General features: G+C 70.6%; 93 protein-coding genes and 1 tRNA gene (1 of these 94 running past the window's edge). 36 read left to right on the forward strand and 58 right to left on the reverse strand.

Translation table 11 applies throughout. The features are described 5' to 3' along the window. The 4 genes in view from ACWDGI_RS22310 to ssd are tightly spaced (at most 19 nt apart) and all read right to left on the reverse strand, a layout consistent with a single transcriptional unit that may run on beyond the window. Window positions 1–378: the 5' end (the start) of a type II secretion system F family protein gene (locus ACWDGI_RS22310; RefSeq protein WP_450761561.1), read on the reverse strand. Its footprint begins 402 nt before the window's first position; only the first 378 of its 780 coding nucleotides appear in the window; its start codon is at window positions 376–378; its stop codon lies beyond the left edge, outside the window. Next, window positions 375–1,235, reverse strand: a complete 861-nt coding sequence (locus ACWDGI_RS22315; protein WP_450761563.1) for a type II secretion system F family protein — start codon at window positions 1,233–1,235, stop codon at window positions 375–377. The genes ACWDGI_RS22310 and ACWDGI_RS22315 overlap by 4 nt, the downstream gene beginning before the upstream one ends. Before the next feature lie 19 nt (window positions 1,236–1,254). After that, window positions 1,255–2,436, reverse strand: a complete 1,182-nt coding sequence (locus ACWDGI_RS22320) for a TadA family conjugal transfer-associated ATPase (RefSeq protein ID WP_450761565.1) — start codon at window positions 2,434–2,436, stop codon at window positions 1,255–1,257. Beyond that, window positions 2,433–3,527, reverse strand: a complete 1,095-nt coding sequence (gene ssd / locus ACWDGI_RS22325) for a septum site-determining protein Ssd (RefSeq protein WP_450761567.1) — start codon at window positions 3,525–3,527, stop codon at window positions 2,433–2,435. The genes ACWDGI_RS22320 and ssd overlap by 4 nt, the downstream gene beginning before the upstream one ends. A gap of 584 nt (window positions 3,528–4,111) precedes the next feature. Between ssd and ACWDGI_RS22330 the strand changes: the two genes are divergently transcribed. Continuing rightward, window positions 4,112–4,936 (forward strand): HAD family hydrolase, encoded by an 825-nt coding sequence (locus ACWDGI_RS22330; RefSeq protein WP_450761569.1) that lies wholly within the window; start codon window positions 4,112–4,114, stop codon window positions 4,934–4,936. Between the two features lie 399 nt (window positions 4,937–5,335). Here ACWDGI_RS22330 and ACWDGI_RS22335 read toward each other — a convergent pair whose 3' ends face one another. Next, window positions 5,336–6,160 (reverse strand): oxidoreductase, encoded by an 825-nt coding sequence (locus ACWDGI_RS22335; RefSeq protein ID WP_450761571.1) that lies wholly within the window; start codon window positions 6,158–6,160, stop codon window positions 5,336–5,338. Window positions 6,161–6,261: 101 nt separating this feature from the next. Between ACWDGI_RS22335 and ACWDGI_RS22340 the strand changes: the two genes are divergently transcribed. Next, window positions 6,262–7,242 (forward strand): ATP-binding protein, encoded by a 981-nt coding sequence (locus ACWDGI_RS22340; protein WP_450761573.1) that lies wholly within the window; start codon window positions 6,262–6,264, stop codon window positions 7,240–7,242. 46 nt (window positions 7,243–7,288) lie between these two features. Here ACWDGI_RS22340 and ACWDGI_RS22345 read toward each other — a convergent pair whose 3' ends face one another. Beyond that, window positions 7,289–8,551, reverse strand: a complete 1,263-nt coding sequence (locus ACWDGI_RS22345) for a hypothetical protein (protein ID WP_450761575.1) — start codon at window positions 8,549–8,551, stop codon at window positions 7,289–7,291. A gap of 340 nt (window positions 8,552–8,891) precedes the next feature. Between ACWDGI_RS22345 and ACWDGI_RS22350 the strand changes: the two genes are divergently transcribed. The 6 genes from ACWDGI_RS22350 to ACWDGI_RS22375 all read left to right on the forward strand — a co-directional run bounded on the left by ACWDGI_RS22350 (window position 8,892) and on the right by ACWDGI_RS22375 (window position 16,903). After that, window positions 8,892–11,312 carry a SulP family inorganic anion transporter gene (locus ACWDGI_RS22350; RefSeq protein ID WP_450761577.1) on the forward strand — a complete coding sequence of 807 codons (2,421 nt, stop codon included), beginning with the start codon at window positions 8,892–8,894 and terminating at the stop codon, window positions 11,310–11,312. A 171-nt stretch (window positions 11,313–11,483) separates the two neighbouring features. After that, on the forward strand, window positions 11,484–13,442 hold the full coding sequence (gene acs, locus ACWDGI_RS22355; protein ID WP_450761579.1) for an acetate--CoA ligase: 1,959 nt from the start codon (window positions 11,484–11,486) through the stop codon (window positions 13,440–13,442). Between the two features lie 192 nt (window positions 13,443–13,634). Continuing rightward, window positions 13,635–15,023, forward strand: coding sequence for a Na+/H+ antiporter NhaA (nhaA, locus tag ACWDGI_RS22360; RefSeq protein ID WP_450761581.1), 1,389 nt, complete (start codon window positions 13,635–13,637; stop codon window positions 15,021–15,023). Between the two features lie 170 nt (window positions 15,024–15,193). Further along, entirely contained in the window at window positions 15,194–15,679 is a 486-nt protein-coding gene (locus tag ACWDGI_RS22365; protein WP_360492386.1) for a phage holin family protein, read from the forward strand. Beyond that, the gene (locus tag ACWDGI_RS22370) at window positions 15,676–16,596 is read left to right on the forward strand and encodes an alpha/beta fold hydrolase (protein WP_450761583.1); all 921 of its coding nucleotides are present in this window, start codon (window positions 15,676–15,678) and stop codon (window positions 16,594–16,596) included. The genes ACWDGI_RS22365 and ACWDGI_RS22370 overlap by 4 nt, the downstream gene beginning before the upstream one ends. A gap of 127 nt (window positions 16,597–16,723) precedes the next feature. Beyond that, the gene (locus ACWDGI_RS22375) at window positions 16,724–16,903 is read left to right on the forward strand and encodes a hypothetical protein (RefSeq protein ID WP_351713367.1); all 180 of its coding nucleotides are present in this window, start codon (window positions 16,724–16,726) and stop codon (window positions 16,901–16,903) included. A gap of 4 nt (window positions 16,904–16,907) precedes the next feature. Here ACWDGI_RS22375 and ACWDGI_RS22380 read toward each other — a convergent pair whose 3' ends face one another. The 3 genes from ACWDGI_RS22380 to nth all read right to left on the reverse strand — a co-directional run bounded on the left by ACWDGI_RS22380 (window position 16,908) and on the right by nth (window position 19,918). Beyond that, window positions 16,908–18,107 carry a MarP family serine protease gene (locus ACWDGI_RS22380; RefSeq protein WP_450761991.1) on the reverse strand — a complete coding sequence of 400 codons (1,200 nt, stop codon included), beginning with the start codon at window positions 18,105–18,107 and terminating at the stop codon, window positions 16,908–16,910. A gap of 13 nt (window positions 18,108–18,120) precedes the next feature. Beyond that, window positions 18,121–18,828 (reverse strand): NUDIX hydrolase, encoded by a 708-nt coding sequence (locus ACWDGI_RS22385; protein ID WP_450761585.1) that lies wholly within the window; start codon window positions 18,826–18,828, stop codon window positions 18,121–18,123. A 97-nt stretch (window positions 18,829–18,925) separates the two neighbouring features. Continuing rightward, window positions 18,926–19,918 (reverse strand): endonuclease III, encoded by a 993-nt coding sequence (gene nth, locus ACWDGI_RS22390; RefSeq protein WP_450761587.1) that lies wholly within the window; start codon window positions 19,916–19,918, stop codon window positions 18,926–18,928. 357 nt (window positions 19,919–20,275) lie between these two features. Between nth and ACWDGI_RS22395 the strand changes: the two genes are divergently transcribed. Then, window positions 20,276–20,950, forward strand: coding sequence for a Crp/Fnr family transcriptional regulator (locus tag ACWDGI_RS22395; protein ID WP_018547939.1), 675 nt, complete (start codon window positions 20,276–20,278; stop codon window positions 20,948–20,950). Between the two features lie 104 nt (window positions 20,951–21,054). Next, entirely contained in the window at window positions 21,055–21,885 is an 831-nt protein-coding gene (locus ACWDGI_RS22400) for a nucleotidyltransferase domain-containing protein (protein WP_450761589.1), read from the forward strand. A 171-nt stretch (window positions 21,886–22,056) separates the two neighbouring features. Here ACWDGI_RS22400 and ACWDGI_RS22405 read toward each other — a convergent pair whose 3' ends face one another. From ACWDGI_RS22405 to ACWDGI_RS22420, 4 genes are all read right to left on the reverse strand, one after another. After that, complete coding sequence (locus ACWDGI_RS22405; RefSeq protein ID WP_351713357.1) at window positions 22,057–22,887, reverse strand: MBL fold metallo-hydrolase; 831 nt, start codon at window positions 22,885–22,887, stop codon at window positions 22,057–22,059. Window positions 22,888–22,889: 2 nt separating this feature from the next. Next, entirely contained in the window at window positions 22,890–23,765 is an 876-nt protein-coding gene (locus tag ACWDGI_RS22410; RefSeq protein WP_450761591.1) for an NUDIX hydrolase, read from the reverse strand. A 252-nt stretch (window positions 23,766–24,017) separates the two neighbouring features. Next, window positions 24,018–24,485, reverse strand: coding sequence for a RidA family protein (locus ACWDGI_RS22415; protein WP_450761593.1), 468 nt, complete (start codon window positions 24,483–24,485; stop codon window positions 24,018–24,020). Continuing rightward, window positions 24,482–24,640: a DUF4177 domain-containing protein gene (locus tag ACWDGI_RS22420; RefSeq protein ID WP_019992579.1), complete on the reverse strand. Its 159-nt coding sequence runs from the start codon at window positions 24,638–24,640 to the stop codon at window positions 24,482–24,484. The genes ACWDGI_RS22415 and ACWDGI_RS22420 overlap by 4 nt, the downstream gene beginning before the upstream one ends. A gap of 152 nt (window positions 24,641–24,792) precedes the next feature. Between ACWDGI_RS22420 and ACWDGI_RS22425 the strand changes: the two genes are divergently transcribed. Both ACWDGI_RS22425 and ACWDGI_RS22430 read left to right on the forward strand, forming a co-directional pair. Further along, the gene (locus tag ACWDGI_RS22425) at window positions 24,793–25,770 is read left to right on the forward strand and encodes an ArsA family ATPase (RefSeq protein WP_450761595.1); all 978 of its coding nucleotides are present in this window, start codon (window positions 24,793–24,795) and stop codon (window positions 25,768–25,770) included. Further along, window positions 25,767–27,440 (forward strand): ArsA-related P-loop ATPase, encoded by a 1,674-nt coding sequence (locus ACWDGI_RS22430; RefSeq protein WP_450761597.1) that lies wholly within the window; start codon window positions 25,767–25,769, stop codon window positions 27,438–27,440. Before ACWDGI_RS22425 ends, ACWDGI_RS22430 begins: the two co-directional genes overlap by 4 nt. Before the next feature lie 203 nt (window positions 27,441–27,643). Here ACWDGI_RS22430 and wblA read toward each other — a convergent pair whose 3' ends face one another. Next, window positions 27,644–27,982, reverse strand: a complete 339-nt coding sequence (wblA, locus tag ACWDGI_RS22435; RefSeq protein ID WP_132856581.1) for a transcriptional regulator WblA — start codon at window positions 27,980–27,982, stop codon at window positions 27,644–27,646. A 581-nt stretch (window positions 27,983–28,563) separates the two neighbouring features. On the opposite strand from wblA, the gene ACWDGI_RS22440 reads away from it, so the two are divergent. Further along, entirely contained in the window at window positions 28,564–30,864 is a 2,301-nt protein-coding gene (locus ACWDGI_RS22440; RefSeq protein ID WP_450761599.1) for a transglycosylase domain-containing protein, read from the forward strand. Window positions 30,865–31,144: 280 nt separating this feature from the next. Here the strand turns inward: ACWDGI_RS22440 and ACWDGI_RS22445 are convergent, their stop codons facing one another. Next, the gene (locus tag ACWDGI_RS22445) at window positions 31,145–31,612 is read right to left on the reverse strand and encodes a GatB/YqeY domain-containing protein (RefSeq protein ID WP_450761600.1); all 468 of its coding nucleotides are present in this window, start codon (window positions 31,610–31,612) and stop codon (window positions 31,145–31,147) included. A 102-nt stretch (window positions 31,613–31,714) separates the two neighbouring features. Here ACWDGI_RS22445 and ACWDGI_RS22450 point away from each other — a divergent pair, with 102 nt between their 5' ends. The 3 genes from ACWDGI_RS22450 (at window position 31,715) to ACWDGI_RS22460 (ending at window position 33,685) form a co-directional block, all read left to right on the forward strand. Beyond that, complete coding sequence (locus tag ACWDGI_RS22450; protein ID WP_450761602.1) at window positions 31,715–32,641, forward strand: metallophosphoesterase; 927 nt, start codon at window positions 31,715–31,717, stop codon at window positions 32,639–32,641. A gap of 137 nt (window positions 32,642–32,778) precedes the next feature. Next, complete coding sequence (locus tag ACWDGI_RS22455; protein WP_450761604.1) at window positions 32,779–33,537, forward strand: Pr6Pr family membrane protein; 759 nt, start codon at window positions 32,779–32,781, stop codon at window positions 33,535–33,537. 74 nt (window positions 33,538–33,611) lie between these two features. Beyond that, a tRNA-Pro gene (locus ACWDGI_RS22460) sits at window positions 33,612–33,685 on the forward strand. Between the two features lie 117 nt (window positions 33,686–33,802). On the opposite strand, the gene ACWDGI_RS22465 is transcribed toward ACWDGI_RS22460, so the two are convergent. The 15 genes from ACWDGI_RS22465 to ACWDGI_RS22535 all read right to left on the reverse strand — a co-directional run bounded on the left by ACWDGI_RS22465 (window position 33,803) and on the right by ACWDGI_RS22535 (window position 47,875). Next, window positions 33,803–35,314, reverse strand: a complete 1,512-nt coding sequence (locus ACWDGI_RS22465; RefSeq protein WP_450761606.1) for a LacI family DNA-binding transcriptional regulator — start codon at window positions 35,312–35,314, stop codon at window positions 33,803–33,805. A 531-nt stretch (window positions 35,315–35,845) separates the two neighbouring features. Continuing rightward, window positions 35,846–37,102: a DUF3631 domain-containing protein gene (locus ACWDGI_RS22470; RefSeq protein WP_450761608.1), complete on the reverse strand. Its 1,257-nt coding sequence runs from the start codon at window positions 37,100–37,102 to the stop codon at window positions 35,846–35,848. Between the two features lie 190 nt (window positions 37,103–37,292). After that, the gene (locus tag ACWDGI_RS22475) at window positions 37,293–38,219 is read right to left on the reverse strand and encodes a bifunctional DNA primase/polymerase (protein ID WP_450761610.1); all 927 of its coding nucleotides are present in this window, start codon (window positions 38,217–38,219) and stop codon (window positions 37,293–37,295) included. Beyond that, the gene (locus ACWDGI_RS22480; protein WP_450761612.1) at window positions 38,216–38,956 is read right to left on the reverse strand and encodes a DNA methylase; all 741 of its coding nucleotides are present in this window, start codon (window positions 38,954–38,956) and stop codon (window positions 38,216–38,218) included. The genes ACWDGI_RS22475 and ACWDGI_RS22480 overlap by 4 nt, the downstream gene beginning before the upstream one ends. Before the next feature lie 89 nt (window positions 38,957–39,045). Beyond that, window positions 39,046–39,498 carry a single-stranded DNA-binding protein gene (ssb, locus tag ACWDGI_RS22485; protein WP_450761614.1) on the reverse strand — a complete coding sequence of 151 codons (453 nt, stop codon included), beginning with the start codon at window positions 39,496–39,498 and terminating at the stop codon, window positions 39,046–39,048. 20 nt (window positions 39,499–39,518) lie between these two features. Then, window positions 39,519–40,598: a phosphoadenosine phosphosulfate reductase domain-containing protein gene (locus ACWDGI_RS22490; RefSeq protein WP_450761616.1), complete on the reverse strand. Its 1,080-nt coding sequence runs from the start codon at window positions 40,596–40,598 to the stop codon at window positions 39,519–39,521. A 28-nt stretch (window positions 40,599–40,626) separates the two neighbouring features. Then, on the reverse strand, window positions 40,627–41,148 hold the full coding sequence (locus tag ACWDGI_RS22495) for a hypothetical protein (RefSeq protein ID WP_450761618.1): 522 nt from the start codon (window positions 41,146–41,148) through the stop codon (window positions 40,627–40,629). Window positions 41,149–41,338: 190 nt separating this feature from the next. Further along, the gene (locus ACWDGI_RS22500; protein ID WP_450761619.1) at window positions 41,339–43,423 is read right to left on the reverse strand and encodes a hypothetical protein; all 2,085 of its coding nucleotides are present in this window, start codon (window positions 43,421–43,423) and stop codon (window positions 41,339–41,341) included. A 1-nt stretch (window position 43,424) separates the two neighbouring features. Continuing rightward, a complete protein-coding gene (locus tag ACWDGI_RS22505; protein WP_450761621.1) occupies window positions 43,425–44,999 on the reverse strand; it encodes a hypothetical protein in 1,575 nt (524 codons plus the stop codon). A gap of 90 nt (window positions 45,000–45,089) precedes the next feature. Beyond that, the gene (locus ACWDGI_RS22510) at window positions 45,090–45,404 is read right to left on the reverse strand and encodes a hypothetical protein (protein WP_450761623.1); all 315 of its coding nucleotides are present in this window, start codon (window positions 45,402–45,404) and stop codon (window positions 45,090–45,092) included. A 231-nt stretch (window positions 45,405–45,635) separates the two neighbouring features. Further along, entirely contained in the window at window positions 45,636–46,634 is a 999-nt protein-coding gene (locus ACWDGI_RS22515) for a hypothetical protein (protein ID WP_450761625.1), read from the reverse strand. Window positions 46,635–46,650: 16 nt separating this feature from the next. After that, a complete protein-coding gene (locus ACWDGI_RS22520; RefSeq protein ID WP_450761993.1) occupies window positions 46,651–47,019 on the reverse strand; it encodes an RRQRL motif-containing zinc-binding protein in 369 nt (122 codons plus the stop codon). After that, on the reverse strand, window positions 47,016–47,309 hold the full coding sequence (locus tag ACWDGI_RS22525; protein WP_450761627.1) for a hypothetical protein: 294 nt from the start codon (window positions 47,307–47,309) through the stop codon (window positions 47,016–47,018). The genes ACWDGI_RS22520 and ACWDGI_RS22525 overlap by 4 nt, the downstream gene beginning before the upstream one ends. Window positions 47,310–47,466: 157 nt before the next feature. Continuing rightward, on the reverse strand, window positions 47,467–47,658 hold the full coding sequence (locus ACWDGI_RS22530) for a hypothetical protein (protein ID WP_450761629.1): 192 nt from the start codon (window positions 47,656–47,658) through the stop codon (window positions 47,467–47,469). 49 nt (window positions 47,659–47,707) lie between these two features. Further along, window positions 47,708–47,875: a hypothetical protein gene (locus ACWDGI_RS22535; protein WP_450761631.1), complete on the reverse strand. Its 168-nt coding sequence runs from the start codon at window positions 47,873–47,875 to the stop codon at window positions 47,708–47,710. Between the two features lie 1,244 nt (window positions 47,876–49,119). Here ACWDGI_RS22535 and ACWDGI_RS22540 point away from each other — a divergent pair. Next, entirely contained in the window at window positions 49,120–50,130 is a 1,011-nt protein-coding gene (locus tag ACWDGI_RS22540; protein ID WP_450761633.1) for an XRE family transcriptional regulator, read from the forward strand. Here ACWDGI_RS22540 and ACWDGI_RS22545 read toward each other — a convergent pair. The 5 genes from ACWDGI_RS22545 to ACWDGI_RS22565 all read right to left on the reverse strand — a co-directional run bounded on the left by ACWDGI_RS22545 (window position 50,114) and on the right by ACWDGI_RS22565 (window position 58,608). After that, a complete protein-coding gene (locus ACWDGI_RS22545; protein WP_450761635.1) occupies window positions 50,114–50,902 on the reverse strand; it encodes an NUDIX domain-containing protein in 789 nt (262 codons plus the stop codon). The genes ACWDGI_RS22540 and ACWDGI_RS22545 overlap by 17 nt on opposite strands. Window positions 50,903–51,123: 221 nt before the next feature. Beyond that, window positions 51,124–54,210, reverse strand: coding sequence for a DEAD/DEAH box helicase (locus ACWDGI_RS22550; RefSeq protein WP_450761637.1), 3,087 nt, complete (start codon window positions 54,208–54,210; stop codon window positions 51,124–51,126). A gap of 94 nt (window positions 54,211–54,304) precedes the next feature. Continuing rightward, the gene (locus ACWDGI_RS22555; protein ID WP_450761639.1) at window positions 54,305–54,946 is read right to left on the reverse strand and encodes a hypothetical protein; all 642 of its coding nucleotides are present in this window, start codon (window positions 54,944–54,946) and stop codon (window positions 54,305–54,307) included. 681 nt (window positions 54,947–55,627) lie between these two features. Beyond that, complete coding sequence (locus ACWDGI_RS22560; protein ID WP_450761641.1) at window positions 55,628–58,186, reverse strand: tetratricopeptide repeat protein; 2,559 nt, start codon at window positions 58,184–58,186, stop codon at window positions 55,628–55,630. Then, window positions 58,183–58,608: a hypothetical protein gene (locus tag ACWDGI_RS22565; protein ID WP_450761643.1), complete on the reverse strand. Its 426-nt coding sequence runs from the start codon at window positions 58,606–58,608 to the stop codon at window positions 58,183–58,185. The genes ACWDGI_RS22560 and ACWDGI_RS22565 overlap by 4 nt, the downstream gene beginning before the upstream one ends. 707 nt (window positions 58,609–59,315) lie before the next feature. Between ACWDGI_RS22565 and ACWDGI_RS22570 the strand changes: the two genes are divergently transcribed. Continuing rightward, the gene (locus tag ACWDGI_RS22570) at window positions 59,316–61,235 is read left to right on the forward strand and encodes a hypothetical protein (protein ID WP_450761645.1); all 1,920 of its coding nucleotides are present in this window, start codon (window positions 59,316–59,318) and stop codon (window positions 61,233–61,235) included. Window positions 61,236–61,486: 251 nt separating this feature from the next. Here the strand turns inward: ACWDGI_RS22570 and ACWDGI_RS22575 are convergent, their stop codons facing one another. Next, window positions 61,487–62,395 (reverse strand): helix-turn-helix transcriptional regulator, encoded by a 909-nt coding sequence (locus tag ACWDGI_RS22575; RefSeq protein ID WP_450761647.1) that lies wholly within the window; start codon window positions 62,393–62,395, stop codon window positions 61,487–61,489. Between the two features lie 214 nt (window positions 62,396–62,609). Between ACWDGI_RS22575 and ACWDGI_RS22580 the strand changes: the two genes are divergently transcribed. Together ACWDGI_RS22580 and ACWDGI_RS22585 are read left to right on the forward strand one after the other, a co-directional pair. Further along, window positions 62,610–63,644 carry a zinc-binding dehydrogenase gene (locus tag ACWDGI_RS22580; RefSeq protein ID WP_450761649.1) on the forward strand — a complete coding sequence of 345 codons (1,035 nt, stop codon included), beginning with the start codon at window positions 62,610–62,612 and terminating at the stop codon, window positions 63,642–63,644. 222 nt (window positions 63,645–63,866) lie between these two features. After that, window positions 63,867–64,934, forward strand: a complete 1,068-nt coding sequence (locus tag ACWDGI_RS22585; RefSeq protein ID WP_450761651.1) for a PucR family transcriptional regulator — start codon at window positions 63,867–63,869, stop codon at window positions 64,932–64,934. On the opposite strand, the gene ACWDGI_RS22590 is transcribed toward ACWDGI_RS22585, so the two are convergent. From ACWDGI_RS22590 to ACWDGI_RS22605, 4 genes are all read right to left on the reverse strand, one after another. Beyond that, entirely contained in the window at window positions 64,916–70,009 is a 5,094-nt protein-coding gene (locus ACWDGI_RS22590; protein ID WP_450761653.1) for a DNA repair ATPase, read from the reverse strand. The two genes, ACWDGI_RS22585 and ACWDGI_RS22590, sit on opposite strands and share 19 nt — an antisense overlap. Window positions 70,010–70,130: 121 nt before the next feature. Further along, window positions 70,131–72,143 carry an SPFH domain-containing protein gene (locus ACWDGI_RS22595; RefSeq protein ID WP_450761655.1) on the reverse strand — a complete coding sequence of 671 codons (2,013 nt, stop codon included), beginning with the start codon at window positions 72,141–72,143 and terminating at the stop codon, window positions 70,131–70,133. Window positions 72,144–72,231: 88 nt separating this feature from the next. Beyond that, the gene (locus tag ACWDGI_RS22600; protein WP_450761657.1) at window positions 72,232–72,876 is read right to left on the reverse strand and encodes a hypothetical protein; all 645 of its coding nucleotides are present in this window, start codon (window positions 72,874–72,876) and stop codon (window positions 72,232–72,234) included. Between the two features lie 256 nt (window positions 72,877–73,132). Further along, window positions 73,133–73,600 (reverse strand): hypothetical protein, encoded by a 468-nt coding sequence (locus ACWDGI_RS22605; RefSeq protein ID WP_450761659.1) that lies wholly within the window; start codon window positions 73,598–73,600, stop codon window positions 73,133–73,135. Window positions 73,601–73,826: 226 nt separating this feature from the next. Between ACWDGI_RS22605 and ACWDGI_RS22610 the strand changes: the two genes are divergently transcribed. Both ACWDGI_RS22610 and ACWDGI_RS22615 read left to right on the forward strand, forming a co-directional pair. Continuing rightward, window positions 73,827–76,499 (forward strand): ATP/GTP-binding protein, encoded by a 2,673-nt coding sequence (locus ACWDGI_RS22610; protein ID WP_450761661.1) that lies wholly within the window; start codon window positions 73,827–73,829, stop codon window positions 76,497–76,499. Between the two features lie 203 nt (window positions 76,500–76,702). Then, window positions 76,703–77,632: a hypothetical protein gene (locus tag ACWDGI_RS22615; protein ID WP_450761663.1), complete on the forward strand. Its 930-nt coding sequence runs from the start codon at window positions 76,703–76,705 to the stop codon at window positions 77,630–77,632. A 124-nt stretch (window positions 77,633–77,756) separates the two neighbouring features. On the opposite strand, the gene ACWDGI_RS22620 is transcribed toward ACWDGI_RS22615, so the two are convergent. After that, window positions 77,757–78,008: a hypothetical protein gene (locus ACWDGI_RS22620; protein WP_450761665.1), complete on the reverse strand. Its 252-nt coding sequence runs from the start codon at window positions 78,006–78,008 to the stop codon at window positions 77,757–77,759. 255 nt (window positions 78,009–78,263) lie between these two features. Here ACWDGI_RS22620 and ACWDGI_RS22625 point away from each other — a divergent pair, with 255 nt between their 5' ends. Together ACWDGI_RS22625 and ACWDGI_RS22630 are read left to right on the forward strand one after the other, a co-directional pair. Next, a complete protein-coding gene (locus ACWDGI_RS22625; protein ID WP_450761667.1) occupies window positions 78,264–79,124 on the forward strand; it encodes a class I SAM-dependent methyltransferase in 861 nt (286 codons plus the stop codon). A 22-nt stretch (window positions 79,125–79,146) separates the two neighbouring features. Further along, complete coding sequence (locus tag ACWDGI_RS22630) at window positions 79,147–82,302, forward strand: ATP-binding protein (protein ID WP_450761669.1); 3,156 nt, start codon at window positions 79,147–79,149, stop codon at window positions 82,300–82,302. Here the strand turns inward: ACWDGI_RS22630 and ACWDGI_RS22635 are convergent. Together ACWDGI_RS22635 and ACWDGI_RS22640 are read right to left on the reverse strand one after the other, a co-directional pair. After that, complete coding sequence (locus ACWDGI_RS22635; protein WP_450761671.1) at window positions 82,280–83,074, reverse strand: ABC transporter permease; 795 nt, start codon at window positions 83,072–83,074, stop codon at window positions 82,280–82,282. The genes ACWDGI_RS22630 and ACWDGI_RS22635 overlap by 23 nt on opposite strands. Next, the gene (locus ACWDGI_RS22640) at window positions 83,071–84,075 is read right to left on the reverse strand and encodes an ATP-binding cassette domain-containing protein (RefSeq protein ID WP_450761673.1); all 1,005 of its coding nucleotides are present in this window, start codon (window positions 84,073–84,075) and stop codon (window positions 83,071–83,073) included. Before ACWDGI_RS22640 ends, ACWDGI_RS22635 begins: the two co-directional genes overlap by 4 nt. Between ACWDGI_RS22640 and ACWDGI_RS22645 the strand changes: the two genes are divergently transcribed. The 4 genes from ACWDGI_RS22645 to ACWDGI_RS22660 all read left to right on the forward strand — a co-directional run bounded on the left by ACWDGI_RS22645 (window position 84,074) and on the right by ACWDGI_RS22660 (window position 86,771). Beyond that, a complete protein-coding gene (locus ACWDGI_RS22645) occupies window positions 84,074–84,430 on the forward strand; it encodes a hypothetical protein (protein ID WP_450761675.1) in 357 nt (118 codons plus the stop codon). The two genes, ACWDGI_RS22640 and ACWDGI_RS22645, sit on opposite strands and share 2 nt — an antisense overlap. A gap of 21 nt (window positions 84,431–84,451) precedes the next feature. Further along, entirely contained in the window at window positions 84,452–84,820 is a 369-nt protein-coding gene (locus ACWDGI_RS22650; RefSeq protein WP_450761677.1) for a peptidoglycan-binding domain-containing protein, read from the forward strand. A gap of 216 nt (window positions 84,821–85,036) precedes the next feature. Continuing rightward, window positions 85,037–85,522 (forward strand): cation:proton antiporter regulatory subunit, encoded by a 486-nt coding sequence (locus ACWDGI_RS22655; RefSeq protein ID WP_362574665.1) that lies wholly within the window; start codon window positions 85,037–85,039, stop codon window positions 85,520–85,522. Between the two features lie 7 nt (window positions 85,523–85,529). After that, on the forward strand, window positions 85,530–86,771 hold the full coding sequence (locus tag ACWDGI_RS22660) for a cation:proton antiporter (protein WP_450761679.1): 1,242 nt from the start codon (window positions 85,530–85,532) through the stop codon (window positions 86,769–86,771). Between the two features lie 22 nt (window positions 86,772–86,793). On the opposite strand, the gene ACWDGI_RS22665 is transcribed toward ACWDGI_RS22660, so the two are convergent. The 3 genes from ACWDGI_RS22665 to ACWDGI_RS22675 form a co-directional block, all read right to left on the reverse strand. After that, entirely contained in the window at window positions 86,794–88,542 is a 1,749-nt protein-coding gene (locus tag ACWDGI_RS22665; RefSeq protein ID WP_450761681.1) for a hypothetical protein, read from the reverse strand. 140 nt (window positions 88,543–88,682) lie between these two features. Next, complete coding sequence (locus ACWDGI_RS22670; RefSeq protein WP_450761683.1) at window positions 88,683–89,441, reverse strand: TIGR03943 family putative permease subunit; 759 nt, start codon at window positions 89,439–89,441, stop codon at window positions 88,683–88,685. Continuing rightward, on the reverse strand, window positions 89,438–90,478 hold the full coding sequence (locus tag ACWDGI_RS22675) for a permease (protein WP_450761685.1): 1,041 nt from the start codon (window positions 90,476–90,478) through the stop codon (window positions 89,438–89,440). The genes ACWDGI_RS22670 and ACWDGI_RS22675 overlap by 4 nt, the downstream gene beginning before the upstream one ends. A gap of 170 nt (window positions 90,479–90,648) precedes the next feature. On the opposite strand from ACWDGI_RS22675, the gene ACWDGI_RS22680 reads away from it, so the two are divergent. After that, window positions 90,649–92,535: an NAD-binding protein gene (locus ACWDGI_RS22680; protein WP_450761995.1), complete on the forward strand. Its 1,887-nt coding sequence runs from the start codon at window positions 90,649–90,651 to the stop codon at window positions 92,533–92,535. A gap of 165 nt (window positions 92,536–92,700) precedes the next feature. Here ACWDGI_RS22680 and ACWDGI_RS22685 read toward each other — a convergent pair whose 3' ends face one another. Continuing rightward, window positions 92,701–94,509, reverse strand: a complete 1,809-nt coding sequence (locus tag ACWDGI_RS22685; RefSeq protein ID WP_450761687.1) for a prolyl oligopeptidase family serine peptidase — start codon at window positions 94,507–94,509, stop codon at window positions 92,701–92,703. A gap of 146 nt (window positions 94,510–94,655) precedes the next feature. Between ACWDGI_RS22685 and ACWDGI_RS22690 the strand changes: the two genes are divergently transcribed. Beyond that, window positions 94,656–95,450 carry an SURF1 family protein gene (locus ACWDGI_RS22690; protein WP_450761689.1) on the forward strand — a complete coding sequence of 265 codons (795 nt, stop codon included), beginning with the start codon at window positions 94,656–94,658 and terminating at the stop codon, window positions 95,448–95,450. 33 nt (window positions 95,451–95,483) lie between these two features. Here ACWDGI_RS22690 and ACWDGI_RS22695 read toward each other — a convergent pair whose 3' ends face one another. The 7 genes from ACWDGI_RS22695 to ACWDGI_RS22725 all read right to left on the reverse strand — a co-directional run bounded on the left by ACWDGI_RS22695 (window position 95,484) and on the right by ACWDGI_RS22725 (window position 102,269). Further along, window positions 95,484–96,575: a hypothetical protein gene (locus ACWDGI_RS22695; protein ID WP_450761691.1), complete on the reverse strand. Its 1,092-nt coding sequence runs from the start codon at window positions 96,573–96,575 to the stop codon at window positions 95,484–95,486. A 230-nt stretch (window positions 96,576–96,805) separates the two neighbouring features. Beyond that, window positions 96,806–97,480, reverse strand: a complete 675-nt coding sequence (locus tag ACWDGI_RS22700; RefSeq protein ID WP_450761693.1) for a SigE family RNA polymerase sigma factor — start codon at window positions 97,478–97,480, stop codon at window positions 96,806–96,808. 472 nt (window positions 97,481–97,952) lie between these two features. Next, the gene (locus tag ACWDGI_RS22705) at window positions 97,953–99,032 is read right to left on the reverse strand and encodes an aspartate-semialdehyde dehydrogenase (protein ID WP_450761695.1); all 1,080 of its coding nucleotides are present in this window, start codon (window positions 99,030–99,032) and stop codon (window positions 97,953–97,955) included. After that, a complete protein-coding gene (locus ACWDGI_RS22710) occupies window positions 99,029–100,300 on the reverse strand; it encodes an aspartate kinase (protein ID WP_351317465.1) in 1,272 nt (423 codons plus the stop codon). Before ACWDGI_RS22710 ends, ACWDGI_RS22705 begins: the two co-directional genes overlap by 4 nt. 236 nt (window positions 100,301–100,536) lie before the next feature. Beyond that, the gene (locus tag ACWDGI_RS22715; protein WP_450761697.1) at window positions 100,537–101,196 is read right to left on the reverse strand and encodes a DUF5063 domain-containing protein; all 660 of its coding nucleotides are present in this window, start codon (window positions 101,194–101,196) and stop codon (window positions 100,537–100,539) included. Further along, window positions 101,189–101,788 (reverse strand): recombination mediator RecR, encoded by a 600-nt coding sequence (gene recR, locus ACWDGI_RS22720; RefSeq protein WP_366354321.1) that lies wholly within the window; start codon window positions 101,786–101,788, stop codon window positions 101,189–101,191. The genes ACWDGI_RS22715 and recR overlap by 8 nt, the downstream gene beginning before the upstream one ends. A 136-nt stretch (window positions 101,789–101,924) precedes the next feature. Further along, window positions 101,925–102,269, reverse strand: a complete 345-nt coding sequence (locus tag ACWDGI_RS22725; protein WP_351317457.1) for a YbaB/EbfC family nucleoid-associated protein — start codon at window positions 102,267–102,269, stop codon at window positions 101,925–101,927. Between the two features lie 300 nt (window positions 102,270–102,569). Between ACWDGI_RS22725 and ACWDGI_RS22730 the strand changes: the two genes are divergently transcribed. Together ACWDGI_RS22730 and ACWDGI_RS22735 are read left to right on the forward strand one after the other, a co-directional pair. Next, window positions 102,570–103,322 carry an SLATT domain-containing protein gene (locus ACWDGI_RS22730; protein WP_360495862.1) on the forward strand — a complete coding sequence of 251 codons (753 nt, stop codon included), beginning with the start codon at window positions 102,570–102,572 and terminating at the stop codon, window positions 103,320–103,322. Window positions 103,323–103,834: 512 nt separating this feature from the next. Then, window positions 103,835–104,989 carry a Gfo/Idh/MocA family protein gene (locus tag ACWDGI_RS22735; RefSeq protein ID WP_450761700.1) on the forward strand — a complete coding sequence of 385 codons (1,155 nt, stop codon included), beginning with the start codon at window positions 103,835–103,837 and terminating at the stop codon, window positions 104,987–104,989. A 29-nt stretch (window positions 104,990–105,018) separates the two neighbouring features. Here ACWDGI_RS22735 and ACWDGI_RS22740 read toward each other — a convergent pair whose 3' ends face one another. Both ACWDGI_RS22740 and ACWDGI_RS22745 read right to left on the reverse strand, forming a co-directional pair. After that, entirely contained in the window at window positions 105,019–106,548 is a 1,530-nt protein-coding gene (locus ACWDGI_RS22740) for a substrate-binding domain-containing protein (RefSeq protein ID WP_450761702.1), read from the reverse strand. A 134-nt stretch (window positions 106,549–106,682) separates the two neighbouring features. Next, the gene (locus tag ACWDGI_RS22745) at window positions 106,683–108,497 is read right to left on the reverse strand and encodes a serine/threonine-protein kinase (RefSeq protein ID WP_450761704.1); all 1,815 of its coding nucleotides are present in this window, start codon (window positions 108,495–108,497) and stop codon (window positions 106,683–106,685) included. A gap of 210 nt (window positions 108,498–108,707) precedes the next feature. Here ACWDGI_RS22745 and ACWDGI_RS22750 point away from each other — a divergent pair, with 210 nt between their 5' ends. The 4 genes from ACWDGI_RS22750 to ACWDGI_RS22765 all read left to right on the forward strand — a co-directional run bounded on the left by ACWDGI_RS22750 (window position 108,708) and on the right by ACWDGI_RS22765 (window position 114,079). Next, window positions 108,708–110,063: an aminotransferase class III-fold pyridoxal phosphate-dependent enzyme gene (locus tag ACWDGI_RS22750; protein WP_450761706.1), complete on the forward strand. Its 1,356-nt coding sequence runs from the start codon at window positions 108,708–108,710 to the stop codon at window positions 110,061–110,063. Window positions 110,064–110,220: 157 nt separating this feature from the next. Continuing rightward, window positions 110,221–110,919: a GntR family transcriptional regulator gene (locus tag ACWDGI_RS22755; protein WP_450761708.1), complete on the forward strand. Its 699-nt coding sequence runs from the start codon at window positions 110,221–110,223 to the stop codon at window positions 110,917–110,919. Then, window positions 110,916–113,339 (forward strand): dolichyl-phosphate beta-glucosyltransferase, encoded by a 2,424-nt coding sequence (locus tag ACWDGI_RS22760; protein WP_450761710.1) that lies wholly within the window; start codon window positions 110,916–110,918, stop codon window positions 113,337–113,339. Before ACWDGI_RS22755 ends, ACWDGI_RS22760 begins: the two co-directional genes overlap by 4 nt. Window positions 113,340–113,428: 89 nt before the next feature. After that, a complete protein-coding gene (locus ACWDGI_RS22765) occupies window positions 113,429–114,079 on the forward strand; it encodes a hypothetical protein (RefSeq protein WP_450761712.1) in 651 nt (216 codons plus the stop codon). A gap of 43 nt (window positions 114,080–114,122) precedes the next feature. Here ACWDGI_RS22765 and ACWDGI_RS22770 read toward each other — a convergent pair whose 3' ends face one another. After that, complete coding sequence (locus ACWDGI_RS22770) at window positions 114,123–114,527, reverse strand: PIN domain-containing protein (protein ID WP_351708373.1); 405 nt, start codon at window positions 114,525–114,527, stop codon at window positions 114,123–114,125. A 5-nt stretch (window positions 114,528–114,532) separates the two neighbouring features. Beyond that, window positions 114,533–114,796: a hypothetical protein gene (locus tag ACWDGI_RS22775; protein WP_450761714.1), complete on the reverse strand. Its 264-nt coding sequence runs from the start codon at window positions 114,794–114,796 to the stop codon at window positions 114,533–114,535. Window positions 114,797–115,343: the final 547 nt, after the last annotated feature.

Here is a 115,343-nt window from a genome sequence, read left to right on the forward strand (position 1 = left end):
GCAGGCGGCCAGCAGGTCGGAGGCGAGCGGGAGTTGGCGCGCGGCCCGGGACGCCTCGGCCTGCGCCGCCCGTCCCGCGTCTCCATGCCGGCGCTGCCACCGCCACAGCCCCACGGCCACGCAGAGGCCCAGCAGCGCCCCGACGACCCCACCGGCCAGCACCCAGCCGCCGCACACCACACCGGCCGCCGGCAGCCACCCGCGGACGGCACCTGCGACGTCGGAGCGCCGCTCGGGCATCTCCAGGGCCAACAGTTGGGCCACCCTGCGCCTGGCCCAGCGCCTGCGCCTGGCCCGCTCCAGCAGCCACGCCGACCAGCCCAGGACCAGCAGCACCGCGACCGCCACCCCCAGCCTGTGGACAACCTCCGCGCTCATGCCGCCTCAGCTCCCCGCACGATCCGGGCCGCCCACCACATCCCCGCGCCCTCGAACACCGCTCCGACGACCAGGCAGCCCAGGCCGGCCCCGGTGTGCAGCAGTACGCGCAGCGGGTCGGCGCCCATCGCCGAGCCGAGCAGAAGACCGATGGCGGGCAGCGCGGCGAGCAGCACCGCGGTGGCCCGGGCCCCGGACAACTGGGCGCGCAGGTCGGCGCGCTGGTCCCGTTCGGCGCGCAGGGCCGCCTCCAGGCGGTCGAGGCCGGCGGCGAGGCCGGCGCCCTGGTCGACGGCCACCCGCCAGCACGCCGCGAGGCCCAGCAGGCCGTCGGCGCCCGGCTGGCGTGCGGCCGTCGCGAGCGCGCCCGGCACCTCCCCGCCGAAGCGTGCCGCCGCCACCACGGCCGCCTGGGCCTCGCCGAGGCCGGCGGAGTCCCGCGCGGCCCGCAGCAGCGCCTCGCCGGGCTGCCGTCCCGCGCGCACCTCACCGGCGAGCGCCCCGCAGAGCACGATCACCGCGTCGGCGCGCGCCTGCCGGACCCGCCCCGCCTGGCGGGCAAGCCGCAGCCGGCGCAGCACCGGCACCCCGGCCGCCCCCGCGAGGAGCGGGAGCACCGAGGCGGCGACGAGGGCCAGCGCGATGCCGACGGTCAGGGCCCACCACTCGCCCCGCCAACGGCCGCACAGCCGCCGCAACTCCCCGGCCGTCTGCTCCCACAAGGGTGGTCCGGCCGCCACCGCCCCGCCCCCGGCGAGCAACAGCCGCGCCCGCCGTACCTCGCGCTGCCGCTCCGCCAGCAGCCACGCCATGACTCCGCCGCACACCACGACCGCGCCCACCGTCGTCTCACCCATCGCATGAACCCCTTTCAACTCACAGATCACTTGCGTCACTTCGCAGCAGACCCCGCAGCCGCTCCCACCCGGACTCGCGCGCGAAGGCCTCCGCGCCCCAGCGCAGTGCCGGTACCGTCCGCACCAGACCCGTGGGATCCCGTTCCAGCACATGCACCTCGGCGATCCGCCGGCGGCCCGTGCGGTCCCGGACTAGGTGCAGCACCACCGACAGCGCGGCCGCCAACTGGCTGTGCAGGGCGGCCCGGTCGAGCCCGGCGGCCGTACCGAGTGCCTCCAGGCGGGCGGGGACGTCCGCGGCCGCGTTGGCGTGCACCGTGCCGCAGCCGCCCTCGTGGCCGGTGTTGAGCGCGGCCAGCAGGTGCACGACCTCGGGGCCGCGCACCTCGCCGACGACCAGCCGGTCGGGGCGCATCCGCAGCGCCTGGCGGACCAGGTCCTCCAGGGTGACCAGGCCGGCGCCCTCCTGGTTGGCCGGTCTGGTCTCCAGCCGCACGACGTGCGGGTGTTCGGGCCTGAGTTCCGCCGAGTCCTCGGCGAGCACGATCCGTTCCCCCGGGCCCACCAGACCGAGCAACGCGCTCAGCAGGGTCGTCTTGCCGGTGCCGGTGCCACCGCTGACCAGGAACGAGAGCCGGGCCGCCAGCAGCGCGCGCAGGATCCGGTCGCCGCCCGGTGGCACGGTCCCGGCCACCACGAGCTCGTCGAGCGTGAACGCCCGCGGTCGCACCACCCTGAGGGACAGACAGGTGCAGCCGACCGCCACCGGGGGCAGCACCGCGTGCAGGCGGGTGCCGTCGGGCAGCCGGGCGTCCGCCCAGGGCCGGGCGTCGTCCAGGCGCCGGCCGGCCACCGCGGCCAGCCGCTGCGCGAGTCGTCGTACGGCCGCCGCATCCGCGAAGGCGACGGGGGTCAGTTCCAGGCCGCCGCCGCGGTCCACCCAGACCCGGTCCGGGGCGGACACCAGGACGTCGGTGACCGTGGGGTCGGCGAGCAGGGGTTCCAGGGGACCGCTGCCGACCAGTTCGGAGCGCAGTCGCTCGGCCGCGCCGAGGACCTCGGCGTCGCCGAGCACCCGGCCCTGTGCGCGCAGCGCCTGCGCCACGCGCGCGGGGGTCGGTTCGGCGCCGCTCTCGGCGAGCCAGCGCCGGACCCCGTCGAGCAGTGCCGGGCCGTCCGCGCCCGCGGTGCCGGGCCTCATACGCCACCCGCCTCGACGAGCGTGCGCTCCCAGAAGCCCTTGCAGAAGCGGGCCAGCGGTCCGCGGGCGGCGGACCCGGGCGGTTTCCGGTTCGGGCGGGACAGGCCCGGTTCGACGGGCACCTCTCCGGCCAGCGGCAGGCCGAGCAGCCGGGCCACCTCGCGGTCGTCGAGTCCCGGCGCGTACGGGCCCCGTACCGCCACCCGGAGATCGCGCACGACCATGCCGACGGTGGCCGCCACCCGGGCCGCCGCCGCGATCGCACGGAGTTCGGCGGGGACCACCAGGACGGCGAGGTCGAGCTGGGTGAGGACCTCGGCGACCTCGTCGTCCAGGCGGCGCGGCAGGTCGACGACGACCGTGCCACCCCGCCTGCGGACGGCGGCGAGCACCGCGCGGACGGCGGGCGGCGGGATCGCCACGCTGTCGCCGCGGTCCCAGCTGAGGATCCGCAGCGAGTGGAGTTCCGGCAGCGACTCCTCCAGGGCGCCACTGCCGAGCCGGCCGCGGGAGGCGGCGAACGCGGGCCAGCGCAGGCCTTCGGCGGTCTCGGCGCCGAGGAGTACGTCGATTCCGCCGCCCAGTGGATCCGCGTCCACAAGAAGGGTGCGCAGTCCCTCCCGTGCGGAGGTGACGGCGAGCGCGCAGGCCAGCGTGGAGGCCCCGGCCCCGCCCCGGCCGCCGATCACCCCGACGGTGAGGGCCGGGCGGCCCACACCCTCGACGACGTCGGCGATCCGGTCCACGAGCCACTGCTCGCCGTCGGGCAGCATCAGGACGTGGTCCGCGCCGATCTCCACGGCGCGTTTCCACACGTCCGGGTCGTCCTGGTCCTGGCCGACCAGCACCACCCCGCGGCGGCGCGCGGCCCCGCGCACCCGGCGTGCGGCATCGTCGCCGACCAGGACGAGCGGGGCGGACTCCCAGCCGCCGCCGCGTTCCGGTACCCCGTGGTGGACCTCGGGTTTGGCGCCGGCTGCCGCGCACAGGCGCAACAGGTCGTCGAGGAGTTCGGCGTCCTCGGTGACGATCATCGGGCGTCCGGGTCGTCCCGGGGCGGACGGTGGTTCGTGGGTGACAGTTCCGGCCACGTGAGCTTCCCCCTTGGCTGCGTTCTTGCGCGCGGCCTCCGGGGCCACGCGATTCCCATACGTGTGAAGAACCGGCAAGCGGCCTCCATATGCACGGCCGACAGAAACCGGCCATTGGCGCCCGACAATCGGAACCGGCCATGAACTCGCCGCCGCCGGAGCGCGCTGGAATCACGGTGCAGCGAACCCGGAAAACGTGTGGATCTTGGTCCAAAACTGTGGACAACTCGATGGTTGTGAATATCGCTGTCACCCATACCGGTGAGGCCCGTTCTGGGCTCTGTGCGACTTCCACAGCGCAGCGCTGCGACTACACAGTGTGACGGATCCTGGGTATGCGAAAGGGGCGGCCGCAGCCGCCGACCAAGGTCTCAGGACCCGGAGAAGAGAGGAAAAACCCGTCCGGACATGCGACGACCCCCACCGGGGGGGAGAGTGGGGGTCGTCTCCACGGCCGACTCGGGGGGGGGGAGGAGCCGGACCGGGTTAGCACGGTCGCGAACGATCCGTGACTTCCATGGTGTACCCGAGAGCCCTCTCAGGCAAACCCACGCGCCCCACCTTACGCCGAATGGTGGGCGCCTATGCTCGGGGCTGTGGAAAACCACTCCTTGCCCCGCACAGCGGCCTTCTTTGACCTGGACAAGACGGTCATTGCGAAGTCGAGCACCCTCACCTTCAGCAAGTCGTTCTACCAAGGCGGTCTGATCAACCGCAGGGCGGCGCTGCGCAACGCGTACTCCCAGTTCGTGTTCCTGGTCGGCGGCATGGACCACGACCAGATGGAGCGCACCCGCGCGTACCTGTCCGGTCTGGTCCGTGGCTGGAATGTCCAGCAGGTCAAGGAGATCGTCGCCGAGACCCTGCACGACCTGATCGACCCGATCATCTACGACGAGGCCGCGTCCCTCATCGAGGCCCATCACCGGGCCGGCCGGGACGTCGTCATCGTCTCCACCTCGGGCGCCGAGGTGGTCGAGCCGATCGGCGAACTGCTGGGCGCCGACCGGGTGGTGGCCACCCGCATGGTCGTCGGTGACGACGGCTGCTACACGGGCGAGGTGGAGTACTACGCCTACGGTCCGACGAAGGCCGAGGCGGTCCGGGAACTGGCCGCCTCCGAGGGGTACGACCTCGACCGCTGCTACGCGTACAGCGACTCGGCGACCGACCTGCCGATGCTCCGGGCCGTCGGGCACCCGCACGCCGTGAACCCGGACCGGGCGCTGCGCCGCGAGGCGCTCGGGCGCGGCTGGCCGATCCTGGACTTCCACCGCCCGGTCCGGCTCAAGCAGCGGATCTCCGCGCCCCCGCGCCCGGCCCTGGTCGCCGCGGCCGCGATAGGAGCGGCGGCCGCCACCGCGGGCCTGGTCTGGTACGCGAGCAGGCGCCGGAACTCGGTTGCCTGAACCGGCACACCAGCCCCTCTTTCACCCGTTCAGCGGCTCTATGTCCTTTTTCCGCCCCTTAGTGCGTATTTGAAGTCAAAAGTAAAGAACTGCAGGCAGGGGTTCCGCTTGCTCCGGGCTTGCAGTACAAAGGGGTTAGCGGCCCGCGAGACCGAAGGACATCCGAGAGGATCACCTTTTCAAACGCATTTGGCCCCACGGACCCCGCATGGACACCGAGCACCCACGCGACGTCGACCCGTCGATTACGGGCCAGCCGCACCAGGTGACGGGCAAAGTTCCCGACCTGATGGGCGACATTTCGAGGACGCTTGGTAACCCGGTGAACATGCCAGCGGCGGTACGAGAACTCGTACCGCCGCAACCCGTTCAGGCAGCCTTCGCGGCCGCCCGTGACCTCTACGCCGCGCCGCGCTGCAGCGCCTCGCAGACCGCGGTCGACTCCCGGACACCCAGCTCGACCGCGCGGCCGCAGTGCGCGATCCAGGCCGCCATACCGTCCGGGGTGCCCGAGACATAACCGTCCAGGGCCGCCAGATACGAGGCGCGCCCCAGCTCGGCATGGCCGACCTCGGCGGGACAGATCGACTTGGGGTCGAGGCCACTGCCGATCAGCACGATCCGCTCGGCGGCGCGCGCGACCAGCCCGTTGTGCGAGGTGAAGGGCCGCAGCGCGAGCAGCTCGCCGTGCACCACGGCGGCCGTCACCAGCGCCGGCGCGGAACTTCCCGCGATGATCAGCTCGGCGAGCCCGTCGAGGCGTCCCGACACCTCGTCGGCGTCCGGCAGCGGCAGCTCGATCAGCGGCTCGTCGACGCCTTCACCGGCCCGGCGCGGCCGGCCCACCTCGTCGTCCCCGGTCGCGGCCGCCACCAGATGCAGCCGGGCCAGTACACGCAGCGGCGACTGCCGCCAGATGGACAGCAGCTGGCCCGCCTCGGCGGTCAGCCGCAGGGCCGCGCCCACCACGCGCGCGTCGTCGTCGACACCGAAGTCGGAGCGCCGCCGGACCTCCTCCAGCGCCCAGTCGGCGCCGGACAGCGCCGCACTGCCCCGGGCGCCACGCAGGGCGGCCTCGGACGTGACGGCGTTGCTGCGGCGCCGCATGACCCGGTGCCCGTAGACCCGGTCCACGGCCTTGCGCACGGACTCCACGGACTCGGCCACACCGGGCAGCGAGCCCAGGGCCGCGAGCGGATCGGCGGTCGCACGTGTCGTACTCATGAGTACGACCCTACGCACCTGCGGCCCGCCACTCCACGAAGGAGTGGTCTTCTTCACTTCGCCTGACACGTACAGCTATCAACCGACTACTCTTCGTGAACATGAAAATTGCTTTCGTCGGGAAGGGCGGCAGCGGCAAGACCACGCTCTCCTCCCTGTTCATCCGCCATCTCGCGGCCGCCGGCGCGCCGGTCGTCGCCGTCGACGCCGACATCAACCAGCACCTTGGCCCCGCGCTCGGTCTCGACGAGCGGGAATCGGCGGCACTGCCCGCGATGGGCGAGCGGCTCTCCGTGATCAAGGACTACCTGCGCGGCAACAACCCGCGCATCGCCTCCGCCGCGACGATGATCAAGACCACTCCGCCCGGCGAGGGCTCGCGGCTGGTCCGGGTACGGGAACCCAATCCGGTGTACGACGCCTGTGCGCGCCCGGTGGAACTCGACGGCGGCGCCGTCCGTTTGATGGTCACCGGGTCCTTCACGGACGCGGACCTGGGAGTCTCCTGCTACCACTCCAAGACGGGAGCGGTCGAGCTGTTCCTGAACCACCTCGTCGACGGCCCCGACGAGTACGTCGTGGTCGACATGACGGCGGGTTCGGACTCTTTCGCCTCCGGCATGTTCACCCGTTTCGACATCACGTTCCTCGTCGCCGAGCCGACCCGGAAGGGGGTCTCCGTCTATCGCCAGTACAAGGAGTACGCCCGGGACTTCGGCGTCGTGCTGAAGGTCGTCGGCAACAAGGTGCAGGGGCAGGACGACATCGACTTCCTCCGCGCGGAGGTCGGGGACGACCTGCTGGTCACGGTCGGGCACTCGGACTGGGTGCGCGCCATGGAGAAGGGCCGCCCGCCCCGGTTCGAGCTCCTGGAGGACGACAACTCCCGCGCCCTGCGCGCTCTCAAGGTCGCCGCCGACGCGACGTACGAGCTGCGGGACTGGGAGCGCTACACCCGGCAGATGGTCCACTTCCACCTGAAGAACGCCCAGTCGTGGGGCAACGAGCGCACCGGGGCCGACCTGACGGCACAGATCGACCCCGGCTTCGTGCTCGGCGAGGGAGTGGCGGCGCCCGTCTGACGGAGGTGGGCTCTCCGCCGACGGGGCGCCGACTCCCGCCCGCCGCCTACTGCTTGACCGCCGGCGCCCCGGGCACCCCCTTCGGTGCCGGGGCGGGGCGGCCGGAGAGGAAGGACGCCCAGCCCTGCCGCGGGGCCTCGCCCACGTTCAGGGTGCGCAGCCTCGCCAGGACCTGCGGGTCCTGGGCGTCCAGCCAGTCGGCCAGCTGGTGGAAGGAGACACAGCGCACCTCGGGCTTGTTGCAGACGTTCTCGACGACCTCGTCGATGGCCCGCATGTAGGTGCCGCCGTTCCAGGACTCGAAGTGGTTGCCGATGACGAGCGGTGCACGGTTGCCGTTGTAGGCCCGGTTGAAGCCCTGGATCAGCCCGTCACGCATCTGGTCGCCCCAGTAGTCGTACTTGTCGGGGTCGCCCTGGGTCGAGGTGCCGGACTGGTTGACCATGAAGTTGTAGTCCATGGTCAGCTGCTCGAAGGAGTGCCCGGGGAAGGGGACGAGCTGCATCGACAGGTCCCACAGCCCTTCCTTCCTCTTGGGCCAGACCTGGTCGTTGACGCCGCTGGTGTCGTAGCGGAAGCCCAGCTGGCTCGCCGCCTTCATGAAGTTCTTCTGCCCCTCGAGGCAGGGGGTGCGGGCGCCGATGAGCTCCTTGTCGTAGTCGAAGGGCAGCGGTGCGGCGTTCTTCATGCCCGTGTTGGTCTTCCAGTTCTTCACGAACTGCTTGGCCTGGGCGATCTCGCTCTTCCACTCCGCCACCGACCACTCACCGACACCCCCGTCGGGGCCGCAGAAGTGCCCGTTGAAGTGGGTGCCGATCTCGTTGCCCTCCAGCCAGGCCAGCCTCAGCTGCTTGACGGTGTCGGAGATGCCCTGCTCGTCGTTGAAGCCGATCTCGGAGCGGCCGGGCGAGTGCTGCGGGGGCCGGTACAGGTCACGTTTCTCCTCGGGCAGCATGTAGACGCCGCTGAGGAAGTACGTCATGGTCGCGTTGTTCTCCTTGGAGACCTTGCGGAAGTGCGAGAACAGCTTCTGGCTGTCCTCGCCCGCGCCGTCCCAGGAGAACACCACGAACTGCGGGGGCTTCTCGCCCGGCTGGAGCTTCTCCGGCCGGGGCAGATGGGGCTGCGCCCCGGTGTACGCGGTGGAACCGTCGCCGATCAGACGGACCATGCTCTGGGGCGCCGGTGCTCCCTTCTGCGGCCCGGACGCCCCTTCTTTCGTGTTGGTGCCGGTCGCGCAACCCGCCAGCGACGCGGCACATGCCGCGGCGGCCACGGCGCCGACGGCGATCCTCTGGGTGGCGGCCAATTCCGCCCACCTTCTTCCTTCTCTCGGCAAACGCCGATCACGGCGTTTTATGGCGGTGTGCCGGGTATGTGCCGACAGCGCCGCCAAGGTCGCATAGGACCGAGAGAGGGATTAATACGACAAGCCGATGAACTGCTCACTTCACCCATGGAGGTGAAGAGGTGCCCCATTTGCGCAGAAAATCCATGCCTGACCTTTACTCTGCATTACGATTCGTTTACCGAGTGTTGATTCATCCCGCCACTGCACGCCGTGACCCACGGCCGCGACCAAGCCCCAGCCCGCCGGCGAGGGGTCCCCCCTGTTCCGCGACCGCGCTGCCCCGGAGGAGACGGGAAACATGTCATCAGCCTGCGTACCCACCCACCCCGAGAACCTCGGCCTGGCCCAGGCCGGAGCCACAAGTCCCCAGCACACCAAGGGCGCTGACCGGCCGCCGAGCCCGCCCACGCCCCCACGCCGACGGCGTTTGCGGATCGAGGGCGCCGACCTGTCCGCGTCCCTCTCGGTCTTCCTGATCGCCCTGCCGCTGTCCCTCGGCATCGCCCTCGCCACCGGCGCCCCGCTACAGGCCGGGCTGGTGGCGGCGGCCGTCGGCGGACTGGTCGCCGGGCGGCTCGGCGGCTGCCCACTCCAGGTCAGCGGCCCGGCCGCCGGGCTCACCGTGGTCACCGCCGATCTGATCCACCGCTACGGCTGGCAGGCCACCTGCGGCATCACCGTTCTCGCCGGACTGGCCCAACTCGGCCTGGGCTGCCTGCGGGTGGCCCGCACCGCGCTCGCCGTCAGCCCGGCCGTCGTGCACGGCATGCTCGCCGGCATCGGCGTCACCATCGCCGTCGCCCAGCTGCACATCGTGCTCGGCGGCAACCCGCAGAGCTCGGTCCTCGCCAACGTCCGCGCACTGCCGGCCCAGTTGGCGAACCTCCACCCGGCCGCCGTGGCGATGAGCGTGCTGACCCTGGCCCTGCTGTTCGGCTGGCCCCGGATCCCCGGCAGAGCGGGCCGTCTGCTGCGCACGGTCCCGGCGGCCCTGGTCGCCGTCGCCGGTGCGACCGCGACCGCCTCGTTCACCGGGCTCACCCTGACCCGGGTCGACCTGCCGTCCTGGAGCAGCCACGCCCTGGCGGGGCTGCCCGAGGGACCGGTGCTCGGCATCGTGGCCGCCGTGCTCACCACCACGCTGGTGTGCAGTGTGCAGTCGCTGCTCGGCGCCGTCGCCGTGGACAAGCTGGTGGCCGGCCGTCCCGGAGCCCAGTCCTGGGTCGGCCGGTCCGACCTGGACCGCGAACTGCTCGGTCAGGGCGCGGCCAACATCGTCTCCGGGGCGCTCGGCGGACTGCCGGTCGCGGGGGTCGCGGTGCGCAGTTCGGCGAATGTGCAATCTGGTGCCGTCAGCCGGAACTCCACGATGCTGCACGGCGTTTTCGTAGTAGTCGCCGCGCTGCTGATGGTCCCGGTCCTGGATCTCATCCCGCTCGCCTCGCTCGCCGCCCTGGTGATGGCCGTCGGCATCCAGATGGTGTCCCTGCACCACATCCGCACGGTGACCCGCCACCGTGAGGTCGCGGTGTACGCCGTCACCACACTCGGCGTGGTGATGCTCGGCGTCCTGGAGGGCGTGCTCCTCGGGGTCGCCGTGGCTGTCGCCGTCGCCCTGAACCGCCTCGCCCGCACCCGCATCACCCATGAAGAGAAGGGAGGAGTCCATCGCGTACACGTGAGAGGGCAGCTGACGTTCCTGGCGGTGCCCCGGCTCAGCAGAGCCCTGCACCTCGTGCCCCAAGGAGCGCCCGCCGTCGTGGAGTTGGACGGCTCGTTCATGGACCACGCGGCGTACGAGTCTTTGCGGGACTGGCGCCGGGCCCACGTCGCGCAGGGCGGCTCCGCCGAGCTGACCGGTTGCCGGGTGGGCGTGCGCTCACCGGAGTACGACCACGGACCGGAGCACGGGCCTCGCCCCGAGCCCGGTGCCGGTCACGGACTTGGGCCGGGCCTCGTCAGGCCGGACCTCGTCAGGGCGGGCCTCGTCGGGGCGGGCCTCGCCCGCTGGGGCGGCGGCAGGGCTGACGGAGCCGGTCATGAGCTCGCGCAGGGGATCGGCCTGTTCCAGCGCGACACCGCGCCCCTGGTACGGGAGGAGCTGGCCCGGCTGGCGCGCGAGGGGCAGCGGCCGTCGCAGCTCTTCCTCACCTGCGCCGACTCCCGGCTCGTCACCTCGATGATCACCTCCAGTGGTCCGGGCGACCTGTTCGTGGTCCGTAACGTCGGCAACCTGGTCCCCCTTCCGGGTGAGGAGAACGGCGACGACTCGGTGGCGGCCGCGATCGAGTACGCGGTGGACGTACTGAAGGTGCGGTCCATCACGGTGTGCGGGCACTCCGGGTGCGGGGCGATGCAGGCGCTGCTGAGTTCCGGTGCCGAGGGCGGCACGAGTTCGCTGGGACGCTGGCTGCGGCACGGGCTGCCGAGCCTGGCGCGGCTGGCCGACGACGGTCTTCCTGGGGTCCGGCTGGCCGGGCGGGCGGCGGCGGACACGGCGGAGCGGCTCTGTCTGACCAATGTGGTCCAGCAGCTGGAGCACCTGCGGTCACACGACTCGGTGTCGCGGGCGCTGGCGGCCGGTGAGCTGGAGCTGCAGGGGATGTACTTCCATGTGGGCGAGGCGCAGGCGTATCTGCTGGGCCGGCCCGAAGGCGAGGAAGAGGGAGAGGTGTTCGAGGGGGTACCGGGCGCGGAGGAGCTGCGCAGCCCGGCCTGAGGAGGCGGCGGGGACCTGCCGACGCCGTCCAGGCCGGCACCGGCGGGCCCTGTGTGTCCCACCGCAACCGACAGGTCTAAACCAATTTTTCGACGGCCCTTGTCACCGGGCCCCCGGGTCTGATGAGCTGTGGCCTGGGACACAACGGACACCCTTGGAAAGGGAGATGTCGTGAGCAACGAAAGCCTGGCCAACCTCTTGAAGGAGGAGCGACGCTTCGCGCCGCCTGCTGACCTGGCCGAGAACGCCAATGTCACGGCCGAGGCGTACGAACAGGCCAAGGCTGACAGGCTCGGCTTCTGGGCCGAGCAGGCCCGCCGGCTGACCTGGGCCAAGGAGCCGACCGAGACGCTGGACTGGTCGAACCCGCCGTTCGCGAAGTGGTTCAAGGACGGCGAGCTCAATGTCGCGTACAACTGCGTGGACCGGCATGTGGAGGCCGGCCACGGCGACCGGGTCGCCATCCACTTCGAGGGCGAGCCCGGCGACAGCCGTGCGATCACCTATGCCGAGCTGAAGGACGAGGTCTCCAAGGCGGCGAACGCCCTGCTGGAACTGGGAGTCCGCAAGGGCGACCGGGTCGCGGTCTACATGCCGATGATCCCGGAGACGGCGATCGCGATGCTCGCCTGTGCCCGGATCGGCGCCGCGCACTCCGTGGTCTTCGGCGGCTTCTCGGCGGACGCGCTCGCCACCCGTATCCAGGACGCGGACGCCAAGGTGGTCATCACCTCCGACGGCGGCTACCGGCGCGGCAAGCCGTCCGCGCTCAAGCCGGCCGTGGACGAGGCGGCCGGCAAGGCCGGCAACGTCGAGCATGTGCTGGTCGTCCGGCGCACCGGCCAGGAAGTGGCCTGGGACGACACCCGGGACGTGTGGTGGCACGAGATCGTCGAGCGGCAGTCGGCCGAGCACACGCCCGAGGCCTTCGACGCCGAGCACCCGCTGTTCATCCTCTACACGTCCGGTACGACGGGTAAGCCGAAGGGCATCCTGCACACCTCGGGCGGCTACCTCACCCAGGCGTCGTACACGCACTGGGCGGTGTTCGACCTCAAGCCGGAGACGGACGTGTACTGGTGCACGGCCGACGTCGGCTGGGTGACCGGCCACTCGTACATCGTGTACGGGCCGCTGGCCAACGGCGCGACGCAGGTGATGTACGAGGGCACCCCGGACACCCCGCACCAGGGCCGGTTCTGGGAGATCGTGCAGAAGTACGGGGTGACGATCCTGTACACGGCGCCCACCGCGATCCGGACGTTCATGAAGTGGGGCGACGACATCCCCGCGAAGTTCGACCTGTCCTCCCTGCGGGTGCTGGGTTCGGTGGGCGAGCCCATCAACCCCGAGGCCTGGATCTGGTACCGCAAGCACATCGGCGCCGACCGGACCCCCATCGTGGACACCTGGTGGCAGACCGAGACCGGCGCGATGATGATCTCGCCGCTGCCGGGTGTCACCGCGACCAAGCCCGGTTCCGCGCAGACCCCGCTGCCCGGCATCTCGGCCACGGTGGTGGACGACGAGGCGCACGAGGTACCCAACGGCGGTGGCGGCTACCTGGTGCTGACCGAGCCGTGGCCGTCGATGCTGCGCACCATCTGGGGCGACGACCAGCGGTTCCTGGACACCTACTGGTCGCGTTTCGAGGGCAAGTACTTCGCCGGTGACGGGGCGAAGAAGGACGACGACGGCGACATCTGGCTGCTCGGCCGGGTGGACGACGTCATGCTGGTCTCCGGGCACAACATCTCCACGACCGAGGTGGAGTCGGCGCTGGTGTCGCACCCGTCGGTCGCCGAGGCGGCCGTGGTCGGCGCGACGGACGAGACGACCGGGCAGGCGATCGTCGCCTTCGTGATCCTGCGGGGCACGGCGAACGCCGAGGACGAGGGCCTCGTCAACGAGCTGCGCAACCACGTCGGCGCCACGCTCGGCCCGATCGCCAAGCCCAAGCGGGTCCTGCCGGTGGCGGAGCTGCCGAAGACCCGCTCCGGCAAGATCATGCGCCGGCTGCTGCGCGATGTCGCCGAGAACCGCCAGCTCGGTGATGTGACCACGCTGACGGACTCGACGGTCATGGACCTCATCCAGGCGAAGCTCCCGGCGGCGCCGAGCGAGGACTGACCCCAACCGACGGTCCCAGAAGGGGCGCCCGGCGCGAAACGCGCCGGGCGCCCCTTTTGCACCTACCGTGAGACTCACCTGGCAACTCTCGCCACACCTTAGGTAAACTAAGCAAAGTAGCGTGTTCCTCAAGGTGTGCCGGGAAGTCTGGTCGGCAAGTAGACCCGTCCTGCCCACCGACCGGAGGTCTCCGTGTCCGCGCCCCGCACCACCCCCGCCCGCAAGGTCCTCGGACGGCTCTCGCTGCCCGAGCGGACCATCGTGGCGGACGCGCTGCGGGCCGAGACCGTCGGCGGTGTGCTGCTGCTGATCGCCGCGATAGCCGCCCTGGTCTGGGCGAACATCCCAGCGCTGCACCACAGCTACGAGACCGTCGGTGACTTCCACCTCGGCCCCGGCGCCCTCGGCCTGAACCTCTCCGTCACCCACTGGGCCGCCGACGGCCTGCTCGCGGTCTTCTTCTTCGTCGCCGGCATCGAACTCAAGCGCGAGCTGGTGGCCGGCGACCTGCGGGACCCGAAGGCGGCCGTGCTGCCGGTGGTCGCCGCGCTGTGCGGGATGGCCGTACCGGCGCTCGTCTACACCCTCACCAACCTCGCCGGCGGCGGCTCCACCCAGGGCTGGGCGGTGCCCACGGCCACCGACATCGCCTTCGCGCTGGCCGTGCTGGCCGTCATCGGCACCTCGCTGCCGGGCGCCCTGCGCGCCTTCCTGCTCACCCTCGCGGTCGTCGACGACCTGTTCGCGATCCTGATCATCGCGGTCTTCTTCACCGCCCGGATCGACTTCGCCGCGCTCGGCGGCGCGGCCCTGGGCCTCGCCGTCTTCTGGCTGCTGCTGAGGAAGGGGGTACGCGGCTGGTACGTGTACGTGCCGCTAGCGCTCGTCATCTGGGCGCTGATGTACAACAGCGGCGTGCACGCGACCATCGCCGGTGTCGCCATGGGCCTGATGCTGCGCTGCACCACCCGCAAGGGTGAGCAGCACTCCCCCGGCGAGCACATCGAGCATCTGGTGCGGCCGCTGTCGGCGGGGCTCGCCGTGCCCCTGTTCGCGCTCTTCAGCGCCGGCGTGAAGGTGTCCGGAGGGGCGCTCGGGGACGTGTTCGGCAGACCCGAGACGCTCGGGGTGGTCCTCGGACTGGTGGTCGGCAAGACGGTCGGGATATTCGGCGGCACCTGGCTGACCGCCCGCTTCACCCGGGCCTCGCTCAGCGAGGACCTGGCCTGGGGCGACGTCTTCGCGGTCGCCTCGCTCGCCGGTATCGGCTTCACCGTGTCGCTGCTCATCGGCGAACTCGCCTTCGCCGGCGACGCCGTGCTCACCGACGAGGTCAAGGCCGCCGTGCTCACCGGCTCGCTGATCGCGGCCCTGTGCGCCACGGTGCTGCTGAAGATACGCAACGCCCGCTACCGGCGGCTGGTCGAGGCCGAGGAGCGGGACGACGACCTCGACGGCATCCCGGACGTCTACGAGCAGGACGACCCGGCGTACCACCTGCGGATGGCGGAGATCTACGACCGCAAGGCCGCCGAACACCGCCGCATAGCCGCCGAGAAAGCCGGGCAGGGCGCCGGGTAGGCGCCGGCGAAGGTCACCACGGGCACGGCCGGGCAGGGACCGCCGAAGGCCGTCACAGGCACGACGCGCCTGCCGAAGTGCCGGGCGGGGCAGGCGCGCAGGGCAACCGTCCGGCATGATCTGACGAGACGGTACAAAAGACGATGACAAGTACGCAGAGGGAGACCGCGATGAGCGCACCCGACGGCAGCCCGGTCGGTGCCGAACGCAGCATCGGCCAGTTGTTCGCCTCGGCCACGGCCGAGATGTCGGCGCTGGTGCACGACGAGATCGCGCTGGCCAAGGCCCAGCTGAAGCAGGACGTCAAGCGGGGCGCGACGAGCGGTGGCGCCTTCTCGGCGGCCGGTGTGCTGCTGCTGTTCTCCCTGCCGATGCTCAACTTCGCGCTGGCGTACGGCATTCGGACCTGGAGCCACTGGAACCTCGCGATCTGCTTCCTGCTCTCCTTCGCGGCGAACGTCCTGGTGGCCGTCGCCCTCGCGCTGATCGGCGTGGTGTTCGCGAAGAAGGCCAAGAAGGGCCAGGGCCCGCAGAAGGTCGCCGCGTCGGTGAAGGAGACGGCGGGCGTACTGCAGAACGCCAAGCCGCATCCGCGTCCGGCACTCCCCAGGGATGACGTGCCGGCCATCGAGGCTGTGGGACGCTCGTCGTCATGAGCGATCCCGCCCCCTCGGCCGTACGGCTCGAAGGCCCCTGGACCCACCGGGACGTCGCGGCGAACGGCGCGCGCTTCCACATCGCCGAACTCGGCGACGGCCCGCTGGTCATGCTGGTGCACGGTTTCCCGGAGTTCTGGTGGACCTGGCGGCACCAGCTGGTCGCGCTCGCCGACGCGGGCTTCCGGGCCGTCGCCATGGACCTCAGGGGCGTCGGCGGCAGCGACCGGACCCCGCGCGGCTACGACCCGGCCAACCTCGCCCTCGACATCACCGGCGTGATCCGCTCGCTGGGCGAGCCGGACGCCGCGCTGGTCGGCCACGACCTGGGCGGCTATCTGGCGTGGACCGCGGCCGCGATGCGCCCCAAGCTGGTACGACGCCTCGCGGTGGTGTCCATGCCGCACCCGCGGCGCTGGCGCTCGGCGATGCTCCGGGACCGCCGGCAGTCCGCCGCCGCCTCCTACATCTGGGGCTTCCAGCGGCCGTGGGTCCCCGAGCGGCAGCTCACCGCCGACGACGGGGCGCTGGTCGGCCGGCTGATCCGGGACTGGTCGGGGCCGCGGCTGCCCGAGGACGAGACGGTGGAGACGTACCAGCGGGCCATGTGCATCCCCTCCACCGCGCACTGCTCGATCGAGCCGTACCGCTGGCTGGTGCGCTCGCTGGCCCGCCCGGACGGCATCCAGTTCAACCGCCGGATGAAGCGCCCGGTGCGCGTCCCGACGCTGCATCTGCACGGCTCCCTGGACCCGGTGGCCCGCACCCGCAGTGCGGCCGGCTCCGGCGAGTACGTCGAAGCCCCGTACCGCTGGCGGCTGTTCGACGGACTCGGGCACTTCCCGCACGAGGAGGACCCGGTCGTGTTCTCCACCGAACTGGTCAACTGGCTGAAAGACCCCGAGCCCGATCGGTGACCGCGCCGATGCGCCCGGTATCCGGATCTGCACACCTGTTCTACGAACGGCCACATGCCCCGCGCATAGGCCGATTGAGGGCCGTGCCGGAGGTTATCGACCTTGGGGCGGGGGCAGACGTCGGGGTATGGGCTGGACGCACGACTACAGTGACGCACCCCGCAACCGCCGTACGACAGGCGGTCTGAACTCCCATCGAGGAGCCGCCCCGCAGTTGCCGGGCACGGACCTCAGGGTGGGGATTCCGCACATCCTGCGGCGCCGGGCCCGCTGGGTCTCGGTCCGTCTGCGCCATACCCGCGCGTGATCCCTCACAGTGCGCAGCTGTCGGTCCCGACCTGCTGATTCGCGGTACGGCCCCGGGCGATGTCCGCCTGGATCTCGTCGGCCGTGAGGGCGTACCCGGTGTCCGCGTCGTCCAGTGACTTCGCGAAGACGACCCCGTACACCTTGCCCTGAGGCGTGAGCAGCGGGCCGCCGGAGTTGCCCTGACGGACGGTCGCGTACAGCGAGTAGACGTCACGACGGACGGTGCCTCGGTGGTAGATGTCCGGGCCGTTGGCGGTGATACGGCCGCGCACCCGGGCGGCACGGACGTCGTACGACCCGTTCTCCGGGAACCCGGCGACGATCGCGCTGTCGCTGGTCCCCGCGTCCGCCGCGGAGAACTTCAGGGCCTTCGCCGGCAGGCCCGGCACGTCGAGTACGGCGATGTCGCGCTGCCAGTCGTAGAGGACGACCTTGGCGTCGTACTTGCGGCCCTCGCCGCCGATCTGGACGGTGGGCTCGTCGACGCCGCCGACCACGTGCGCGTTGGTCATGACACGGCGGTCGGCGAAGACGAAGCCGGTGCCCTCGAGGATCTTGCCGCAGCTCTGCGCGGTGCCCGTCACCTTGACGATGGACCGCTGGGCGGTGGTGGCCACCGCGCTGTTCGCGAGCGCCGGGTCGGGCGGTGAGACATCGGTGATCGGCTCGTTGGCGAAGGGGCTGAAGACCTGCGGGAAACCGTTCTGCGCGAGGACCGCGGAGAAGTCCGCGAACCAGGTGTCGGCCTGGTTGGGCAGCGCTCTGGACACCCCGAGGAGCACCTTGGAGTTACGGACCTCCTTGCCGAGCGTCGGCAGCGTGGTGCCCGCGAGCGCGGAGCCGATCAGCCAGGCGACCAGCAGCATCGCCAGGACGTTGACCAGCGCGCCGCCGGTGGCGTCCAGCGCGCGGGCCGGGGACCAGGTGATGTACCGGCGCAGTTTGTTGCCCAGATGCGTGGTCAGCGCCTGGCCGACCGAGGCGCAGACGATGACGACGACCACGGCGACCACCGCGGCGGTCGTGCCCACCTCGGCGTTGTCGGTCACCGCGTCCCAGATCACCGGGAGGACGTAGACGGCGACGAGTCCGCCGCCCAGGAAGCCGATCACCGACAGGATGCCGACGACGAACCCCTGGCGGTAGCCGACGATCGCGAACCACACGGCGGCGACCAGCAACAGGATGTCCAGCACATTCACGGTGGACACCCTGTCATGACCGCCAGTCGAGCGGGACCAGCTTCTCGCGGTCCCAGGAGCGCTCCCATCCCGCGTAGTGCAGCAGCCGGTCGATCACCCCGGCCGTGAACCCCCACACCAAGGTCGATTCGACCAGGAATGCCGGACCTCGGTGGCCGCTGGGGTGCACGGCGGTGGCCCGGTTGGCCGGATTCGTGAGATCCGCCACGGGGACCGTGAAGACCCTCGCCGTCTCGTTCGGATCCACCACCCCCACCGGGCTCGGCTCGCGCCACCAGCCCAGCACCGGGGTGACCACGAAGTGGCTCACCGGGATGTACAGCCTGGGCAGCACCCCGAACAGCTGCACACCGGCCGGATCGAGCCCGGTCTCCTCCTCGGCCTCGCGGAGAGCGGCCCGCAGCGGCCCGTCGGCCTTCGGGTCGCCGTCCTCGGGGTCGAGGGCGCCACCGGGGAACGAGGGCTGCCCGGCGTGCGAGCGCAAGCTGCCGGCCCGCTCCATGAGCAGCAGCTCCGGCCCCTGCTCGCCCTCGCCGAACAGGATCAGCACGGCCGACTGCCGCCCCGCGCCGTTCTCCGGCGGCAGGAAGCGGCTCAGCTGGACCGGCTGGACCGTCTCGCCGGCCCGCACCACCGGGTCCAGCCACTCCGGCAGGCCGTCCTTGCTGAGCACCACGTCCGCGTGCGGATCCCCCGTGTGCGCCCTACCGCCCTGTGTCATGGCATCCCCCGTCCCGCCCCGCTGCCCCGGCCTGCCCGTTCCAACGCCCGAAGACTCCTTGATCGTTCCGTCTTTCGCCCCTCAGAAGGTCCCTGGGTCATGTCCCCGATACGGCGCCGAGTGGCGGCGCCGGCCTGCCGCCCGCGTCCAGATACGCCTGCGGGGGCTTGAGGCGCTGGCCGGGGAAGCCGCCCTTCTCGTACTTGAGCAGCTTCTTCGCCTTCTCCGGGTCGGTCTCGCCCTCGCCGTAGGCCGGGCAGAGCGGCGCGATGGGACAGACCCCGCAGGCGGGCTTGCGGGCGTGGCACATCCGGCGGCCGTGCCAGATCACGTGGTGCGAGAGGTCCGTCCACTCGCTCTTGGGGAACAGCGCGCCGACGGCCGCCTCGATCTTGTCGGGGTCGGTCTCCGCGGTCCACCGCCACCGGCGCACCAGTCGCTGGAAGTGCGTGTCCACGGTGATGCCGGGGCGCCCGAAGGCGTTGCCCAGCACCACGAAGGCGGTCTTGCGGCCGACGCCGGGCAGCTTCACGAGGTCTTCGAGCCGCCCCGGGACCTCGCCGCCGAACGACTCCACCAGGCCCTTGGAGAGCCCTATCACCGACTTGGTCTTGGCCCGGAAGAAACCGCACGGCCGCAGGATCTCCTCGACCTCCTCCGGGTTGGCCTCGGCCAGTTCCTCGGGGGTGGGGTACTTCGCGAACAGGGCCGGGGTGGTCTGGTTGACGCGCAGGTCGGTGGTCTGGGCGGAGAGCACCGTGGCGACCAGCAGCTGGAAGGGGTTCTCGAAGTCCAGCTCGGGGTGGGCGTACGGGTAGACCTCGGCGAGTTCGCGGTCGATCCGGCGGGCACGGCGCACCAGGGCGGTGTGCGACTCGGGCTTCCAGGCCACCTGCGGCTTCTCGGCGACGGCCTTCTTGGGTGCCGCCTTCTTCGCCACCGCCTTCTTCACGGGATCCGGGTTCTTCGCGGGCTCCGCCTTCTTCGCTGCCGCCGCTTTCTTCATGGGCTCAGTCGTCTTCGCCACCGCCGTCTTCTTCGCCGCCGCCTTCTTCGTCGTCGCCGCCTTCTTCGTCGCCGTCTTCTTCACCGCGGCCTTCTTCACGGCCTTTGCCGCTTTCGTCGCCTTTTTCGGCTCATCAGGGGCAGCATCGGACCCCTGTTCGCCCACGGCGGAATCACGACGTACAACCACCCGCCCAGCCCCCTTGGCCTGTGCTCTCACCGGCGATTTGGACACCCGGCCAGCCTAGAGCCCGGCACCGACATCCGCCCCGGACCCGGAAGATCAGCCCCCGATTGGACCCCTGCCGCTTACCTCGGGACACCTGTGCGGCATCCTTGTGACAGATCACACTGTTTGAATCCTCCGGCAAAATGGGGAGCACGGTCCCCTGGTAACAAGGGGGAGCAAGATCCCCTGAGCAGGTCGACAAGGAGAGAACTCGTGGACGACGTTCTGCGGCGCAACCCGCTCTTCGCGGCGCTCGATGACGAGCAGTCCGCGGAGCTGCGTGCCTCCATGAGTGAGGTGACCCTCGCGCGTGGCGACTCCCTGTTCCACGAGGGCGACCCGGGCGACCGGCTTTATGTCGTCACCGAGGGCAAGGTAAAGCTCCACCGCACTTCCCCCGACGGCCGCGAGAACATGCTCGCCGTCGTCGGCCCCGGCGAACTGATCGGCGAACTGTCGCTGTTCGACCCGGGCCCGCGTACGGCGACGGCGACCGCACTGACCGAGGTCAAGCTGCTGGGTCTGGGCCACGGTGACCTCCAGCCCTGGCTGAACGCCCGCCCGGAGGTGGCCACCGCCCTGCTGCGCGCCGTCGCCCGCCGGCTGCGCAAGACGAACGACGCCATGTCCGACCTGGTCTTCTCCGACGTCCCGGGCCGGGTCGCGCGTGCCCTCCTGGACCTGTCGCGCCGCTTCGGTGTGCAGTCCGAGGAAGGCATCCACGTCGTCCACGACCTCACGCAGGAGGAGTTGGCCCAGCTGGTCGGCGCGTCCCGCGAGACCGTGAACAAGGCACTGGCGGACTTCGCCCAGCGTGGCTGGCTGCGTCTGGAGGCGCGGGCCGTGATCCTGCTGGATGTCGAGCGTCTGGCGAAGCGTTCCCGGTAGTCGCCCGGTAGTCGCCGTCTCCGGGGGCTGCCGCCCCCGGTACCCCGCCTGTCGGCCTTCGGCCTCGTCCTCAGCCATCGGGCGGGCTCAGATTTGGTTGCTCCATGCCTGAAACGGTCCCGTCCAGAGGACTCGACCCCCTGGGCTTCATCGAGCGCGAGGGTTCGCACGCGCGCGTGCCGCACGCGTTCCGCCCCGTGGTCGCCGCCGCCCGCGACCGCCTCCTGGACGTCTTCGGGGCGCGGCTGGACAGCGCCTACCTCTACGGGTCGATTCCTCGCGGCACCGCGCGCGTGGGACGCAGCGACCTGGACCTGGTGGTCGTCCTGCGGACGGAGCCGAGCGGCGCCGACCGGGACGCGGCCCATGACCTGGGCCAGGCCGTCGACAAGGAGTTCCCGGAGATCGACGGTGTCGGGACCCTGCTCTTCTCCCGCGCGCGGGTGCTCGACGAGCGGGAGCGGTACGACATCGGCTGGTTCGTGGCCTGCCTGTGCACCCCGCTGCTCGGCGAGGACCTCGCCGAGTACCTGCCCCGCTACCGCCCCGACTCCCTGCTCGCCCGCGAGACCAACGGCGACCTGGCCCGGTACCTGCCGCGCTGGCGGCAGCGGATCGCGGCCGCGGGCGACAGCGAGGAGGCCCTGCGGCCCCTGGTGCGCTTCATGTCACGGCATCTGGTGCGGACCGGCTTCACCCTCGTCATGCCCCGCTGGAACGGCTGGACCAGCGATCTGCGGGAGATGGCGGAGGTGTTCGCCGGCTACTACCCGGAGCGGGCCGAACAGCTGCGCCGCGCGGCCGGGTTGGGGTACGAGCCCGTCGGCGACCTTACGGTCCTGCGGTCGTACGTCGACGACCTGGGCCCCTGGCTGGCGGACGAGTACGCGCGCGTGCACGGCGTGCGGACCCCCAGACCCGAGGGCTGGGAGTAGGTCCGGCCTCAAGGGCTGGGTTCGCCCGGATCCCGGGCTTGCGAGATCCCGGGCCTGCGGGCTGCAGGGTCCCGGGCCTGCGGGCTGCGGGCTGCGGGCTGCCGGATCCCAGGCCTGCGGGCTGCGGGCTGCGGGCTGCGGGATCCCAAGCCTGCGTGCTGCGCGCTGCGGCTAGATCAGCCCGTGCTCGCCGAGGTAGTCCAGCTGGGCCCGTACCGACAGCTCCGCGGCCGGCCACAGGGAGCGGTCCACGTCCGCGTAGACGTGGGCGACGACCTCGGCCGGGCCGCGGTGGCCGTTCTCCACGGCCGTCTCGACCTGGGCGAGCCGGTGGGCTCGGTGGGCCAGATAGAACTCGACGGCGCCCTGGGCGTCCTCCAGGACGGGTCCGTGGCCCGGCAGGACCGTGTGGACGCCGTCGTCGACCGTCAGGGAGCGCAGCCGTCGTAGCGAGTCCAGGTAGTCGCCCAGGCGGCCGTCCGGGTGGGCCACCACCGTCGTGCCGCGCCCCAGGATGGTGTCGCCGGTCAGGATCGCGCGGTCGGCCGGGAGGTGGAAGCTCAGGGAGTCGGCGGTGTGGCCTGGGGTGGGTACGACCCGGAGCTCCAGGCCGCCGGTCGTGATCACGTCGCCGGCCGCCAGTCCCTCGTCACCCAGGCGCAGCGCCGGGTCGAGGGCACGCACGCGCGTGCGGGTCAGCTCGGCGAAGCGGACGGCGCCCTCGGCGTGGTCGGGGTGCCCGTGGGTCAGGAGGGTGAGCGCGATGCGCTTGCCGGCCTTCTCCGCCGTGTCGACGACGTTCTCGAGATGGCCGTCGTCCAGCGGACCGGGGTCGATCACGACGGCCAGGTCGGAGTCGGGCTCGGCGACGATCCAGGTGTTCGTGCCGTCCAGGGTCATCACGGAGGCGTTGGGCGCCAGCACGTTGACGGCCCGTGCGGTGGCGGGACCCGAGAGGACCCCGCCGCGCGGCTGGCCGGGCAGGGCTGCTGCGTTCGTCATGCTCAGGCTCCCCCGGTCGTGAGGTCGGTCGGTATGTGCTTGGTGAACTCGTCGTGGCCCGGCCAGCTCAGGACGATCTCGCCGTCCTCCAGGCGGGCGCGGGCCAGTACCGGGGTCATGTCCCGCGCGGGCGCCGCCGCGAGGGTCTCGGCGGCCGTGCCGTACGGCATCAGCTGGCGCAGGGTCGCGATCGTGGGCGGCATCATCAGCAGCTCGCCCTTGTCGTACCCGGCGGCCGCCTCCGCCGGGCGGATCCACACCGTGCGGTCGGCCTCCGTGGAGGCGTTCCGGGTGCGCTGGCCCTCCGGGAGGGCGGCGACGAAGAACCAGGTGTCGTAGCGGCGGGACTCGAATTCCGGGGTGATCCAGCGTGTCCAGGCGCCCAGCAGGTCCGAGCGCAGGACCAGGCCCCGCCGGTCCAGGAACTGGGCGAAGGACAGATCACGGGCGACCAGGGCCGCGCGGTCGGCCTCCCAGTCGTCCCCGGTGGTGTCCCCGACCACGGCGTCGGCGGCCGGGCCCGCGAGCAGGACGCCGGCCTCCTCGTACGTCTCCCGCACGGCGGCGCAGACGATCGCCTGGGCGCCCGCCTCGTCGACGCCGAGCCGCTGCGCCCACCACGCGCGCGTGGGGCCCGCCCAGCGGACCTGCTGGTCGTCGTCGCGCGGGTCGACACCGCCGCCGGGATACGCGTACGCGCCTCCGGCGAAGGCCATGGAGGCGCGTCTGCGCAGCATGTGGACGACGGGACCGCCGGGGGTGTCCTTGAGGAGCAGGACGGTCGCCGCGCGCTTCGGGGTCACCGGCACGAGGGTGCCCTCCGCGTGTGCGCGGATGCGGTCCGGCCACTCCGGGGGATACCACTGTCCATCGGCCATTACCGGAGGCTATCCCGTGGGGAGCGAATGTTCGAGAGGGGCTCCGGGGCACCCGGAGGTGCCACGGGAAGCACTCACGGCGGCTACCGGCCGGATGCCGCCGCGGCAGCACTTACGTCGGCTACCGGCCGGATGCCGTCACGGCAGCACTTACGTCGGCTACCGCCCGGATGCCGTCACGGCAGCACTTACGTCGGCTACCGCCCGGATGCCGTTACGACAGCGCTTACGTCGGCTACCGGCCGGATGCCGTTACGGCAGCAGTTCGACCTGGACCTCGACCTCGACCGGTGCGTCCAGCGGGAGCACCGCGACGCCCACCGCGCTGCGCGCGTGCACGCCCTTGTCGCCGAGGACCTCGCCGAGCAGCTCGCTGGCTCCGTTGATCACGCCGGGCTGGCCGGTGAAGTCGGTCGCGGAGGCGACGAAGCCGACGACCTTCACCACGCGCGCGATGCGGTCCAGGTCACCGGCGACGGACTTCACGGCGGCGAGGGCGTTCAGCGCGCAGGTGCGGGCCAGTTCCTTGGCCTCCTCCGCGGTGACCTCGGCACCGACCTTGCCGGTGACCGGAAGCTTGCCGTCCACCATCGGCAGCTGGCCCGAGGTGTAGACGTACACACCCGACCGGACGGCCGGCTGGTAGGCGGCGAGCGGCGGGACGACCGCCGGCAGCGAAAGACCGAGTTCGGCCAGCTTGGCCTCGACGGCGCTCGTCACGGCTTCTCCCGCTTCAGGTAGGCCACGAGCTGTTCGGGGTTGTTGGGCCCGGGCACGACCTGGACGAGCTCCCAGCCGTCCTCGCCCCAGGTGTCCAGAATCTGCTTCGTGGCATGGACGAGCAGCGGCACGGTTGCGTATTCCCACTTGGTCATGGGGCCGACTGTATCCGCTGTGACGGACGGGACACGTGGCCGACCGCCGGGCAGGTCACGGCCCGTTGCCACCGGCCTCGGCGGCCGACCGCACGCACGGTTGTCCACAGCCTCCCGCGTGAGTGTCCGGCCGACTGGTTAGTCTCGAAGATGTGAGCAGGCTCCAGGTCGTCAGCGGCAAGGGCGGGACCGGAAAGACGACGGTCGCCGCCGCACTCGCGCTGGCCCTCGCGACCGAGGGGAAGCGGACGCTTCTCGTGGAGGTCGAGGGTCGGCAGGGCATCGCCCAGCTCTTCGAGACGGAGGCGTTGCCCTACGAAGAGCGGAAGATCGCGGTCGCGCCGGGAGGCGGTGAGGTCTATGCGCTGGCCATCGATCCCGAACTGGCCCTTCTGGACTACCTCCAGATGTTCTACAAGCTCGGCGGGGCCGGCCGGGCCCTGAAGAAACTCGGCGCGATCGACTTCGCCACCACCATCGCACCGGGCCTCAGGGACGTCCTCCTGACCGGCAAGGCGTGCGAGGCGGTGCGCAGGAAGGACAAGGCCGGCCGGTTCATCTACGACTACGTCGTCATGGACGCCCCGCCGACCGGCCGCATCACCCGCTTCCTGAACGTGAACGACGAGGTGGCCGGGCTCGCCAAGATCGGCCCGATACACAATCAGGCGCAGGCCGTGATGCGGGTGCTGAAGTCCAAGGAGACGGCCGTGCACCTGGTCACCCTGCTGGAGGAGATGCCGGTCCAGGAGACCGCCGACGGCATCGCCGAACTGCGCGCGGCGCGGCTGCCGGTGGGCCGGGTCATCGTGAACATGGTCCGGCCGGAGGTGTTGGACGCGGCCGACCTGGAACTCGTAAGGACCGTGCCGCGCACCGCCGTGGCGCAGACGCTGTCCGCCGCCGGTCTGGGCGGGGCGCGGCGCGGCGGGAAGGCCGAGCAGCTGGTGGACCCGCTGCTCGCCCAGGCCGCCGAGTACGCCGAGCGGTACGCGCTGGAGCACGAGCAGCGCGCGGTCCTCGCCGAGCTGGACCTGGAGCGGCACGAACTGCCGCTGCTCGCCGAGGGGATGGACCTGGCGGGCCTGTACGAACTCGCCACCGAGCTGCGGAAACAGGGGATGTCATGACTTCGGACCCGGATCCGGACCCGGCGCAGGACGGCACGCGCCGACTGGCCCACGCGCCGGCGCTCGACGTCGACGCGCTGCTCGACGACCCGAACACCCGGATCGTGGTGTGCTGCGGCTCGGGCGGGGTCGGGAAGACGACCACCGCGGCGGCGCTGGGGCTGCGGGCCGCCGAGCGCGGCCGCAAGGTGGTCGTGCTCACCATCGACCCGGCCAAGCGGCTGGCGCAGTCCATGGGCATCGACTCCCTCGACAACGTGCCCCGGAAGGTGAAGGGCACCGAGGACCGAGGAGAGGCGTCACGCGGCGATGCGACCGCGGGCGACGGACACCGGGCGAGCCGCGGTTCGGCCAAGGCCGACGGACATCGGGCGAGCAGCGGTTCGGCCAAGGCCGACGGACATCGGGCGGGCAGCGGTTCGGCCGGGGACGGCGAGCGGCGGGCCGGCGGCGACAAGACCGACGGCGGGCAGCGGGCCGATGGCGACAGGACCGACGACGGCGGGCAGCGGGCCGGTGGCGAACTGCACGCCATGATGCTCGACATGAAGCGCACCTTCGACGAGGTCGTCGAGGCGCACGCGGACGCCGAGCGGGCGGCGGCCATCCTGGCCAACCCCTTCTACCAGTCGCTCTCGGCGGGCTTCGCGGGCACGCAGGAGTACATGGCCATGGAGAAGCTGGGCCAGCTGCGAGCCCGGGACGAGTGGGACCTGATCGTCGTCGACACCCCGCCCTCCCGATCCGCGCTGGACTTCCTGGACGCGCCGAAGCGGCTGGGCTCCTTCCTGGACGGCAAGCTGATCCGCCTGCTCACCGCGCCGGCGAAGCTGGGCGGCCGCGCGGGCATGGCCTTCCTGAACGTCGGCATGTCGATGATGACCGGCACTCTCGGCAAGCTGCTCGGCGGGCAACTGCTCAAGGACGTGCAGACGTTCGTGGCCGCGATGGACACGACGTTCGGCGGGTTCCGTACACGCGCGGACGCGACGTACAAGCTGCTGCAGGCGCCCGGTACGGCGTTCCTGGTGGTGGCGGCTCCGGAACGGGACGCGCTGCGCGAAGCCGCGTACTTCGTGGAGCGGCTGGCCGCGGAGGACATGCCGCTGGTCGGTCTGGTCCTCAACCGTGTCCACGGCAGCGGTGCCGCCCGGCTGTCCGCCGAGCGCGCGCTCGCCGCCGCGGAAAACCTTGAGGTCGCGGAAAATCTTGAGGAGTCCCGCATTGTGGATCAGGGCGACGGGAAAGCTGGACTTCGTAACTCTCCCGACACGTACGGCAGTTCTGAATCATCCGCGTCCGAGTCCGACGGCTCCCCCTCGTCCGGCCTCGACGGGACGACGACATCCCAGACGCCCCCGGCACACCAGGAACCCCAGGCAGACGAATCCCCCTCGTCCCTGCCAGCGCCCGACGCGTCCGAGCCCGACTCCGATCCATCCAGCGGCGCGGACCGCACCGTGGACCAGCTCACCGCAGGCCTGCTGAGACTGCACGCCGAGCGCATGCAGCTGCTCTCCCGCGAGCAGCGCACACGTGACCGCTTCACCGCACGCCACCCCGAGGTGGCCGTGGTCGAAGTGGCCGCGCTGCCCGGCGATGTGCACGACCTCGCGGGACTGCGGGACATCGGCGACCGGCTCGCGGCCGGCCGACCGGAGCTGCCGTAGCCGAACGGCCGTAGCCGAACCGACCAGCCAAGCTGCCGTAGTCGTCTACCGGTAGTCGGTCGTATACCGGAGTCGGTCGTATGCCCGTAGCCGGCCGAATGCCCGTTGTCGTATGCCCGTAGCCGTACGCCCGCGGAGTCTCCGGAGGGCTTATGCCACCGGCAGGTTCGGCGGGTTGTGCGGTCGGTGGCGCGGCGGGTGATTCAGCTCACTGCCGCGTAGTTCTCGTACACCTCGTCGCTGTCGAGGGGGACGATGCCGGTCCCCCGCTCGTACTCCGAGCGCGCTGTCTCCAGGAGCCTGCGCCAGGAGGTCACGGTGGGCCGCCTGCGCAGCAGTGCGCGGCGCTCCCGCTCGGTCATTCCTCCCCACACGCCGAACTCGACGCGATTGTCCAGCGCGTCGGCCAGGCATTCCGTGCGTACCGGACACCCGGTGCACACCGCCTTGGCCCTGTTCTGCGCTGCTCCCTGAACGAACAGTTCATCCGGATCGGTAGTGCGGCAGGCAGCCTGCGCACTCCAGTCGGTTACCCAGCCCATACCGGCGCCGTCCTCTCCCGAATCGAGGCTCCCCCACGGCGGCAGCGGCATATTCACCGCCGCCAGTTGAGGACGTTACGGAAGGTGGGCACAGCGCAACACCCCCTTCGGGCCCAATCTTGAATGGCCCGAACGGACTATGGGTAAGCGGCAGATCACCCGCGGGAGTGAGCTGACGACATGCGTGATCATCCCGGCAAACCGGGACAGCTGTGGTGCGTCACAACGGACACCGGATGACACACGAGGCGGATTCGGACACGCCTTCAACACATCACCCGAAAAAAATGGGCGGGTTCCGGAACGATTCGGGGTCGCCGGACGTATTGATACGTGGCCGCGCTGCTGTGACAGTTGAGAGCAGCTTAGGCCAAGGCCTGCACGTGTGTCCGGCGAATGGCAAGGTAGACCGTTCATGTCGTCGTGCCGTCGGCCGGGCGCAGCCATGCGGTCAGGCGGATCGGACCGCCGCGGGCCGGTGTTCTGGTCGTGTCGCCCTCTATGTCACGATCCGGCACCCGAACATCCCGAGAGCAGCCCGCTCACGCGGAATGCTCATCCCTACGGATTAGGCTGCCCCCATGCCAAAGAAGCGCTCGGGCGGTGGTCTGTCGACCACGCAGCAGGCCGCCAAGTTCCTCGGTGTCAGTGTGCTCGCGGGAGCCGTGATGGCGGGCATCGCACTGCCCGCGGCCGGCGCCCTGGGCCTCGCGGCCAAGGGTTCCGTCCAGGGCTTCGACGACATCCCGGCCAACCTGAAGAGCCCGCAGCTCAGCCAGCGGACCAGGATCCTCGACAGCAAGGGCAACCAGATCGCCCAGGTCTACTCCCGTGACCGCACGGTGGTGGACCTCAAGGACATCTCGCCCTACATGCAGAAGGCGATCGTCGCGATCGAGGACTCGCGCTACTACCAGCACGGCGCCATCGACCTGAAGGGCGTCCTGCGCGCGCTGAACAAGAACGCGGTGAGCGGCGGGGTCGCCCAGGGCGCCTCCACACTCACCCAGCAGCTGGTGAAGAACTACTTCATCGAGGAGGCCGGCGACGACCCCACCAAGGTCGCGCAGGCCACCCAGCAGACCCTCGGCCGCAAGGTCAAGGAGCTGAAGTACGCGATCCAGCTGGAGGAGAAGCTCGGCAAGAAGAAGATCCTCGAGAACTACCTGAACATCACCTTCTTCGGCGAGCAGGCCTACGGCATCGAGGCCGCCTCCCAGCGCTACTTCTCCCAGCACGCCAAGAACCTCAACCTCCAGCAGTCGGCCCTGCTGGCCGGCATCGTGCAGTCGCCCAGCCGCTACGACCCTGTCAACGACGAGGCCGAGGCCACCAAGCGGCGCAACGTCGTGCTTGAGCGCATGGCCCAGCTCGGCGACATCTCCCAGGCGGAGGCCGACAAGGCCAAGGAAGCCCCGCTCGGCCTGCATGTCACCCAGCCCAAGAACGGCTGCATCACCGCCTCCAAGGGCGCCGGGTTCTTCTGCAAGTACGTCGAGAACGTCTTCCTCACCGACCCGACCTTCGGCAAGACCCGCGAGGCGCGCGCCAAACTCTGGAACCAGGGCGGCCTGACCATCCGTACCACCCTGGACCCGCAGGCCCAGGACTCGGTGCAGAGCTCGATCAAGGACCACGTCTACAAGGCCGACTCGGTCGCCGCGGCCGCCACCCTCGTGGAGCCCGGCAGCGGCAAGATCCTGGCGATGGGTCAGTCGAAGCCGTACGGCTACAACAAGAACGAGACTGAGTACAACTTCTCGGTCGACCGGGACTACGGCGGCTCCAACTACGGCTTCCCGACGGGTTCGACGTTCAAGCCGTTCGTGGCCGCGGCCGCCATCGAGGGCGGCAAGCCGGCGACGCAGGAGTACTCGGCGCCGTACAAGATGAACTACCCGAGCCCCGTCCAGCAGTGCGACGGCAAGCAGTGGGTCAACACGGACAACGAGCAGGTCGAGAACGAGAACGAGTCCGAGGTCGGGCCGTACCAGATGAAGAAGGCGATGGCGAAGTCCATCAACACCTACTTCGTCCAGCTGATCTCCGACATCGGCCTGTGCCCGGTAGTCAAGATGACCGACGCGCTCCACGTCCACCAGGGCGACGGCTCGAAGCTCCCGCAGACCCCGTCCATCGCCCTCGGCGCGATCGGCCTCTCCCCGCTGACCATGGCGAGCGCGTACGCGACCTTCGCCGACCGCGGCATGTACTGCACGCCGGTCGCCGTCGAGTCGATCACCCAGAAGGTCGGCAACGAGCAGAAGTCCCTGCCCGTGCCGAAGTCGACCTGCTCGCGGGCGATGAGCGAGAAGACCGCCGACACCATCAACACCCTGCTGCGCGGAGTGGTCGACTCCGGTACCGGTCAGGAGGCCGGCCTGGACGACCGCGAGAGCGCCGGCAAGACGGGTACGACGGACCAGCGCAAGAACGCCTGGTTCGTCGGCTACACGCCCAACCTCGCGGGCGCGGTCTGGGTCGGCAGCGCCAAGCAGAACGTCGAGATGACCAACATCACCATCGGCGGCGTCTACCACTCCGAGGTCTTCGGCGCCGACACGCCCGGCCCGATCTGGAAGGACGCCATGACCGGCGCCCTGGAGGGCAAGCAGTCGGAGTCCTTCAACCTCATCGACATCCCGGACGAGAACGACCACGACAAGGGCAACGGGAACGGGAACGGCCACGGCCGCAACGGCGACGACACGGGCGGCCTGATCGGCGGTCTCATCGGCGGCGGCACGGGCGACGGCGGCACGACGGACGGCGCGACCACCGCCGGCACCACCACCCCGAACCCGACGTTCTCCTTCCCCGACGGCTTCATCCAGGGCAACGGGAACGGCGGGAACAACGGAAACGGTGGCCGCAGGGGCTGACCCGCCCGCTGCCGGCTTTCGCTTTCCCATCGGTACGACGGCGGGGCCGCACCTCTCTCACAGAGGTGCGGCCCCGCCGTCGTAGCGCCGCCCGAAACTTCCGGCACTGCCGGTGTTTCTGGTGCTACCGGTGTCTCTGGTGCCTACCGGTGTTTCTGGTGCTACCGGTGTCTCTGGTGCTACCGGTGTCTCTGGCGCTACCGGTGTCTCTGGCGCTGCCGGCGCTTCCGGCCCTTCTGGCGCTACCGGTGTTTCTGGTGCTACCGGCGCTGCCGGCCCGTCAGCCCTGGAGCCGCTGCTTCACCGCGGCGGCGACGCGGCCGCCCTCGGCCAGTCCGGCCACCTTCGGGTTCACGATCTTCATCACGGCGCCCATGGCACGCGGCCCCTCGGCGCCCGCCGCCTTCGCCTCCTCGACGGCCGCGGCGACGATCCCCGCCAGCTCCTCGTCGCTGAGCTGCTTGGGCAGGTACTCGTCGAGGAGCTCGCCCTCCGCCTTCTCCCGCTCGGCGCTCTCGACGCGGCCGCCCTGCGCGAAGGCCTCGGCCGCCTCCCGACGCTTCTTCGCCTCCTTGGCGATCACCTTGAGCACCTCGTCGTCGGAGAGCTCGCGCTTCTCCTTGCCCGCGACCTCCTCCTTGGTGATCGCGGCGAGCGTCAGCCGGAGCGTCGAGGAGCGGAGCTCGTCGCGTGCCTTGATCGCGGAGTTGAGGTCGTCGTGCAGCTTCGACTTGAGCGTGGTGGTCATGGTTCCGATTGTCGCAGGTGCCGCACGCGGACCGCCCGCCGTTTTACCCGCCCGGTCGGCGGCCGGTCATGAGTCCCGCCGCGCGTCTGACACGATGGTTGTATGCGCGCTCGATACGGAGTACCCCTGGGAATCGCGGCGTTCGGTGCCGCCGGTGTGTTGTACGCGGCCGGCTTCGAGGTCCGTTCGTTCCGCCTGCGCCGGGTGACGGTCCCGGTCCTCCCGCCGGGGATGCGCCCGCTGCGCGTGCTCCAGGTCTCCGACATCCACATGGTGAGCGGGCAGCGCAAGAAGCAGCGCTGGCTGCAGTCGCTGGCGGGCCTGCGCCCGGACTTCGTGATCAACACGGGCGACAACCTGTCCGACCCGGAGGGCATCCCCGAGGTCCTGGACGCGCTCGGGCCCCTGATGGACTTCCCCGGCGCGTACGTCTTCGGCTCCAACGACTACTACGGCCCCAAACCCCGCAACCCCGCCCGCTACTTGCTGGAGAAGACGAGCGGCAGGCACGGCCTCAACGGCAATCCGCCGGTGGTCGGCGCGATCCACCTCCCGTGGGAGGACCTGCGGGACGCGTTCGACGGGGCGGGCTGGCTGAACCTGACGAACACCCGCGGTGTCCTGAAGATCGAGGGCGTCTCGGTGGAGCTGACGGGGCTGGACGACCCGCACATCAAGCGGGACCGGTACGTGCAGGTGGCGGGCGGCCCGTCCAGCGCGGCGGACTTCTCGATGGGAGTGGTCCACGCCCCGTACCTGCGTGTCCTGGACGCCTTCACGGCCGACGGCTACCCGCTGGTCCTGGCCGGCCACACGCACGGCGGCCAGCTCTGCGTCCCCTTCTACGGCGCCCTGGTCACCAACTGCGACCTGGACGCGGACCGCGTGAAGGGCCTCTCGCGGCACACGGCGGAGGGTCGTACGTCGTACCTCCACGTCTCGGCGGGCTGCGGCACCAACCGCTACACCCCGGTCCGCTTCGCGTGCCCACCGGAGGCGACGCTGCTGACGCTGGTGGGCCGGGAGTAGGAGGGATTCAAGGGGAGCCGCCCCGCTCCCCGCTCCCCGCTCCCCCTCTCTTCCTCCCCTCTCTTCCTCACCTTCCCGTAACCCACTCGGCGTAGAACAAAATGCCGGGCATGCCCCTTTATTCATACTTTGAGGGCATGACGGCTCCCATACCCCGGGACATCCCGGACCTCCCCGCGGTCCCGGGTACGCCCGTACTGCTGCCCGGCTACGTCCCGGCGACGGCGGTGGTGGCCCCCACCCGCCGCCCCGCGACCGCGGTGTTCCGCCTCCTGACAGCCGCACTGGCGTCGGCGGGCGTGGCCCTGGAGCTGCTGCTGGGCAGCCCGGGCCAGATCATGAGCTACTTCGGCGTCCAGGCGGCGATACTCCTGGCCCTGGTCAGCCTGGCCTCGGCCCGCCGCGCCTGGCAGGCGTCCCGCCCGCTGTCCTCGGCCCTGACGGGGGCGGCGCTGCTCTACATCGTGATCTCGGGGCTGGTCTACCACCTGCTCCTGGGCCACACCACGCCCCCCTTCTCCATGACGGGCGCGACACACCCGCCGGTCGCCTGGCACGGCCAGTGGCTGGCCCTGCAGCTCCTCTATACGGCGGCACCCGTGGCGGCCCTCGTGGACTGGCTGATCCTCACGCCGCCCGGCCGCCTCCACCTCCGCCAGACGGCGGCCTGGATGCTCTACCCCCTGGCCTACCTGGCGTTCTTCCTGACCCGAGCGGAGCTGCTGCTGCCCGGAACGCCGGGCCGCTACCTCTACCCCTTCCTGGACGCCGAGGAACACGGCTACCGCGGCGCGCTCGCCAACGCCCTCCTCCTGGGCCTCGCCTTCTACGCCCTGGCGGTCCTCCTGGTGGCCCTGGACCACACCCGCCCGAACCCGGTCGGCCGCCGCCCATAAACCGGATTTCGTCTCCGGCCACCGGTGGGCTAAAGTAAACGACGTCGCCGCGACAAGCAGAACAGCAGCGACACCGGGGTGTAGCGCAGCTTGGCAGCGCGCTTCGTTCGGGACGAAGAGGTCGTGGGTTCAAATCCCGCCACCCCGACAGCCAAAACAGCAGTTCAGGGCCGGTTATCCTTCACGGGAGACCGGCCCTGACTCGTTCCTCAGGGCCTCTGGGGAGTGAGCGGGGAGTGGATCAAGGAAATCGACTCCCCAGACGTCATCCTTGACGCGCTCTCAACAGTGCATCGAGCGCACGCACCGGTGACCGCGGATGCATGGCAGCCCGTGCCGCCAACGCCCCCTCCCACTGCTCGGTCAGTTCGTCCATGAGCCGGTTCCTCATCCGCGCTGTGATGTGCGAGTACCGAGCCTGCACAGAGCCGTCCTCATGCCCCATCCGTTCATCCATGAGTTTGGGCGGCGTCCCGAGTTCCTCCATGACTGTCTTGTGGGAGTGCCTCAGCCCGTGCGGAGTGAGGCCTCGCGCGATCGGCAGCCAGCACGCGTCAGCCCGACCGGAGGCATTCCGGCCCCGCGCCGGTACCCCTGGCCATGGATGCGCCATCACGGGTACGGGGCGCGCCTCCTGGGGTGCCTTCTTCGGATACCACCCCGTCGTAGCCGGATGGAACAGCCACGTCGCGAAGCCGGTACGGCGCCAATGTGCGGCCGTCTCTCCCGACTGGCCGGCACGGACGTATCCGAGGTCGGCGATGGCTGTCTCCACTCTGATTCGCGTCCGCTCCGCGACCGTGTCCGGCCGGTTCAGAACGTTCGAGACAGTGGCAGCGGAGACCTCCGCGCGGCGCGCCACGTCGACCAACTTTGCGCCGACGTGCCGGGCAGCCCCATTGGCAGGACCGTGGCCGCGGAACACGTAGGCGTGCTCGTGGCACGGGCAAGGCGCCGATTCGGTCCGGGAGATATGCCCTGCGAGCAAGCCAGCCAGCCAGCTTGGCGTGTCGATGGTCCGATAGGAGTCGTCCTTGGGCGGGCAGCGCTCGAACTCGCCAGAGTCGAGTTCGTAGAGTTGCCATTCCACCCGTACCGAGGCAGGGCGGACGAACTTCCGCTCCAGGCCGACGATTTCGCCCCATCGCATGCCGGTGTAGCCCTTCAGGACCACGGCTACGAATTCGTCGTCACGGCCAGACAGCAGCGAAGCGCGTTCAGCTGCCAGCAGGATCCCGAGAGCGTCGGTTACCACCTTCTCGGGGCCGCGGTTGCGAGAGCGTCCAGCACGCTTGCCTCGGCCGCGGCGCTTGGCTGCCGGGTTGGAGTCCCGGAGCCCTTCATCTACTGCGTCGGCGAGGATGAGGTGCAGTGTTCCGTGCCAGGTCTTCACGCTGGACGGCGCGTAGAGCGTCCGCTCCTTCTTCTCCCAGACGGCGACATCCGTGGGCTTGATATCGGCGATGGCTTTGTCCTCGAAGGCAGGAAGGAGGTGCTCCTCGATATGCCGCCTGTAGTTCTGCATAGTCGATGCGGCCAACTCCTGTGCCGCGTACCAGCGGTTCACATACTCGCCGAAGGTCTCTTTGCCTGCGTGCGGGTCGCGGTAGCCGACCTCGCGGACCTTGGCCTCCGCGTCGTTCGCTGCCTTCGCGGCCTCGCGTTTCGTGGCGAATCGGATCGTGGAACCGCTGGCGTCCACGACGGTGCGGAGCACACCCGGTGCGATCCAGTACCGGCCTCGGTAGTAGTCGGCGCGCTTCTCGCCGTAGCCCATTGTTTCCTCTCGCGACAAAGGAGGGGTGGAGGCCGGGGTTGGCCTCCACCCCTCGGGATCGGCTCCTCTATCAAGCAGCGTTCCGCGTGCGACGCGGACGGCGCGCACGAAGGCTCGCTATCGGCCGTACCTGCTGCGGCATAGCGCGACGCCGGGGTACGGCTTCGCTCTCGATGGCGGTTGCAGGGCTGGGTCGCTCTTCAAGGATGGCGAAGATCTCTCGAACGTGATCGCCAGTGAAGCGGTACCCGCTACCGCTCCTCAGGAAGGGGATGCGCCGCCGGCGGACTTGCTCCTTCACCCACCACTCCGAGCACCCGAGCGACGCCGCTACCTCCGCCGCCGAGTAGCTCAGGGGAAGTCCACTCTCCTTCGGCACCTTCGTGGCTCCTCTCTGCCTTCTGGGGGATCCGCAACATCCGCCACGCCGCAACATTGCTGGTCAGCGGCTTGAATCTGTGGCGGATGCCGTTTGTGTTGCGGATAGGTGCCGCCACGCGCGGACGCGGCGGCACCTGGGGGTGTGGCTGGTCAGCCGACGCTGCGGAGGGTGCGTGTGTCGGATTCCGCGAACATGTGGCGGCTCTCGGAAGGGCCTTCCGCCACAGATTCACCCCCGTTGACCTGCGGTGTTGCGGCTGTTGCGGCTGTTGCGGATTCTCCGGGGGGAGGGGGGCAGTAGCGGGCCCACGCGTCGCTGAGGTCCTCCGCGTAGTAGCCCTTGGGGGTGGTGCTGCCGACCCGGATTCCCTTCGGCTTGATCGGGGTGTTGTCGGGGCGGACGTACTGGCTCAACAGCTTGGCCAGGGCACGGGCGGTGAGGGGCTTGATGTGCTGTCCGTCCTCGCTCATGTCAGCCCACGGGGCGTCATCGATGCTGAGGAGGACTTCGAGGATGGCTGCGGTGGGCAGCTTGTCGACTCCGCAGAACACGCGGTCGCGGAGATCGGTCAGCAGCCGCACCCCGAGGGAGGCTTCGTCGCCTTCCCGTGCGGCCTTGATGAGCGCGGTGCAGGCGGCGCGGGCCCGCTCGGGCCAGTGCCCGCCGGCCGCGTCCGCGACCGCGAGCAGGGGCTCCCACACGTCGGCCGGCCGATCTGTGACGCCTTCGGGCATGTCCGGCCAGGCGTTCGCGATCTGCTCGTGCAGGGGCGTGGCCCAGTCGGCGAGCCGGTCGCGCAGGGCGTGGCCCTGCTTCTCGTGGACGCGGCGCCGGTAGGGCTCGCACTTCTCGTTGGGCGCCTTCTTGCGCATGCGGATGATGACGGACCGGGTCAGGATCGTGTCCGGCAGCGAGCCGAGGCCAGCCATGGCGACCGCACAGAACGACGGGAGGAAGGCAGCTTTCTGGTCGGATCCGTCGCCGACGCAGCGCAGGGACTTGGCGCCACGCCGGTACCCGGAGTTGAGGAACCCGCGGACTTCCTCGTTCCCGCCCGCTTTCGGCCCGAAGACGGTGTCGATCTCGTCAAACAGGAGCGTCGGGGTGCCTTCGTCCGCGGAGACGAGCCGGAACAGGGCGTTAGCGGAGGCGTTGACGGTGGTCGCGGACCGAGGGGTGAGAGTCTCGATGATCTCCAAGGCCCGTGACTTGCCCGAGCCCGGTTCGGGGCTGAGGAAGGCGATGCGGGCGGTGCCGTCGAGTGCGTCCATCAGGTGCGCGTGTGCGTCCCACAGGGCGACGGCGACGTAGGCGTGCTCGGTGGGAAAGACGTTGAAGCGGCGGTGGAAGGCTTCCACCTCATCCAGCAGTTCGGCGCCGTCGATGGGGCCTTCGGGCCTGCTCATGCGGCGTTCCTCCCTTCGAATCGGCGGGACGGGCACGGGGTGCGGTGAGAGCGGGGGAAGGGCTGAAAGGACGCCCTTCGGGCGGCCTTCTTTCGGCCGCCTCCGCCCGTCCCGGCGCAGGCAGACGGGGCGGCTTGCGGCCTGTTCGGGGCGGGAGGGAGGCAATCCAGGTGGGGGGAGCGGGTGTTGGTCATACGGCTTCCCGCGGTGTGGCGTGGGCCGTGATCCACTCCATGGCGCTGCGGATCGTCGTGCGGCACTCGGCAGCCGACAGTCCCGTCGACTCCCCCGCCGCCTGGATTGCCTCTTCGACCGTGTGCCGGGGGATGTGTCCCCAGGCCACGAACCGGGCCACCTTGCACGCGCTCTCGTGCAGCGTGTTGTTTCGCCCCTTGTCTCCGCCCTCGGTGGCCGCGGCCACGACCGCGCATTCACGCTCCAGCGCAGTGCGCGCGGCCTTGGTGCCGTCCCATACCCGGGTCAGGGCGGGCGCCTGCGCCGGTTTCACCGGCTCGGTGAGCAGTGCGGCCAGCCATCCGGGCAGCGGGGCCACGACAGCGGCTTCCGTGACCTCGTAGGCGCCCTGAGGGGTGGTACTGCCCGCGGCGACGACGTAGCCACCCCAGGCCCGGGTGTCGATGTACGGACCGAGCTTCCTCACGGTGCACTTCAGCCGGACGTTGGGCGGGGTGGTGAAGTACAGGTGTTGTCCCCCGCTGGGAGTCCGCACCCGGTAGGTGAGCGGGAACGGCTCGCCGGCGCGCTCGCAGAGCGCCTTGAACGAAGTGGCGCCGTCAGGCGCTCCTTCTCGCTCTTCCGCCTTCGGCACGTCCAGGTCGACCACGAGCAGCCCGGCCGGGCCGGTCGCGATCCCCACGTTGTACGGGCGGTTGGCCCACGCCGTGTGGATCAGGTCGGGGTCGGTGGTGGCGCGCTGCTCCGGGGTGCGGTGCCCGCCCGCGCACCGGCCCGTGTGGGGGCAGTCGCGTTCGGGGTGACCGGAGGGACGCTTGGCGCCCGGATGCAGCGGGATGACCGGCCAACCACGCTCCGCGGACAGCAGCGCGGCGGCCAACAGGTGCAGGGACTCCAGGGCAACGGTCACGGGCTCGCTCATGCCGCCACCCCCAATGTCGAGGTGAGGGAGGCGAGGAAGGCGCGACCGATCCACTCCATGTACGCCGGGGGCAGCGCCTCGCGCAGGCGGAAGTGGTCGGTGGACCAGTCGATGCCCTTCGCCGCGCGGATCTCGTCCACGGTGGCCTTGCCACCGCCCTTGCCGTACGCGGCGACGTACGGGCCCTCGTGGTACTCGCCGTGACGGTAGCCGCGCACCCGACCCCGGTGCCGCGGGTGCGCCGGCTGCTGAGCGGTCCAGCCCCCGAGTTCGAAGTACCGGTGCATGAGCACGGAGAGGCCGAACTGTTCGCCGCACAGGCGGATGTCCTTGCGGACCTCGGAGCCGGCCACGTTCTCGATCGAGTAGGGCCGGCCCGTGGCTTCCAGCGCGGCGCGCACAGGCCGGATGAGCCGGGGGTAGGTCCGGCCGATCCGCTCGTTGCGTGCCCGGTTGGTGCCCTTGGTCGGGGCTCCCTCTCCCTGGCAGGGCGGGGACACGTGGATGAAGTCGAACTCGTTGCCGTGGGCACGGATGAAGTCGATGACGTCGCCCTGGTGGAACACGTCACCGCAGTAGTCCGGCTGGGCTTCCTTGTCGACGCCGGTGATGTGGACGTTCGGGCCGAACGCACGACGCAGGCCAGCGGTGGCGCCGCCGATGCAGCAGCAGCCGTCCAACACCCGGACGGGATCGGGTAAGGCGTGCGCTCGCAAGATGGTGGGCAGGTGGGTCATGCTGGGTGGTCTCCAGGTCTCTGGGATGGGACTGGACAGCCGGGGCGGGCGCGGATCTTTGGCGAGACGTGCGCCCGCCCCGGGCACAGCTAGAACGGCGGTTCGGCGTCCGCGCCGCCCGCGGCCGAACCGGAGGCCCACGGGTCGCCGTCGCCGGCCGGGCCGGACTGTCCGCCGCGCTTGGCGTTGACGGTCACGGTGGTGAAGCGGACGGACGCGCCGATGTCGTCCACTTCCACGGCGAGCATGGAGCGCTTCTCGCCCTGCTCGTTCGTCCAGTCGTGCTGGCGCATCCGGCCGGTGGCCACGACCCGCGAGCCCTTGCTCATGGATTCGGCGACGTGTTCGGCGAGGGTGCGCCAGGCGGCGCAGCGGTAGAAGGCGGTGGTGCCGTCCTTCCACTGGCTCGTGGTGCGGTCGAAGCTGCGCGGGGTGACGGCGATGGTGAACTTGGCGAGGGCGGCGCCGCCTTCGGTGAACTTCAGCTCTGGGTCGTCGGTCAGGTTGCCGACGAGGGTGATGGGGGTTTCTCCGAACGACATGCTGTCTCCTGATTCAGGGGTTAGGCGGCTTCGGCGGGGCGGGCGAAGGTGGCGTACTGGTTGGGGGTGATCAGGCCGGTGTCGCGCCATTCGGCGAGCAGATCGGCTTGTCCGTCGAGGACGGTGCACTTGGCGCACAACCTGCCGGCCGGGCGTCGCCGGGTGCGTTCGCCCGGCGGGCGCTGCCCCCACTTGCAGGCGGGCAGTCCAGCCGTCTCGGCTTCACCTTCCAGCTCTCGCAGGGGCTTGGTGGCGTGGGGGTAGAAGAACTCGATCTCATCGAGTTCGCCGGGCTTGGCGAAGGCTCCGCACAGGCACTCCCCGGACATGTGCAGGTGAACGGTGACTTCGTTCAGCGGCAGCGCGTTGGGGGTGCACAGCATGTGGTCGGCGTGCTGGTGCGGGAGCGTGCAGCGGTGCCGGTTGCGGTATTCGCGCATGTGGGCATCGGTCCAGTGCACGATCGGGGAGACCCAGATCAGGGCGCCCTCACGGTCGACCTCTTCGGCGTTGCGGAACCGGCGGTCGGTCTCGGCCCACCGCATGCCGCCCAGGTAGACAAGATTGCGGCTCCGGCCGTGGCGGCCGATGATCTGCCCGCGCAGCCGTTGCAACGGCTCGTCCTTCAACCTGCGGTACATCACGGAGTGCCCGGCCGGGCCGGGGAAGCCCTTCCACACCTGCCGGCCGATGTTCTTGCCTCGCGTGGACAGCACGTTGCCGAGCACGAGATCCCGGTAGGAATGCCGAGGGTGCAGCTCATGCAGAGGCAGGTTCCAGGCGCCGACGACGTCCCGGACGTGCTGGGTGGTCTCAGGGACGCCGGTTCCGGTGTTGACGTGAGCGATCGCATCGACGCGGTGGCGGAAGAGGTGGTTGACGATGACGGAGTCGTTGCCGCCGGAGAAGAGCCCGACCGTGGCCACGACCGGGAATGCGGCCAAGACTCGGTCGAAAATCGCGAACGAGCGGGTGATCGCCTCATCCAAGGTCATGGCCTCCAGATCGGCCTCTGCCTTGGGTGGCTTCTTGGGGAGCAGGGAGGGCATGCCGGGGAACATGTCTCCGGCTAACTGCCGCTTGGCGTTACGGCTGGTCACGCGGGCCTCACCTTCGATCGGATCGAGGTCAGTTGTGGAGTTCGTTGCGGTTGCGGGCGATCAGCCCGTACGCGGGCGCAGTGATCGTGTTGGTCTCCTGCCGGACCGGCCCGCTGTAGTGGTGGTGGGTCTCGGTGTGGACGTCCCTGAGGGCGCGCAGCGCGGATCCGACCGCGGCGACGATCCCGGCCACTCCGGCGATGGGCAGGGTGACGAACAGGACCGAGGTGAGGGTGACGGCAGCGAAGCCCTGGCAGGCGAGCCAGATCCCGCACCCGATCCCGACACAGGTGGCGCCGACGCCGATGCCGGCCACGGCGGTGCCCGCGGCCCACTCGGGGACGATCCGGTGGTCGGGCTGCGGGACGGGCGGGGTGGTGCCGTGGGCGGGCACGGTGGTGGTGTCCCGGTAGGCGGTGGGTATCTGTTCGACGGGTCGGTAGGCGTCGGCGATGATCCGGCGGGCTTCGGCGTTGGCCTCTTCGTCGGTCATCCGCGCGTACCGGTTGTGCGGGTCGGGGGTGCTCTCGGAGGTGGTGTTGGGGTGCACAACGGGGTCCCTTCAAGCGGGATACGTGTGACGCTGGGTGATTGATCTAGTGGGGCGTACTGGGTAGCGGGTAGTGGGGTCCCCAGTGGGGGATGCCTGTTCACAGCACCTGTGCGCCCCAGTAGGGGCCTTTACCGGGTAATTGGGCGTTCCCCACTACCCACTACTCAGTAGCGCTGCGTACGGGCGTTCAGGCGTGATCGGGGTGGACGTAGACCGAGTGCGGTCCGTTGTCCCGGTAGGCCAACTGACCCCGGTCCACGGCGGCCTGAAGTGCGGCGCGGACGGTCTTGCGGTCCTTACCAACCAGTTCGGCGACAGCGGACGGCTTCATGCCGTCCGCCCCGGTCGCCTTGATGGCCTCCAGCACCTCCGGCAGCCATGCCGGACCCTGCTCGCGCTCGCCTCGCAGGGCCGACAGGTTCAGCCCATCCGGCGCGGCCGGCGGGGCGTCCTCGGTCGGGGTGTGCGGGTCGGGGGCGGTGGCGAACTGGGCGTCGATCTCCGCACGGAAGCGGGCCAGCATCTCATCCTCGGGCGATGCCGGGCCCTGCTCCTGCTCGCGCAGCGCGGACAGGTGCAGCCCCCCGGCTCCCTCGGTGCCGGGGGTGTCGTGCGCGTCGGGGATGTCCCGCATCCACGCGATGCGTTCGGTGTCCCAGCGCCGCATGTAGGCGGGCCCGGCGGCCTTGGCCGACACGTCATCGAGCCACGGGCGTCGGTCCGAGGTGGCGGCGATGATCTCCCGGATCTGGTTGGGCAGGATCCGCCACGCCTTGAACAGGGCGGCCGGCGACTCGGGGGTGCCCATGAATCCGGCGCCCTTGTGAGGGGCCTGTTCCACGCGCAGCCCGCGGCGGCCGGGGAACATCTTGGACAGGTCCATGCCCTCGGTCTCGCCGCCGGTCAGGGCAACGCGCACCTTGCCCTCACGGCGGATCATCAGGTTACCCAGCACGCTGCCGGTGGCCCCAAGCGCGGTGAGCACGGTGCGGATGCCCATGGCGCGCAGCATCCGGATGACTTCCAGGATCTTCTTCGCGAGCTGCTTCATCTGCCGGTCGCTGCTGACCAGGATCTCCGCACCCTCATCGATGACCAGCATGATCTGCGGAATCCGCGAGCTGATCGGCAGAAGGTCCGTGTTCGCCCTGGCGAGCAGGTCCTGATAGGCCCGCTTGCGGTGCAGCCCGATGGCGAGCGCAGCATCGAGCATCAGCATGGCTTCCTCATGCGAGGCGGCCAGCCAGTCGACGCCGGGACGGACCGGCTTGCCGTCCGCGGAGGTCAGCTCGCCGTTCAGGGCGGGCAGCACCCATGGCAGGCCCGCGCTGCCGGCGTTGAGGTCGATCACCCACGTGAGCACGTCATCGGCGCGGGCGAACCCGGCCAGGATGTCGTGGACCATGTTCGTCTTGCCCGAACCGGTCGGACCGACCACCAGCGCGCACTGTTCGCGCAGGTAGGCGCGGACTACCTCACCGTTGGTGCGTACCCCCCACGGCAGGCCTGTGAGGATGGACAGGCGGCCGTAGTCGTCGGGGTAGGGGCAGTCGTCCCCCAGGACGTTGACCGTGGTCACGTCGAGGATGGTGCGGCCCTGGTGGATACCGGGGGTGGCGGCGGCGGTGCAGCCGTGCGGCAGCTTGGCATCCGCGGACAGTGCCACCGCGTACTGCGCGATGCGGTCGTAGGTGATCCCGCCCTGCGGCTCCAGGTCCAGGGAGTAGCCGGTTGCGGTCGGCCACATCTCGACCGCGAGGACGCGCACGGTGATGTTGCAGATCCGCCCGATCCGCTCCACCCACTCCGCGGCGATCGCGCGGCGCTCCGCGGAGAGTTCCGCGGCGATCTGCCGCTGTTCCGCGGCGATGGCCTCCTCCTCGCGCGCCTCTTCGTAGAGGTTGGTGGAGCGGGTGGCGGCGCCGAACCCGACGCCGATCGTGGCCAACGAGCCGAGCGCAGCCCACGTCAGCGGCCCGTGCGTCATGGCCCACGTGGTCCATCCGGCGCCGACGAGCCAGGAGGCGGCGCGGGTGGCGAGGGTGCGGCCGGCGTTGCGCACGCGTAGCCCGGCGATGGTGTGTCCGAGGACGCCGGCGGCGCCGACTGCGAGGGCCCAGGCGGGGGGCATGTGAGTGGCGGCGCCGGTGGTGGCGATGGCGAAGGCTCCGGTGGTCGCGGACAGGGCGCCGGTCACGGGTCCGTGACCGGCGGTCCAGTCCAGCACCGGGCCACTGCTGTGCTGCTTCTTGGCGGTGGCGGTGCTGCTCATCTCAGACGTTCCAGCCCTTCTCTGCCTCGGTGCCGTTGCGGGGGTCCTCATGGCGGGCGATGTCCTGCTCATGGACCTGCCGGAACAGCGGACCCATGTCCTCCGCGACCGCAACGGCACTCATCAGGGCGCCGAAGATGTCGTTGAAGCTGTCCGCGACTTCCTTCTCCAGCGGGAACTCACTGTCGGAGCGCTCCGCGAGGATCTTCATGACGTTGGCCACGCTGGTCAGCGCGGCCGGGAGCCCTTCGACCATGGCGAGGATCTCCATGGCGTTCTCGGGCTGGTAGGCGTTGGCCGCCTGCTCCATCTCCTCAGCGGCCTCTTCGAACCGGAAACCGGACACGTACTCTCCTTCACTCACCTCGGGGATCGTGCTGGTGGGAACGTCGACGGCCGGGCGCTCGACCTGCTCGCCCAGCCCGTCCGTGCCGTCCTGTTCGGCCTCCGCATCCACGGCGGCCTCCTGCTCGCGCTGGGTCTGGCGGGCGGCTTCGTCCCGCTGCGCGCGCTGCTCGCCGGCCGTCCGCACCATCCGCCGGAACAGGCGGCGGCCGGGGTGCATCAGAGCGGGGATGCGGAGCTTGCGGCCGATCCACGTGGACACACAGCCCAGCAGCCCGACCGGCAGCGCCAGCAACGCGGCGAGCAGACGGCGGCCGTGGAAGCGGGCCGCGGACCTGCGCAACGCCTGCCGCGCAGCCTTACGCGCGGGAGCTTTACGGACCTGCGCCCGCTGCCCGGCGACCGTCCCGGCGTTCCTGGCGTCATGGCTCGCACGCTGCCGGGCCACCGCCGCATCCCGCACTGCGCGGGCCTTACGGACCGTCGCAGCGGTCAGGCGGCCGGTCAGACCGGGCCGCTTACCCGAACGGATCTTGTGGGCGGGGGTGTTGGGGTTGCGGCGGGCGTCGGCGACCGCACGGCGCGCGCTGGTGGTCTGCGCCCGCTGCCCCGCCCGAGAGCCGGCAGCGGCTTTCTGCGCCGCCCGCAGTGCCTTGACCTGCCCAACCCGCCCCGCGGCCGTACTGCCCGTGGCGTGCTTGGACGCGTGACGGCCGGCGTTGCGGGGTGTGTTTCCGCTGGTGGCAGTGCTGCCGTGGCGGGCGGGGCTACCGGCGCCACCAGCGCTACGGCGGTGCTGGCCGGGCACCGTGCCCAACCGTCCACCGGAGCGACCAGCGCGTAAACCGGACGAACGGCTGCCCGAGAGGCTGGTGCCGTTGCTGCGCAGCCCGGCGGTTCGGGCGGCGGAACGGCCGGCGGCGCGGGCCGCGGCCCGACGCACCTCGCGGCGGGAGTTGGGCTTGCGGGAGCGACTGGCGGCGATCGCGCCGAGGACGACCATGCCGGTAGCGGCGACCGCCGCGGCGATCGGCCCACCAACCAGGGACGCGGCGGCGACCGCGCCGATCGTGCTGTTCGCCCCGGTGAACGCGAGGGGGACGACCGGCCAGCCGCCGGGCGTGTGCTCCACCTCCTTCCCACCCTGCCCCGCGGTGGACGCGGTGTCGGGCGGCGGGGGCGGTGCGGGGGCAACCTCGACGGCTACCGGCTCAGTGCTGAGGTCCGTCATGCTGTGAGCACTCCTTAAGGGGAGTAGGGCCCGGCCGAGGCTGTAGGAGGCGATTGGCCGGGCCTGCCGAATCAGGCGGGAATGCGCTGTTCAGAGGCTGCGGTGCGGGTGCTGGGCAGCGATCTCCTGCCAACGCCTGTTCTCCGCGCTGTCCGCGCGGGTCAGGCTCACCCGGAAGTCACAGCCGGGCCGCGTGCAGCGGTGAGTCGTGATCGACCACGCGTCGATCAGCCGGAAGAACAGGCTGGAGAAGGTGGCCAGACAGGACAGGCAGCAGGCCGCGAGCAGGGCGAGCGGCACACCGTAAGCGGCCAGCCGTACGCCGATGGCTGCGGCCAGCACCGCGCTGGCGGCGCCGACGACCAGCAGGACGGTGCGGCGACGGGACGTGGGTTGACGGTTCACCAGGGAAGTTCCCTTCCAGGTCAACAGGGTTGAAGGTGGCCCCGCGGTTACGGCGGGGCCCGTGGGGGTGTGGTCAGCTCGTCGGGTCTGCCGTGTGGGTCTGCGAGGGTGCCGCTCGCCGGGGGCTTGCCGGGTCTGCTTCACTGGTGCGGTCGACTGCTCCGGCAGTCGCAACGAAGGCCAGCCCACTAGTCCTGGGCTGGCCTTCATTGATGTGTGCCGGACGCTCGGTTAGGACTGTGCGTCTTCCGCGTCGATCAGTGCGGCGTACGCCTTGCGCACCCGCTCTTCCTTCGCGGAGAACCCGGCCGCGCGGTAGGCGGTCAGGGCCTTGCGGTAGGACAGCGGCGGATTGTCGGAATGCCGCAACCACCGCAGCACGACCGTGAGCTGTTCCTCGCTCAGCGGCTCACCCGGCTCCGGCGTTGCGACGCCGGCCACGGCCGCGACTTCGGCGAGCCCGGTCAGGTCGGGCGGGGTGTGTCCCGCATCCTGCGGAGCGGTGAGTTCACCGGCCGGGGACACGGGGGCGACCTGCGGGGACACGGGGGACACACTGTCCTGTGTCCACTGCCCCAGCACACGGGCCAAATCGTCGTCCGAGAACAGCGCGGGAATCTCCTGCGGGTCGCCGTCGACGGGGTGTTCGGTGGTGAGCTTGGTCAGTTCCGCGGCTGCTTCGTGGCGGACCTTCTGGGCCTGGCCGCGGGCCTTGCGCTCCTCGCGCTCCAGCACGGCGGCGGTCTTGTGTCGGTCGGCCTTGGCGCGGGTGACGGCTCGGCCGATGGCCACCTGATCGCGTGTGGCGCTGCGCACCGCGTCGATCTGCTGCTGCGCTCCCGAAGAGATCCGGGTGGACTCCCGTTCCACCGCCATGATGAGCGTGGCTTTCGCGGCGGCTGGGACGACGGCGCCGATGACGGCGATGGCGGGGGTGGCGTACATCAGGCCGTGGGTGAACAGCACCCCGACCGAGGTCACCAGGAACACCCAGCCGAGGACGGCGGGCAGGGTGCCCTTGGAGCCCTGGCGGCGGTGCGCGGTCTCCATGGCCAGCGCGTACAGCCATACCGCGTCGTAGATTCCGGCCACGGTCATGGCGAGCGCGGGCGGCGCCTGTCGGGAGAGGATCTCCCCCACGGCGTAGACGGTCCACCCGAGGGACATGCCGGTCAGGGCGACCGGCAGGCTCCAGTGAGCTGCCTTCCGCACCACGTGCTTGGCTTCCATGTTCTTCTCTCCGTTTCTACTGGTCGGGGTAGGCGCAGGGGACGCAGACGCCGAGGGATCGGGGGATGACGTATCCGGCGTCGGTGCGGCACTGCGGGCAGGTCCGGCGGGCGCGCATCGCGCACTCCAGCGCCCGCCGCTTGGCCGGCGTCATCGGCCGGACCGGCAGCGCCTTGTCGAGCCGGTACAGGTAGGCGACCAGCGGACCGCGCCGGTAGCGCGGGCGCAGGATCTGCCCGGCGACCGGCTGCCCGCCGGGGCGCAGCCCGCGGGCCCGTAACTGCCGGCGGGTGGCCAGTCCGTCCGGGGCGTAGCGCCAGGGGTAGGTGGGGATCCCGTGCCGGGCGCCGTTCGGGTCGAAGCACTTGCCCCACGCGGCCATCAGGCCGCAGTCCCCTGACGCGCCGGACGACGGCGGGCCGGACGGGGCAGCGGGACCACGTTGAACAGTTCCGGGTGAGCGTCGACCACCTGCGCGGCCAACCGGATCAAGTCGTCCGGCGTGCTGCCGTAGTCGGGGTCGGTCAGGATGTCGCGGGCCGCGTCCAGACGGGCCGCACGCTCCAACTCGCTCTCGCCCTCGACTCCGAGCCAGAGTTCGACGGGGGTGCCGAGGGCGAGTTCGAGGAAATCCTGTGGGCTGTCGGCCCGGTGGCCGGACACGAAAGCATGCATGGGAGCTCCCAGCTCGAAGGAAAGGAAGAGGGCCGGAGACCGCGGCGAAGCCGACGGCGATCGATCCGGCGTAGGCGGCCGGCGCCGCGAGCGCGGCGGGCCACAGTGCCCCGGCCGGGAGTCGAACCCGGCCTGCGACCATCGGGGCCGGTTGAACTCAGTGACGGCGGGCCTGTTCGGCGTCGAAGTCGGACTTGGTGCAGCCCTGCTCCTGCGCATCCTGCATCGCGTCGTTGGCGGCCTGAAGTGCGCCGAGGGCCTGCGAGCTGCCGATACCCCAGTTGTTCACCGCCTGCGCGGCGACCGTCCCGGCGTCGACGGCGCGAGCAGCGGCCTGTTCCTTGGACATGGTTCCTCCGGATCCTTGTGGATTCGAGCCGTACAGCAGCACTACGGCGCTAGCGGGGCTGTTCGGTCAGATGCGCCGCGTCCTCATAGGCGGTGCGGATCTCCTGCTGCTGCCAGGCCCGCTCAGCCGCGGCCGGCGCCGGGTCCTGCCGGCCGAGGTCGGACGCCCACGCGTCCGCGCTCGCCTCCAAGTGCCAGGCCGCCGGATCAGTCGCCATCAGCACACCCCCACGTACACGGGGCATCCGGCCGTGCGAGCGGCCGGGTAGGGGTGCGGGCCACGCGGACGCGGCGGCAGCGGGTCCTTCGTCTTCTCGTGCTCGGAGTCGGCCATCAACGGCCGCCCCGAGTACGGGCGTTGTCCTGGCTCTGCTTGTTCGCGTCCGCGTTCTTCCGGGACAGTTCGTCCCGCTCCGCGTCTGTCAGACTGGTGATCACAGGTTGCCTCCAACCAGGCGCCTGTACGCGGTCCCTCGGGTCGCACCCCGGGGGACCGCTTCGGGCCGGACTGTCCGGCTCCCCCCGCCCCGCCCGTAGAACCGGCGCACCCAAGTGCGAGCCGGACGGGCGAGGAGAGGCAACCGGCCGCAACGGAAGCCGCTGCGATGCCAGGAAGAGACGGACCGGCAAGTCGTTCAGGCGCCGCCGGCCGGTCCACACGGCGGCGCCTAGGTATGTCGTCGGCCCACGCCGACCTCCCGCAGGTAGCAGGGACACGGCTTCACCGGCGCTCCGTTGCCACGGATCGCCGGCCCCGAGCCGGGAAATTCGGGTGCGTCATCGTCACTGCTCTGACGCCAGCAGGCGGCTTGCACGAATGGGTCTGGTGCAGGTTGGCGTGCCGCCGACGACATCACCCGGTCGTCGCGGGGGCGGTCTCACTCTTGCCGCCACGTGCGTTGAGGCCCCGCTGTACTTCCCCACACCCGGGATCGGGTGGCGCCGGCCAGGCGCGTAGGGAGAGCCGATGTCCGTCACGGCGGTTTGCCCCCGGACCCTCGCCCTAGGCACCTACCGAGACCGCCGACTCGCGTCAGCCCCGCACGATCACTATTCAGTTCTCAAAGATCGGATTGCGTCTTGCACACACCACGGCCGCTGAAGGCTCGTTCATCTGGTGCGCACCAGTAGATTGCATCTGGTGCGCACCAGAGTCAAGGGCTCTCGCTGCTCCGGAAGTGCAGTTGCCTGTCGCGGCGCATCTCAAGGAGACCGTTTGAGGTGGGGGAGTCGGTAGCCAACAGGGCTTAACTCTCGTCTTGTTAACCCCTGTTGACCTGCGGTGATGTGAGGCATCCTGGGACGGTCAGTGGGTGGACGTATCGCCGGACGGTGGTCTGTGAGCACAGGACTAAGAAGTGCGCGAACGGCGCGAGGTTGGTCTCAGGAGCGACTGGTTCGCGAGATCGAGCAATACGCTCGACGGCACGTCACCGACGTTGCCTCAAGCGCGAGTTTGCGGGTGTACGTCTCCGAGTGGGAGAACGGGAAGCGCAGTGTCTCGGACCGCTACGCGGCGATCCTGCGCCAACTCCTCGGGGTCACGGACGCGGAGTTGAGAGGTGGTGCGCCCGCAGCAGCGGTGCCCGTGGCTGACGGATACGACGAACTGCTGGTCAGGATCGACTCCGCCAGCAGCGTCGGTACGTCCATGGTGAAGGCGTTCAACGACCAGACCGAACTACTGCGCACCATGGATCGTGAGTTGGGCGCGTCCGGCCTTGTTGACCAGATGACGGGCCACCTTGCTCGCCTCGAAGACGCGCTGAACTTCGCAGTGCTGCCAATTACGCGTCGGCCCGTGGCCCTCGCTTTGGCCGGAGCGTCAACCCTGGCCGCGTGGCAAGCGATCGACTCGGGTGCCGTTGAACGTGCCTGGCGACACTACGAATTGGCCAAGCGGGCAGCACGCGACGCTGAGGCCCCGATGTACCTGGCTCACGCCATGGCAGAACAGGCGTACGTGCTCTGCGAGGCCGGCCGACCGGCGCTCGGCGTCGACCTGGTCCGTGACGCGCAACGCAGTCTTGGCCAGGACGGGTCCCCCCGTCTTCGGGCATGGCTGTACGCCGCTGAAGCAGAGCTGTGCGCCCACGTCCCGGGAATGGCGGACGACAGCCGACGTGCGCTCGAAGCAGCCATGGCGAGCATCCCGCCAGGTACCGAGGATCGAGACCCGGATATGTTGAGCATTTTCCTCAACGAGGCCCACTTGACTCGATGGCAGGGCAACGTCCTTGCCCTACTGGGTGACGACGACGCGGTGACCAGTCTCTACGACGCACTCAAAACCGTTGACCCTACGTTCGTGCGGGCACAGGCGGGACTTCATACCGATCTCGCCCAAGCTCACCTCACGCGAGCGGAATACGACGACGCGAACTCTCACATGAGGAAGGCGCGGCTGTTGGCGAGCCGCACTGGTTCGGTGCGGCAGCGCCGTCGTGTCGACCTGCTCAGTGCGCGACTGTGACGCCCTGCCTGCCGCGACTTGCGAGGATGTGCAGCAGCGCTACGAGGGTGCCGGAACCCATAAGCTCACCGCGAGCCATGAGCCCCGGTACGTCGGCCAATGGAACCCACTCGATGTGTCCGGCCTCTTCGAGATCCGTCGGTGAGCCGACCTGTTCAGCACCGTGACCTACGAAGATCTCGTGAGGCGAGTCGACCATGCCGACCATGGGCTGATAGGTGACGACGTGTTCCAGTGACTTTGGCCGCCATCCCGTCTCTTCCTCGACTTCACGGACAGCCGTGTCTGCAGGGTCCTCGCCTTCGTCCACGATGCCGCCAGGGAGCTCCCAACCGAACTTCTGTGGCACGAAGCGGTACCGCCACATCATGAGCACGCGGTCTTGGTTATCCAGCACCGCCGTGACGGCGACGTGGTGCAGTTTCACTACGTGATGCTCGAACCGCTCCACGCCGGGGGGCTCCACGTCCCAGAGCTGGAGTTTGACCCATTGATTGTCGTAGAGATCGCGCTCGCCGTGGATGCGCCACGGCTCTAGCCCTTCAGGGGGCTTCACGCTGACTCCCCCGGGCACGCGGTACGAGCTGCGCCCCCGAACCTCCAACGAGCCTTCGGTAACGAGGCGAGCGAGCACCTGCCGGAGCGCAGTCCTACCAATGCCGAGTTCCTCGACCAACGCACGTTCCGAGGGGAATTTGTCGCCGGGGGCGTACTCGCCTGCGACGAGACGCGCCCGAAGCGTCTCGTAGACCTTGGTCGTCTTCGGTCCCATCCGCGGAGTTCTCTCCGTTCTCACGTGGTGCGTACCAGCGTAGCGGCCCACCGCCACCGTTCCTCCCGGCCTGGTTTGTCCGCGAAGTCCCGGTGACGGCCATCGCGTCACGGTCGTTCGCTCTCGCGCGCCGACTCTGGCCCATCAGTTCCCAACGCGCCGGGTGCTCGCTCCACCTGTTTGGTACCCCTTCGCGAGCGTTCGAAATACTTAGCGCCTAATCAATTAACGCCATCCAAGATTTTCCATACGTGGTAGTAGGCTCCTCCGCTTGCCCCCAGGGCAGCACGCCACGAATTCTCATTCGTAGCTCCTAGGCGTCGGCGAGCCTCGCCGAGAGAAGCTTGCCGCTCACCGAAGACTGCTGATGCCATTTTAGGAGCAGCGGATCTTGGAACTCCAAGAAGTCTCATTGAGATTTCTTGCTCATTGGCAACTCCATAAAACGCATACGAGGGCACGTTGCGTAGCTCGCGCTGCCGGTCTTCAGTTAGATTGTTGAAGCTATCGCCGATAGTCATCGATTGTAGAGCTGATAGCCCCCAAGCGACCGTTGGCGCCATCTGGCCAAATAGGCGTTGGCAGCACTTCGTGACGGCCGCAAGGTTACTATCTCCATCACGTTTGAAGTAGGTCGAGGCCAGAGTTGGGATTGATGCTCCGTTGACCCAATCGCGGATCACGCGCGCGATGAAATCTCCGGAACGAGATTCGTAATCAGTAATAATGGGGAGAAGGTTTTCCCTGAGTTCGGGGACTTCAAGCATTACCCCCACAAGTTTAGATAGTGGGCGAGCGCTTCCCTCGTACAAGGATTCTTCCCATACCGCTGCGTCAATTTGAGAGTTACTGAGGCGACTCAGTGCACTGGACACGCTTTCCCAAGAGAAACCCGTGCTGTCCACCAAGCTGAGTGGCTTTCCGGTAATCCTCTCTGCGTAATTGCGTACACTGCGAGTTAGTTCTGCAGCCCAAGCTGGAGATTGCGCACGCAGATCTTGGAAACCGAGAGTGCCGCGCAAAATCTGTTCAACTTCGCTGGCAAACTCGCCATGGTCGCCAATCTGCCGATAGGTATGTGCAAGGAATTGAACGAAGGAAGACCAGGTGGGTTGGTAGGAAAGCTGGTGAAGGTTCAGCGTTCCATACTGCAGAATTGCTTCCCGCACCATCTCGATCAATGTGCTGTTTAGATCCGCGACCTTCCGGTCAATGAAAGTGCGCAGCTTCTGAGCTTTCTCGTTGTCTGCTGCGGCCAGAGCCACAACCCCTACTTGCCCCTGCTCGACGCGCCCTGCCCGGCCAGCGAGATTCCAAAAATCAGGTGCCGGCATGTCTTGACCGTACGGAAACTGATGCGAAGCGAGGACCACATTAGCCACGGGGAAGTTAACGCCTTGCGCAATCGTGGTGGTAGAGACAAGGTGGCCTAGATCTCCGGCCTCCATCAAATATTCGGTGAGCGTCCGAATATCATCCGGCAGTCCGCGGTGATGCACCCCGATGCCCCGCTTCAGCAGGTCGACCAAGGGGAATTCTGATCCGAATTCTTCTGCAACTACAGCAATTACAGAGCGAAGGCTCGCGCTTATGCCTTCAACCTCTTCCCGTCCGCTACCAATCTGCTGTGCGATGGTCCACGCGTAGTCGGGCCTCTGTGCCAGCGTAATCGTCTGCCCGCGAGCTGCTAGCACGCTGGCCGTGGCAGCTGCCAATCTACCCTGCGACTTCGCTGCGGAGCTGGAGAAACCGAGCGGACGATTCCCTCCAATGGGCAGGGCGGAATTTATACTCAAGGTGTTCTTCGAAGTAATCAATGTTCGTAGATTGATGCTGTAGTTTCCTCTTGATCCTGCTTGATGGCAGGCCAGGGCGATCAATCTGTCGTTCGGAGTCCAGTCCAGAGACATCTTGATGGACTGTTGACTAGTGCTATCCAGCCATTTTGCTACGGTATCGCCATTATTGATGAACGGCGTAAGGAGTAGGAATGCGGCATCGCGGGCCTCGCGGTTGATGCCGGCCAACAGTAGTTCTAGTTTGATTCCCCTAGTGGGATCCGAAATGTTGTGAGCCTCATCAACGACAGTCAAGCATAGCGGCCGAGAGATGTCCTCTTGCCAGCCGGACCGAAGAAGCAGGTCTAGCTTTTCTGGTGTAGAAACTAGGACATCGAATGCCGACTCGGTGCGGTTTTTGAGCATCTCGCCCTCAAGGCCGTCGATCTCAAGCGCAGGGCTTACCCGCTCCACATTTATGTTTAGAGGTCCTAGGTCTCTACGGAGTCGACGAGTGATCTGATTGACCAATGCCCGGTTTGGTGCAACGTAAGCGACCCAGCCGCCTTGTTGGCGATATGTGCTCAACGCTTGAAGGATGCGGAATTGGGCGATCAGTGTCTTCCCCGCACTTGTCGGAAGACTAACTACGACCGATCGGAATGCTGATCGAATCAAACCCTGTTCCGCGAGGGCGGCTCGCTGGGGAGGCAGGGCTTCGAATAGAGGTCTATCTGCGCCCCTTGAGACCAGCGAATCGACGAAGGCTGTAATTTCTGGACTCACTGCCCGCGAGACCGTCCAGAGGCTATTGTCGATGATTTGCCCGGCTGTCACGGCAAGTAGACGGACCAGCTCTTCGAGGTCGACGTTCCCCGATTTTATTGCCGCGTCTAGTGATCGATCGAAGTGGGTTTCGACGCGCTCGCGAACGTCGAACCTGCGCTCTCCCCGCACCTCCGTAAGTACGGAGCCCGTCTCTAGGAACTCCGCGACAATTTCGCCGGCCCTGATTGCATGGTAATAGCAGACCAATTCCCAGGCTGCAGGTCTTGAGTCTTGCCCCTCGGCTGCGAGAAACGAGCCTTCAAACTGCTCTTGGTCTCGACGCAGCGAGGAAATTACATTGCTCAGCGCGTCGAGGTCAGCCCAGCCTCGCTTCCGCAGCAGCAGTAGCCAGACATCAATCACTCCATTTACGATGCGTTCTTCCCAGTTGGCGCTGGAGGGAATCTGCAGAGGAAGCTGCATCTCGGCAAGGAGGCGAGCAGCCAACGGAGTTTCGTCAGAGAGCCAGCCCAGACAGGCCGTACGCAGAAGAAAGAGGCGAGATCCTTCAGAGGGACTCGTATCTACCTGTGCGCGAGCCACAGAGAAGGCCTGACCGCAGAGTTTCCTTGCCTCGTCGCTCTTGGGATCGGCCATAAGCGCGTCCCAAGCCAAAAGATCTAGGGATTGCGCCGCGAACTTGGCTTCGCCCTCTTCGGCTTCCGATGCCGTTGGCTCCACTGTGAAACCCTCTGCAAGCACAGGTTTCAGGGCAGAGGTGATCAGGTTCCGATGCGCCCGTTCGTTCACCCTCTCGACGAGGCTACTGTCGAGTGAACCGTCAAGCCAGGAGAGGTCAGGCACTGTTCTCAAGCCCTACGTGAGACGGCCAGCTCGCCATGGTTGCTGGCAGATACCAGGCAGTGAGCAGCGCCTTCATGGGCTCCACGACTGTACGAGCAAGGGCGGCACCACGCACGCTTACGTCCCTCTCGTTTGGGCTGGTGTCTCGAATGAGACACCCTACGAGATGGATGTCCCGTCCCTGCGAATGCACGTACCGTGCGGCGGCAGCCTTGTAGAGGCTCACATGCTCGGGTGTGGAGCATCGAGAGCGAAGCCACCTCATGAGCGTGAAGTGGTCTGCGTCCTTGTCGGTGAGCCGTTCCAGTTGATGGATCAGCCCAGACCGTCCGTACACCACTCCGGGGGGTGCGGCAGCGTCTGAAGAGGACTTGACCTCGCCAAACAACAGCGTTGCTGCGCCGTCTATGACACTGAGACCAACGAGGTCTGCTCCTGGAAGGCTGGCGCGTCTAGTGCGTCGATCTCTGACGGTGTTCCAGACCCAAACGACCGAGTGCCAATGCTCCAACAGAACCTCTGCGAGGGCCTCGCCTACCTCCCACGGCAGCGGTTCAACTTCACTCGCAAGAAGTCCACCCACAGTCTCGATGGCCATGTCCGTAGTGGCGAGCGCGCGCAGCTCCTCGATCATGGCCGCGCTCGACTCTAAGTCACCTACACGTTCCGCCCATGGGCCTGCCTTCAGTTCTTCCATGACGGTCGGAGTCAAACTCACGCCGGACCAGGACACAGCACCGACAGCGCCTGTGTAAGCCGGCTGCCCGTCGCTGATAACCGGCCCTGACGTCTGGCCTGCTGCCATAACGCAGCTCCCCCCTGTGGCGACCACGCTCCCAACGTGGCTGCGCACTCCTCCCCAGAAATCAAGATTGTCGCGGTCCGATGTCCCCATGTCTACAGGGCGTCAGCGACCCTGTGGCTTCATTCGTCCTGCGTCGCGTCACGGACCTCGTATTGCTGCCACGCTGCTGGCTCTGTTGATCGGCCGGGCCCGTAGCCCCGTTCTTGCCAGCGGATCGATGGGCTCACGTGGTCTCAGTCGCGGTCTCAAACGGCCTGAAGTTCAGTGCCGTCCACCGTCGTCTGTAGTACTCCGAGGGCTTGACTGACCAGGTGTGACTCGCGCAGGACGGACGGTCGTGGACGCACCCGGATCAAGATCGGACAACTCGTAATGCGTAGGCTTTGGCCGCTCTCAAGACAACCCGCCAAGTGTCGGTTGGGGTGCGATGGCGCGGAACAGCCGCGCCACGGGCACGACCAGCAACAACCCACGGACAGTATTGAAACCGTCGACGCTTACTTTGGCCTCTCACCTTTCCTCAGCCTCCCTCTTCCAGTGGGCGAGGTTGCTTCGGACGGTGAGGGTGTGGGGGTGGTCGGGGCCCAGGACCCGCAGATAGTCGTCCAGCACTTCGGCGAACGCGGTGGCGGCACCGGCCGGATCCCCCGCCTCCCCCCGCCAGTAGGCGAGGATGCTTCGGGCGGAGAGGGTGTGGGGGTGGTCGGGGCCCAGGACCCGCAGATAGTCGTCCAGCAGTTCGGCGCACGCGGTGGCGGCGCCGGCCGGATCCCCCGCCTCCCCCCGCCAGCGGGCAAGGATGCTTCGGGTGGAGAGGGTGTCAGGGTGGTCGGGGCCCAGGACCCGCAGATAGTCGTCCAGCACTTCGGCGTACGCGGTGGCGGCACCGGCCGGATCCCCCGCCTCCCCCCGCCAGTAGGCGAGGTTGCTTCGGGCGGTGAGGGTGTGGGGGTGGTCGGGGCCCAGGACCCGCAGATAGTCGTCCAGCAGTTCGGCGTACGCGGTGGCGGCGCCGGCCGGATCCCCCGCCTCCCCCCGCCAGTAGGCGAGGTTGCTTCGGGCGGAGAGGGTGTGGGGGTGGTCGGGGCCCAGGACCCGCAGCCGGTCGTCCAGCAGTTCGGCGTACGCGGTGGCGGCACCGGCCGGATCCCCCGCCTCCCCCCGCCAGCGGGCAAGGATGCTTCGGGCGGTGAGGGTGTCAGGGTGGTCGGGGCCCAGGACCCGCAGATAGTCGTCCAGCAGTTCGGCGTACGCGGTGGCGGCGCCGGCCGGATCCCCCGCCTCCCCCCGCCAGTAGGCGAGGTTGCTTCGGGCGGAGAGGGTGTCAAGGTGGTCGGGGCCCAGGACCCGCAGATAGTCGTCCAGCACTTCGGCGAACGCGGTGGCGGCACCGGCCGGATCCCCCGCCTCCCCCCGCCAGCGGGCAAAGTTGCTTCGGGCGGTGAGGGTGTCAGGGTGGTCGGGGCCCAGGACCCGCAGATAGTCGTCCAGCACTTCGGCGCACGCGGTGGCGGCACCGGCCGGATCCCCCGCCTCCCCCCGCCAGTAGGCGAGGTTGCTTCGGGCGAAGAGGATATCAGGGTGGTCGAGGCCGAGCCGGGAAGTCGTTATGCCGGTGAGGTGGTGGAAGTAGTCCCCGGCAGCCGTGACCTGCCCCAGCTCCCCGAGACTTCTGCCGGCGCGATACAGCACGGTGTGTGCCTCAGGCTGAAGGAGCACGTTTTCGGCGTGCGTGGTAAGGGCAGTGGTGTTGGCGCGCAGGGCCTGGCCGAGCGCGGTGTCTCTCTCGATCGTGGGCCAGGCCGCGAGCAGGGCGTCGGCTGCGGTGTGGGCGATCTGGTCGCACTGGTCGAGGGTGAGGGTGTCGCGGACGGCGCGCTGAATAAGCTGGTGGACACGGACCGTCTGGTGCGGATCGGTGCGGGTGTAGTCGACCAGGCTGAGCCGGTACAAGGCCCTCAGCGCCAACTGAACCTGGTCGGGGGTGACCTGGTCGCGACCTGTGGCGGTGGCGAGATGGGCAAGGGCGGGTGAGCTGGTGAGGACGCTGTCGGGGATGCCGTTGGGGTCGAGGAACGCGGCAAGCTGGAGCAGCGGCTGGGCCAGCCCGACGGGCTTGAGGCTGTTGGCGCGTTCGATCGAGACCGCCCAGGCCGCGGCCGCGGTGTGGGTCTGTCCGTCAGGCAGGCTGTCAGGGCTGGCGTCGGCAAGCTTTGTGGCGCGGTTGGCGAGCAGGGCCCGGTAGCCGGCACAGTCAATGCCGGTGTCGATCAGATAGGCGGCGGCCTGGGACAGCGCCAGCGGAAGATGCCCCAGTTCACTGGCCAGAGCAGCGAGTTGCCCGGCGGGTTCGGCGAGGCCGCGCGCGGCCAGTGCAGTGGTGAGGTAGTCCAGGGACTCGTCCTCGGTGAACAGCCCGACCTCGATCAGGCGACGCCCCTCGTTGGTGAGCGCGGCGTCCTTGCGGCGAGTGGTCACCAGCGTCCGGCCGTACGGGCTCGCGGGCGGCCACAGCCCACGCAAATCGGCGGGATCACCGACGTCGTCCAGTACGATCAGCCACCGCCACGGTTGTTCCTGTGGACCGGGTTCCAGACGGGCCAGGAATGCCTGAGCCGCCTGCTCAGGTTCGGAGCCCAGGATCTCGATACCGGCCCGCGCGTACCCGGATGCTGCCTCTGCGGCGTTGCTGGCGGTGATCCACACCAGCACGTCCAGCTCGCCCACCCGCCAGGCGGAGCGGGCGTAGTCGGCGGCCAGTTGGGTCTTGCCGACCCCGCCCATCCCGGCCAGCACCCCACCCGCCAGCACCCCGCCGGCGGAGCCGACTACGGTGGTCCCTCCCCCAGTCAGGGTGGCACGCAGGCGAGCAGCTTCGGCCCGGTCCTGGAAGCAGCCCGCCTTGGACGGGATCACCCCGACCTGATGCGGCAACGTGACCGGAACCCGGGACAGGCCGAAGTAGTTGTTCTGGGTGCCCTTGCCCTGCACCGGGCCGCGGTTCTCGCTGTCCCGGAAATCGATGTGGTCGCGGTCGCCGTTGTCGGGGCGGTCTTCGGTGCCGCTCACTTCGGTGGGCCACCGTGGTTGTTCTGGGTGCCCTTGCCCTGGACCGGCCCGTGAAACGTGCTGTGCCGGAAGTCGATGTGGTCCCCCGCCGCCGCATTCGCCGCGGTGTCCATGGCTTGCAACTGTTCGGCAAGCTGTTCCAGCGCCGCCGCGAACTGGCCGTCCCGCTCGACGGCGTCCTCCAGGGAGTCCGTCAGCCTGCGCCGAGTACGGTCCGTGAGCCCTTCTTGCCCGGCCTCGGCTTCCTCCCTGGCTCGCTCCAGCGCCGGGTCCTGACCGAGCTTGCGGCTGACCAGATCGTGCAACCGCTCCATCCCCGCGTCCAGTCCGCGGTCCACCTCGCCGTCCACCCGTCCCGCCACCCGGCCGGCCTTGCGCACCAACCACGCGAACACGTACCCGACCGCGACCTCAACACCCATCACCCGGCAGCCCCCTCCCAGCACACATGGCATGGCGACCATATAGGCGCAATCGCACCGGCGTCGCCCAGATCGAAAAGGCGAAGGCAGGTGCGCCGCCCGTGCCCCCAAGCAGGGCGCAGACTCTGGGGAGTGACCGGGGAGTGGATCAAGAAAACGACGCTGTCTTACACCCGCCCTACCCGAGGCATACCAAGCCTCTGACCTGCACATTCGCCCAAAGTTCCAGGTCAGCGAGACTCCCGCACGTTATTCGGGACGAAGAGGTCGTGGGTTCAAATCCCGCCACCCCGACGCTGGTCAGAGGGCCTGGTGTGAACATTGCACCAGGCCCTCTGTCGTGCTCGGGGGCCAAACGGGAGGCCGATCGAATTCGATCCGGCCACCGTGCCGCCCCCTCCGGGTCGGGGGGTGCCGTGGCCCGAGAGCGGGGGAACCCGGGTCGGCTGGGCGTCTGTCTCTTGATCATCTTGGTTCGGGTGTTGGCGCCCTCGGTGCGTCCGGCGTCGGCGGCGCGGGTGCCGACTGCGTGCCGGACGCTCCGCCCCACCGCCCAGGTTCCACAAACCCCCTTGCTCACATGTCGGAGGTGAGCACTAGAGTTCGACGTGTTGCGTGATGTTCACAGCAACCGTACAAAGAGCGCGGTCGGCCTCCGCACAACCGGGGCAGTGAAGCCGCGCCGTTCCCGTGGGGGGAATCCAGCAGTGAGAACACGCTCTTTGGTGTCGGCGGCCGTATCCGCCGCGCTGGGCGCCGCGCTCCTCGCCGCGCCCACGCTGGCGTACGGGGCCGACGGCGGCACGCCCGGGCAGGACCCGGCGGCCACCGCGACCACGAACCCGACGCCCGATTCGACGCCGGCGGACACACCCACCGGTGCCCCGTCCGACACGCCTTCGGACACACCCACCGGTGCCCCGTCCGACACTCCTTCGGACACCCCGACCGGTGCCCCGTCCGACACGCCTTCGGACACCCCGACCGGCGCCCCGTCCGAGACTCCTTCGGACACACCGAGCCCGTCCGAGTCGCCCTCCGCCAGCCCGACGCCCGACCCCGGCAGCAGTGCGCCTGCGGACGGTACCGGCGTCCCGGTCTTCGGCGACGTCGGGTCCGATTCTTCCGACGCCGGTTTCCTGACGGTCGCCGTCTCCTCCGACTCCGCGATCACCGAGGTGTCCGCCGAGCTGACCGAGCTGCACGGCGCGGACCCGGTGACCGTCGCGGTCACCGGCTTCACGCTCGTCTCCGGCACGCCGCAGGACGGCGTCTGGCGCTCGCCGCGCATGTCGCAACTGCCTTCGTACGGCAGCTACGACGTGACGGTCAGCGCCCGGGACAGCGATGGCGACAGCACCTCGGCGGCGGACACCACCACCGTGGACGTCGAGCCGAAGCCGGTCTTCGCCGACCGCAGCATCAGCCCCGCCGTGCTGGACGTGGAGCACACGCACGTCACGCTCAGCGGCCGCATCTCGCTCTTCGACCCGATCACCGGCGACACCTCGCCGCTGGCCGGGAAGCCGCTGAGCGTGACGGCCGAGTACGCCTACAGCGCCGTCACCGCCGCCGACGGCAGCTACGCGATCGACGTGGCTCCGCAACTGAACGGCGACAACATCACGTCCGTGCCGGTCTCGCTCTCCTTCTGGATCGCGAACCCCGACGGCACGAACACCTACGTGCTGGTCGACGACAAGACCCTGCCGGTCGTGGTCAGCCCGAGCCGGATTCGGCTGGACCACTCCAGCGTGCAGATCAAGTACGGTGCCAAGGCGTCCTCGTCCGGTGTCGTGGAGTACCTGTACAACGGCACCTGGCACCCGGCCAAGGGCGTCGCGCTCGAGATGAACTACTACGCCAAGGCGACCAGCGGTGCCGACGGGCGCTTCAAGCTCACCTACCCGTACCTGCTGTCCGACGACACCACGTTCACGGTGGAGACCAGTCAGGACAGCTACCTGACCGACCCGTATCTGACCGACTCGAACGCGCGGTTCAAGGTCGACGTCATCAACCGGACGAACATCTGCTTCTGTTCGAGCTGGCTCGACGAGTACTCCGACCTGCACATCCAGGGCAGCATGGGCGCCAGCAACGGCAAGGTGCCGCCGAACCGGAAGCTGTACCTCCAGCAGTCGGCCGACGGCAAGTCCGGTTGGAAGTCGCTCGGCTGGTTCACCGCGAAGTCCGACGGCACCTTCAACCTCGACGCGTACGTGTCGGTGCCGAAGGGCAACTGGCGGCTGTACTCGGCGGGGTCGTCGGACTACCAGTCCGGCTACTCCAACTCCGTGCACTTCAACCGCACCGCCACCAGGATCGCCGGCTTCAACGCCGGCCCCGAGCCGGTGCGCAAGGGCCACACCGTGACCACCACGGGCACCTTGCAGCGGCTCAGCGGCTCGAAGTGGGTGGCGTTCGGCAAGCAGCGCGTCTACATCCTCTTCCAGGCCAAGGGCAAGAAGTCCTGGACGCAGTTGGGCTCCGTCAAGGCCGACTCGCATGGCCGCTTCACGGCCCGCTTCACCGCGAAGCAGGACGGCACCTGGGTCGGGGTCTACCTCGCGTCCGGCTCCTACGTGGACGCCGAGAGTTACCACGACTACGTGGACGTGCGCTGACCAGCCTTCTCTGACGACCACCGCGAAGGGCGCGCCGGGAACCCCCGGGGCGCCCTTCGCCATGTGCGGCCGCTCGGCCACCCGCCACCGGGCGCTGCGCCTCCATCCGGTCCGTATCCGGGTGGACTGGGAGGGCGACGCCCGGCCGAGGGGCCCGGCCGGCCTCTGCCGTGCCCGGGGGCCGGGCAGGGGGCCGGAAGGGGCCGGACAGGGGGCCAAGCGGATTTGATCAGGCTCCGGGATCGCCGTGGCTAGGTGCGGGCCTGTCCGGCGGCGGGATGTGCGGCTGCGCGGGGTGCGGTCATGTCGAGCAGGATCACGGCGTCGTGGTCGGGGGTGCCGGGTTCGGCGACGTAGATGCCCAGGCGGTGGCCGGGGGTGCCTTCGAGTTGCATGCCCTGGAAGGCGAGGGTGATCTCGCCGACCTGCGGGTGGTGGAAGGTCTTCGGTTTCTGGGCGTGGCCGGCGCGGGCGACGTCGTAGCGGTCCCAGAGTTTGGCGAAGTCGGGGCTCTTCAGGAGGAGTTCGCCGATGAGGCCGGCCAGGTCGGGAGCGTCGGGGTCGGTGCCGGCCAGGGCGCGGAGACGGGCGACGCAGCCGCGGATCTGGGTGCTCCAGTCGGTGTACAGGTCCCGGGCCTGGGGGTGGAGGAAGAGGTAGCGGGCGAGGTTGCGCTGCCGCGGGGGCCACTGCTCGACGCCGGCGTACAGCGCGAGCGCGCCCGGGTTGGCGGCGAGCAGGTCAAGGGTGCGGCTGGTGACGTAGGCCGGACTCGGCCGCAGGTTCTCCAGCAGTAGCTTGACCTTGGGGCTCACGGTGCGGCCGGGGGCGGCCGGGGGCACCGGCGGGTGGTGGGCGGCGCGGACGGCGAGGTCGCGAAGGTGGCGCTGTTCGTCCTCGTCCAGTTTGAGGGCGCGTCCGAGGGCCTCGACGACGGCCAGGCTGGGGCGGGTCTCCCGGCCGCGTTCCAGCCTGGTGTAGTAGTCGATGCTCACCCCGGCCAGCGCGGCGACCTCCTCGCGGCGCAGCCCGGGGGTGCGGCGCACACCGGTCCCGGGGGTGAAGCCGACCTCGGCCGGGGTGATCTGGGTGCGCCGCGCTCGCAGGAACCGCCCCAGTTCCGTACCGCCGCCATTCTGCTGCTGACGTTCGGATGCCATGGCACCAGTGTGGCCCGCGCGCAGCACGCCTGCCGGGGGCCAGGGGGGCCGCGCCACACCCCCCTTCGCACTCCCCGGAACGGCTCGCCCTGCCGCCTGATCGTCGCACCGGGCACGGTGTGGGCAGGGAGCAGGTCACCGACGACACCGATCGGGTGCCGCGCACCCCTACCCCGCTGATCCCCCCGAAAGCACCGAAGGACTGGCACCCCCCATGCGCGCAACCTTGCTTTTCCAGGCCGGCGACGTCCGCGTCGAGGACGTCGCCGACCCCGAGATCCAGCAGCCCACCGACGCGGTCGTCCGCATCGTGGCCGGCTGCGTCTGCGGCAGCGACCTGTGGCCCTACAGGTCCCAGCCGCTGACCGACAGGCCCCGCCAGATGGGCCACGAGTTCATCGGTGTGGTCGAGGAGACCGGCACGGAGGTGAAGGGCTTCAGGTCCGGGGACCTGGTGGTGGTCCCGTTCACCTACTCGGACGGCACCTGTGAGAACTGCCGCCGGGGCCTGACGACCTCCTGCGTCCACGGCGGCCCCTGGGGGGTCGGCGGTGTCGACGGCGGCCAGGGCGAGGCCGCCCGGATCCCCTTCGCCGACGGCACCCTGGTCAGGCTCCCGGTCGGTGAGGACTCCGAACTGCTGCCCGACCTGCTGACCCTCTCCGACGTGCTGTGCACCGGCCATCACGCCGCCCGCACCGCCGGAGTGAGGGCCGGCGACAGCGTCACCGTCATCGGCGACGGCGCGGTCGGCCTGTCGGCGGTCATCTCCGCGAAGCTGCTCGGTGCCGAGCGGATCATCCTCATGGGCCGCCACACGAAGCGCACCGACCTCGGGCGCGAGTTCGGCGCCACCGACGTGGTCGCCGGACGCGGCCAGGACGGCGTCACCGCCGTGCGCGAGCTGACCGGCGGCACCGGCACCGACCGGGTGCTGGAATGCGTCGGCCTCAAGGACGCCCTCGTGCAGGCCACGGGCGCGGTCCGCGACGGCGGCGTCATCAGCCGTGTCGGCGCCCCGCAGTATCCCGAAGTGCCGTTCGGCTTCCCCGAGTTCCTGCGCAACATCACCCTCACCGGCGGCGTCGCCCCCTCCCGCGCCTACATCGAGGAACTCATGCCGCACATCCTGAACGGCGACATCCGCCCCGGCCGCGTCTTCGACCGCACCGTGGCCCTGGACGACGTCGCCGAGGGCTACCGCCTGATGAACGACCGCGAGGCCCTCAAGGTCCTCGTCCGCCCCTGACCAGGGTGGTTGCGCACCACACCACCACTCGGCCCGGCAAGGACGCCGTCGAGGGGGCGAAGGAGCCTGTTCCGTACCGCGTCCGGCCGACCGTGCAGGGCTCGTCGGCCGGGCGGCGTACGGCCGTCTCCGCACGTGGAAAACGCGGCCTCGGGTGTCGGGTGTCCGCGGTGCGGCGTACGCTGGCACGTCGCTGTGGCAGTGCGGGGGAGGAAGCGGGAGTTGGCTACGGACAGAGCGACCTCGGACGTGTCCGTTTCGTCCGAGGACGGTTCGTGGGGGCGGTTGCTGGAGGACGTGGCCAGGAGCGGACGGCGGCTGCGTCGCGCGGAGTTGGAGTCGCTGCGCGCATACGGCGACCGGGCCGCCGAGGAGGGGCGGGGGCTCGCCGAGCTGGTCGACGAGCGGCTGGCCGCGACCGGCAGGGTCTGGGAGGGGCAGCCGGTGGACGCGGCGTCGATGGCGGCGCTGCGGGCGGCGGTGGCCGCGCTCGCCGCGGGGCACGGCCGGGCGTACCGGGAACGGCTGCGCCGGGAGGAGGCCGGGCGGCGGGAGTTCGTGGCGGACCTGCTGAGCAGCCGCAGCGACCTGGGACGGCTGGCCGAACACGCCGAGCGCTTCGGGCTCAATCTGGCGTGCGCGCATGTCGTCGCGGTCGCCGAGGGCGACGGCTACGACCTGGAGGACCCCCAGGTGCGGGCGCTGGAGCGGCAGTTGCTCGGCCGCTTCGGTGAGGAGGAGGTCCTGCTCGCGGTGAAGCACGGGCGGCTGGTGTGCATCGTGCCCTCCGGCCCGGGTGAGGCCGCAGCGGTCAAGGCGTTCGCGGAGCTGACGCAGGGGCGGCGGGTCGTGGTGGGCCGTCCGCACAGCGGGCCCGGCGGTGTCGTGCACTCCTACGAGGAGGCGCGGAACGCGTTGGAGCAGGCGGCCCAGCTGGGGCTGGACGGGAAGTTGCTGAACGCGGCCGATCTGCTGGTCCTGCCGGTGCTGTTGCGGGACCGGGAGGCCCTGGAGGAGCTGGTGCACGGGGTGTTGGGCCCGTTGCGGAAGGCGCGTGGAGGGGCGCAGCTGCTGCTGGAGACCCTGACCGCCTACGCGGAGTCGCGCTACGTCGCGGCGGAGGCGGCACGCCGGCTCGGACTGAGTGTCCGCGCCCTGGCGTACCGCATCGCGCACGTCGTCCGGCTCACGGGCCTGGATCCGGACGACGCGCTGCAGCGCTACACCCTGGAGACGGCGGTGTTCGGTGCGCGGCTGCTGGGGTGGCCGGATCAGTCGGCGGACGGGTAGGAGACGGAGGGCGAGCCGACGGACGGGTAAGAGGCGGAGGGCGAGCCGACGGACGGGTAGGAGACGGAGGGCGAGCCGACGGACGGGTAGGAAGCGGAGGGCGAGCCGACGGACGGGTAGGAGGCGGAGGGCGAGCCGGCGGGCGGCTGGGCGGCGGACGTGTACGCGGCGCACAGTGCGTGCCAGCGGTCCGTTTGTTCGGGGGTGGACCGGCCGCGGAGCCGGGTGAGTTTGAGCAGGTTGGCCTCGGCGGCGCTGCCGAGGCTCCGTGCCTCGGCGAGGTAGTGGTCGTCGAGCAGGGCCTCGACCTCGGTGTCGCTCTGGACGGGGTCGATCCGGGCGGCGAGCCGGGCCATGGTGCGGTAGGAGCCCTGGAGCAGGAACGGCGGTTCGAGGCGGTCGGTGTCCTCTTGGGCGGCGGAGGCGATGTAGGCGCTGTTGACGGCCAGGACGGTCCGCTGGACACGGCGCAGCCGGGTGAGAGTCGCCAGCACCCGGTCCAGGTCGTGCACCGGGTGGGCGAGCTGGTCGGCCTGTGCGCCCGGGTCCCCGTCGGCGAGGGCGGCCAGCAGAGCGAGGTCGGCCGGGTCGGTTCCGGCGAGCGGGGCCAGCACCGGGTTGGCGGCGAGGGCGTTCTCCAGGAAGGAGAGGGCGAACAGGTCCTGGTGGCCGGTGAGGACCTCGCCCAGGTTCCAGACGTCGGCGCGGTTGGCGAGCATGTCGGGGATCTGGAAGCGCCGCCCGTTCGCGGTGTAGGGGTTTCCGGCGAGGCAGACGGCGAAACGGCGCCCGCGCAGGTCGAAGCTGCGGGCCACGCCGTCGCTGACGGCCTCGACACGGCGCTGCGCGTCGCACAGCGGGATGAACTTCTGGAGCAGCTCGGCGGAGACGTGCTGGATGTCGTCCACGTGCAGCAGGACGTTGCTGCCCGCCTCCAGGGCGAACACGATCTTCTCGACCTCGCGGCGGGCGGCCGCGTCGGGGGCGCGGTCCGGGTCGAGTGAGGTGGTGCCGGTTCCGAGCGCGGGGCCGTCGACGCGGACCATGAGCAGGCCGAGGCGGTCGGCGACGTATTCCAGCAGGGTGGTCTTGCCGTAGCCGGGCGGGGACAGGAGCAGCAGCAGGCCGCTTCGGTCGGCGGGGCCGGTGGTGTCGAGGGTGCCGAGCTGCTTGGCCAGGTTGTCGCCGACGAGTGGGAGATACACCTGGTCGATGAGCTGGTTGCGGACGAAGCCGGCGAGCGGGCGGGGGCAGTGGTCGTCCAGGCGCAGCCGGGCCCGCTCGGCGACCAGGACGTCCGCGCGCTGCCGCTGGAAGGCCCGGAAGGCGGGGGCTCGCTGCTCACGGAACACCCGTGCGCGCTGGGGCAGTTCGTCGATGCGTACGGTCAGCCGGCCGTCGCGGACACGGGGGTGGGTGCCGAGGAGGCCGTCGACGGTCTCGCCGACGGGCGCGGTGATCTCGTAACGCGGCAGGTCGGGTGCGCACAGGTGCGCCACGGCCTCCGGCACGCCCTCGCCCTCCGCGTGCAGGGCCGCGTACGAGCCCAGCCAGGCGCCGGCGAGCTGGTGCCGCGCGGGCAGGTCGGCGCCGAGCGCGCCCAGGTCCGCGGTGAGGACGGGGGCGGCGGCGGTGTGGCGGAAGCCGTCCAGGAGGGTGCGCGCGGCGACGCCGGTGGCGAATCCCTCCTGCGGGTCGGCGAGTTCCTCCTGGAGGTACTCGCCGGCCCGTGGCACCGGCGGCAGCCCGACTGCGGCGGTGAACTCGGCGACCGCGGCCGTGAGTTCGGCCGCCAGCTCGGAGGAGGCAGTCGCCAGCTCGGAGGAGGCAGTCGCCGCCGCGGACGGGGCGGTCGCCGGCGCGGCACCGTCGGGACCCAAGTGGCCGTCGGGACCGAAGTGGCCATCAGGTCCGAAGTGGCTGTCGGCTCCGAAGTGGCCGTCGGCTCCGAAGTGGACGCGGGCCAGCGCCAGGGAGCGGGCGCGGCGCTGCCAGGCGGCCCGCTGGGCGTCGGTCGCGCCGTGCGCCCAGAACAGCTGGGCGGTGGCGCGCACTTCGGCGGGGTGCCGCAGCAGACCGGCACCGGCGCGCAGCCGCAGCAGCGCGCCGAGGATGGCCGCGGCATCGTGGTCGTGGACGCCGCGCTCGTACCCCTCGTCGTAGCCCCGCTCGGCCGCGCGGCGGACCTGGTCGAGCAGCGGTTCACCCGGTTCACCGGTGGCCGTGGCCAGCAGCGAGGCGGCCAGGTACTCGGCGCGGTAGAGCGACGGTGACTCGCTGACCAGGGGCTGTGTCCAGAACTCGCGGTCGGCCGGCATCTCGGGGAGGTCGGCCGCCCGGCGGTAGCCGGTACCGGTGATCACGAATGCCAGACCGTCGTCGCCGTCCGGCTGGAGGGTGAGTTCCACCGGTTCGCGGCGGACGGCGAAGCGGTGGCGGCCCAGCCGGACGGTGGCGCCGCCGTCCTCGGACAGGTCGGCGCGGTCGCGCAGCTCGCGCAGGGCGGTGCGGACGGCGCCGAGCAGGCCGTCCTCCAGTTCCTGGGCGCGTACCCGGTCGTCGAGGCCGCGCAGTTCCCCGGCGGCGGCGCGGACGCGCAGCGCCATCGGGTCGGCGGCCTGCGCGGCGTGGATGTCGGCCGCCGAGCCGAGCCCGGCGAGCCTGCGGCTCAGCGCCTGAAGGGCTCGGCGGGCGGAGGCGGCGGCCCGGTCGGCGCGGGCGGCGGCCTCGTCCAGCAGGCTCTGGCGGCGGGCGGCGAACGCCTGCCGGATCTCCTCCCGGCGCAGGGCCAGGTCGGCGGCGAGATCCTCGGCCTCGGCGAAGCGGGCCTCCAACGCGTCCACCCGCAACAGCAGACGGGCGAGTTGGTCGTCGCAGGCGGCCGGGGTGTCGGCCGCGGACAGGGCGGCGGTCGCCGCCTGGGCGAGCAGCGCCGACTCCGCGGCGTGCGCGGCGCGGTGCTCGGCGTCGAGCAGGACGCGGCGGCGGGTGGTCAGCACCGCCCGGGCACGGTTGACCGCCGCCAGGACCTCGCCGATGGCCAGCAGTACGGCCGTTCCCGCGCTCGGGTCGGCATCGGCCGCTCCGGTGACCAGGTCGGTGACGGTGGCCAGGGCGTCCGCCTGCTCGGTGAGGCGGTCGGCGAGCCGCGCGGCCTCGGCGGCGGTGCCGATCGAGGCCGCTTCCTCTGCGGCGAGCCGCGCGGCGGCCAGGGGGCCGGCGAAGGCGTCGGGACCTGCGAAGAAGGCGAAGGCACGCTCGGTCGCCGCCGTCAGCTCGGCGGCCAGGTCCGCCTCGACCCGGTCCAGTGCGGCCAGGTCGAGCTGGGGCAGTTCGCGCAGGGTGCGGGTACGGCCCTGAGCCCGGCGCAGTTCGGTGAGGAGTGCCGTCCAGGCGTCCGCGTCGACGGGCGGTTCACCGTGGGAGCGGCGGACCAGCGCGGCGGCCTCCGCGGCCGCCTGGTCCAGCGCCTGTGCGGCGCGCGCGGCGAGTTGCCGGATCCTGGCCTGCTCGGCGACCAACTGCTCGGCGGCGGCCCGCAGTTCGGTGAGTGGTTCGAGCAGGCCGGTGTCGGCGAGCCAGTAGTGGCGGTCCGTCGCCTTGGCGCAGGCGTCGAGGATCAGCTCCGGGGAGGCCGTCGTCCGGTTCTCCTGCGCGGCGGCGGTCGCGCCGCGGACCACGTCGAGGCAGTCGGCGATGCCCGCGACCAGGTCGGCGTTGCCGATCCGCGCCAGCGGGCCGTCCCCGACGGGCTGGGCGGCGGCGTGGTCGGCGGACTGGAAAGGGGTCTGCCACAGCTGGAGTTCGTGCGTGCGCACCGGCTCGTGGTCGGGTTTGAGGAGAACGAGAGTGCCGTCCGGCAGCAGGGCGTACGCCGCGCCGTGCAGGGCGCTCGCGGCCTCGCGGCGGACGGTGTTCCACGGCAGCAGCAGGACCTGGGCACGGCCAGGCCGGCTCAGGACGTAGAGCAGGTCCTCGCCGTTGGGCGAGGGGAGCACCGCGTCGAAGCGCAGCTCGTCGGCGGCGGACCCGTCGCCCGCGGAACCGGCACCGCCCGTACCGGACGCGCCGCCTGCACCACCCGCACCGGACGCGCCGCCCGTACCGCCCGCACCGGACGCGCCGCCCGTTCCAGTCGCCCCGCCGCCGATGCGGAAGACCCGATGGCTGCCGTCCGCCAGTTCGTAGCCGCCGGGAAAGATCAGGCCCTGCTCGGCGGGGAGCAGCCTGGCACCGCGGCCCAGCGAGTCCTGTCGACGCACCGAACCGGTACGGGTGTTGACGACCAGGTAGCGGTCCGCCGGTTCGTTGTAGGGGCGGATCCGCAGGAGCAGCAGGGGTCCGGTCGCCGCGTAGGCGATCGTGGCGTCGGCCAGACTCTGCAGCGGCTCGTCGACCGCTTCCCGGAACAGCGACCGGTCGCCGGGATGCGCCCGGACCGTGAGGCTGCCGCCGGTGGTGGCGACCGAGACCGCGCCCTCGCCGCCCTGGATCAGGATCCTTCCGTCCGCGTGGTACTCGCGTCCGGTCGTCGTCCACGGCAGCTCGGAGACGGGCGGCTGCGGCAGGTCGCGTTCACCGTGGTTGCCCAGGTACTCGACCCGGTCGGTCCCCAACTGCCAGCTCAGGACCCGCAGATCGCCCTCGTTCCCGCCGGTGCGGAACACGGCGAGCAGCCGCCCCGACGCCGTACGCCTCAGGTCGGTGAGGCGCGCGTCCCGGTAGTAGCGCAGCAGCTCGGCGAGGTCGCGGTGGAACCGTTCGTCGTCGAGCAGACCGGGGACCTTCTCGTGGTCCAGGGGCGAGCCGTCCAGGGTGTGCAGCGACAGCAGCCCCGTGTCGAGGTCGGGTGCCGAGGTCCCCAGGAGGAGGACGTCGGGCCGTACGGCGACCACGCCGCGTGCGGTGGCCTCGCCGCCGGTGCGGGGGCGGGCCGAGCCCGCGAGCTCCAGGGGGCGGGAGCCGAAGGCGTCCTGCCGACGGGAGTTCAGCGAGGCGGCCCGTCGGCCGAGTTCCGCGGCGCGGTCGGCGAGCCGTTGCCGCAGGATCTGGTAGGTGCCGTCCTCGACGCCCATGGTTGCTTTCCGTTTCTCCTGGCCGCGTTGCGCCGTCGGTCGTCTGCGGCATCGTTGTGGCTGGTCGCGCCCGCGCGGCGGTAGCCGCACATCAATACAGCCCCGCGCCCCTTACGGGGCGCTACTTCGTCGTACCGTTGGCGAGCTGTACGGGGTCTCCACTCTGCTCGCCGCCCAGCAGCTTCATCAGCAGGGCCAGGTTCCACGGGCCGCCGGCCGCCAGTGAGCGCAGTACCTCCGTCGCGTCGCCGCTGAAGCTCTTCTCGCCGTTCAGCCAGTCCGCCCCGAGGGCCTGCACCGTCTCCGAGCCCTGCACCGCGCCGTCGATGGCCTTGCCGAAGGACACCGCGCCGACCAGCCGCTCCAGGAACACGCTGTCGCCGCCGACGATGTCGATGTCCGCGCTCTCCAGTCCGGCGGCCAGCACCGCCGCCTGGGCCTCGGCCACCTTGCTCTGGACCTCCAGCGCGGCCATCCGGACCTCCTTGTCGGCGGCAAGGCGCAGCCGGAACTCCTCGTGGCTCCGGGACACCTCGTCCAGCGCGGCCATCGCCGCCGCCTTCTCCTTGAGACCGGCGGCCTCGCCGAGGAGCCGCTCCCGGATGCCCACCGCCTCCGCGTTCGCCTTGCTCTGAGCGACGGCGGCCTCGGCGAGCCCGACCTTCTCGACGGCCTCCGCCTTCTCCTTCAGGCCCGCGGCCTCGCCCTCCAGGCGGGCCCGCACGCCGGCCGCCTCGGCCATGGCCTGCCGCTCCGCCACCTCGGCCTGGGCCAGACCGGCCGCCCCGGCCAGGGCGCGCTCGCCCTCCGCCCGGCGTACGTTGGCCGCGGCCTCCAGCTCCGCGCGCTTCTGCCCGGCCTCGGCCAGCACCAGCTGCTCCTTCGCCCGCAGGTGCGCGGCCTGCTCGGCGGCCTCGGCCGCCTTGATGTCCTTGACCAGCTGCTCCTGCGCCTCCGCCTCGGCGGCGATGATGACGGTCTGCCGGGTGCGCTCGGCCTCCTGGACCACCCGGACCCGCTTGATCTCCTCTTCCTGCTCGGCGACCGTGCGGTCCACCGCGATCCGCTCGCGCACCACGTCGGCCACGCCCCGGCGCTCCACCTCGACCTGCCGCTCCTTCTCCGCCCTGGCGAGCTCCACCTCCCGCTCCCGGTTGACGACCTCCATCAACCGGTCCTTCTCGATGCGCTCGCTCTCCACCGCGAGGACCCGCTCCCGGTTCTTCTCGGCGACCGCGATCTCCCGCACCTGGTTCTCCCGCTGGACACCGAGCAGTTCCTCGGTCCGCAGCAGCGCGCTGTGCGCCTTGAGCCGCTCCTCCTCCTGGACCTGCGCGGTGGCCGCCTCCTCCTGCGCGCGCAGGGTCTCGATCCCCTTGCGCTGCCTGATCTCCGCCTCCGCGCGCCGCCGTTCCAGCTCCAGGACGGCCTCGCGCGCGTCCACGTTCTGGCGGGTGATCTCCATCTCCTCGTTGCGCTGGAAGTCGTTGGTGCGGATGTGCTCCAGCGCCGTCAGTTCGGTGATCTTCCGGATGCCCTGGGCGTCCAGGATGTTGGAGGCGTCGAGCTGTTCCAGCGGGGTCTGCTCGAGGTGGTCGATCGCGGCGTCCTCGAGGTGGTAGCCGTTCAGGTCGGTGCCGATGGCCGCGACGATGCGGTCCCTGAACTCCTCGCGCTTGGTGTAGAGGTCGGCGAAGTCGAGCTGCTTGCCCACCGTCCGCAGCGCCTCGGCGAACTTCGCGCTGAACAGGTTCTGCAGGGTCTCCTGATGGCTGGCCCGCTCCGTGCCGATCGCCTGGGCCACCTTGACGACGTCCTCGACCGTCTTGTTGACCCGGACGAAGAACGTGATCTGGATGTCGGCGCGGATGTTGTCCTTGCAGATCATGCCCTCCCGCCCGGTGCGGATGATCTCGATGGTCTTCACCGAGATGTCCATGACCTCGGCCCGGTGCAGCATCGGCAGCACCAGGGCTCCGGTGAAGGTGACGTCGACGCTCTTGGGCCGGGAGACGATCAGCGCCTCGCCCTGGACGACCTTGCGGAACAGCCGGCCGAAGAGCAGCAGTGTGCCCAGGCCGATGAGCAGCAGGACGGCGACCAGCACGCCGATTCCGATGGTGACGACAGACATGGCTGTTCCCTTGGACGACCTCGTCGTGGATGGATGAACGATCTGTGGGCGTACTCGACGCCCGAACGCAGCGGAGGGTGAGGCCGCGTCAGCCGGTGGCCGGCACGGCGGGCATGACCCAGAAGTACTCGCCCGCGTCGTCGTAGTCGTAGATGAGTGCCGAGGCCCCGGCACGGAGTACGCCGCCCGGCCCCGCCGCGTCGTCGAGGCTCTGCCGGACCTGTACGACCGCGGAGGAGCCGTCGGCCGCACGGACCTCGGCCTGTCCGAAGTCGGGGCCGACCCGGCCGGTGCGGATCACGCAGCCGAGGCCGACGAAGTCCCGGCGCGAGGGCGGCGGGGCGGGGGCCGGCATCAGCCGCCGCAACGGCCACGCCAGCAGCCGCGCCCCCGCCCACCCGCCGGCCAGGGCGGCCGGCAGCAGCACTCCCCCGTGGCCGCTGCCGAACACGACCCGGCCGCTGAGCGCGCTGAACCAGGCGAAGGCGACCACCAGCGACACCGCCACGGTGATCGGCACCCCGCCCAGGCCCAGCACCTTCTGCAGTCCCCCGTGGCCATGGCGTCCCCCGCCATGCCCGTGGCCGTGGCCGTGCCCGTGGTGTCCTCCGCGCGCCCCGTGGAAGTGGGCGCCCCCCAGGAGCACCAGCAGCCAGTAGACCGCCACCACGACGAGCGCGAAGCTGAAGACCACGGTCGGAAACGCCGTGACCGCCCCCAGAAAGTCCCCCACTGCACTCGCCCGCCTCTGCAGATCCCCCGACGGCCACGTTTCGTGTGCCGCACGCGCAAGGGTGACACCGGGGCAACGACCGCGCAGTGCATGATCCCGGAAGTCTCGGCGGTCCTTTCACGTCCCGGTTCAGCTCACACTGCGGACGCCGGTGCCCGAGCCTGACGGCTCTGCCGTGCGTGCCCGTCGACGGCGACGCCTGCCAGGTCACCCACTCCGAGTTCCTCGGCAGGGGCGGTGGTCGAAGGGCTGCGAATCAGGACGCTCCCGGCCGGGGCTCCTCGCCGTCGTAGGCGACCAGCGCGGCCTGGCGGCACTCCAGCAGGCTGCCGAGGATCTCGGGGGTCACCTGCTCCTGGGCCAGTGCCACCGTGGCCCTGGCCTCGACGGAGGCCCATGCGTGCCGGGCGCGCTTGTTGGCGCGGCGCCTGCTGTCGCTGCGCAGGAAGCCCGCTCCCGCCGCGAACCCGGCGGAGGTCAGAGCGGCGAGGGCGGCGGGGACGCGCGCGTCCGCGGAGGCCAGTCCCGCCGTTCCCGCCGTGCCGGCGAGCAGGGCAGCGGGGAAACCGAGGGCGATGTCCATCCTGGTCCAGAACTCGGCCCGGCGGTGGGCGAGTGTCCTCTGGCGCGTCGCCTCGTCCCTCAGCCGCTCGATCTCGGCACGCAGGCGCCGCTCGGGCTCGTCCGGACTCAGGTGGGTGGTTCCGTCAGCGGGAGTGGCCATGAAGGCATTCCAACACGCCTGTTCCGGAAGGTACTTGGTGAGTCCCAACAGCCTTCGGGGGCGACGGACGTGAGCTTCCCACGAATCGTGCACCGCCACGCTTGCAGCCGATCCTGCCGATGATCTTCACCGTCGCTCGGCTGCCCGCGGACCCGTCTGAATGCGGGCTGTCAGCATGGCCTCAAGGCAGCATAGATTTTGCTCCAGTTGATCAACAGGGGGAGCAGTGGCAGGGCGGGATCTTCGAACTCTGTTCAGCTCCAACGACCGGAGCATCGCCGCCAGTGAGGCGTTCACGAACCGGCAGGCACAGTGGCAAGCGGTGACGGCCTGCCTCGCCGAGCATGTGCGGCATGTGATCCGCGCGGACTTCGACGCGGAGGATCTGGAGGCTCCCCGCCGTAACGTCCTCGTGTTCCACGGCGTTGGCGGGATCGGCAAGTCCACGCTCTCCCGCAAGATCGAGGCGTCGCTCACCCGCAGCGAGCATCGTCCCGTGCAGTGGGAATCGCCGTCCCACCCCGAGGAGCGGACGCTGCCGGTCCGTATCGACCTCGCACGCGCCGCGGGCATGGACTTCGAACGCGTCATCCTCACCGTCCGCCTTGCCGTCGCCGCGCTCGGTCGGCCAATGCCCGCCTTCGACCTCGCTCTGCGCCGCTACTGGGAGCACAACCACCTGGGCGAACCGATCGAGGACTACCTGCGCCGGGGCGGGCTGCTGAGCCGCTTCAGCGCCGCAGCCGCTCTACCGCAGCAGATGCAGTCGGCCCTGAGCGACGTCGCCCAGGCCCTGCTCCTGCCCGGCACCGTCGGGAGCGCGCTGGGCCACGGGGCCGGAGCGCTCATCAAGGCGTTACGCGAACGGCGCCAGTCCGTACGCGCCCTCGCCGGCTGCTCCCGCCTGGCCGATCTCCTGGAGGCCGAGCCCGACCTGGAAGCCCTCAGCTTCTACCCGCACCTTCTCGCCTGGGACCTGGCCCAACTCCCGGCCGACAAGCGCGCACTGCCCGTGATCCTGCTGGACACCTTCGAGGACACCGGAGACCGCACCCACCGTGACGTCGAGCGCCTGCTCCAGCGCCTCGTGTGGCTGATGCCCAACGCGTTCTTCGTCGTCACCGGACGCAACCGCCTTCAGTGGGCGGAGACGAGCCTGGAAGGGCAACTCGACTGGACCGGGCCGAACGCCTGGCCCGGCCTCGTCTCCGACACGGCACATGCCGGCGCAGGTGCATCCGGCCACCAGATCCTGATCGGCGACTTCTCCTCCGAAGACTGCGAGGACTACCTGGCCCGCAGGCTGAGCCGCAACGGACAGCCACTCATCGACGAACCGGTCCGCCGGATCATCACCGAACGCTCCCACGGGCTGCCTCTGTACCTCGACCTGTCGGTCATGCGCTACCTGGAACTCCGGCGCGGCGGCAGACAACCGCAGGTCACCGACTTCGACCACAATTTCCCGGCTCTGATCGCCCGTACTCTCAGCGACCTGACCGCCGAGGAGCGCCACGTACTGCGCTCGGTCAGCCTGCTCAGCGCATTCTCCGTGCCCCTGGCCACCCAGGTCGCCGGCATGGACCACGACGCCCCCGCCCTACGGCTGATCGAACGCCCCTTCATCCGTGAGTCGCCCTCCCGCGTATGGCCCTTCCATGTCCACGACCTGATCCGCGCCGCCATCCGCAGTGCGGACGACGGCAGTGACGACCGCTGGTCGGACCAGGACTGGCAGCGCGCGGCCCAGCGCGCCTTCCACGCCCTGGAATCCCAGTGGCGCCAGGACCCCCGTCGCGACCGCAACGCACTGGTCCGCTGCCTTCAGCAAGGTCTCCTGATCGCCCGGGACTTCCGTCTCGGTCTCGGCTGGCTCTCCGATGCCGCATTCCATTACGTAGGAGATTCCATCTGGGAACCGCTCGCGCTCCCCGCTGCGGGTGACCCTTCATCGGGCGGTCTGCAGACTGCCGCGGATGCCCTGGTGGAAACGCTCAGCGCCGTCACTCGGCGCCAGCACGAGCACCGCGAGCGCACGGCCGGCCGACTCTCGGCCGTCCTGGCGTCGGGGCTGCTCCCCGACGACCTCGTTGAACTGGCCACGTACTACCTGGCGAAGGCCCAGCGAGACCTCGGCCTGACCGACGATTCACGCCGAGGCATGCAGCGTGTCGCCTCCGCTGACGGGCGGCTCGCTTCCGCCGCTCAACGGGGCCTGGCACACCTGAGCCGACTGTCCGGAGACTTCCCCGCGGCAGTGGAAGCCGCCGGGCGGCTGGGCTGGGAGGGACGGCACCATCGGGTCCTGGGAGACGTGTGGTGGGTACAGGGAGACATGGAGCGGGCGACCGCCGCCTACCTGGCGGCCAGGAGCGAAGCCGAAGAACACGGTGCGGTCGGCGAGACCGCCATGGCCCAGGCGCATCTCGCCTTCGCTGTCTCCATCGCCGACCCGCTCCGCGGCGATGACGAACTCGACCTGGCAGACCGGCTGCTGTCGCACCTCAGTCTGCGCTCCAGCGAGATGACCGCTCGCATCGCCGCGCTCGTACGCGACGCCGGGTTCGCCGCGGACGTGCCCGACCGAGCAGCCGTACTGCTCGCCGAAATCGGCGCCTCCGGCATTTCCTATGCCGCAGCCAAACTGCAGTTGGCCCTGTGCTTCCACCACGCCGCCCTCGACTCCCAGGACGACCTCGTCACCGCGATCACCCGCCTGCGCGAACTCACGCTCAGCGGCGACTACGCCTACTACGTCGACATCGCGCACTTCATGGGCGGACTTCCCCTTCCCGAGCAACCCGCGCGAGCACGGTGGATCGACGGAGAACGACAGACCCGCGAACGATGGCACCGCCTGGTCGAGACACGCCGCAGCCACCTCGGTACAGCCCGCTAGACCGCACCGGGCGGAGTCGGGTGCGGCCTAGCGAGCTTGCCCCAGGCTTACGCGGAGGGTGTCCGGGAGGCCGGTCTGGAGCACTTTCGTCGGCTGGACGCCTGTTCCTGACGTCCTGCGCTGTTCCGCTCCCCCGCCGCATGGGCAACCCAGCCGGTGTCCGTCCCTGTCGCTAGCATCGCGGCAGTCTCCGGGGAGGAAGCATGGGTTATTCAGGCGATTTTGTTCTGGTGCGCAGCGATTCGTCGTTGACGGATCTGCCTGTATTCGACGACCCGGAGTGGTGCATCGAGGAGCGCACCGAACGCTTCCACGAGTGCTGGCCACGCCCCGGGGGCTGGCGGACGCTGCAAGTGAATGACCATCTGCCGGAGAACGGCGACGACCGGTGGCTGCACCGGCTGGTCACCGTAACCGGCTCGCCAGTCATGATCGCAAGCGTCATGGACAGCGATGTCTGCTACGTCCGCGGTCTCACTCCGTCCGGGGTCGCCTGGTCGACCTTCCTCGATCCGGTGATGGCCGCCGACTACGAGGTGTCGGTGTCGCCGCCTTCGGAGGATGAGGCGCCGCAGGGGGAGACCGACAAGGACAGGAGAGTCCGCTGGTTGCTCGCGGACGTGCCCCGGACAGCGGAGCAGATAGCGGTCTGGGCAGCCGAGAGCGGGTTTACCGCGGACCGTGATGCGCTACGTGCGGTCCTGACCAAGAGGGCGGACCCGCTCGTGGAAAACCTCCTCTTCGAACTGATCGATGCCTGCGGACTACCGCCGGCCGAGCCTGTCCGAGAAGATCCCGCAGCCGTTGACCACCCTGCGCACCCAGGCCACCGCCCCGAACAGAGCTGCCCACGCGGCGCCGGACTGGAAGCAGCGGTGTTGAACCTCCCGCGTGACGGGCACCTTGTGTTGCAGTGCGCCGCGGAGGCGGACTGCTACGCCCAGGTCTGGCTCCGCCCTGACGGCACCTACCAGCTCGAACATCGTGATCGCGGTCCCGCCGAGCACTATCAGACACGGACACTCTCAGCGGACAAGGTCATCGCAGCCCTGGCGGGCTGGGCGGCCGGCGAGATCGCCTGGCGGGATGCTTTCCAATGGAACTCGATCGGCTCCTGGTTCAGCGATTCCTAGCCGAGCGGTCACGCGAAACGCTCGGCTGGGGATTCCCAGCCGAGCGTCTGCGACAGCCCCTCGAGTTCGCCGTCATGGCGTGGGGCCTTTGGCATCTACTTCGGAGCCAACACCGGCAAGTCGACTACCAGCCGTGATCGCAGTCGGAACCGATGTCGGTGAACTGCGCGCCTGGGCTGCCTTCGCCGTTGATCAGGTTTCCGCCCAGGCCGTTGAGGACGCCCACCTCGCCGAGGATGTCGAGGTTCAGGTCATGGGACCTACACCCGCCGCCGTGCCCACCGTTCGCGACCTGGGCACTGGCAGGGCTGACGCCCATGAAGCTGACACCGCTTATGATCGCGACCGCAACGGCAACCTTGCGAAAACTGTTCATTTCTCCTCCTCGGGACAAGTGGAGCGCACTATCAGAAGATCCACTTAGCGCTCATTTCGGAGGCTAGATCGACATCCCGCCCGGCGCTCATCGGGGAAGCCATCCGGGGGTTCTGAGGGCCAATCGGTCGATGCGGCTTCCTCCGGCCGGGGGTCCGCAGCGGTCGGGGGCAGGTGGTCTGGATGTCGTGACCGGGGACGCGGGGCACGATGCGTTCCAGAGGCCGAGCACTCTCATCGTGGACAGGGAGATCGTGTGGACGGTATCCGCTACGACGTCGCGCCTTCCGTGCGTGCCGTCTACGGGCCCCAGGACCTCAGCTCCGCACCGGCGTTCGGGGGCGGGTTCATCAACTTCGGTCACTGGGAGGGGATTCCGCTCGACCGGCCCCTGACCGCCGAGGACCGGGTGCGGAGCCAACAGGATCTGTACCGCCGTGTGCTGGGCACTCTCGACGGGGCCGACACCCATGCCGTCGAGGTGGGCTGTGGGCTCGGGCTGGGCGCGGTACTCGCGCTGGAGGAGTACGGATTTGCCTCCGTGGCCGGACTGGACGTCCACCCCGAGCAGGTGGAGCGGGCCCGGCGGCCCAATGCCGGCGTGCTTGGACGGGCGCCGGAGCGGCTTCGGTTCGTGCAGGGGGCGGCGGAGGAGATGCCGTTCGAGGAGGGGCGGTTCGGGTGTCTGTACTCCGTTGAGGCCGCCCAGCACTTTCGTGACCTGGGTGCGTTCGGGCGGGAGGCCGCGCGGGTGCTGCGGCCCGGTGGGCGGCTTGCCGTCACCAGTTTCTTTCTGCCGGTCGGTGCGGAGGACACGGGTGCGGAGGACACGGGTGTCGCGGACACGGGTGCCGCGGACATCGGTGCGGAGCTTGCCGCGCGGCTGGACAGCTTCGCGTCCGGGCTGGATGTGGCCCACCCGCTTGTCTCACTGCTCGAGGCCCTGGACGCTGCCGGGCTGACCGACGTACGAGCCGAGTCGATCGGTGGTCAGGTCTGGGCGGGTCTGGATCATTTCCTGTCCGGCATCGACCTGCCCGTGCGGTGGCCGCGGAACTTCCTGCCGGCCTGTCGCGACGGACTGCTGGACCACTACGTCGTCTCCGCACGGCGTTGAGGAGGATGGCTACTCTGCACGGGTGACCACCGAGCTGATCCTGCTGCCCCGAGTCGCCTGCCGTGGACGGGAGATCACCGCGCCCCGGCTGCGCGGACTGCTGGCGTTGCTCGCGGAGGATCTGCGCGGCGGCTGCAGCACCGGCCGGCTGGTGGAGGGGCTGTGGGCGGAGGAGCTGCCTGAGCGGCCCGGCAAGGCCGTGCAGATCCTGGTGTCGCGGCTCAGGTCGCAGCTGGGTGCCGAGCTGATCGTGAGTACGCCGACGGGGTACCGGCTGGCGCTGGACGAGACGCAGGTCGACAGTTCCGCCCTGCTGCTGCACGAGGCGGACGGTGCCGAGCGGGCGCGGGCCGGGGATCACGAAGGCGCCCTGGCACAGGCCGAGGCCGGGCTGGCGCTCTGGGACGGGAGCGTGGGCGCCGGTGCGGGCGAGGACCTGCACGATCCGCTGGTGGCGCTGCGCGCCGGGCGGGTCCGGGCGCATCGCGCGCTGGTCCGGGCCCGGGCGCTCGCACTCGCCCGGCTGGACCGGCGGGCGGAGGCCGCGGCGCCGCTGACCGCCCTCGCCCGGGAACTGCCGCGGGACGAGGAGGTGCTGGCGGAGCTGCTGCGGTGCGAGGCCGCTACCGCCGGGCGGGCCGCCGCGCTGACCCGGTACGACGCCTACCGCCGCAGGCTGCGGGACGAGCTGGGGACCGACCCGGGGCCCGGGCTCAGATCGGCGTACCAGGAGCTGGTGCGGTCGGACGTGCCGAGGGTCCGGCACGGGGTTCCGCACGAGCCGAACCCCCTGCTCGGGCGGGACGCGGATGTCGCCGCCGTGGGCGGGCTGCTGCGCACGTTCCGGGTGGTCAGCGTCGTCGGTCCCGGCGGTCTCGGCAAGACCCGGCTCTCCCACGCGGTGAGCCGCGCGGCCGAGCAGCCCGTGGTGTACTTCGTCACCCTCGCCGGTGTCCTCGTCGACGACGACGTGGCCGGCGAGGTGGCCTCGGCCGTCGGCGCCGGGGAGGGCGGCCGGTTCAGCGGCGGCGGGGACGCGGTGACCGGCATCGTCGCCGCGCTGGGCACGGGATCCGCGCTGCTGGTGCTGGACAACTGCGAGCAGGTGATCGCCGGCGCCGCCGGTCTCGTACAGACGCTGGTCTCGCGGTCCAAGGAGCTGCGGGTACTGGTCACCAGCCGGGCTCCGCTGGGGCTGACCTCGGAGTCCGTGTACGCCCTGCCGGAGCTCTCACCGGCGATGTCGGTCGAGCTGTTCGGGCAGCGGGCGCGGGCCGCCCGGCCGGGGGTGGAGCTGCCCGCCGACCGGGTGGCCGAGATCTGCCGGCACCTGGACGGGCTGCCGCTGGCCGTGGAGCTGGCCGCGGCCCGGGTGCGGGTGCTGTCGGTGGCCGACATCGCGCGCCGGCTGCAGGACCGTTTCGCGCTGCTGCGCGGCGGCGCCCGGGACGCGCCCGAGCGGCATCGCACCCTGCGGGCGGTGGTGGAGTGGAGCTGGAACCTCCTGGAGCCCGACGGTCAGGCCGCGCTGCGTGCCCTGTCGGTGTTCCCCGGCGGCTTCACCGAGGAGGCGGCCGAGTACCTGCTCGGCGAGAGCGGTGACGTGCTGGCACTGCTGGAGCAACTGGCCGGTCAGTCCCTGCTCAAGGTGGGTGACAGCCCGTCCGGAGTGCGTTTCCACATGCTGGAGACACTGCGGGAGTTCGGTGCCGGCCGGCGCGCCGAGGCCGGCGAGGAGGCGGCGGTGACCGACCGGTTCCTGGTCTGGGCCCGGGAGTTCGGACGGACCCACCACGACCTGCTGTTCAGCCACCACCCGGGGCCCGCCTGGAGCCGGATCCGCGCCGAGCAGGACAACCTCGTCCTCGCCCTGCGGTACGCGCTGGCCCGCGCCGACGGACCCACCACCGCGGGCGTCACCGCCGTACTGTCCTCCTTGTGGTCCACCGGCTCCCACTACGGCCGGCTGGCCTCGCTGGCCGCCGACACCGCGGGCCCCCTCTCCCACTTCCGGCCCGAGAACCCCGCGGACGTGGAACCGGCCCGCAGCGCGGCGGCGGTGTGCGCGGCGAGTCTCTTCATGGGCCACGGCCCGCACGCCGTCCGCCAGTTGGTGACCCTGCGCCGGCTGCCGCCCGCCCAGCCGGACACCGTGCTGCGGGCCCTGTCCGTCGTACTGTGCGCGGTGCCGGACATCAGGCCGCCGGAGTTCGCTCGGCTCCAGCAGTTGTGCGAGGCCGAGGAGCCGATGCTGGCGGGCATCGCCTCGGCCGTCGCCAGCTACGTCTGGGAGGCCGGGCACGACATGGAGCGGGCCCTGGAGAGCGCCCGCCGGATGCTCGACGCGCTCGCCCCGCTGAACAACCCGGCCATGCACCTGCTCAGCCACGGCCGGGTCAGCGAGCTGTGCCTGCAGTCCGAGCGGGGCGCGGAGGCGTACGACCATCTGCGTGCCGCACTGAGCGCGCTCGACGCGTTCGGCGACGGGTCGGACACCCTCGGCATCCGCTGGGGGCTGGTGCTGGCCTGTCTGCACATGGGCGAGATCGACGAGGCCGAGTACTGGCTGGGCCTCGCCGCCGTGGACCAGCCGCCGGAGTCGGACCAGATATTCAGCCCCGAGCTGCCGGCCAGGGCGGAGATCGCGCTGGCCCGGGGACTGACCGAGATCGGGCTCGGGCTGTGGCGCCGGGCCGCGGAGCGGGTACGGCAGGCCGGTGCGCTGTTCCCCGACGATCCCTTCGTGGACTCGTGGGTCCTTCAGCTGCAGTCGGCGGCGGTGGCCGCGCACGCGCAGCACGGCCGGCCGGATCCGGTCGCCGCGCTCACCGAGGAGTTGGGGGCGTACCTGCTCGGGCTGCTGGCCGGCGGCCCGGCCGACGGTTCACCGGCCGAGGGGTCCCCGGTGGAACTGCCGGTGTACGGCACGCTGTTGCTGGCGCTGGGACACGCCCGGCTGGCCAACGGCGAACCGGCGGCCGTACGGCTGCTGGCGCTGTCCGAACGGATGCCGGTGGTAAGGGAGTTCCCCACCCTGTCCCTGGAACGCTCCCGGGCGGCGGCCGAGCACGCGGATCGGGCCGCGTACGCCGACGCGAGGTCGGAGTACGCGGCCCTGGGGCGGGATCAGCTGCGGGTCGCGGCCCTGCACGAGCTCACTGCCGGGGCTCGCGGGTGAACCGCGCCCGGGACCACAGGTAGCCCAGCACGGTCAGCCCCAGGCCCCAGGCCAGGGCCAGCACGGCGTTCTTCGTACCGATCCCGCTGCCCAGCAGCAGACCGCGCAGGGTCTCGATGAAGGGCGAGAAGGGCTGGTACTCGGCGAACCAGCGGAACCAGCCCGGCATGGCGTCCACCGGCACGAACGCGCTGGACAGGAACGGCAGCATGACCAGCGGCGTCCCGATGTTGCTGGCCCCCTCGGGGTTGGGGCTGATCAGGCCGATGCCGACCGCGAGCCAGGTCAGCGCGAGGCTGACCAGGGCCATCAGGCCGGCCGCCGCGAGCCACTCCACCGGCGTCGCGTCGGGCCGGAAGCCGATGGCCAGTCCGATGCCCAGGACCACCACCAGCGCCATCATCGTCTGGATCACGCTGCCGATCACGTGACCGACCAGCACGGAGGGGCGGGAGATCGCCATGGTGCGGAACCGGGCCATGATGCCCTCGGTCATGTCGGTGCACACAGACACCGCGGTGCCGAGCGAGGTCATCGCCACGGTCAGGAAGAGGATGCCGGGGACGAGGTAGGCGACGTAGTCGGACCGGTCGGCGTGGCCGCCGGTGATGCCGGCGCTCATCACGTTGCCGAAGACGTAGACGAAGAGGAGCAGCAGGATGACCGGGGTGAGCAGGAGGTTCAGGGTGAGGGAGGGGTAGCGGCGGGCGTGCAGGAGGTTGCGCCGCAGCATGGTGAGGTTGTCGCGGAGGGCGTAGGACCCGGTGCTCATCGGACGGTCTCCTTGGCGGTGTTGATGGTGCTGTCGGCGTTGGCGGCGTCGGCGGTGGCAGCCGCGGGGCTGCCCGTCAGGGCGAAGAACACGTCGTCCAGGTCGGGGGTGTGCACGGAGAGTTCGTCGGCCTCGATGCCGGCGGCGTCCAGCCAGTCGAGGATGGCGCGCAGTTCGCGCTGGGTGCCGCCGCTCGGGATCTGCAGGGCGAGCGCCTCGTCGTCGCGGGTGGTCTCGCGCAGGGCGGTGGCCGCCTGCTCGTAGGCCACCGGGTCGGAGAACCGCAGCCGTACGTGGCCGCCGGGCACGAGCCGCTTGAGTTCCCCGGCGCTGCCCTCGGCGACGAGCTTGCCGCCGTTGAGCACCGCGATGCGGTCGGCGAGCTGGTCGGCCTCCTCCAGGTACTGGGTGGTGAGGAAGACGGTGGTCCCGCCGGAGACCAGCTCACGGATGATCTGCCACATGGTGTGGCGGGAGCGCGGGTCGAGGCCGGTGGTCGGCTCGTCGAGGAAGATGATCCGCGGGCTGCCGACCAGGGTCATGGCGATGTCGAGGCGGCGCTTCATGCCGCCGGAGTAGGTGGACGCGGCCTTCTTCGCGGCCTCGGTGAGGTCGAAGCGCTCCAGCAGTTCGGCGGTGACCCGGCGCCCCTCGCTCTTGGAGAGGTGGTGCAGGTCGGCCATGAGGAGCATGTTCTCCTCGCCGGTGATCAGGCCGTCCACGGCGGAGAACTGTCCGGTGACCCCGATGGCGGCCCGTACCGACTGGGCCTGCGTGGTGATGTCGTGGCCGGCGATCCGGGCCTGGCCGCCGTCGGCGGAGATCAGGGTGGAGAGGATGTTGACCGCCGTGGTCTTGCCGGCGCCGTTCGGTCCGAGGAGGGAGAAGATCGTGCCGGCCGGTACCCGGATGTCGATGCCGTCGAGGACGGTCTTGTCCCCGTAGGCCTTGCGCAACCCGGTCGCCGCGATGGCGAGTTGTTCGGTGTCTGTCGTCGTCATGCCGCAGAGCTTGCGGCCGCGGCGGTTCAGCACGGCTTCAGCCGGGTTTCAGCGCGGGGCGGACGGTTTCAGCGCCGGGTTCGCCGTGGGTCTCACCGGCATGGGCGGCGGAGGGCTGATGACCCCGATCATGGTCATGGTGTTCGAGGTGAACCCGACGGCGGCCATCGGCAGCGACCTGGCCGCGCCCGTGTTCGTGAAGCCGTTCGGCGTGCTGGGGATCGTCGTCGTGCGCGACCGCCGTACCGCGCACCACCGGGCGGTGGCCGGGACTCCGCGCCTCCTGCGGTCCTCCGGTCCTGTGGCCGCGTGTCCGACTCGCGGAGGTCGCCGCCCGCGCGCGACCATGGCATGAGCCGGCCCTGAAGGAGCGCGCATGCGACGGAACCGACTGCTCACCTCGGCCGCGGCACTGAGCGCGGCCGCCGCACTGGGCCTGGCGGTGCCCCACACCGCCGCGGCCGCCACCGAGCACAGCTGTTCCTACGTGTCGTCGGGCTTCCGGCCCACCCTCACGTACGGCGACAGCGGCGCGGCGGTCCAGCAGGCCCAGTGCCTCAGCAACGCGTGGGGCGGCGAGCCACCCCGACTCGACCCCGACGGGGTCTACGGCACCCTCACGCAGAAGAAGATCGAGTGGATCCAGGTCTGTCACGGCCTCCCGGAGAGCGGCGTGATCGAGGGCCGCACCTGGCAGGCCCTCTACCACCCGGCCCTGGACTGTTACGCGCCGTATCCGACCTGACGGCCGCCCGGCCCTCGCGGAACCGAGGCGCACCGAGGCGAACCGAGGCGCACTCCAGCTCGGTCATGTCCGCCCCGCTCCGGCCCCTGCTCGAACCGCAGATCCCACGCACCCCCGCGAACCGTTCGTCGGTGTCATGCCGTCGGCCGTTAGGGTGTGGTTAAAGAAATCGCAAAGGGATCACAAAGCGAGATCGACGAGACAGGGGAGACAGCCTTGGGGGCTCCACGCCTGAGCAGGACGCCGTTGCCGGGAATCGGGGTCCGTTACGACCTCACGACACGGGAGCAGCGCAGGCTGTCCGTGGTCGCGCACCGTGACGGCTCACGGATTCTCAGCGCCTATCACCAGGACGACCCCGACGCCTGCGCCCTGTCGGTGCGGCTGTCCTCGGGTGAGACGGACGCGCTCATCGACGCGCTGATGCCGACGCACCACAGCCCGAACCTGCTCTCCACCACCGATCTGGGGCTGGTCGCCGAGCGGATCGAGCTGGGCGCGACGTCGTACTGGAACGGCAGGCTCCTCGGCGAGACCCGGATGCGGACCGAGACGGGTGTGTCCATCGTGGCCGTGCTGCGCCGCGCCGAGGCGGTCCCCTCCCCCACCCCCGGCTTCCGGCTCGCCGGCGGGGACACGCTCATCGTGATCGGCACCCAGGAGGGCGTCGACGCGGCCGCCTCCATACTCGGGCGGGAGTGAGGCCACCGTGCACGACTCCGCCGTCTTCCTGATCGAGTTCGGGGCGATCATCCTCGGCCTGGGGCTGCTCGGCCGGCTCGCCGGACGCTTCCAGTTCTCGCCCATACCCCTCTACCTGCTGGCCGGGCTCGCCTTCGGCAACGGCGGGATCTATCCGCTCGGCACCAGCGAGGAGTTCGTCGCGATCGGCGCCGAGATCGGTGTCGTCCTGCTGCTGCTCATGCTCGGCCTGGAGTACACGGCCAGCGACCTCGTCTCCAACCTCAGGACCCAGTACCCGGCGGGACTGGTCGACGCCGCGCTGAACGCGCTGCCCGGCGCCGCCATGGCCCTCCTGCTGGGCTGGGGCCCGGTGGCGGCCGTGGTGCTGGCCGGCGTCACCTGGATCTCGTCGTCCGGGGTCATCGCCAAGGTCCTCGGCGACCTGGGGCGGCTCGGCAACCGGGAGACCCCGGTGATCCTGAGCATCCTGGTGCTCGAAGACCTGTCCATGGCCGTCTACCTGCCGATCGTCACCGCGCTGCTCGCCGGTGCCGGCCTGGCCGCCGGCAGCCTCACGCTGGCGATCGCCCTCGGGGTGGCAGGCCTGGTGCTGGTGGTGGCGGTGCGCTACGGCAGGCACATCTCCCGGTTCGTCTCCAGCGACGACTCGGAGAAGCTGCTCCTCGTGGTGCTGGGTCTGACGCTGCTCGTCGCGGGAATCGCGCAGCAGCTCCAGGTGTCCGCCGCCGTCGGCGCGTTCCTCGTCGGCATAGCGCTCTCCGGCGAGGTGGCGGAGGGCGCACACCACCTGCTCGCTCCCCTGCGTGACCTGTTCGCCGCCGTCTTCTTCGTCTTCTTCGGCCTGCACACCGACCCGGCGAGCATTCCGCCGGTGCTGCTGCCCGCGCTCGCCCTGGCGGTGGTCACGGCGCTGACGAAGATCGCCACCGGGTACTGGGCCGCGAAGCGCGCCGGGATCTCCGCCAAGGGCCGCTGGCGGGCCGGCGGCACGCTGGTCGCCCGCGGCGAGTTCTCCATCGTCATCGCGGGCCTCGCCGTCACCGCCGGCATCGAACCCTCCCTGGGCCCGCTGGCCACCGCCTACGTCCTGATCCTGGTCGTCCTCGGCCCCCTCACCGCCCGCTACACCGAGCCCCTGGCCCGCCGCCTCACCCGGCGGTCGGGGGCCGCGGAACCCCTGCCGGCCGAGAGCACCGTGCCCGTCCCGGCCGGCGCGGAGGAACCGGACACGGTCCGCCGCGCCTGACACGGTTGCGGGGCCACGGCGCTCACTGGCGCACGGTGAAGTACTGCCATGCTCCCCACGTGCTGAGGTTCCCGGAGTCCTTGGCGGTCGGGACGTACTCGGCCCGGATCCGGAATCTGCCGCCCGTCGACCTGGTCAGGGCCGTCGACAGGTCGGTGGTGCTCTTCGACGTCAGGGAGTGGCACGCCGAGGTGCTCTCGGTGTGCCAGGCGCCGTCCTGGTAGCGCTGGATCTGGAAGCGGACGCACTGGGCCGGTTTGGCCGGGGTGACCGTGACGGCCAGCTTGGCCTTGGCCGTGTGGTGGTAGACGCGGTAGAGGACGGTGCCGTAGTGGGTCGTCGTGTAGCTGCCGGTCAGGGACTCCGCCACCTTCGCCCGGGACGTCACCGTCTTCGTGGCCGTCGCGGGGGCGTAGTGGTCGTCGCCCTTGAACTCCGCGGTGAACACGGTCCGGCGGGTGACCTGGTATGTCGCGGTCAGGTTGCCGTGGCTGTCGGCCTCGGCCGTCCTGACCCGCGTCCTGCTGCCGCCGTACGGCTGGGCGTAGAGGGAAACGGTGCGGTCGTCGTACGTCTTGCCCAGGTGGGCGGTGAGCCGCGCCTTCGCGCCGTAGCCGAAGGAGGCGGCGTTCGTGGTCAGGCTCAGCGCCGTGGGTGTGCGGGAGACCTGGACCGTCGCCGACGCGCTCGCCGGCTCGTGCGTGGAGTCGCCCGGGTAGGTCACCGTGTAGGTGTCGGCGCCCGCCTCCTGCGGGATGTCGGTGAAGCGCAGCGTGCCGTTCGCGGCCAGGGCCGCGTCGGGAAGGGCGACGCCGGCGGGGTGGACCCGGTCCGTCCTGGTCACGTGCACGGTCTCGCCCAAGGCGTAGGGCGCCGCCGTCAACTGGCCGGTGACCGTCAGCGAGGCCGCCCTGTTCGACTTGGCCGGGGCGGTGAGGGCGAGGGTGGGGGTCGCGGGCGGGAGTTGGTACGGGACCGTCATCGGGTAGGCGGCCGTGGAGATGTTGCCCGCGGCGTCGACCGCCCCGACGTAGAGGGTGTGGACACCCCACGGGAGCGCGGTCGTCAGGCTCGCCCTGCCCTGCGGGTCGGCCACGACCTCGGGCGCGCCGATGCCGGGTGCCTGGTCGAGGCCGTAGACGAAGTGGTCCAGACCGCTGGTCCGGCAGTCCGGGGCGCCCGCCGTCGTGCAGCCCTCGGGCAGCGACTCGGCGGAGGCGAAGGTGAAGGTGGTCGGCTGCCCGGCCGCCTTCGTCGGCGTTCCCGCTCCCGTCGGCGGGAAATCCGGGTTCGTGACGGTCGGCGCGACCGGAGCGCTGCTGTCCACCTGGAAGTAGCAGGGGTCGGTCGGGTTCGAGTAGGACGAGCCGTCGTATGTCGAGGCGTGCCAGCCGTAGGCGTGACCGTCCGTCAGCGGCAAGGGCACGAAGACGGACTGGGAGAGCACCGGCAGGCCGTCGGCCGAACCGTCGGCCGACTGGGCGCCGTCCGCGTCCCAGGCGTGCACGATTCCCTGGTACTTCACCCCGTTCACGGTCGGCCGCGGGACACCGATCGACACGCTGAATCCGTCGGGCGGCGGGGTGGAGGCGGTGCGCAAGAGCGGGCTGTCCGCGGTGCCGCAGCTCGTGCCGGCCGGCGCGGTGGGCGTCGGCAGCGCCGGGTCGACGGGGGTCTCGTCGGCGGACGCCACCGTCGCCGGGAGCGTGGCCGCCAACGCGCCTGCCAGCAGCAGCGCCAGCCGGACGCGTCTGTGTGTGGGCCTGTTCATCGTGTCGTCCTCCCCGTGGGCCGCGGTCCCCGGCCGCGGAGCAGGCGGAGCGTAACACCGGGTTCGAACACACCTGCGGCTTCTTGATCAAGCATTTACCGGAGGCCGCCTCAAGCCAGCTCAGGACGGCTCAGGACGGGTCAGTTGTTCCAGGTCTCGTCGTACGGGTCGGCCGGCGTCGGGATCGGCTTGGCCTCGGTGACCTTCAGGAACGGGATCGGGCCGCCGTTCACCGGGTCCTTGGTCCGCCGGGCGGTGTAGGTTCCCGTCACCTGGAGCCAGGCGTCCGGCTGGAGGACCGGGGGGATCTTGCCGGTCAGGGCGACCTTCACCGGCTGGGCGTCCGCCGCGCAGCAGTTGAGGGCCATCCGGACCAGGTAGGGGGTGCCGGCGGTGTCCACGGCCACGAAGCCGGAGATGCGGACGCGGTGGCCGTCGAGCGAACGCCCGTGGTCGTACACCGCCCGGCCCGCGTAGTCGACCAGGGCGAGCGGGATCGGGTCCCCGGCCGGCAACTTCGTGTAGCCGTACGGCTGTTGCAGGGCAGTGCCCGCGCGCATCGCGCTGTAGGAGCCGAGCGCGGGCGGGGCGATGAGGATCAGGGCCAGCAGGGGAAGGACCAGGAGCCAGGAGATCCGGGGTTCGGGGTGGCTGTGGTCCGTGGCGGGAGCGGGGGTGGTGGCGGTGGCGGTGACGGTGGCAGCAGCGGCCCGACGGCGGCTGCGGCGCCACTCGTACCAGGCCGTCGCCAGGGCCGAGACGATCAGGACCGCGCCCGCCGCCAGCAGCAGCGGGCGCAGGCCCGCCTTCACGTAGCGCAGATAGAGATCGGTGGCGCCCGCGTGCAGCAGGGCCGCCCCCACCAGGAACATCATCGCCGCCTGGGCCTGCCGGTTCACAGCAGCACCGCCCCGGTCAGGACCGCGCCGGCGATCGCCGCGGCGAAGGTGGCCGGGGCGAAGCGCAGGGCGAAGCCGCGGCCGAAGGTACCTGCCTGCATCGCGAAGAGTTTCAGGTCGATCATCGGGCCCACGATCAGGAACGCCAGCTTCGCGGTGAGCGAGAACTGGGTCAGGGACGCCGCCACGAACGCGTCCGCCTCCGAGCAGATGGAGAGGAGCACCGCGAGGATCGACAGGGCGAGGATCGCGATCACCGGGTTGGCGGCGGCCGTGCGCAGCCATTCCGCCGGGGCCACCGCCTTCAGGGTCGCCGCCGCCATCGCGCCGAGGACCAGGAAGCCGCCCGCGTGCACGGTGTCGTGGCGGACCGAGTCCCAGAACGCCTCCGCCCTGGTTTCGCCCTCGTGGTGCGCGTGCGCCGGCAGGCGCAGCCAGTCGGTACGGCCGAGGCGCTGCCACAGCCAGCCCATCCCGCACGCCACCAGCAGGCTGCCGGCGAACCGCGCCAGCACCATCTCGGGGTTGCGGGGGAACGCCACCGCCGTCGCCGTCAGCACGATCGGGTTGATCGCGGGGGCGGAGAGCAGGAAGGCGATGGCCGCGGCCGGGGTGACGCCCCGGCGGACCAGGGCGCCGGCCACCGGGACGGAGGCGCACTCGCAGCCCGGCAGTACGGCGCCGGCCAGCCCCGCGACCGGGACGGCCAGCGCGGGTCGGCCGGGCAGGGCGCGGGCGAAGAAGGACGGGGGCACGAAGACCGCGATCGCCGCCGAGAGAAGCACACCGAGGACGAGGAAGGGGAGCGCCTGGACGACCACCGCCACGAACACGGTCATCCAGCTCTGCATCACCGGCGTCGACAGCGCGCCGCGCACCGGGCCCTGGAACACCACGACCAGCAGGAGCAGCAGGGTCAGGGCCAGGGGGGAGCTGAGATGCCAGCCCTCCTGGCCGGGCGGGGTGCGGCTGCCCTCGCCCGGGGTCCCGTCCTCGGACGCGTGGCCGGGCGGGGCGGCTTCTTCGGTGATGGCCACGGGTGGGATACCTCCGGCACTTCGGTAGATCCGGGATTATGCTCCCTGCCCTTCCCTACGGGCGGCCGGGGGCGGCTGTTCACCTCGTTGCTGGAACCATGCGTCCTGTTGAGGCACTCTTTTCCCTTGTGGCGAGCGTTCCGTATCAAGGTGGTGGCGCCCCGGCGCACATGGTGGTCTGCGGCGACGACGGGCTCGCGCACCGGCTGGCGGCCGAGTTGCGCGTGGTGTACGGCGAACAGGTCACCCTCGTCGTACCCCCGAACGTGCGGATCGCCAGGCCACCGGTGGTCGGACGGGCCCGGGCCGCCTCGGCCGCGCTCCTCGACCGGGTGGTCAGCGCCACCGTCGGACGCGCCAACGGGAACGGCGGCAACGGCGCGGGCGGCGGCACCGTCCCGGCCGTCGCTGAAGGCCCGCGCGGGGAGCGGGTGCTGGAGGCCGTCGAGGCCACCGAGGCCGTGCTCGCGGAGGCGGGCGTGGAGCGGGCCACCGCGCTCGCGCTCGTGTACGACGACGACGAGACCAACATCCGGGCCGCTCTCACCGCACGCCGGCTGAACCCCCGGCTGCGGCTGGTGTTGCGGCTGTACAACCGGCGGTTGGGGCAGCACATCGAGGAACTCCTGGACCAGGCAGCCGTGTTGGCGGTCGGCGATCTGGACGGCGGTGCGGGCGACACGTCCACGACCGTACTCTCCGACGCCGACACCGCCGCGCCCGCGCTCGCCGCCACCGCGCTCGCCGGGACCGGCAAGGTCATCCAGACGGACGGGCTGGTGCTGCGGGCGGTGGACCTGCCGCCGGGGGGCCTCGCCGGGCCGGACGCCGGCCAGGGGCTGTGCACGCTGGCGCTGTTCTCGGCGAACAACAACGGTCCCGGACCGGTCGAGGGCGCCGGGGAGCAGGGGCCGCGGCTGCTGCCCGACGACGCGGAGGTACGAGCCGCGGGTGAGCGTGGCGTGATGGTGCTGGAGCAGGTGTCCTCGTCCTCGTCCGAGGCGGCCGCGCAGGACCGGCGCCGGGCCGGGTTCGGGGCCGGGGTCGTGCCGCTGCTCGTCTCGCTGTTCTCGCGGCGGCTGCGGTGGTCGCTGGCCGGGGTCGTGGGGTGTGTGGTCGCGCTCGCGGTCGCGCTGTCGGTGGTGACGGGTATTCATCCGGTACGGGCCTTCTACTACACGCTCCTCGATCTGTTCGCCATCGACGATCCCGCGATCGGGCAGTCGCTCGGGCGGCAGATCCTTCAACTGCTGTCCGGGTTGATGGGGTTGCTGTTGCTGCCGGTGCTGCTGGCGGCGGTGCTCGAAGCGCTCGGTACCTTCCGGACGGCTTCGGCGCTGCGGAAGCCGCCGCGGGGGCTGAGCGGGCATGTCGTGCTGCTCGGGCTGGGCAAGATCGGGACACGGGTGCTGACACGGCTGCGTGAACTGCAGGTCCCCGTGGTGTGCGTCGAGTCCGATCCGGACGCGCGCGGGCTTGCGGTGGCCCGGCGGCTGCGGGTGCCGGTGGTGCTCGGGGATGTCACCCAGGAGGGGGTCCTGGAGGCCGCCAAGATCCATCGGGCGCAGGCGCTGCTCGCGGTGACCAGCGCGGATACGACGAATCTGGAGGCCGTGCTGTACGCGCGGGCGGTACGACCGGACCTGAAGGCGGTACTGCGGCTGTACGACGACGACTTCGCGACGGCCGTGTACCGGACGCTGCGGGCCGCGCATCCGCGTGCGGTCACCCGGAGCCGGAGTGTGTCCTATCTGGCGGCGCCGTCCTTCGCGGGGGCGATGCTGGGGCGGCAGATCCTCGGGGCGATTCCGGTGGAGCGGAAGGTGCTGCTGGTGGCGGCGGTGGATGTGGGCGGGCATCCGCAGTTGGAGGGGCGGACGGTGGACGGGGCGTTCCGGGCGGGGGCGTGGCGGGTGCTGGCGCTCGAGGGGCGCCCGGTCGCCGGGGACTATCTGCTGAAGGGTGGGGACCGGGTGGTGGTCGCGGTCACTCGCCGGGGGCTGGCGGAGTTGTCCGGCCGCGTGCCGCCCGCCGGGCCGTCCGACTCGCTCGGTTGAGAGGCGGGGGCGGGTGCGTCGTGGCCGATCGCGCAGTTCCCCGCGCCCCTTGCGGGGCGCCAGGGCCGCGCGGAGTTGGCTCGCCTCTTCGGGCGGTGCGCCGAACCGCGCGGCGCCGGACGAGTGCCGCTGACCGGGTGCCGCTGACCGGGTGCCGAGTTCGGCTCAGTCCGTCGGCGCCGCTGCCGTGGGCGTGAGGTGGGTTTCCGCGAACTCCATCTCCAGTCTCAGCTGCTTGATCCGTTCGTCGACCACCAGGGAGCCGTGGCCGGCGTCGTAGCGGTAGACCTCGTGGGGGGCCGAGCGGGCGGCCAGGCGGGTGACGTAGTTGTCGATCTGGCGGATGGGGCAGCGGGGGTCGTTGACGCCGGCCGAGATGTAGACCGGTGCCTTGACGTCGTCCACGTACGTCAGGGGTGAACTCGCGGCGAAGCGGTCCGGGACCTCCTCCGGCGTACCGCCCAGCAGCGTGCGGTCCATCGCCTTCAGGGACTCCATCTCGTCGTGGTACGCCGTGACGTAGTCGGCGACCGGAACGACCGCGATGCCCACCGCCCAGGAATCGGGCTGGGTGCCCAGGCCCAGCAGGGTCAGGTAACCGCCCCAGGAGCCGCCGGTCAGGATCAGCCGGTCGGGGTCGGCCAGGCCGGACTCCACCGCCCAGTCCCGTACCGCCGCCACGTCCTCCAGCTCGATCAGGCCCACCCGGTGCTTCAGCGCGTCCGTCCAGGCCCGGCCGTAGCCCGTGGAGCCCCGGTAGTTGATGCGGACCACCGCGTAACCGTGGTCCACCCAGGCCGCCGGGCCCGCCGCGAAGCTGTCGCTGTCGTGCCAGGTCGGGCCGCCGTGCAGGTCGAAGACGGTCGGCAACGGCCCCTCCGCTCCCGCCGGCTTCTGGATCAGCGCGTGGATACGGCCGCCGGGGCCCTCCACCCACGCGTCCGAGACCGGGACGGACGGGGGGCACTTCATGCCCGGCGGATCCAGGACCACCTCGCCCGTCGTCGAGCGGACCACCGGCGGCTCGGCGGCGGAGGACCAGAGGTACTCGACGTTTCCGTCGGGGCGGGCGGTCGCCCCGGAGACCGAGCCCGCCGGGGTCGGGATACCGGTCAGCTCGTGCGTCGCCAGGTCGTACCGGAACAGTTCGCTGCGGGCCTTGTGGCTGTGGGCGATCAGCAGGGCGCTGCCGTCCGGATACCACTCCGCGCTCACGTCGCCCGGCAGGTCCAGGGTCAGGTCCGTCTGTTCGCCGGTCACGACGTCCCAGACCAGCGGCTCCCAGCGGCCGCGCCGCTGGTGGCCGATGAGCAGCCGCGGATCGCCTTCGACCGGGGCGAAGCCCAGCACCTCCAGGCCCAGTTCCTCCGCGCCGCCCCTGGTGTCGTCCAGCTCGGCGACCGGCGTGGCGTCCGGGCGGATCACGCGCAGCGCCGAGTGCATCGCGTCGCCGTGCTCGGTGTGCTCGATGGCGATCAGCGAGCCGTCGTGGGAGAGGTCGCCGACGCCCGCCGACTCATGGTGGCGGTAGATCTCCCGCGGCTTCTCCCCCACTCTGACCAGGTAGATCGTCGTACCCTCGTCGTCGGTGGAACGGCCCACGACCGCCGTACGGCCGTCCCGGCCCAGGGCCAGGCCCGAGGGGTACGACGGCTCCAGGCCCGGTGTCGCCTCCTCGTCCGCGCCGCCGCCGAAGGGCTGGCGGCGCCAGACGCCGAACTCGTCGCCGTCCTTGTCGTCGAACCACCAGATCCACGCGCCGTCCGGGGAGAGCAGCCCGTCCGTCGTGCCGTTCGGCCGGTTCGTCGCCTGGCGCTGCTCTCCGCTCGCGCGGTCCCAGGCGTACAGCTCATACGTCCCCGTCGCGTTCGACACGAACAGGGAACGGTCGGGGGCGTCCTCCGCCCAGTCCGGCAGGGAGACCCGAGGGGCGCGGAAGCGCTTCTCCCAGTCCGGCATGTCGCTCTCACTCATGGCCGCAGTCATGGCCCCATAGTGCCCGCACCCACCCACAATGCGCTGGCGGGCGTCCTCAGCCTGTGGATAACTTTGCGCGCGGCCGCCCCACGGGTCCGACCCCACTCCCAACCCGCCGCAAAGCGCCCCGTACCGTGGAAGGCGTGTACCGCTTTCTGCTGACACCCCGTTGGTGGGGCATCAACGTCTTCGTGCTGCTCGCCATCCCGTTCTGCATCTTCATGGGGTCCTGGCAGCTGAGCCGCTTCGAGTCGCGGGTCGAGGCGCATCGCAGCGCCGACAAGCAGGTCGAGACGGCCCGGACGGAAGCGGCCCGGCCCCTGGCCGACCTGCTCCCCGTCGACCAGTCGACCTCCGGTAAGCGGGCCACCGTCAGCGGCCGGTACGCCAAGCAGCTGCTGGTGCCCGACCGGCAGCTCGACGGCAGGGACGGCTTCTACGTCCTGACCCTGCTGCGCACCGACTCCGGCCAGGCTCTGCCCGTCGTCCGCGGCTGGCTGCCCGGCAAGGCCGACACGGCGAAGGCGCCCGCCCCGCCGGCCGGCGAGGTCACCGTCACCGGCGCGCTGCAGGCCTCCGAGACGCCGGGGGACAACGGCGTCAGCACCCAGGGCGGGCTGCCGTCCGGACAGACGGCGGCGATCAGCGCGGCCTCGCTGGTGAACCTGGTGCCCTACCGGATGTACGACGCGTGGATCACGCTGGAGAAGGCCGACTCGGGGATGACGGCCGTCCCGGCGATCGCGCCGGACAACTCGGGGCTCGACCTGAAGGCGTTCCAGAACCTCGGCTACACCGGCGAGTGGTTCGTCTTCGCGGGGTTCACGGTGTTCATGTGGTTCCGGCTGCTGCGCCGCGAGGTGGAGTTCGCCCGGGACGCGGCGCTCGGCCTGGTGCCGGACGAGGAGACCCAGGCCCGGCAGCCGAGCGCCGTCTGACGGACGCCGACGGCGCCGCTCCCGCGGCGCCGGTCACACCGCCGGCAGGACTCCGGTCCAGTAGACCGTCCCGGCGCACGCGTTCGTCACCGTCGCGGAGCCGGTCGGGGACCCGGCCTCCGGGGTGTACGAGACCGCGACGCCGCCGTCGGCCGTGCCGTCCTCGGTGAGCAGCTGGGTGGTGGCGCCCTCCGATCCGGTGGTGGTCGTACCGGTGCTGCTGCCGGGGTCCTCGGAGGGGCTCGGGGAGGCCGTGCTGCCACCGGTGCCGCCGGTGTCGGTGGAGCCGCCGGTGCTGGTCCCGCTGGTCGGGCAGGTCTCCAGGGGGACGAAGCCGAACTTCTCGTCGTAGGCCGCGCCGGGTGCCAGGACCAGGCCGGTCAGCTCGGTGGACGGGTCGGGGAGCCCGGCCGCCGCGTCGCCCGAGGTGTGCCGGACCGCGCTGAGCTTGGTGGCGTCGGCCGCGCCCTGCGCGAGCAGGCCCACGCTGCCGGGGCCGCCGACCGTACAGCTCGTCTTCGAGACGTTCACGACCCGGAAGGTGCCGTAGACGACGCCCGTCGAGTCGGGGGCGCCGACGGTGGCGGTCGGGGTGGCGAGCTGGTCCGAGGTGCAGACCGGGGCCATGGTGTCGGCGCTGGCCGAGGGGACGACCTTGGTGCCGCCGACGGCGCCGGTGCTCTCGTCCTTGCCGCCGTCCTTGGTGCCGCCGGTCTGCTGGTCGGTGGCCTGGCCGCTGCTGGCGCCCGCGGTGCTGGAGCCGCCGTCCGGGTTCTTGCCGCCCGCCGAGCCGCCCTGGGCCTGGGAGGCCTGGCCGGCCATGGAGGTGTTGGGGTCCATGCCGCCGGAGTTGGAGACGTGCACGAGGGCGGGGATCACGGTGCCGATGAAGAGGGCCGCGGCCGCCATGCCCACGGCGGCCTGGCGCTTGCGGGCCCGGCGGGCCGGGACGGCGCGGCGCAGGTGGTCGAGGACGCCGTCGCGCGGTGCGAGATCGTCGACCGCGGAGTGCAGCATCCGGCGCAGCGCCAGTTCGTCGGCACCGAGCCCGTCATGGCCGGCGCCGAGCCCGTCGAAGCCCTGTCCGAGCTCCTCGGGGCCCTTTTCGTCGGGGCCGTGGTTCACAGTTCCGTTCCCAGCGTGCGATTGCGTGTGCTCTTGCTCGTGGTCCCGCGCCGGCTCCCGCCGGCCGGCAGGCCCGTGGTCCCGGGCCGGCTCCCCCGAACCGGGTGGCTCCCCCGGGCCGTGAGAACCGTGCGACTCGCGGCCGGGGCGTGGCGCGCCGTCCCGTGTCGGCTCGTGCCAAGCGTAGGGCTCGTGGCGATCATGTGAGTCGCCTCCCTGGGGGCTGTCCGTCATGCCGCCGACTCCATCGCCACCCGTAGTGCCGCGATGCCGCGCGAGCCGTACGCCTTCACCGACCCCAGCGATATGCCCAGCGTCTCGGCGACCTGGGCCTCGGTCATGTCGGCGAAGTAGCGCAGCACCAGGACCTCGCGCTGCCGGCGCTGCAGGCCCTTCATGGCCTTGATCAGGTCGCGCCGCTCCAGCTGGTCGTAGGCGCCCTCCTCGGCGCTCGCCATGTCGGGCATCGGCTTGGAGAGGAGCTTGAGGCCGAGGATGCGGCGGCGCAGCGCGGAACGGGAGAGGTTGACGACCGTCTGGCGCAGGTAGGCCAGGGTCTTCTCCGGGTCACGGACGCGTTTGCGGGCCGAGTGGACACGGATGAACGCCTCCTGCACGACGTCCTCGCAGGAGGCGGTGTCGTCGAGGAGGAGCGCGGCGAGGCCGAGCAGTGAACGGTAGTGCGCCCGGTAGGTCTCGGTGAGGTGGTCGACGGTGGTACCGGCCGCCGCCGTCTCCTCGGCGCCGTCGCGCTGGCTGGGTATGCGGGTGGGCCGCGCTGCGGGCATGGGCGCGATCACCGGCATGCCGCCGGCCGCGCCGGACATGCGAGGGCGCAGGCCCGCGCGGGGCGGCCGCAAGGCCGTCGCGCCGAGGGGCGCACTGAGTTCGAGTACCTCTGCCACGTCAGTTGGACACGTCTACCCCCTTCGGGGTTGTACGTGCCGGGCATCACTTTCGTGTCAGGCGCGCCGGGCGGGTTCGCGCCGGGCATGCCGGGCCGGCCGGCCCGCGCGGTCGAGACCGTTCTCCGCGCGTCCGGCAGTACACCCGACGGTGCCTCACATGCCGTCATGCGTCCCGCTCTTCCCTTGTGTCCCATATGAACGGGCGTCCCCACGCCCTGATCACGGCGTCCCCACGCCAGGATCATGCGTCCCACGACCCGAGGGCCGGCCGCGTAAGCGCCCCGTAAGAGGGCGATCGCAAAGACGCTCCCCGCCGTCCGCGTGGTTGCGGAGGACGGGGAGGAAAATCTTCGAACGCCGAGGGGCCGGGGTTCAAGTGGTTTGGACCATGCTCATGGCCACATTTCCTGCTCGACCCCTACTTGTGGGCCCGCTCCCACCCAGGACGTTTCCCGTGGTCACCGGCTGTTCACGCGAACTCCGCCATACCTGAACGGCCAGTCAGTTCCGCCGCCACCAGCTCGGCGATCTGCGCGGTGTTCAGAGCGGCACCTTTGCGAAGATTGTCCCCGCAGACGAAGAGTTCCAGCGCGGTCGGGTCGTCGAGCGCCCGCCGCACCCGCCCCACCCAGGTCGGATCGGTGCCCACCACGTCGGCCGGGGTCGGGAACTCCCCGGCGGCCGGGTTGTCGAAGAGGACGACGCCCGGGGCGGTGTCCAGGATCTCCCGGGCCCCGTCGACCGTGACCTCGCCCTGGAAGCGGGCGTGCACGGTCAGGGAGTGCGTGGTGACCACCGGGACCCGGACACAGGTCACGGCGACCGGAAGCTTCGGCAGCCCGAGGATCTTGCGGGACTCGTCCCGCACCTTCATCTCCTCCGACGACCAGCCGTCCTCGCGCAGCGACCCGGCCCACGGTACGACGTTCAGCGCGACCGGCTCCGGGAACGGCCCGGTGCTGTCCCCGACGGCCCGCCGTACGTCACCGGGCTTGGTGCCCAGCTCGGTACCGGCGACCATCGACAGCTGGGCCCGCAGTGTCTCCACGCCGGCCCGCCCGGCGCCGCTCACCGCCTGGTACGACGACACCACCAGCTCGCGCAGCCCGAACTCGGCGTGCAGTGCGCCCAGGGCGACGATCATCGACAGGGTGGTGCAGTTGGGGTTGGCGATGATCCCGCGCGGCCGGCTGCGGGCACAGTGCGGATTGACCTCGGGGACCACCAGGGGCACCTCGGGGTCCATCCGGAAGGCGCCGGAGTTGTCCACCACGACGACACCCTTGGCCGCGGCGACGGGCGCCCAGCGCGCGGAGATCTCGTCGGGCACGTCGAACATCGCGACGTCGATCCCGTCGAAGGCCTCCTCCGACAGGGCGACGACCTCGATCTCCTCCCCGCGCACGGTCAGCTTGCAGCCGGCCGAGCGCGCGGAGGCGATCAGGCGGATCTCGCCCCAGACGTCCGCCCGCTGGGACAGGATCTGGAGCATGACCGTGCCGACGGCCCCGGTCGCCCCCACGACCGCGAGCGTCGGCTTGGCAGTCATCGGCCGGTGCCTCCGTAGACCACGGCCTCGTCGCTGTCGGAGTCGAGCCCGAAGGCGGTGTGCACGGCGCGCACGGCCTCCGGCACGTCGTCGGCGCGGGTGACGACCGAGATACGGATCTCGGAGGTCGAGATCAGCTCGATGTTCACGCCCGCGTCGGACAGCGCCTCGAAGAACGAGGCGGTGACCCCGGGGTTGGTCTTCATACCCGCGCCGACCAGCGAGATCTTTCCGATCTGGTCGTCGTAGCGCAGCGAGTCGAAGCCGATGCCCGGCCGGTTGCGCTCCAGGGCGTCGATGGCCTTGCGGCCCTCGGTCTTCGGCAGCGTGAAGGAGATGTCGGTCAGGCCGGTGGCCGCGGCGGACACGTTCTGCACGACCATGTCGATGTTGACCTGGGCGTCGGCGATGGTCCGGAAGATCGCGGCGGCCTCACCCGGCTTGTCCGGCACACCGACGACCGTGATCTTGGCCTCGGAGGTGTCGTGCGCGACACCGGAGATGATGGCCTGCTCCACCTTCTTGTCCCCAATCGGCTGACTGCTGACCCACGTGCCCTGAAGTCCGCTGAAGCTGGACCGGACGTGGATCGGGATGTTGTAACGGCGGGCGTACTCCACACAGCGGTGGAGCAGCACCTTGGAACCGGAGGCGGCGAGCTCCAGCATGTCCTCGAAGGAGATCCAGTCGATCTTCCGCGCCTTCTTCACCACGCGCGGGTCGGCGGTGAACACACCGTCGACGTCGGTGTAGATCTCACAGACCTCGGCGTCCAGCGCGGCGGCCAGCGCCACGGCCGTGGTGTCGGACCCGCCGCGCCCCAGCGTGGTGATGTCCTTCTTGTCCGCGCTCACGCCCTGGAACCCCGCCACGATGGCGATGTTGCCCTCGTCCAGCGCCGTCCTGATCCGCCCCGGCGTGACGTCGATGATCCGGGCTTTGTTGTGGACCGAGTCGGTGATGACGCCTGCCTGGCTGCCGGTGAACGACTGGGCCTCGTGGCCCAGGTTTTTGATCGCCATGGCCAGCAGTGCCATGGAGATACGCTCTCCGGCGGTCAGCAGCATGTCGAACTCACGCCCGGCAGGCATCGGGGACACCTGCTCGGCCAGATCGATCAGCTCGTCCGTCGTGTCGCCCATCGCGGAAACGACGACAACCACCTGGTTGCCGTTCTTCTTCGCTTCCACGATTCGCTTGGCGACGCGCTTGATGCCCTCGGCATCGGCAACGGAGGAACCTCCGTACTTCTGCACGACAAGGCCCACGTGCGCTCCTCGCTCGGTTTGTCTGTGTCGGCTCAGTTTAACGAGCGGCCGGATTCCACCAGCGTGCTCCCGCATGGTGAGACGTCCTGGCGGGGTGTTCCGCCGCTCGCTTCCGGGACGGAACATGCCCAGCTCGCGGCACCCCACGCAGGAAAGTGCGGTGGCTCACAGTGACTGGGCGCGACGGCGGCGACGAGGACGAGGAGCAAGACCCTTTTCCGGGCCGGAGCCCCGGCTCACTTGGCCTTGAGGCCCAGCTGTCCGCCGATCTCCTCCTGCATGACCTGGCCGGCCTCGAACTCCAGCGTCTCGTCGCCGATCGTGTCCTGGTCCGTGTCCAGGCCGTCCAGCTCCGCCAGGGGCTGGTTGAGGCGGACGTGGATGAGGATGGACTGGAGGGCACGCAGGGTCGCGGAGGCGGTCGGGCCCCAGTTGGAGAAGTAGGAGAACTGCCACCACCACAGCGCCTCCGTGGTGCGGCCGGCCCGGTAGTGGGCCATGCCGTGCCGCAGGTCGGTGATGACATCGGCCAGGTCGTCCGAGATACGGGCCGGCACGGGCGCCCTGCGGGGCTCGTACGGGTCGAAGACCTCGGAGTAGACGTCGATGGGCTCGAGGAGCCGGGCGAAGTTCTCGCGCAGTTCGTCGACGTCCGGCTCGGGGCCGAGGTCCGGCTCGTAGCGCTCGTCGGGGACGATGTCCTCGTGCGCGCCGAGGCGGCCACCGGCCAGCAGCAGCTGGGAGACCTCCAGGAGGAGGAAGGGGACCGCCGAGTCCGGCTCGTCGCCCTTGGCCACCTCCGTGACGGCCACCAGGAAGCTCTCGACCTGGTCGGCGATCTGGACCGCGAAGTCGTCGGGGTCCTGGGCGGTCGCGTGCAGTGTGGCGTCAGACATCTAGGAGTCGTCTCCCCTCGAAGGCGCGACCGAGGGTGACCTCGTCCGCGTATTCCAGGTCGCCACCCACCGGGAGGCCGCTGGCCAGGCGGGTGACCTTCAGGCCCATGGGTTTGATCATGCGGGCGAGGTAGGTGGCGGTCGCCTCGCCCTCCAGGTTCGGGTCCGTGGCCAGGATGAGCTCGGTGACCGCGCCGTCGGCAAGCCGGGCGAGCAGCTCCCTGATCCGCAGGTCGTCGGGGCCGACGCCCTCGATCGGGCTGATCGCGCCGCCGAGCACGTGGTAACGGCCGCGGAACTCACGGGTGCGCTCGATGGCGACCACGTCCTTGGGCTCCTCGACCACGCAGATCACCGTCGGGTCGCGGCGCGTGTCACGGCAGATGTTGCACAGCTCCTCCTGCGCCACGTTGCCGCAGGTCGCGCAGAACCGGACCTTCGCCTTGACCTCCAGGAGGGCCTGGGCGAGCCGCCGTACGTCCGTCGGCTCGGCCTGCAGGATGTGGAAGGCGATCCGCTGCGCGCTCTTCGGACCGACGCCGGGCAACCGCCCCAACTCGTCGATGAGGTCCTGGACCACGCCTTCGTACAACGGACTGCCCTTCCTGGAGTCTTTCGGTACGTACCGTAGTTGGCTGCCGCCTGTCCTAGGAAGGCGGTGCGGGTGTCGCGCGGGCGACGAACATCAGAACGGCGAGATCAGAGCGGTGGCGGAAACCGCCCGGGGATCAGAACGGCAGACCGGGAATGCCGCTGCCGCCACCCAGACCCTGCGCCAGCGGGCCGAGCTTCTGCTGCTGGAGCGCCTGGGCGTTCGCGTTGGCCGCCTGGACGGCCGCGACGACCAGGTCGGCGAGGGTCTCGGTGTCCTCCGGGTCCACCGCCTTCGGGTCGATCTTCAGCGTGCGCAGCTCGCCGGCGCCGGTCACGGTGGCCGTCACCAGGCCGCCGCCCGCCTGCCCGTCGACCTCCGTGTTCGCCAGCTCCTCCTGGGCCCGTGCCAGGTCTTCCTGCATCTTCTGGGCCTGCTGGAGCAGCTGCTGCATGTTGGGCTGGCCACCACCGGGGATCACGATCAGCTCCTGGGTCCGCATCCGTGTCTGGTTCTGCTCTGCTGTGGATGAGCCTACGTGGTCGACGCAGCCATCGCCCCGCCACTCTTTCGAGTGAGAATCCTGACGGCCCTATACCTGATCAAGGCCCACTTCCGAGCGGAAAAGAGGCGAAAGCAAGGTCTTCGCCACCCATTGGGCGGTAGGAAGGGTTCCCGTTGTCAGCATCCATTGTCACGTGCAGGGCCATGGCCGACGCCATGCGCAATGACGGTCCGATGTCACGGAACGTGATCGGTTGTGATCAGTAGGGAGTGCCGGGTGGGCCAGCCGGAGATGCAGCCCGAGGGACCGCCTCAGGACGGGCGGGGCGAGGGTGCGGCCGGACTGCGGCCGGGTGACCTGACCGGGCGGCCGTTCCCGCTCGGGGACTGGGGTGAACCGGCCGAGCGGCTCGACGAGCTGTACCGGTGGGTGGAGCGCGGGGCGCTGCAGACCGCCGCGTGGTACTTGGCGGACCGGGTGTGGAAGCGGCGGGGGGCCCGGGCGCTGCGGTGCGGGGCGGCCGTGGGCGCGGTGCTGGGTGCCGCGCTGCCGCTCCTCGACCTCACCGGCGTGGTGGGCGGGGTCGCGCCCTGGGGGTATCTCGCGCTGCTGCTGGCGGTGGCGTGCGTCGGCGTCGACCGGTTCTTCGGGGTGACCTCCGGCTGGATAAGGGACATGGCGACCGCGCAGGCCGTGCAGCGGCGGCTCCAGGTGCTCCAGTTCGACTGGGCTTCGGAGAGCGTCCGGGAGGTGCTGGGACCGGCGGAGGGCACGGCGAGCGAGGCGGCCGAGCGGTGCCTGGCGGTGCTGCGGCGGTTCTCGGAGGACGTGACCGAGCTGGTCCGCACGGAGACGGCCGACTGGATGGTGGAGTTCCGGACCGGACCGGCGCCGCTCGGCATGCAGGCGACGGTGACGGCGGGGCCGCGCGCGGACGCGGGACATCTGAACGGCCGCTTCCCGCTGCCCCCGGGCACGAACGGAACCCGCCCGAACATGCCCAGACAACGACCACCGGAACCCCGGTGAAGCCCGCGCCAAGTCCCAGCGGGCCAGGCGAGACCCGGCAAGGTCCCGGCTGATCCCGGCGTGGCCCGGCTGACCCCGGCGTGGCCACGCCCGGTCCAGGCGATGTCATGGCCAGGCCCCGGCTGACCCGGCAAGGTCCCGGCGTGGCCACGCCCGGTCCGGGCGATGTCATGGCCAGGTCCCGGCTGACCCGGCCAGGTCCCGGCTGACCCGGCGAGGCCCGGCTGACCCCGGCGTGGCCACGCCCGGTCCAGGCGATGCCATGGCCAGGCCCCGGCGAGACCCGGCGTCGCCCCGGCGAGGTCCGGCGAGGTCCGGCGAGGTCCGGCGAGGTCCGGCGAGGTCCGGCGAGGTCCGGCGAGGTCCGGCGAGGCCACGCCTGGCCCAGGCGATGTCCCGGCCAGGTCCCCGTGAGGAGATTTGTCACGACGGCCTAATGTCTTGACATCGACGGAAGCGGCCCCGCATCGTGAGCGGACAGTCCGCGGAACGGTCCGAAGAGGGGCAGCCACATGGTGCGTAGGCTCGGCGTCGCCGTCGTCGGGTTCGGCTGGATGGGGCGGGTGCACACCCAGGCCTACCAGCGGGTCCCCCACCACTTCCCGCAGCTGCCCGTACGCCCCGAGCTGGTGACCGTCGCCGAGGAGGTGCCGGGCCGGGCCGAGGAGGCCGCCGCGCAGTTCGGGTTCGCGTCCACCACCCGCGACTGGCGTGAGGTCGTCGCCGACCCGCGCGTGGATGCCGTCAGCATCACCGCGCCGAACTTCCTGCACCGGGAGATCGGCGTCGCCATGGCCGAGGCCGGCAAGCACATCTGGATCGAGAAGCCGGTCGGGCTGACCGCGGAGGACGCCGGCGCGGTCGCCGACGCCGTCGCGAAGGCGGGCGTCCAGGGCACCGTCGGCTTCAACTACCGCAACGCGCCCGCCGTCGCGTACGCCCGTGACCTCATCGCCGCCGGCGAGCTGGGCACCGTCACACACGTGCGCATCCGCCTCTTCAGCGACTACGCGGCCCACCCGGACGGCGCCCTGACCTGGCGCTACGAGCGGGCCCGCGGCGGTGGCGGGGTTCTTGGCGACCTCGCCTCGCACGGCGTCGACCTGGCCCGCTTCCTGCTCGGGGAGATCACCGCGCTCGCCGCCGACACCGCCGTCTTCATCCCGGAGCGCGCCCGCCCCACCGGCGCCACCGCCGGCCACACCCTGGCCACCGGCGGCGTACTCGGCCCGGTAGAGAACGAGGACTACGTGAACTGCCTGCTGCGCTTCGCCTCCGGCGCCCGGGGCGTCCTGGAGGCGTGCCGGGTCTCGGTCGGCGAGCAGAACAACTACGGCTTCGAGGTGCACGGCACCAAGGGCGCCGTCTTCTGGGACTACCGGCGGATGGGCGAACTCGGCGTCAGCCGCGGCACCTCCTACCAGGACCAGCCCGTCAGCACGGTCCACGTCGGCCCCGGGCACGGCGAGTACGGCGCCTTCCAGCCCGGCGCGGCCAACGCCATGGGCTACGACGACCTCAAGGTCGTCGAGGCCCGCAACTTCCTGCGCTCCATAGTGGAGGACACCCCGTACGGCCCGACCCTGCGGGACGCCGTGCACAGCGCGGCCGCCCTCGACGCGATGAGCCGCTCGGCCGCCGGGGGCACCTGGGTGAGCCTCGGCTGAACCCCCGCGCCTCACCGGCCTCACCGGCCTCACCGGCAGAGCTTCATCCCCACCGGGGTGTAGCAGGGCACTTGCCCGTGCGTGCGGATCACGTCTTGGCCGTCGCCCCTGACGACGTACGACAGGAAGCTCGACGCCAGTGTGCCGACCGCGGGCCGGCCGTAGGTGTACGCGTACTCGATCTCGCGGTACGGGTACGGGCTGAGGCCGCTCTCGATCGCCTCCACGGACGGGGCGTCGTGGTCCAGGGAGAGAACGTGCAGGCCCTTCGCCCCGGCCGCCACGTTCAGCTCGGCGTAGCCGACCGCGCCCTTCAGCCGGGCCACTTCCGACAGCACCTGGTCGGTCGAGTCCAGCTCGCAGCGGATCACCTTCGCCGTCGGGTCGTCCTTGTGCACGCAGTCGACGGAGGAGTTGGCGATCTCGCCGCGTTTCAGCACCCGCCGCTGGAAGACCTGCCGGGTCCCGGAGTTGGCGTCCCGGCTGACCAGTTTCACCGGCAGGTCGGGGCCGCCCAGCTGCTTCCAGTTGGTGATCTCGCCCCGGTACAGCCGGCGCACGTCGGCCGTGGCGAGGTCCGCCAGCTTCACGTCGTCGTTCACGACCAGGGCGAAGACCACCAGGGCGATCCGGTTCTCGCGCAGTTCGGGCATGCCGGGCGGCTTGGGGCCGTCCGAGAGGGCCACGACCGAGGGGGAGCCCTTCGCCTTCCCGTCGGCCCCCGCGCTGTTCAGGTCCCTGATCCCGGCCGTCGACCCGTGCGCGTCGACGCGGATGGAGGCTCCCTCGCAGTCGCTCTCGTACTTCCCGGCCGCGTCCGTGATCACCGGCGCGAACGCCGTCGAGCCGTAGACCTTCAACGAGCCCTTAGCGCAGCCGATCGGCGGCGGGCTGTCGTCGCGGGCCACGACGATCGTGGCCAGGGTGACGACACTGAGCGTCAGCATGGTGGCGATCAGCCGGGAGGCGCGGCTGAACAGCGGGGTCGCGTCGTCCGGGGTGGCGCTGCGGTTGGGGTGCACCTCGCCGTCGTGGATACCGCCGATGAGCCTGATCTCCCGGCCGACGTCGCCTCCGGACAGCAGCACGAGCAGCTTGAAGTGCTCACCGTGGTTGAGCGGGACGCGCGGGATGCGCAGGGAGTTGCCCGCGTAGCCGAAGCCGCGCTCCGGGGTGAAGTGCGGCATGAGGTGGTGGCTGTCGGTCGGCTGGGTGACCGAGACACCGCGGATCGTCCGGTCGCTGAACACCGCGGTGAGACCGTGCAGTTCGGGGCTGGTGTAGTCGTCGCGGCCGATGCCCTGCGAGCCGTCGTTCTCGATGCGCAGCAGGACGAGGGTGGCGTCGGCCATGTCCGGGGCCTCGTCGAAGAGGCCGAGGCGCCGGCCGAGCCGGCCCGAACGGACGTCGTCGCCGATCGGGTTGTCCATCTGCACGCGGTAGCCGATGCGTTTACGGCGCGGGACGCGCCGCTCGAACCAGAAGATGGCCGCCGACGCGGCGATGCCCGCCACCGCGGTGCCGACGGCCACGATGTTCTCCGCGCTCAGCCACTCCATGTGGGTGCCCCCGCCACTCCCCGGAGTCGGATGGTGCGGTCACCGTAAGGGGCACGGAGGGGCCGGTACGGGATAATTCGGACACCTGGGCGAATGTTCTCCGAACGTTCAACTACCCCAGGCGTCGCGGGAGTTCACCGCTTGCTGTACGTAAGGCTCTCCTCGCCGTCCTTCCTCTCCCGCTTCAGCCTGCCGTCCGGCAGCAGGGTCACCTCGGTGGCCTCTCCGGCGCTGCACGACGAACGGGGCCTGCCCGTGGTGACCGCGGAGGGACCGATCTCCAACGGGCCGCCCGAGCCGGGCTTCGCGGCGAGCTTCGCGTCGAACTCGCAGTGGTAGCCGGGGCCGTCCGCGACCAGGGTGAGGACCGTGTCGCCCACGGCGCCCTGACGGATGGTCAGTTCACGGGTGTTGTGGCCGGTGGAGTTGTCTATCGCCGTGGCCCAGGTGCCGAGGAAAGCGGTGGGCACGGTGCCGGTGGAGGAGGCCGAGGAGGAGGGCGACTCGCTGGGCGTCGCCTCCCCGGAGGAGGTCCGGGTGGTCGCCGAGGGGGTGGGGGTGGAGGCGCCGCCCGCCTTGTCGTCGTCGCCGCCGTTGTTCATGAGCGCGTACACGGAGCCGCCGGCGGCCAGCATCACGACCGCTGCGACGATGACGAGAAGCGCGGTGGAACGGCGGGTACGGCGCGACTCGCCGTCGGGGGTCGGGTCGTACGGCGGGGGTGGCGGGGGCGTGTAGAGCGGCGGCTGGACGGGCTCGGGGGTGGCGACGGTGGTGTGGGGGGTGTGGTAGGGGTCGCTGTAGGGGTTGTACGGCTGCGGGTGCTGGTGGGGCTGGTTCGGGTAGCCGTAGGCCGGGTGCGAGGCCGGGGCGTGTTCGGGGGAGGACGGGTCGGGTGCCGGCCGCGGGTGGGTGGCGGCCGGCAGCGCCCCCGCGCCGGCAGCCGCGGATTCGGCACCGCCCCGCGCCCCTCGGCCGGCCGGCCCCCGCACCCATTCACCGGCCGAGCCCTGCCGGGGCCCCTGCACCGTCGGGTCCTCCACCTCCAGCAGTTCGACCGCGTGGCGGCCCAGTTGGGCCACCAGCGAACCCGGTAGCCAGGGGTCCCTGGAGCGACCCTCCTCGACCGTGTCGACCGCTCCCGTTCCCGCCAGGATCGCGTCCAGGGAGGGGCGGGTCGCCGGGTCCTTGCGGAGGCAGTCGCGGACCACGTCGGCGATGCCCTCGGGAAGCCCGGACAGGTCCGGTTCCTCCTGGGCGATGCGGAACATCTGCGCGTGCGCGCCGCCCTCGGTCGAGCCGAAGGGGAGCCGGCCGGTGGCCGCGTAGGCGAGCACCGAGCCGAGGCTGAAGACGTCGGAGGCCGGGGTCATCCGGTCGCCGCGCACCTGCTCGGGAGCCATGAAGCCCGGCGAGCCGACAAGTGCCCCGGTCTGGGTGATGCCCTCGCCGGGGAGGGTCTCCAGCGCCCGCGCGATCCCGAAGTCGATGACCCGGGGTCCCTCTATGGTGAGCATCACGTTGGAGGGCTTGAGGTCGCGGTGGACGATCCCGGCGGCGTGGATGTTGGTGAGCGCGTGCGCCAGCCCGGCGGCCAGGATGCGCACCGACCGCTCGGGCAGTGGCCCGTGGTCGTGCTCGACGACCCGCTGGAGGCTCGGCCCGGCGACATAGCCGGTGGCCACCCAGGGCACCGCGGCCTCGGTGTCGGCGTCGAGAACGGGCGCGGTCCAGAACCCGCCGACCCGCTGGGCGTTGCGCACCTCCTGCCGGAAGCGGGCCCGGAAGTCCTCCTGTGCGGCGAGTTCCGCCCGTACCAGCTTCACGGCGACGGTACGGCCGCGTTCCGACCGGGCGAGATAGACGTGCCCCATGCCGCCCGCGCCCAGCCGCGCCAGCAGCCGGTACTTCCCGATGTGCTGCGGATCCCCGGGCCCAAGCTTCTCCATGGCAGATCCGCCCCTTCTCCACACTTGTGATCGAGCCGAGAATATTCCGGCAGCTCCGGCGGCCGGGACCCGCCTTGTCTACGGTTCCGTAACAGGTACCGGTCGCTCCGGTGTATCCACGGGCTGTGGACAACCTGTCGCGGAATCCCCCTGGCCATGGAACATGTCGCCGATATCGCGTCCGCACCGGATCCTCCTAGGCTCGGCGCCATGACCCCTCAGCCCAATCCCCAGGCCGGAGCCGCCGTCAAGGCGGCCGACCGTGCGCATGTCTTCCACTCCTGGTCCGCGCAGGACCTCATCGACCCGCTGGCCGTGGCCGGCGCCGAAGGGTCGTACTTCTGGGACTACGACGGCAGGCGTTACCTGGATTTCACCAGCGGGCTCGTCTTCACCAACATCGGCTACCAGCATCCGAAGGTCGTCGCCGCGATCCAGGAGCAGGCCGCGAAGATGACCACCTTCGCGCCCGCCTTCGCCGTGGAGGCCCGGTCGGAGGCGGCCCGGCTGATCGCCGAGCGAACCCCCGGTGACCTGGACAAGATCTTCTTCACCAACGGCGGCGCGGACGCGATCGAGCACGCCGTGCGCATGGCCCGGCTGCACACCGGCCGCCCGAAGGTGCTGTCCGCCTACCGCTCGTACCACGGCGGCACCCAGCAGGCGATCAACCTCACCGGAGACCCGCGCCGCTGGGCCTCCGACGGCGCCGCCGCCGGGGTCGTGCACTTCTGGGCGCCCTTCCTGTACCGCTCCCGCTTCTACGCGGAGACCGAGGAGCAGGAGACCGCGCGGGCGCTGGAGCACCTGGAGACCACGATCGCGTTCGAGGGGCCGGGCACGGTCGCGGCGATCGTCCTGGAGACCATCCCCGGGACCGCCGGGATCATGGTGCCGCCCGCCGGGTACCTGGCCGGCGTCCGGGAGATCTGCGACAAGCACGGGATCGTCTTCGTCCTGGACGAGGTCATGGCCGGGTTCGGGCGCACGGGTGAGTGGTTCGCCGCCGACCTGTCCGGGGTCGTACCCGACCTGATGACCTTCGCCAAGGGCGTGAACAGCGGTTACGTGCCGCTGGGCGGTGTCGCCATCAGCGGGCGGATCGCCGAGACCTTCGCCAGGCGGCCCTACCCGGGCGGGCTGACGTACTCCGGGCATCCGCTGGCCTGTGCCGCCGCCGTCGCCACCATCAACGTGATGGCGGAGGAAGGCGTCGTCGAGAACGCCAAGCGGCTCGGCGCGGACGTCGTCGGGCCCGCCCTGGCCGCGCTGGCCGAGCGGCACCCGAGCGTCGGCGAGGTGCGCGGCACCGGCATGTTCTGGGCGCTGGACCTGGTGAAGAGCCGGGAGACCCGGGAGCCGCTGGTGCCGTACAACGCGGCCGGGGAGGCCAACGCACCGATGGCCGCGTTCACGGCCGCCGCCAGGCAGCAGGGTCTGTGGCCGTTCGTGAACATGAACCGGACGCATGTCGTGCCGCCGTGCAACGTCACCGAGGCCGAGCTGAAGGAGGGCTTCGCCGCGCTCGACGCGGCGCTGAGCGTGGCCGACGAGTACACGGTGTAGGGGCGCCGTTTCGGGTGCGGGGCAGTGGGGGCTGAGCGCGCAGTTCCCCGCGCCCCTGAGGGGGCGCTCATGCAACCCGAACGCGTAAGGTGGCGTGCTCGTAGATGTACATGTAAGCGAGCACGTCACCCGAACGCGTGAGGAGAGGCACCCGACGATGCCCGGCAACGGCGCTGTGACCCGCAGTACCCTGCGCCAGCAGATCGCGGACGCGCTCCGTGACGAGGTGCTCGCCGGGCGCCTCCAGCCGGGCCGGGAGTTCACGGTCAAGGAGATCGCCGAGCAGTACGGAGTCTCCGCCACGCCGGTCCGCGAGGCCCTGGTCGACCTGTCCGCGCAGGGCATCCTCGACGCCGACCAGCACCGCGGATTCCGGGTCCCGGAGTACTCCCTCGCCGACTACCGGGGCATGATCGAGGCCCGCAGCCTGGTCGTCGACGGTATGTTCCACGCCCTCGCCGACGGCCGTCACCCCGCCTTCAAGGACCCCCAGGAGCCGCGGGTCGCCGCCGCCCTGGCCGCGGTCCGCCGCCGCGGCGAGGAGGCCCAGCGGGCCGCGACCGCCGGCGACCTCACCGTGCTCATCGGCTACGACCTGCGCTTCTGGCGGGAACTGTCCGCGCTGTTCGGCAATCCCTACCTCGGCGACTTCCTGCACCGGCTGCGCGTGCAGTCCTGGGTGTGCGCGGTGCAGCAGCTGCGCCGCCTCCCCGATCTACGCGGGTATCTGTGGTCCCGGCACACCGAGTTGGTCGACGCGCTGTCCCGGCGGGACACCGAGGCCGCCCGGGGGATCGTCGCCGCGTACAACACACACTCCCTCGCCCTCATCGAGCGTCTGTCGGAGAACGGATGACCGCGCCCCCGGAGACCGTCGACCTGTCCGTGGTCATTCCCGCGTACAACGAGGAGGGCCGGCTCGGCCCGACGCTCGACGCCGTCACCCGTTACCTCGCCGGCAACGAGTCCCGCTTCGGCACCTGGGAAGTGATCGTCTCCGACGACGGTTCCACCGACGGGACGCGCGAGGTCGCGGCCTTAGGGCATCCGCACGTCCGTCTGGTCACCGCCGACCGCAACCGCGGCAAGGGCAACGCCCTGCGCCTCGGGGTAGCCGCCAGCGTCGGCCGCCGGGTGCTGGTCACCGACGCCGACCTCGCGGCCCCGATCGAGGAGCTGGAGCCGCTCGACAAGGCGCTCAGCGAGGGTCACGCGGCGGCCATCGGCTCGCGCGCGGTGCCGGGCGCCGAGATATCCGACCACCAGCACCGGCTGCGCGAGCTGCTCGGCCGCGCCGGGAACCTGCTGATACGGGCCACCGCGGTGCCCGGCATCAAGGACACCCAGTGCGGTTTCAAGCTGTTCGACGGCGACCGGGCCCGGGAGGCCTTCGCCGGCTCCCGTCTCGACGGCTGGGGCATCGACGTCGAGGTCCTCCAGCATCTGCACCGGGACGGCGGATCCATCGCCGAGGTGCCGGTCCGCTGGGGCCACCAGCCCGGCTCCAAGGTCGGCCCGCTGGCCTACCCGAAGGTCCTCGCGGACCTGGCCCGCCTCCGGCTGCGCCGCCTGCGCCCGGCCGACCTGCTGGTCCCGGTGCTCTTCCTGGCCCTGTCGATCGCCCTCTACTCGGGCCGCTTCTTCGACCCGGGCCACCGCTATCTCACCGACTCCCTCCAGGACCAGAACCAGTGGGAGTGGTTCTTCGCGGTGACCGCGGACAACCTCGCGCACTTCCGGAACCCGTTCTTCTCCGACCTCCAGAACTTCCCCGACGGCGTCAACCTGATGGCCAACACGGTCATGCTGGGCGTCTCCGTCCCCTTCGCCCCGCTGACACTGCTCGCCGGGCCGGCGGTCTCGCTCAGCGTCTGCATGGCGCTCGGTCTGGCCGCGACCGCCGTCGCCTGGTACTGGCTGATCGTGAAGCGGGTGGTACGGCACCGGGGTGCCGCCTTCCTCGGCGCGGCCCTGGCGGCCTTCGCGCCGCCGATGGTCAGCCACGCCAACGCGCACCCCAACTTCGTGATCCTGTTCATGGTCCCGCTGATCATCGACCGCGCCCTGCGTCTGGCCGCGGGCACCCGGGTCCGGCGGGACGGGATCGTGCTCGGCCTGATGGCGGCCTACCAGGTCTTCCTGGGCGAGGAGCCGTTCCTGCTGGCGGCGCTGGGCATGGCGCTGTTCGCCGTCGCCTACGCGGCCGTACGACCGCAGGTGGCGAAGGAGTCCTGGCGCCCGCTGGGCCGGGGCCTGCTGATCGCGGGCGCGGTCTGCCTCCCGATCGTGGCCTACCCCCTGTACTGGCAGTTCAGCGGAGCGCAGAGCTACCACAGCGTCCTGCACGGTGACAACGCCGGAAACAGCCCGCTCTCGCTCCTCGCCTTCTCCGAACGCTCGATGCTCTTCGGGGACGCGGCCCGGGCCGACGAGCTGTCGCTCAACCCCACCGAGCAGAACGCCTTCTACGGCTGGCCGCTGGTCCTGCTCGCCTTCGCGATCGTGGTACGGCTGTGGTCGCGGCCTCTGGTCAAGGCGCTGGCGTTCACCTCCCTGGCCGCGGCGGTCCTGTCCATGGGCCCGAAGATCCGGATCCCGCTGACGGACACGGTGTATTCCGGCCCCTGGGCGCTGGTGCGGAAGCTGCCGCTCTTCGAGTCGGTGATCGAGGGCCGGGTCGCGATGATCTGCGCCCCGGCGCTGGGCGTGCTGCTCGCGCTCGCGCTCGAGAAGGTGCTGGGCACCCGTCGTATCGGCAACCAGTACTTCGGCCTGCTCGCCATCGCGCTCGCGCTGCTCCCGGTCGTCCCCGCCCCCCTCAAGTCCGAGCAGCGGACGGCGGTCCCGGAGTTCATCACGAGCGGGATGTGGAAGTCGTACGTCGGAAAGGGCGAGTCCCTCGTCCCGCTCCCGCTCCCCGACCCCGGGTACGCGGAGGCGCTGCACTGGCAGACGTCGGCGGACCTCGGCTTCAAGCTCCCCGGCGGATACTTCAACGGCCCCTACGGCGAGGACCGCATCGGCATCTACGGTGCCGTCCCGCGCTACACCTCCTCCATGCTGCGTGACGTCCGCTACAGCGGGAAGGTGCCGGTGATCGGCAAGAACTGGCGGGCGCAGGCGGCGAAGGACTTCGCGTACTGGAAGGCGGGCGTCCTGGTGGTCGCCCCGCAGCCCAACGACGACAAGCTGCGGCAGGCGGTCCGGGCTCTGACCGGAAAACCCGGTAGGTGGACCGGTGGGGTCTGGGTATGGGACCTGCACGAGGGGAGCTGACCGGCGCCGCACCGATTACTCTTCCCTGACCACCTAGCTGAACACTTGCCGTGAACGCGCTGATATCGCGCTGATACGAGGAGCCCTCTTTGGCCTGTGACCTCTGGCTGGTACCGCTCGTCGACGTGTTGTGCCACACGCCCGACAACCCGTTCGCCGAGGAACTCGCGCAATACAACAAGGTGCTCGCCGAGGCCGGGCTGCCGCCGGTGCCGGTGTACCAGTACATGCCGGGACTGTCCGGCGAGGTCGCCCCGGTGGCCGGCTTCGACTACGACGCGCTCCACTTCCTGCGCCGCGTCTATCTCCTCCAGGTCTGCGGTCTGCCCGTCACCCCGGTGGACGACCTGGGCGGCGACTACGAGCAGCTCCTGGAGATGTTCGAGTCGACGGCCCAGCAGTCGCACCTGGTCTGGCACTACGACCACGCGGGCGCGTACGTGCCGGTCGACTTCCCGAACCCGCTGTCCAGCGACGAACTCCTCGCGAGCGGCGGCCCGCTGGGCTCCTCGCAGAGCCTGCTGCGCGAGCTGGAGTACGTCGCCCCGTCGATCGGCATCGACCCGGCGAACCCGCCGGCCGCCCCGCAGGCCCCTTCCGCCCCCACCGACCTGGAGGAACCGGCCGTCCCGGCCCCCTACGACCCGAGTCCTTTCGCCCGCGAACGCCACGTCTGGCTGGGCCTGCACGCGGCGGCGACCCGCAGCCTGGCACAGGGGTCGATGATCGTGTTCAGCTGACGGTCGGGGCGCCCGGTGGACAGACGCCCCGACCGACGTGCCGTCACCGCTGGTGCGGCAGCCTGATCGTGCGGACGAGGGGCATGTCGGCGTAGAGGTCGGGGTCGACGGTCACCACGTGACGCCCGTCGGGCCAGTCGACCGTCGGCCGGGACAGATGGACCGCGTGCCCGAGCCGCCACTCCACGCCGTCACGGAGCAGCGCGCCGACCGTGGAGGCACCGGCGAAGTCCAACTCCACGATCTCGACGGCCGGAAGGGCGCCGATGTGCTCCGCGACGCCCTTGCGCATGCCGTCGGCGGCGGCCAGGCAGAGCGCGGGGACATAGACGTGCCGGGTGGGCCCGTGCTCCGTGTTCGCCACGAAGTGGGAGGCCAGCGAGTTCCCCGAGCCGAGCGCCAGCAGGGCGGACTCGTCGAAGACGACGCCGGTGGAACCGGCCCTCATGGCGGTCACAGACTGTCCACGGGCCGGCCGGCCTCAAGGTCCTGCCAGACCTTCTCCACGCGGTCGTGCTCCTCGTCGGTGAACGTCACACCGAAGTGCGTCTCGCAGTACGCCCTCGTCTCCTCGTACCGCTTGCGCAGTTCCTCCTGGGTGGGCGTGGCCCCCGCGAGCTCGGCGATCAGGTCGCGCATGGTCATCCCACGCTCTCGGGCGAGCACCATGAGGCGGTCACGGACAGTGGGGTCGACCTTGACGGTGGTGTCAGCCATGATGCAAGTATACCTTCGGTATACCGTCTCGGGCCGGTCAAGCAAGGCAGTCATCGGGTTCCTTTCCCTGGTTCCTACGCAGCCGCCGGGTGAACTTTCCGCAGTTCACCCATTGGTGGTCCGGATTCGCACGGCCTCTCGAACACCTCGCAGGTCGTCGAGTACTGCCGGGTCACCGGATCGCGTCGCACCACCCGCCGTAGATAACCCCGTTCCTCCAGCTCACGCAGGGAGGCGACGACCGTCATGCACCCTTCCCGGCGCCGCGCCGCGAGAATGCGCTCCGTGATCCACGAGCCGTTCGGAAGACTCAAGAGGTACGTCAGTACGCCCGTCGCCGCCCAGGACAGACGGCGGTCCCTGGAACGGGAGTTGGCGAAGGCTGCGAAGGCGCGCAGGGGCGCCGTACGATGAATGCGCATCCGGAGTCAGTTCTCCCGGTGTCGAGCCCCCGGGTGTTGGCGCACCGCGGGGGCAATCTGTTGATCGTGACTCTAGGGCCACGCAAAGTGGCGTGCGCAAGCCGGAACGCCCTTTTCCTGGGCTT

It is taken from the genome of Streptomyces sp. NPDC001220 (assembly GCF_053597895.1).

Coding starts and splice junctions, on each gene's coding strand:
- ACWDGI_RS22315 (WP_450761563.1), bottom strand. CDS start 1,235: ATGGGTGAGACGACGGTGGGCGCGGTCGTGGTGTGCGGCGGAGTCATG.
- ACWDGI_RS22320 (WP_450761565.1), bottom strand. CDS start 2,436: ATGAGGCCCGGCACCGCGGGCGCGGACGGCCCGGCACTGCTCGACGGG.
- ACWDGI_RS22330 (WP_450761569.1), top strand. CDS start 4,112: ATGCTCGGGGCTGTGGAAAACCACTCCTTGCCCCGCACAGCGGCCTTC.
- ACWDGI_RS22335 (WP_450761571.1), bottom strand. CDS start 6,160: ATGAGTACGACACGTGCGACCGCCGATCCGCTCGCGGCCCTGGGCTCG.
- ACWDGI_RS22340 (WP_450761573.1), top strand. CDS start 6,262: ATGAAAATTGCTTTCGTCGGGAAGGGCGGCAGCGGCAAGACCACGCTC.
- ACWDGI_RS22350 (WP_450761577.1), top strand. CDS start 8,892: ATGTCATCAGCCTGCGTACCCACCCACCCCGAGAACCTCGGCCTGGCC.
- ACWDGI_RS22365 (WP_360492386.1), top strand. CDS start 15,194: ATGAGCGCACCCGACGGCAGCCCGGTCGGTGCCGAACGCAGCATCGGC.
- ACWDGI_RS22370 (WP_450761583.1), top strand. CDS start 15,676: ATGAGCGATCCCGCCCCCTCGGCCGTACGGCTCGAAGGCCCCTGGACC.
- ACWDGI_RS22375 (WP_351713367.1), top strand. CDS start 16,724: ATGGGCTGGACGCACGACTACAGTGACGCACCCCGCAACCGCCGTACG.
- ACWDGI_RS22385 (WP_450761585.1), bottom strand. CDS start 18,828: ATGACACAGGGCGGTAGGGCGCACACGGGGGATCCGCACGCGGACGTG.
- ACWDGI_RS22400 (WP_450761589.1), top strand. CDS start 21,055: ATGCCTGAAACGGTCCCGTCCAGAGGACTCGACCCCCTGGGCTTCATC.
- ACWDGI_RS22405 (WP_351713357.1), bottom strand. CDS start 22,887: ATGACGAACGCAGCAGCCCTGCCCGGCCAGCCGCGCGGCGGGGTCCTC.
- ACWDGI_RS22410 (WP_450761591.1), bottom strand. CDS start 23,765: ATGGCCGATGGACAGTGGTATCCCCCGGAGTGGCCGGACCGCATCCGC.
- ACWDGI_RS22420 (WP_019992579.1), bottom strand. CDS start 24,640: ATGACCAAGTGGGAATACGCAACCGTGCCGCTGCTCGTCCATGCCACG.
- ACWDGI_RS22430 (WP_450761597.1), top strand. CDS start 25,767: ATGACTTCGGACCCGGATCCGGACCCGGCGCAGGACGGCACGCGCCGA.
- wblA (WP_132856581.1), bottom strand. CDS start 27,982: ATGGGCTGGGTAACCGACTGGAGTGCGCAGGCTGCCTGCCGCACTACC.
- ACWDGI_RS22440 (WP_450761599.1), top strand. CDS start 28,564: ATGCCAAAGAAGCGCTCGGGCGGTGGTCTGTCGACCACGCAGCAGGCC.
- ACWDGI_RS22445 (WP_450761600.1), bottom strand. CDS start 31,612: ATGACCACCACGCTCAAGTCGAAGCTGCACGACGACCTCAACTCCGCG.
- ACWDGI_RS22450 (WP_450761602.1), top strand. CDS start 31,715: ATGCGCGCTCGATACGGAGTACCCCTGGGAATCGCGGCGTTCGGTGCC.
- ACWDGI_RS22455 (WP_450761604.1), top strand. CDS start 32,779: ATGACGGCTCCCATACCCCGGGACATCCCGGACCTCCCCGCGGTCCCG.
- ACWDGI_RS22465 (WP_450761606.1), bottom strand. CDS start 35,314: ATGGGCTACGGCGAGAAGCGCGCCGACTACTACCGAGGCCGGTACTGG.
- ACWDGI_RS22470 (WP_450761608.1), bottom strand. CDS start 37,102: ATGAGCAGGCCCGAAGGCCCCATCGACGGCGCCGAACTGCTGGATGAG.
- ACWDGI_RS22475 (WP_450761610.1), bottom strand. CDS start 38,219: ATGAGCGAGCCCGTGACCGTTGCCCTGGAGTCCCTGCACCTGTTGGCC.
- ACWDGI_RS22480 (WP_450761612.1), bottom strand. CDS start 38,956: ATGACCCACCTGCCCACCATCTTGCGAGCGCACGCCTTACCCGATCCC.
- ssb (WP_450761614.1), bottom strand. CDS start 39,498: ATGTCGTTCGGAGAAACCCCCATCACCCTCGTCGGCAACCTGACCGAC.
- ACWDGI_RS22500 (WP_450761619.1), bottom strand. CDS start 43,423: ATGAGCAGCACCGCCACCGCCAAGAAGCAGCACAGCAGTGGCCCGGTG.
- ACWDGI_RS22505 (WP_450761621.1), bottom strand. CDS start 44,999: ATGACGGACCTCAGCACTGAGCCGGTAGCCGTCGAGGTTGCCCCCGCA.
- ACWDGI_RS22515 (WP_450761625.1), bottom strand. CDS start 46,634: ATGGAAGCCAAGCACGTGGTGCGGAAGGCAGCTCACTGGAGCCTGCCG.
- ACWDGI_RS22525 (WP_450761627.1), bottom strand. CDS start 47,309: ATGCATGCTTTCGTGTCCGGCCACCGGGCCGACAGCCCACAGGATTTC.
- ACWDGI_RS22530 (WP_450761629.1), bottom strand. CDS start 47,658: ATGTCCAAGGAACAGGCCGCTGCTCGCGCCGTCGACGCCGGGACGGTC.
- ACWDGI_RS22535 (WP_450761631.1), bottom strand. CDS start 47,875: ATGGCGACTGATCCGGCGGCCTGGCACTTGGAGGCGAGCGCGGACGCG.
- ACWDGI_RS22545 (WP_450761635.1), bottom strand. CDS start 50,902: ATGGGACCGAAGACGACCAAGGTCTACGAGACGCTTCGGGCGCGTCTC.
- ACWDGI_RS22555 (WP_450761639.1), bottom strand. CDS start 54,946: ATGATCGAGGAGCTGCGCGCGCTCGCCACTACGGACATGGCCATCGAG.
- ACWDGI_RS22565 (WP_450761643.1), bottom strand. CDS start 58,608: ATGGGTGTTGAGGTCGCGGTCGGGTACGTGTTCGCGTGGTTGGTGCGC.
- ACWDGI_RS22575 (WP_450761647.1), bottom strand. CDS start 62,395: ATGGCATCCGAACGTCAGCAGCAGAATGGCGGCGGTACGGAACTGGGG.
- ACWDGI_RS22580 (WP_450761649.1), top strand. CDS start 62,610: ATGCGCGCAACCTTGCTTTTCCAGGCCGGCGACGTCCGCGTCGAGGAC.
- ACWDGI_RS22590 (WP_450761653.1), bottom strand. CDS start 70,009: ATGGGCGTCGAGGACGGCACCTACCAGATCCTGCGGCAACGGCTCGCC.
- ACWDGI_RS22595 (WP_450761655.1), bottom strand. CDS start 72,143: ATGTCTGTCGTCACCATCGGAATCGGCGTGCTGGTCGCCGTCCTGCTG.
- ACWDGI_RS22605 (WP_450761659.1), bottom strand. CDS start 73,600: ATGGCCACTCCCGCTGACGGAACCACCCACCTGAGTCCGGACGAGCCC.
- ACWDGI_RS22615 (WP_450761663.1), top strand. CDS start 76,703: ATGGGTTATTCAGGCGATTTTGTTCTGGTGCGCAGCGATTCGTCGTTG.
- ACWDGI_RS22620 (WP_450761665.1), bottom strand. CDS start 78,008: ATGAACAGTTTTCGCAAGGTTGCCGTTGCGGTCGCGATCATAAGCGGT.
- ACWDGI_RS22635 (WP_450761671.1), bottom strand. CDS start 83,074: ATGAGCACCGGGTCCTACGCCCTCCGCGACAACCTCACCATGCTGCGG.
- ACWDGI_RS22645 (WP_450761675.1), top strand. CDS start 84,074: ATGCCGCAGAGCTTGCGGCCGCGGCGGTTCAGCACGGCTTCAGCCGGG.
- ACWDGI_RS22640 (WP_450761673.1), bottom strand. CDS start 84,075: ATGACGACGACAGACACCGAACAACTCGCCATCGCGGCGACCGGGTTG.
- ACWDGI_RS22650 (WP_450761677.1), top strand. CDS start 84,452: ATGCGACGGAACCGACTGCTCACCTCGGCCGCGGCACTGAGCGCGGCC.
- ACWDGI_RS22665 (WP_450761681.1), bottom strand. CDS start 88,542: ATGAACAGGCCCACACACAGACGCGTCCGGCTGGCGCTGCTGCTGGCA.
- ACWDGI_RS22680 (WP_450761995.1), top strand. CDS start 90,649: ATGGTGGTCTGCGGCGACGACGGGCTCGCGCACCGGCTGGCGGCCGAG.
- ACWDGI_RS22685 (WP_450761687.1), bottom strand. CDS start 94,509: ATGAGTGAGAGCGACATGCCGGACTGGGAGAAGCGCTTCCGCGCCCCT.
- ACWDGI_RS22705 (WP_450761695.1), bottom strand. CDS start 99,032: ATGACTGCCAAGCCGACGCTCGCGGTCGTGGGGGCGACCGGGGCCGTC.
- ACWDGI_RS22715 (WP_450761697.1), bottom strand. CDS start 101,196: ATGTCTGACGCCACACTGCACGCGACCGCCCAGGACCCCGACGACTTC.
- ACWDGI_RS22735 (WP_450761700.1), top strand. CDS start 103,835: ATGGTGCGTAGGCTCGGCGTCGCCGTCGTCGGGTTCGGCTGGATGGGG.
- ACWDGI_RS22740 (WP_450761702.1), bottom strand. CDS start 106,548: ATGGAGTGGCTGAGCGCGGAGAACATCGTGGCCGTCGGCACCGCGGTG.
- ACWDGI_RS22745 (WP_450761704.1), bottom strand. CDS start 108,497: ATGGAGAAGCTTGGGCCCGGGGATCCGCAGCACATCGGGAAGTACCGG.
- ACWDGI_RS22750 (WP_450761706.1), top strand. CDS start 108,708: ATGACCCCTCAGCCCAATCCCCAGGCCGGAGCCGCCGTCAAGGCGGCC.
- ACWDGI_RS22755 (WP_450761708.1), top strand. CDS start 110,221: ATGCCCGGCAACGGCGCTGTGACCCGCAGTACCCTGCGCCAGCAGATC.
- ACWDGI_RS22760 (WP_450761710.1), top strand. CDS start 110,916: ATGACCGCGCCCCCGGAGACCGTCGACCTGTCCGTGGTCATTCCCGCG.
- ACWDGI_RS22770 (WP_351708373.1), bottom strand. CDS start 114,527: ATGAGGGCCGGTTCCACCGGCGTCGTCTTCGACGAGTCCGCCCTGCTG.
- ACWDGI_RS22775 (WP_450761714.1), bottom strand. CDS start 114,796: ATGGCTGACACCACCGTCAAGGTCGACCCCACTGTCCGTGACCGCCTC.